Consider the following 115343-nt stretch of genomic DNA (forward strand, 5'->3'; position numbering starts at 1 on the left):
TGGCGCGTGCTCGCGCTTCGATGCCCATGCGGACGCCGATGTAGTAGGGGTCGGCCAACTCTTCCTCGGGGCGAAGGAAATGCACGATGCCGATGCGGGCGCCGGCGTGGTCGCTTGACGCCTGCGGCCGGTGCGGACGAGGCCGATTGCGTGGCGTCAGGTAGTTGAGCGCCTCTGCGGTCTCGATGATCGCCTGCCGCTTCGCCTCGGTGATCGACAGGGTCGCGTCGTAATTGAGGACGCGCGAGACGGTGGCCGAGGAAACTCCGACCGCCTTGGCGATTTCCTTGATCGTGACCATCCGTGCACTCTCACCCAGCTGCCCAAACGCCGCTCAGCCGTTCCAGTCTACGGCCAAACGACCATTCTCGGTAGTAAAGTTTTACTAAATCATCCGAAAGGAGGATGCCGACCGGAAGGCACCATTCACGTTGCCGCCGGGGAATCCGGCGAAGAAGCGGACTTTCTGTTACCCGCATTCGTCAGGCAGTGTAAAGGCTTGCGGCCAGTTCGCTCTCTATCGTCGGCAAAACGATCATTGCCAGGCGATCAGCATGGCGCCGGTGGCAATCAGGGCGACGCCGGCTATGCCCTGCGGTGACAGACGCTCGCCGAGGAAAAAGGCGGCGAAGATGGCAATGAATACCACCGACAACTTGTCGATAGGGGCGACACGCGATGCGTCGCCGAGCTTGAGCGCTCTGAAATAGCAGAGCCAGGACGCGCCGGTGGCAAGGCCCGACAGCGCAAGGAACAGCCACGTGCGGCCCGGAACTGCGGACATTTGGGCAAAGCCGCCGCCGATCGACACCACGAACGCGGCGAGAGCCAGCACGACGGCGGTGCGAATGAATGTCGCGAGATCGGAACTAATCGCTTCGACGCCGACTTTAGCTAGTATCGCGGTCATCGCCGCCGATGCGGCCGACAGAACCGCCCAAGTCTGCCAAAACTGAAAAAGGCTTTTCATGATGGCGAGTTCCTTTTCCGAAATGCCGGACGCTAGCACGAGTGGCGGGGTCGCGGGCGTCTTTCCCACGTGGGTGGAGGGCGCCAATTGCCAAACGTCGGCGAAGGTTCCACATTGCCGGCACAATCGGAGCGCTTTGCCATGCTGACCATCTACGGTGTCTACAAATCGCGCGCGTCGCGCCTCTACTGGCTGTGCGAGGAGCTTGGGCTCGCGTTCCGCAAGGAACCGGTGCTTCAGGCGCGCAAGGTGCCCGATCCGCTCGCCGCCGACGCGCCGGTCAACACCTGGACGCCTTCCTTCCTCGCCATCAATCCGATGGGACAGGTTCCGGCCATCGACGACGATGGACTCGTGCTGACCGAGTCGCTCGCCATCCTCCTTTACCTTGCCAAGAAGCAGAACGGGCCGCTGGCTCCGACCGATATCGCGGAGGAGGGGAAGATGCTGCAGTGGTTGTTCTGGGGCGCAACCGCGCTGGAGCCGATCACTGTCGTCGTCACCCAGGGGGATGAGAGCGGCGAGTGGAAGACCGAGGCGGGCAAGAAAAGGCTCGTCGGTATTGGAGAGGCGCTGAAACGGCCCCTGTCCGCCTTCGAAAAGCATCTCGCCACCAGCGACTATGTCGTGGGCGATCGCTTTACGGTGGTCGACCTGGCGATTGCCGAGATCGTCCGCTATGCGCAGGGGCATCCCGAACTGCTCGAGGGCTATCCCAGGGTGAGGGCGTGGCTGGAGCGTTGTCAGTCGCGAGCCGGCTTCAAGGCGATGTGGGCGAAGCGCAACGCGGAGTGATGGCAAGGTCGATTGACACGGTCGGCCACTGCTGCCACATGCGGCCGACAATCCACCCTGGCCCGGAGCGACCATGACCATCGCCAGCCCGCGACTGCTAGATGGCCTGATCGCCGCTTCGATCGAGGCCGGCCGGATCATTCTCGACATCTACAGCCGACCGATCGACGTCTCCTTCAAGGCCGACGCCTCACCGGTGACCGAGGCCGACAGGCTGGCCGAGGCCGTGCTGCTCGCCGCGCTCGGGCGTCTTGCGCCCGACACGCCGGTGGTGGCCGAGGAAAGCGTGTCGGTCGGCCGGGTGCCGCCCGCCGCCGATTGTTTCTTCCTGGTCGATCCGCTCGATGGCACCAAGGAGTTCATCCATCGCAACGGCGACTTCACGGTCAATGTCGCGCTGGTCGAGCAAGGCGTACCGGTGATGGGCGTCGTTTACGCGCCGGCGGTTGGGCGGCTGTTCGCCGGCGGTCCCGGCGGGGCTTGGGAAATGGCTGTCGAAAAACACGCTCCCGGCGAACGGCGTCCGATCCACGTGCGGGAACTCCCGGACGAGGGGGCGACGCTACTGGTCTCGCGCAGCCATGCCACGCCCGCCACCGATGCCTTTCGCCCCACCGTTGTCGTGGCGGAGCGGCGCGTTGTCGGCTCGTCGCTGAAGTTCTGTCTGATCGCGGCCGGAGAGGCCGACGTCTACCCACGTTTCGGGCCGACCATGGAATGGGACACGGCGGCCGGCGACGCCGTGTTGAGGGCCGCCGGCGGCGTCGTGACGTTGTCGGACGGAACACTGTTTCCCTATGGCAAGCGGGGGCGTCCTGGGCTTGCCGATTTTGCCAATCCGTCGTTCATTGCCGCATCCGATCGACGCCTTGTCGCGTTTCATGGTGGTCAGGTGTGATCCGCATTTAAGGAGATTGTCGTGAGCCAGTCCGAAGCCCGGCGCGAACTTGCCGCCGTTACCGAAGAACTCAAGTCGTGGCTGATGACCGAAGCGCTGCCGATCTGGTGGGCATTCGGCGTCGATCATGTCAACGGCGGTTTCCATGAGGTGCTGGGGCTGCGCTGCGAGATAACGCCTGCGCCGCGCCGGGTTCGCGTCACGGCGCGCCAGATCTTCACCTTTGCCCTGGCTGGCCGTCTCGGCTGGACCGGCCCGTGGGAGCGGACGGTGGAGGAGGGGCTCGACTACTTCCTGGAGAAGTGCGTGCTGCCCAATGGCGCCGTTCGCATGGTGACCAACGCCGACGGCTCGCCCAAGGACGACACCTTCTGCCTCTACGATCAGGCGTTCGCCCTGTTCGCGATGGCCGCCGCCGCATCGGTGGTCAAGGATCGGTCTGCGGTCGAGGCGGCGGCGGTGAAGCTGCGCACTCTCTTGATGACGGACTACAAGAACCCGATCGCCGGCTTCGAGGAGTCCATCCCGCGTTCGCTGCCGCTCAAGGCCAATCCGCACATGCACATGTTCGAGGCTTGCCTTGCCTGGGAGGAGGTTGGGGGCGATGCGACGTGGAGCCAGCTCGCGGACGAGATCGCCGAGCTCTGCCTCTCCAAGTTCCTCGATCCCAAGGAGGGGTGGCTCAAGGAGTTCTTCAACGCCGACTGGTCGGTGGTGGATGGCGTGGACGGGCATATCTGCGAACCCGGCCATCAGTTCGAGTGGGCTTGGCTGCTCACCCGTTGGGGCACGTCGCGCAAGCGCCCCGATGCCGTCGCCGCGGCGCGGCGTCTTTGCGAGCTGGGCGAGGCGCACGGCATCAACGTGCCGCAGCAGGTCGCGATCATGGGCCTGCTCGACGATCTCACCATTCACGACGGCACGGCGCGCATGTGGTCGCAGACCGAGCGGATGAAGGGCAACGTGGCGCTGGCCGCCGTTGCGCCCGACGAGGCGGATCGCGACGATCATCTCGGAAAGGTGGTTATCGCGGCGAGGGCCTTGCAGCGTTATTTCGAGGTCGACACGCCCGGCCTCTGGCGCGACCGCATGAACCCGGACGGTTCCTTCGTGATCGAGCCGGCGCCCGCCTCGACCTTCTATCACATCATCTGCGCTATCGACGAGGTTGGGAAGTACGTCTCATCTCGTTGAAATGATTGGCGTACTCTCGTCGTCTTGATGTTCTGAATCATGGAGCCGTTCCCGCTGCCCGTTCGGTGGCTGGGGCGGCTTCTTCATGTTCAGATTCCGATTCAACGAGTTCGGCGCGGTGAAGAGTCCGGTGGATCGCCCAAGTGTCTGATCTCCGGTGCTTGCACGCGAAACAATTGTGAGTTCAAGTGCCCTCGGAGGATGGCGTAACGAAGAGGTAACCATGGGAGGCAAAGCGGACGGTCGTCTGTACGGACAGCCGATGGAAGAGTCGGGTCTCGACGCGGCCTTCATCGAACGATCGCTGTTCGATGCCCTGATCGACATCGCCGCGGCCGACCCGGATCTCGTGGCCATCGAAGATCAGAACCGGCAACCGGTGACCCGCCGGAACCTTCTCCTTGCCGCCTGTGTGCTTGGCCGCCGTCTTGCTTCCTTCAGCCGAAAGGGCGAGCGGGTAGGGTTGTTGCTGCCCAACGTCAACGGTGCCGCCATCGCCTTCTTTGCGCTTCACGCCTACGGGCGGACGCCGGCGCTTCTCAACTTCACCTCGGGTAGCCATGGTCTTTCCGGTGCCATCAAGGTCGGCGCCATTCGGACGGTGATCACGTCGAGCGCCTTCGTGAAGACAGCCAAGCTCGAGCCGGTGATCGACGATCTCAAGGATGCGGTCCGCATCGTCTATCTCGAGGACGTCAGGGCCGGTCTTTCGCTGCTCGACAAGGCCGTCGGCGCTGGCTATGCGCGCTGGGCGAGGGCGCTTCATCGCCTCTATCGGCGAGCACCGCGCGACATCGCCGCCGTGCTCTTTACCTCGGGGACCGAAGGAGCGCCGAAGGGGGTAGGCCTCACGGCGACCAACTTCCTGTCCAACGTCGCGCAGATCCTGGCGCTCTATCGGTTCTATCCCGAAGACACGATGTTCAACGCCCTGCCGGTGTTCCATTCCTATGGGCTGACCGCCGGCCTGTTCCTGCCTGTCTTCGGTCGCTTCAAGTCCTTCCTCTATCCCTCGCCGCTGCACTACAAGATCATCCCCGGTCTCGTGCGCGACAGCGGCTCGACCGTGTTGCTCTCCACCGACACCTTTGCGGCCGGCTGGGCGCGGTCGGCCGAGGACGGCGACTTCGGCAAGGTGCGGCTCACCATTCTCGGTGCCGAGCGCGTCAAGGAACAGACCAGGGCCTTGTGGATGGATCGCTTCGGCGTGGTGCTCAACGAGGGCTATGGGGCGACCGAGTGCGCGCCGGTCCTGTCGGTCAACTACCCCGGCAGTTTCCGCGATGGCACTGTGGGGCGCTTGCTGCCGGGCATCGAGGCGAGGCTCGATCCGGTGCCCGGCCTTGAGATCGGCGGGCGCCTCCATGTGCGGGCTCCCAACATCATGGCCGGTTACTACCTTGCCGACCGGCCCGGCGAACTCGTGCATAACGATCCGGACGGCTGGTATGACACCGGCGACATCGTCTCGATAGACGATGACGGCTTCGTCACGCTGCTCGGGCGGGCGAAGCGTTTCGCCAAGGTCGGCGGCGAGATGATTTCGTTGGCCGCCGTGGAGGCTTTCGCCGCCGCCCTCTGGCCTCACGCCTCGCACGCCGTCGTTGCCATCTCCGATCCACGCAAAGGCGAGGCTCTTGTGCTGGTCACCGATGCGGGCGACGCCAGCGTCGAAGCGCTCAGCGCCTATGCGCGCGAGCATGGGGTGCCGGAGCTGCAGGTGCCGCGGAAGATCGTCAAAACCTACGCCTTGCCTGTGCTTGGGACCGGCAAGATGGACATCGCCGCCATCGAGCAAATGGCGCGGTCCTGAGGCGATTTCCCCGCTCGATCGTCGAAGTGTCTGAAGGGATTCACCTCCCGGCGCTGTCGGGTTGTGCCAAAGGTGATCGATTCACCGATCGGTAACCCTTCCATGAGACTCTTCATGCGCGCCATAGAGTGTCCGGCACAACCAAGAGTCGTTGTTCGAGTTTGGTTGAAGTTGCTCGGATTTTAGATGAAGAAGGCGTGAATCTTTATGATTAACAAAGCGTTGATCGCCTTTGTTAATCTATTCTCTCAAAAAACACGGGCTTTCCATCCGCGCAGTTGCCTTGGCACTTGCGGTGGCTTGGATAAACCAAGCTAAATCATTGGGATACGTGGATATCCTCTGATCTGGCTGATGATTTGACGTGTCTTGTTTCGGTCAGGAAAAAGGGGCGGAAAATCAGCCCCGAACATCAGAAAATACCTTCTTTTCAAACTCCCCCACGCATGATCGGGCCTCCTTCTGCGAGGAGATATCCGGCGATGCCAAGTTCCGATTTTGGGCGTCGGCTGCAACTTCCGGGAGTCCGGTGCGCCGCCGCTTGAGACAATGAATCAAAACCGGTGGGTTCGATCAAGCCCAAATGGGAGTCATTTCAGGTGGTTGGCCGAGGAGGTTTGCCCAACTTCGAGTCATGTCCGCTTGATGCTGTGAATCCGCTTGCAGGGGCAGACGACTGAAGTCTCCGTTCAGCCGAAAGGATCGAAGTTCCGCTTCGCGCCGAAACGGTTCGCGCTCGTCGTCCGATGGGGCGGATCAGGACGGGCGCCTCGCCTTGCGACATCAACAGAGAATGCGTTTGCCCTTCGCCTGCCTGGCACGCAACAAAAGCATCGCCTGCGGACTTTTCCCCGGACGGCCGTCCGACTATCATGAAGCCTAAATCATGGACGCGTGGCCGACCTTGACGGGCTGGCCGATCTCTTGCCCAAGGATGCCGTCGTTGCCCCTCAGCCCTCAATCTGTGAGCCGTCCGTTTGACGCCGTCGATCCGGTGTGGGCCCGTGTTCGACGAGAGGCCGCCGCCGTGGTCGAGAACGAACCGGCGCTTGGTGGCTTCATGCATCTGACGGTGCTCGATCACGTCCGGCTGGAAGATGCCGTCATCCAGCGCGTCGCCGACCGGCTCGGCAACACCACCGTCCTCTCGGCGATGATTGCTCAGGCCTTCCGCGAGGCGGTGGCTGACGACGGCGGCATCGCCGACGCCTTCCGGTCGGACATCGTTGCCTTCGAGGATCGCGATCCAGCCTGCGACCGATTCATCGAGCCGCTGCTCTACTTCAAGGGCTACCACGCCATAGAAGCGCACCGGCTCGCCCACTGGCTCTGGAACAGGGGACGGCGCGACCTTGCCCTCTATCTGCAGAGCCGTTCGTCCGAGGTGTTTCAGGTCGACATCAATCCTGGCGCCCGGCTCGGGCGCGGCCTGTTCTTCGACCACGCAACCGGCATCGTCATCGGCGAGACGGCTGTGGTGGAGGACGATGTGTCGCTCCTGCAGAACGTCACGCTCGGCGGTACGGGCAAGGAGACCGGCGACCGGCATCCCAAGATCCGTCACGGCGTGATGATCGGCGCTGGTTCGAAGATCCTCGGCAACATCGAGGTTGGCTGTTGTTCGCGGGTCGCTGCCGGTTCGGTCGTGCTGAAGCCGGTGCCGCGCGGCACGACGGTGGCCGGCGTGCCCGCGCGGGTGATCGGCGAGGCCGGATGCAGCGATCCGTCCCACTCCATGGAGCAGCGCCTTCCGGAGGGTGGTGAAGGCTGAGAAGAGCGGGGTGGTGAAACCGGGACGTCCTTCGTGGGTTTCCTTGCCAGCCTGTCCGTGCCAGAACACGCCCACGCTGGCGACTCGTCGCCGTCCGGTTCGCCGCCTCTCGCGAGCCTTCGCCGGCAATCAGATTGGAGAACTAAGTTGACCAAAGACGAAATCGCCCGCATCGAAAAGTTTCTGCGCAAGACGCTGCAGTCGCCGCTGATCAGCGTGCGGGTGCGGCCGCGCAAGACCGACTCGGCCGAGGTCTATGTCGGCGAGGAGTTCATCGGCGTCGTCTACGAGGATGACGAGGACGACGACAAGTCGTTCAACTTCCAGATGGCCATTCTTGCCGAGGATATCGCCGACTGAGGTCGGTGTTTTGAGGCAGGTCCACCCAAAGGGCGCTCTGTGTCAGGCAAGGACACAGGGCGCCCTTTTTCAGATCTTGTCTTTCCGGGGCAAATGGTCGGCGCCAGTTGGGTCGTGTGGTGCCTTAATCGCGGGATTGAGGCGCGCCGCCGACCGCCCTTAGGCGGTGACGCCGAAGGACAGAAGCAGGACGCGAACGCCGCTCCTGATGCCGGCCCAGTCGGCCAGCAGCCCCTTGCGGAAGCGGATCTGAACCGAAAGATCGGCTCCGGCGTGAACTTCGGTAATGCACGAGGCGGGGTAGTCGCTGTCGTCGGGCGCCGTGCAGTGGGTGGTGAACGGGTTTGTCGAGCCTGCCTCGAAGAACACTTCCTCGCCGCTCAGGCCGGACTCCTCGGACATGCGATGGCCGACGAGGCCGGCGGGCGCCGGAATGGTCCCTTCCTCGAAGAAGTGTTGGTAGACGTTGATCAGCCGTCCGACGCTGTCGGTCGGCGTGTCACGCGTGCGGATCGTCAGATAGACGATCGGCGCATTGGCGCCGAGATCGAGGAAGTCCTTGCGAAAGGCGCGCGCATAGCCGGCCATCTCCGGAAAGTGGACGGCAAGATCGACACGGTCGTGCGGCCCGACGTTCCGCTGGTCGGGAAAGCGAAACATGTTGGCTGGGATCATCAGCCGCTGCTGGCCGATGAACAATGCTACCGGCGCCGGATCGGTCGAGCGGCCGTCGGGGCTGTCGAAGCTGTCCGACAGGCCAACCAGCAGGTTCACCAGCATCACGCCGCCGGTCAGCAGGAAGGATGTCAGGATGGCGCGCAGGAACCAGGCCGTTGCGCTGGTGCGTCGACGAGCCGGGCGCCGGACTGGGCGGAGCAGACTTTCGTCCTGATATGCCGCGTAGTGGGTCACGACCGCCTCCCGATTTGAAACAGGTATCCGGGTCGCCGCCAACGGCTACTCCGTCATACCGCCGAACTCCGCCTGTTCCGTTGCCAAACCCGGCCCGCGCCAGCGCGGCCCACGCCTTGCCACGTCGCTGGCAGGTTTGTCCTCATTGTTTCATTTCGGATCAGGGTTAAGGCGGGGTTAACAGCAATGGATGTCGAGATTCTGGTGACCTGTTTTTCGGTTGCTTTGGGCTTTGTTCTGGCCGGGCTGCTGTCGTCGCTCTATCAGTTGGTGACCTCCAAGCCGGCTCGGTTCGAGATGCAGGCGGAGACCATATTGCTCGGCATTGCCCAGACTTTTCTGATCATGTTCGCCGGCCCGGCCATTTTGATGCGTAACGCCATTCGCGGCCGGCGGATCGAGCATAGGAACCTTGGTTGGCTTGTGGCGTCGACTGCGATCGCGGGCGCCTGGAGTCTTTGCTCCGGCGTGATGTTGCTGCCGTTTTTCATCGTGGTCGCTCAGTCGATCGGCTAACCGCCGCGGTTCGACTACGATTACGATAACGCCCTCCGTTGAATGTCCTATCAAGGAAAGACTTCTGAAACGGTTCGCCTCTAGAGTTGCTCTTCATGCTTGTGGACGGGGCGTGAAGACATGTCACGGTTCAGCTGGGAAAGTGCAGAGCGTAAAGGCAGGTTCCGCCGAGAGGTGGGGGCATGAACCTTCTTGCGTTCCTGCGTATCCGTAAGGCCGACATCCTGCGACGGGCGGCGAACCTGCTGCCGATCATCTTCACCGCCGTTCTTCTTGTTTTCGCCGAGAACTCCGCTCTCGAAGCCTATCGCACATTTGAGCGCATCGAGGCTTCGAACGCCAGTGAGGCCATCCAGGCCGGCCGCGATATCGGCGACCAGGCCAAGCTGGTGGAGATGACCCGTCGAAAGCTCGGCAACCGCCTGATCCTCGGGTTTACCACGGAAGACGCCGACGACATTCGCGAAGCGCTCGGCAGGCTGCTCGCCACCATAGAGGGCGCGCGCCCTTCCTTCATCATGCCCGGCGACGCGGCGCTGATCTCCCAGATCGACAGCATCGCCGAGCTGACTTCCGGGCTCGGGATCGCCTTCGCAAGCGTCGGCCCGGACGATTCCGCGATCCTGAATGCGCTGGACGGCGATCTCAGGCGCCTGTCCGAGAAGTTCCGCCTGCTCCAGGAGAACATGACGGAGCAGGGCACGCGCTACATCGCCTTGCAGGACGAGACGCTGGCGGCGAGCTACTCGGCGATGCTGAAGCTCTCCATCGCGCTGGTCGGCGCCATCGTCTCGATGCTGGCGCTCCTTGTGCTCAATCGTCGCGCCACCTGGCAGGCCAACTATCGCGCCGACCACGACGTGACCACGGGTGTGCTCAACCGGCGGGCCTTCGAACGCTGGATCGAGGGCATCCACTTCGATCCGCAGTCCTCCAAGGCTGTCATGGTGTTCGATCTCGACAACTTCAAGGAGGTCAACGACGAGCTCGGCCACATGGCGGGCGACCATGTGCTCAAGGCCTTCGTCCGCAATCTTGTATTGTCCTTCGGCCAGGATGCGCTGGTCGTGCGTTGGGGAGGCGACGAGTTCGTGGTCGTCGTCTCGACAGACGGTTTTGTCGAGGCAGGAGCCGTGACGCTGTTGCGGGCCTCGTTCCAGCGCTTGCAGTCGGTCGTGCGCTTCGGCGATACCGACATCGATATCCGTTGCTCGGGTGGCGCCGCGGTGTGGCCCTCGGACAGCCGGGACTTTCACGAGGTGCTGCAACTCGCAGACCTCGCGCTCTACAAGGCGAAGTCGCGCGGCAAGTCTCGGCTTCAGTTCTACGACACCGACATTCTCAACGAACGCCACAAGGTGCTGGCGCTGCGCGAGCGGCTGCGGGCCGCGCTGCGCGACTGCGAACTCAGCCTCTACTGGCAGCCGCAAGTCGACGTGGAACGCGGCTACGTTCCGTCAGCCGAAGCGCTGATCCGGTGGACGGACAAGGAAACCGGGCGACTGGTGCCCCCGGGCGAGTTCATTCCGGCGGCTGAGGCGTCCGACCTGATCATCGAGATCGACAACTTCGTCATCGAGGAGGCGATCAGCACCGCCGCCAGGTGGGCGACGATCTGGCAGCATCCGCCGATCGCCGCCGTCAACGTCTCTGCCATGCATTTCCAGCGACGCGAGTTCGTCGGGCAGGTTCGGGACATTCTTCGTCGCCACAATGTCAGCCCCGATCGGCTCGAACTCGAAATCACAGAAGGCGTCGTTCTGGGCAACAACATCGAAGTGACGCGAAACCTGAAGGGGCTTGAGGCTCTCGGCGTGCACGTCGCCCTGGACGACTTTGGCACCGGCTACTCCAACATTGCCTATCTCTCGCAGCTGAAGCCGGACCGTTTGAAGATCGACCAGACCTTCATCGCCGCGCTGGCGGGCAACTGCCAGATGGAGTCCCTGGTGTCGGCGATCATCGGCATCGGCAAAGCCATCGATTGTGAGGTGGTGGCCGAGGGCGTCGAGACGGTCGAGCAACTGGATCTCGTGCAGCGGCTCGGTTGTTCCCTGGTGCAGGGCTATCATTTTGCCAGGCCGATGCCCGACGAGGAGTTCAGGGTCTGGCGCGACGCCAACTATCCCGATGCCGTTGCGTCCGTGAAGCATCTTCGCCGGCTTGGCGATCGCCTGGCGAGCGTCGGGGGCACCGATGCCGCCGGATGGCGGCGCGGTCATGACACTCCCTAGCGCAATCCTCCGCTGCGCACTCGGCTCGACCGCGACCGGATACCCGTGACAGGTGGACTGGTTTCGGCGCCCTAGGCGCCACTCTGTACGGCGAGGAGCAGATCGGCATCCCCCCGGGGCGCCAGTCGGTCAGGCCGAAACCGGCCTGAGCTGAATGCAATCAGATCAAGCGGAACGCGTATGAGGAGGGCGCTTGGTGCTGGCTCGCTGCGGCGCTATGTATGCAGGGAACTCAGTTCATTCATTCCCGACCGGAGTACGCCATGGCCGTCTGGCCCACCGAAATCCGCCTCTCCTCCGACAAACGCTCGCTGGCGGTATCATTTGAGGACGGCAAGTCCTTTTCCATTCCAGCCGAACTGCTCAGGGTCAACTCGCCCTCGGCCGAGGTTCAGGGGCATGCCCCGAGCCAGCGCGTCACGGTCGCCGGCAAGAAGGACGTCGCGATTACCGCCGTCGAGCCGGTAGGCTCCTACGCCGTGCGACTGGTGTTCGACGACGGTCACGACAGCGGCCTCTACACCTGGACCATCCTCTACGAGACCGGTCGCGACCAGCAGGCCCTGTTCTCTGCCTATCTCTCCGAACTCGAAGCCAAGGGGCTTACGCGCTGATCTCCGCGCCTCGATATGAAAACGCCGCCGCGGAGGGCTGCGACGGCGTTGAAATCTGGTGCTGTAAGCCCGTTTAGCGGACCACGACGACCTTGGTGCCGACACCGACCCGCTCGTAGAGATCGGCGACGTCGTCATTGGTCATTCGAATGCAGCCCGAGGAGACGGCCTGACCGATGGTCCACGGCTCAGCGGTGCCGTGAATGCGATAGATCGTCGAGCCGATGTACATGGCGCGCGCGCCGAGCGGATTGTCCGGACCGCCGGGCATGAAATAGGGCAATTTGGGCTGGCGCTTGCGCATGGCCGGCGGCGGCGTCCAGCCGGGCCACTCGGCCTTGCGGGTGATGTGGTGCGTCCCCTGCCAGGTGAAGCCGGGACGGCCGACGCCGATGCCGTATTTCATGGCCTTGCCGTCGCCGAACACGTAGTAGAGGCGACGCTCGGTCGTGTTGACGATGATCGTTCCGTTGCCATAGGGGCCGGCGTAGTCGATCAGTTCCTTCTTGATCGGGCTTTCCATCGAACGGGCCGAAGGTTTCCGGGAGATCGTCTGGAAGCCGCCGGTGGCGGGGTCCCAGAAGCGAACGGTTGCCTCTTCGGCACGGGCGACACCCGCATGGAGCGGCGCGGCCACCATCATGGCCGCCGCTAAGAGAAGCATCTTTCTCATCATCGTGAAAGAACCGAATCCGATAGGTTTGAGAGGGGGTAACAGAACTTGGTCTCGACTCGGAATCCCCGAGCGGAACTCGAAACTGACAGAATGACGATGCAGAGAGCGTCGCCGACCTTCAAGCGCTTATACGCGGAATTCCGACCTGGGTTCCGCCTTCCTGTCGCTTTGTTGCCACAATGCAACGGTCGCGCTCAGGTTTTCAAAAGCGTCGCTGCGTCCTAAGGCGGTGATCGTCACACCGTGAGTTGCTGGCCAAGCTCGACCACCCGGTTGGAGGGCAGGCGATAGAAGTCGGTGGCATTGGCTGCGATGCGCGTCAGCGAGATGAACAGGCGGTTCTGCCACATCGGCATCGGCGACTGCGGGCTCGGCTTGAAGGAGCGACGGTTGAGGAAGAACGACGTTGCCATGATGTCGAACTTGATGCCCTGCTTGCGGCACTGGGCGAGGGCGCGCGGCACGTTCGGCGTTTCCATGTAGCCGAAGGTCAGCTCGACCAGGATGAAGTCCTCCGACAGCGGCTCGATTTTCACGCGCTGGTCGTCCGGGTAACGCGGGGTTGTCACCACGTGCACGGTCATGATGATGTTCTTGGCGTGCAGGACGTTGTTGTGCTTGAGATTGTGCAGCAGCGCGCTTGGCGCGATCTCGGGGTCGGAGGTCAGGAACACGGCGGTGCCGCCGACCCGCACCGGATGCGACTTGCCGAGCATCTTGATGAGGTCGTTGAGCGGGATGTTCTCGCGGTGCGACTTCTCGAAGACCAGTTCGCTGCCGCGCACCCATGTCCACATGCAGGCGGCGACGCAGAAGGCGAGGGTCAGCGGCAGATAGCCGCCGTCGAACACCTTGAGAAGGTTGGCCGACAGGAAGATGATCTCCATCGACAGGAACGGTGCGACGACGGCGACGGCCACCCAGATCGGCCACTTCCAGACTTTCCAGACGACGATGAAGGCCAGCAGAGACGACATCACCATCTCGCCGGTCACGGAGATGCCGTAGGCCGAGGCCAGGGCGCTCGACGACTGGAAGAAGACGACCAGTGCGAGGATGCCGGCCAGCAGAAGCCAGTTGATGCGCGGCAGATAGATCTGGCCGGCTTGCGTCTCGGACGTATGGCGGCTTTCGATGCGCGGAATGAGGCCGAGTTGAACCGCCTGTTGGGTCAGCGAGAAGGCGCCGGTGATGACGGCCTGGCTGGCGATGATGGTGGCGATCGTTGCCAGCAGGATGAAGGGGAGGAGTATCGGCTGGGGCACCATCAGGAAGAATGGGTTCTCCAACGCTTCCGGATGGGAGAGCACGAGTGCGCCCTGGCCGAGGTAGTTCAGCGTCAGCGCCGGGAAGACCAGCACCATCCAGGCGAGCTGGATCGGCCGCCGGCCGAAATGTCCCATGTCGGCATAGAGGGCTTCGGCGCCGGTCACGGCCAGAAACACCGAACCGATGACGACGAGAGCGAGAAAGCCGTGGTTGATGACGAACTTGATCGCCGAGGTCGGCAGCAGCGCGTAGAGGATCGCCGGGTCGTCGCTGACGTGCATAAGGCCAAGGACGCCAAGGCAGAGAAACCAGAGCGCCGTGATCGGCCCGAACCAGGCGGCGACTCGACCGGTGCCGAAGCTCTGGATGGTGAACAGTGCGATGAGAATGACGATGGTCAGCGGGACGACGTAGTGCGAGAAGCCCGGCGCCACGACCTTGAGGCCTTCGACGGCCGACAGGACCGAGATGGCCGGCGTGATCACGGCGTCGCCGAAGAACATCGAGGCGCCGAGGATGCCGATGACCAGGGCGAAGCCGCCGCGTTTGCCGAGCGCTCCACGCACCAGTGCCACCAGAGACAAAGTGCCGCCTTCGCCCTTGTTGTCGGCATACATCAAGAAGAGGACGTACTTCAGGGTCACGACCAGCGTCAGCGACCAGATGAGCAGCGACACGACGCCCGTCACCTCGGAGCGCGTCACGCCGTCGGCGGCCGTGTGATGCAGGGCCTCCCGAAAGGCATAGAGAGGGCTCGTGCCGATGTCGCCGTAGACGACGCCGACCGAACCGACGGCGAGGCCGAGCATCGAGCCGCTGGCGTGGGAATGCTCTCCGTGACCGTTTGATTCCGTGGTCTGGGAGGGCGCGTCAGGCGCGGCTGTCTGCTGGTCTTTTGAGTTTGCGTCGTTCATGTAGAACCGTCACAGTGATCGGACGTCGGTGACGTCGGCTCGATCCGGCGGCGTGGAAATAGCGGAATATCGGCGAATCCGCAAGCATGGTTGCCGGGCGGGGCTGCCTGCATTCGGGGCATTTTGCCCGGATTTGCCGAGTGTTTTACCCATTTATCCCACAAATGTCGGGGTGTTGTCCGGCGGTTTGGCGGCCTGGCGCGCGATCCGGCGGCCGAGCCGCGATTGAGGTTCCAATTTGCCGGATGATGCTCTAGAAAGCGCGGAATTGCCACCGATCGTCATTGCCGACGTCGGTACGGCATTCTTCCGGTCGAGTTTTGCCCATGTCGCTTGTCTCCGTACTTCTCGTCGCCATGGGCGGCGCCTTCGGCTCGGTCTGCCGATATCTTGTCGGCGTTGGGGCCGGCCGGCTTCTCGGGCCGGACTTTCCCTTCGGCACGATGATCGTCAACATTGTCGGCTCTTTCTTCATGGGGCTGTTCATCGAGCTTCTTGCCCTGAAGTTCGATGGCTCCGAATCCCTTCGCCTGTTCGTGGCGGTGGGCGTCCTTGGCGGCTTCACCACGCTGTCTTCTTTCTCGCTCGACAGCGTCACGTTGTTCGAGCGTGGTGCGATCGGCGTTGCCGCCCTCTATGTCGGCGGTTCGATCGTGCTGTCGTTGGCCGCGCTGGTTGCCGGTCTCCACTTCGTGAGGACCTTCGCATGACCCAAGGAACGGCCGGCGGGCCGCGCGTCGAAACGATCATCGTGGCAAAGGACGAGGCCGGCATGCGCCTCGACCGTTGGTTCAAGGATCACTTTCCCGGCCTTGGCTTCGGCCACTTGCAGAAGTTGATCCGCTCGGGGCAGGTCCGCGTCGATGGCGGCCGTTGCAAGACCGACCAGCGCCTCGGCGCCGGTCAGAGCGTGCGCATACCGCCGCTGCAATATGGCGACGCGGCGCAGAGCGGGGCATCCTTTTATGATGGCGAGGGTGGGGCGCCGATGGCTCGACCGAAGCAGGTGGCTTCGGCCAACGAGGCCGAGTATCTGCGCTCGTTGCTGCTCTATGAAGACGAACACGTCTTCGTCTTCAACAAGCCGGCCGGGCTCGCGGTGCAGGGCGGCTCGGGCATGACACGTCACATCGACGGCATGCTGGAGGCGCTGCGCGATCGCAAGGGCGTCAAGCCGCGCCTCGTGCACCGGCTCGACCGCGAAACTTCCGGCTGCCTCCTCGTCGCCCGCTCTCGTCTGGCGGCGGCGACGCTGGCCCGTACCTTCCAGACCCGTTCGGCGCGCAAGATCTACTGGGCGCTGGTGTTCGGCCAGCCGAAGCCGGCCCAAGGCAAGATTTCGAGCTATCTGAAACGCGTGGCGGGACCGGACGGCGACATGATGACGATAGCCAAGCACGGCGAGCCCGATGCCCAGCATGCGGTCACCTATTACTCGATTGTCGAGCATTCCGCCGGCCGCCTGTCGTGGCTGACCATGAAGCCGACGACGGGCCGGACGCATCAGTTGCGCGTCCATTGCCAGGCGATGGGGCACCCGATCATCGGCGATCCACGCTATTTCGACATCGAAAACTGGCAGTTGCCGGGCGGCGTGCAGAACAGGCTGCATCTTCTCGCCCGCCGTCTGACGATACCGCATCCGGCGGGAGGGGAACTGATCGACGTTACCGCGCCGCTTCCGCCGCATATGCTGCAGTCCTGGAACCTCCTTGGTTTCGACGTGTCCGACAAGGAGGAAGAGAACCCTTCGTTCCCCGAGGATTGACCTTGAGGACCGGCCATGGGTTACGCGATCGCGACCTGTGGTAGAAGGGGATTGTAACGAATCGCAGGTATGTCGACCGGGGTGGGGTGGCATGTTGCGCCGCTCCAGGAGGAAGAATGACCGCCAAGCTGGACCGGATGCGCATGATTCCGCTGATCGGCGCCATCCTAGCCATCGGCTTCCTGATCACCAACATGGTCAGTTATCTCGTAGCGGTCGACACCGTGAGGCAGTCGATCGTCGAGACCGAGCTGCCGCTGACCGGGTCCAACATCTATTCCGAGATCCAGACCGATCTGGTGAGGCCGATCCTTGTGTCCTCGCTGATGGCCAACGACACGTTCGTGCAGGACTGGCTGCGTTCGGGCGAACTCGATCTGGGAGCGATCACTCGCTACCTCCAGCGCATCCAGCGCCAGTACAACACCTTCACGGCCTTCCTGGTCTCGCGCGACACGCAGGCATACTATCACTTCCAGGCGCCGCCACGGCACCTCAAGCGCAACGACCCTGCCGACATCTGGTTCTTCCGGTCGATCGACGCTGCCGCTCCCTATGAGGTCAACGTCGACATCAACAAGCAGCAGAACGACGCGCTGACCGTGTTCATCAACTACCGGGTCGTCGATCATGACGGCAAGATGATCGCGCTTGCCGGTGTCGGACTGGATTTCCGGACAGTGCGCAACATCGTGGCGCGCTATCGCGATCAGTTCGATCGCAACATCTACTTCATCAATGCGCGCGGCGAGATCGTGGTGGCGACGGACGCGGATACGCCGGTCGGCGCCTCCATTCGGAAGTCCGAAGGGCTCGATGCCATCGCCGATCGCATTCTTCGCGAGGAGAACGGCGAGTACTCGTTCAAGCGCGACGGGCGAACCATCCTGCTGTCGCATCGGCTTATTCCCGATCTTGGCTGGCGGGTAATGGTCGAGCAGGACGAGGCAACGGCGATTCGGCCGTTGTGGCTCGGCTTTCTTTTCAACCTCGCCGTTGGCTTCGTCGTCATCGTCGTATCGCTCGTCCTGGTCTCGTTGGCTTTCCGCATCTACAAGAAGCGGATCGGCGATGTGGCTTTCCGCGACAGTTTGACTGGTCTTGTCAACCGGGCGGGGTTTGAAGCGGAATTCGACGCGCGCGCGTCCTCCCGGCGGGCTTCGCCTGAACCGCTCGGCCTGATCCTGGTCGATCTCGATGCTTTCGGTGTCTTCAACGATCGGTTCGGTCGTGCTTCCGGCGACGCGGCCCTCGGCAAGGTTGGGCGCATCGTGACCGATGTCGCAAGTGGCGTCGGCGTTATTGCCCGTCTCGACGGAGACGTTTTCGCGATCATTCGGGAAGGCGGTGTCGATGTCGCCACGCGACTTGCCGACAGTCTCGTGAAGGTCATCGGCGCGGAGACCTTCGGCGAGGGCATTCATGCCCAGTTGACGGCAAGCATCGGCGTTACGCCGCTTGGGGCCGGTGAGGCCCGCAGTCTTGCGATGGAACGCGTGGAAAGGGCTCTGCGCAAGGCGAAGGCCGCCGGTGGCGATCGAGTCTGCCTCGCCTGATCTTTCGAGGCCAAAGCCGGGTGCGGCACATATCGCCGTGCCTGCTGACAGGCACATGGTGCCGATCCAGCCCTTTGCAATCTCGGGCACACTGAAAGTGTCTGCCAGTCCTCGGGCGGATGCCTGCGCGACGATCTTCTCCCTGTTGCGCCTACCGTCCATTACGCGTTGTTCCCCTGAGTTGAGGGGCGCAAGGACGGTATCGCGCTTACCGTGTGAAATGGCCTTTGATTCGATAGATGGTTGAAACGCCTGTTCCTTTTACAGCTAGAAAATTATCCGGCTGTTTCGGGAGCGTGCCATTGCCTCGCTAGTCTACGCGCTTGTCGGGCAAGTGGTCGGTAAGGTAAAAATCACGGGTAAATATTTCCCTCTGTTATCCTTGGTCTGATTACTGCAGGAATTGACCATGGTTAAGTGAAATCGCGTATAATTTAAGTACGATTTTATCGAGGTATGACGATTCTGCATGGCCGTTAAGGATGTTGTTCTCTTGAACTTCTTCACGCCAGTGTTATCTTCTTCTGAGAGTGTTGCGTCGAACATATTTTGGGAGGATGTGTCATGAACGTCACCGAAGTGTCCTTCGTCGCAGCGGCCGCTGCTGTGGCGAGCGGTAAGGCTTTGCCTGCCATTGGTCAGACTCCTGCTCGCTATGCCGGGCACGCCTTCGAGACCGGGGCCGATGCTCCCGATCGTCCGGGCGTCTTCGTGCTGACGACGGAACTGTCCGGGCGCGCCCATCCGATCTATATCGGGGAGAGCGAGTCCGTGATCGTCGCGGTGTCGGCTGTCCTGGCCGCCAACCCCATTCTGAAGCGGCTTACCGCAGGGGTGTTCTGGAAGGCTTGCCCCTTCGCTCTCGACCGGAGGCATCTCGTCGAGGAGTTGATCGAGGAGTACCAGCCTCATTTCAATGCCGCCGTTGAACCGGACAAGCGCGAGCGCGCGTCCGAGCGGGACGACTGGGTGCTGGACCCCATCGAGTTGATCGCCCGCTTCTGAACTGCCATTGCTGGTAGCGACGACAAGCAAAAGGGCCTCGAACCGTCGGTTCGAGGCCCTTGTATATTGGCTGCCGGATCGAGGATCGTCAGCCTTCGTCGGGCTGACTGGCGAGGCGCATGTCGAGATAGTTCCCGCAGTGCTCGATCAGTTCTTCGATCTTCTGGTCGAAGAAGTGGTTGGCGCCTTCGATGATCTTTTGATCGATGACGATTCCCTTCTGCGCCTTCAGCTTGTCCACCAGCGCCTGCACATCCTTCTGCGGCACCACCTTGTCGATGTCGCCGTGAATGATCAGGCCGGAGGACGGGCACGGGGCGAGGAACGAGAAGTCGTTGAGGTTGGCCGGCGGGGCAATCGAGATGAAGCCCTCGATCTCCGGACGGCGCATCAGAAGCTGCATGCCGATCCATGCGCCGAAATCGAATCCCGCGACCCAGCAAAAGCGCGCTTCCGGATGAATCGACTGCACCCAGTCCAGCGCGGATGCGGCGTCCGACAGTTCGCCCGAGCCGTGATCGAACTGGCCCTGGCTTCGGCCGACGCCACGGAAGTTGAAGCGCAGGACGGCAAAACCGCGCTCCTTGAACATGTAGAACAGCCGATAGGCGATCTGGTTGTTCATGGTGCCGCCGAATTCCGGATGCGGATGCAGAATCATGGCGATCGGTGCGTTTCGCACGGTGGCCGGCTGGTAGCGGCCCTCGATGCGCCCGGCAGGGCCGTTGAAGATCACTTCGGGCATGTTGTCCTCGATCTCGACCCTTGGCCTCAGGCCATTGCCGTCACCGGCGAAGGCCCGTCATATTGACGCGGCAAGGGTCTGGTCCTAGATTTAGAATTACTCAAAACTGATGCGAACAGCGCATCGTTTCGGCTCATGCGCTTGCACTGGACCGCCGGCTAGTCCGGCGTCAAGAAAAATCGCATCCTCAAGGGTCGTAGAGCGCTCGCCCGCCGGTCTGGCGGCCCAAAAGCGGATGGTATAGTGAACGCGCAACGTGGTCGGGCTTCAGTCCGGCAGCTGCGAATGGGGAAGGGTATGGCGGAGGCGCGCCTCTATTTCGATTGGAACGCCGGAGCGCCAATGAGAAAGGCTGCTCGGACGCGTCTCGTCGAGTTGCTCGACCGGCCTGGCAACGGTTCGTCCGTGCATGCCGAGGGCCGGGCTGCCCGCGCCGTGCTGGAAGGTGCGCGCCGGTCGGTGGCGCGGCTCTGTGGGGCAGAGGCAAAAGGCGTCACTTTCTGTTCCGGGGGCACGGAGGGCGCCAACACGGTGTTGACGCCGGACTGGACGCTGTTCGGCAAGCCATATCGGCTGGACCGGCTGCTCGTGTCTGCGGTCGAGCATCCGGCAGTGGCGCGCGGCGGTCGTTTCCCGGCGGAACGCGTCGAAGTCGTCCCGGTCGATGGCGACGGTGTCGTTGATCTCGCGTTTCTGGAACGCCGCCTTGCCGAACTTGCTGCGGTGGGAGAGCGCGCGCTTGTTTCGGTCATGATGGCCAACAACGAGACGGGCGTCGTCGAGCCTGTGGCCGACGTGGCCCGTCTTGCCAGGGTGCATGGAGCATTGGTTCACTCCGATGTCGTGCAGGCGGCCGGCAAAGTGCCGATCGACATGGAAGCGCTCGGGTTGGACGTCGTGACTCTTTCCGCCCACAAGCTCGGAGGCGGGCAGGGTGTGGGCGCGATCGTGCGCGGGCGCAACGGTTTCGCCTTTCCACCGCTCGTCACTGGTGGCGGACAGGAATCCTGGGCGCGGGCCGGTACCGAGAATGTCGCGGCCATCGCCGCCTTCGGCGTGGCGGCCGATGCCGCGCTCGCCGATCTCCCGGCGATGGCGGAAGTCGCCGCCAGACGCGATCGCATCGCGGCAATGATCCGCGATGTCGCACCGGACGCGGTCATGTTCGCAGAGGGGGCGCCCCGGCTGTCGAACACGCTTTGCTTTGCCGTGCCGGGCGTTGCGGCCGAAACCGCGGTGATCGCCTTCGATCTTGCCGGCGTGGCGCTGTCGTCTGGGTCGGCCTGCTCGTCGGGCAAGGTGACGGCGAGCCCTGTTCTGACGGCAATGGGCATCGAGCCGATGCTGGTGAAAAGCGGGCTGCGCGTGTCGATCGGGGCGGAGACTTCCGACGAGGAGATCGACGCCTTCGGTTTGCGGGCGCGCAACGTCTTCGCCGCTATGAAGAAACAACATGGGACCACCGCAGCCTGAGTGACTACCGGCTGCGGAAAAAAGCGACTACATTGAGGACAGATTTCCCACGGTCCTTGAAACCGCGTGGAAGGAGCAAGAGATGGCAGCAGTCAAGGAGACGGTCGATCAGGTTCTGTCGATCGACGTCGACAAGTACAAGTATGGCTTCGTCAGCGATATCGAGTCGGACCTGGCCCCCAAGGGGCTCAACGAGGATATCGTTCGCTTCATTTCGGCCAAGAAGGACGAGCCGGAGTGGCTGACCGAATGGCGGCTTGAGGCGTTTCGTCGCTGGCAGACCATGGAGGAGCCGACCTGGGCGCGTGTAGACTACCCGCCCATCGACTTCCAGGATCTTCACTATTACGCCGCGCCGAAGAAGACGGCGGGCCCGAAGAGCCTCGACGAAGTCGATCCCGCTCTGCTCGAGACCTACAAGAAGCTCGGCATTCCCCTGAAAGAGCAGGAAATCCTGGCCGGCGTCCAGAAGGGCGAGCGGCAGGTGGCCGTTGACGCCGTGTTCGACAGCGTCTCCGTGGTCACCACCTTCAAGGCCGAGCTGGCCAAGCATGGCGTCATCTTCTGTCCGATCTCCGAAGCGGTGAAGACCCATCCGGAACTGGTGAAGAAGTATCTCGGCTCGGTCGTGCCGGTGAGCGACAACTTTTACGCCACGCTGAACTCGGCGGTGTTCTCCGATGGCTCCTTCGTCTATGTGCCGAAAGGCGTGCGCTGCCCGATGGAGCTGTCGACCTACTTCCGCATCAACGAGAAGAAGACCGGCCAGTTCGAACGGACGCTGATCATCGCCGACGAAGGCGCCTACGTGTCCTATCTCGAGGGCTGCACGGCGCCCTCCCGCGACGAGAACCAGCTCCATGCCGCCGTGGTCGAGCTGATCGCCCTCGACGATGCCGAGATCAAGTATTCCACCGTCCAGAACTGGTATCCGGGCGATGCGGAAGGCAAGGGCGGCGTCTTCAACTTCGTGACCAAGCGCGGCGATTGCCGGGGCAAGAACTCGAAGATCTCCTGGACGCAGGTGGAAACCGGCTCGGCCATCACCTGGAAGTATCCGAGCTGCATCCTGCGCGGCGACAACTCGCGCGGCGAGTTCTATTCGATCGCGATCTCAAATGGCCGCCAGCAGGTCGACAGCGGCACCAAGATGGTTCATCTCGGCAAGAACACGTCGTCGAAGATCATCTCCAAGGGCATCTCGGCCGGCCGTTCGAACAACACCTATCGCGGCCTCGTGTCGGTCGGCCGCAAGGCCTCCGGCGCCCGCAACTTCACCAACTGCGACAGTTTGCTCATCGGTAACAAGTGCGGCGCCCATACCGTGCCCTACATCGAGAGCAAGAACGCCTCGGCCATCGTCGAGCACGAAGCCACCACGTCGAAGATTTCGGACGACCAGATGTTTTACTGCCTGCAGCGCGGACTGCCGCAGGAGGAAGCCATCGCCCTGATCGTCAACGGCTTCGTCAAGGACGTGCTGCAACAGCTGCCGATGGAGTTCATGGTGGAGACGCAGAAGCTGATCGGCATCAGCCTCGAGGGTAGCGTCGGCTGATTCAGCCGGGCGCACCGTGACGGCGTCTTTTCTTCTTTAATGACCAATGACAACGGCTTCCGCCACGTGCGTCGAGGCCAAACGGACGACAGGACAGAACCATGCTCGAGATCAAGAACCTTCACGCACGGATCGGCGACCGCGAGATCCTCAAGGGGCTCACCCTTACGGTGAAGCCCGGTGAGGTGCATGCCATCATGGGGCCGAATGGCGCAGGCAAGTCGACCCTCTCCTACATCCTTGCTGGCAAGGACGATTACGAGGTGACCGAGGGCGAGGTGCTGCTGAACGGCGCTTCCATCCTCGATCTCGAGCCCAACGAGCGGTCGGTGGCGGGCTTGTTCCTCGCCTTCCAGTATCCGATCGAGATCCCCGGTGTCGCCACCATGACCTTCCTCAAGGCGGCGCTCAACGCGCACCGCAAGGCGAAGGGCGAGGGCGAACTGACGACGCCCGAGTTCATGAAGCTGGTGAAGGGCGTCGCAGAGAAGCTCAACATTACTTCGGACATGCTGAAGCGTCCGGTCAACGTCGGCTTCTCCGGTGGCGAGAAGAAGCGCGCCGAGATCATGCAGATGGCGTTGCTGCAGCCGTCGATCTGTATCCTCGACGAAACCGACTCCGGTCTCGACATCGACGCGCTGAAGGTGGTGTCGGAAGGCGTCAACGCCTTGCGCTCGCCCGACCGTGCCTTCGTGGTGATCACCCATTATCAGCGCCTTCTCGACCACATCGTGCCGGACATCGTGCACGTGCTTTCGGACGGGCGCATCGTTCGCACCGGCGGGCCGGAGCTGGCGCTCGACCTCGAGAAGAACGGTTACGCGGCCTACGTAGCGAACGCGGCCGCCTGAGGGGGGATGACCATGGTTGCCACCCCTGTTCGTACGCCGGCTGAACTGGCGCTTGCCGCTCGCTATCCGGCCGAGAGGACGTTGTTGCCCGGAACGGCCGACGTCATCGCCATCCGTGATGCCGCCTTCGGCGGCGTCGAGAAGAGCGGCCTGCCGCATCGCCGGGTCGAGGACTGGAAGTACACCGACCTGCGCGCCCGGCTGAAGACTTTCCCGCCCGCTGCCGGTGCCGGCGACGTGGCGCGCGTGCGGATCGCCGCGCCGGCCGTGGAGGGGGACAAGGCGCGCCGCCTCGTGATTGCCAACGGTCGCTATCGGCCCGAGCTGTCCGATCTTGAGGACCTTGAGCCTGGTCTCTCCATCTTTTCGCTCGCCACGGCGCTTGAGGCGGGTGACGTTGCGGCAGTTGCCGCGTTGAAGCTGGACGATGCCATCGCGTCGAACACGGCGGTGGCGCTCAACACGGCTTTCATGACCGACGGCCTCGTCATCGGCGTGGCCAATGGCGTCGAGATCGAGCGGCCGGTGGAGCTCGTCCACATCGCGGAGGGCGCGTCCGCCGCGTCGACGGCGGTGCGTCACCTCGTCACCGTCGGCAAGGGCGCCCGCCTGACGCTGATCGAGACGATCGAGTCGCTCGACAAGGTCGCCCACCATTCCAACGTGATGACGGTCGTCGACGTTGGCGATGGAGCGAAGGTCGACCATATTCGCCTGCAGCTTGAGCCAGACGAGGCGGTCAGCATGACGTCGCTGGTGGCCAAGATCGGCCGGGAGGCGAATTTCGACACCTTCAACGCGGCGTTGGGTGCGGGGCTTGCCCGTGCGCAGATCTTCGCCGAGTTCGCCGGTCGCGATTCCCAGGCCGGCTTCCGTGGCATCACCATGCTCGGCGGGCGGCGTCATGCCGACACGACGTTGTCGCTTGTCCACGGAGCCGAGAACTGCCAGAGCCGGGAGCTCTACAAGGCCGTGATCGACGGTGAGGCGCGTTCGGCCTTCGCCGGTCGTATCGCCGTGCCGGCTCATGCCCAGAAGACCGACGCGCGCATGATGACGGCGTCGCTCCTTCTCTCCGAGGAGGCCGAGGCCGACGCCAAGCCGGAACTGGAAATCTTCGCCGACGACGTTCAGTGTGGCCATGGCGCCACCTGCGGCGCCATCGACGAGGACCTCCTGTTCTATCTCCTGTCGCGCGGCATTCCCAAGGCGGAGGCCGAGAGCATGCTGATCCTCGCCTTCCTCGGCGAGGCGATCGACGAGATCCAGAACCAGGCCGTGCACGACGCCCTCATCCACCGCGTCGAGGGCTGGCTGAAGACCAGGGCGGCGTAAGCCGGCATCGCCGCCCGGCGTGCCGGGTGGCCAAGACAAGAGACGATGAAGATGTCCGTTTCGTCCTATGACGTCGAAGCCGTACGCGGGGATTTCCCGATCCTTGCCGAAAAGGTCTACGGCAAGCCGCTGGTCTATCTCGACAACGGCGCGTCCGCGCAAAAGCCGCTCGCCGTGCTCGACCGCATGCGCCACGCCTACACCCACGAGTATGCCAACGTGCATCGCGGGCTGCATTACCTGTCGAATGCCGCCACCGAAGCCTACGAGGATGCCCGCGAGGCGGTGCGCGCCTTCCTGAACGCACCGTCGACGGAGCAGGTGATCTTCACTCGCTCCTCGACCGAGGCGATCAATCTGGTCGCGGCCAGTTACGGCGGCATGGTGCTGGGCGAGGGCGACGAGGTCATCCTCTCCATCCTGGAACACCATTCCAACATTGTGCCGTGGAACTTCCATCGCGAGAAGAAGGGCGTCGTCATCAAGTGGGCGCCGGTTCGGGACGACGGCAGCTTCGACCTCGAGGCTTTCGAGAAGCTCTTTACGCCGCGCACCAAGATCGTCGCCATCACGCAGATGTCCAACGTCACCGGCACCATCGTGCCGATTCGCGAAGTGACGCGCATCGCCCATGCACACGGCGCGGTGGTGCTGGTCGACGGCAGTCAGGGCGCGGTGCATTTGCCGGTCGACGTTCAGGAGCTCGATGCCGATTTCTACGTTCTGACGGGACATAAGGTTTACGGCCCCACCGGCATCGGCGTGCTCTACGGCAAGAAGCACCTTCTGGAAGACATGCCGCCCTGGCAGGGGGGCGGCGAAATGATCGAGACGGTGACCACCGAGGGGGTCACCTACAACGCGCCGCCGCATCGCTTCGAGGCGGGGACGCCGCCGATCGTCCAGGCGATCGGCCTCGGCGCGGCACTTCGCTACATGGAAAGTCTCGGTCGGGAGGCTATCCTCGCCCACGAGACCGACCTGCGCGACTATGCCATGCTACGGCTTGGCGAAATGAACTCCGTCCGGATCTACGGCACCACCAAGGAAAAAGGCGCCATCGTTGCCTTTTCGATGAACGGAGCGCACGCCCATGACGTCGCCACCGTCATCGATCGTTCCGGTGTCGCCGTTCGTGCCGGCACGCACTGCGCCATGCCGCTGCTTGCCCGCTTCGGCGTGACCTCGACCTGCCGCGCCTCCTTCGCTCTCTACAACACGCGCGCCGAAGTCGACGCGCTGGTCACGGCCCTCAGAAAGGCCGAGGCCCTGTTCGGATGACCGACATGACCGAGATGAGCAACCAGACCGAACCGTCCCCCAATCAGCCCGAAACCGTCGGCGGCTCGGCTCTCTCGCCGGCCGAACTCGAGCGCATCACCGACGACATCATCGCGGCGCTGAAGACCGTCTACGATCCTGAGATTCCGGCCGACATCTACGAGCTCGGCCTCGTCTACCGGATCGATATCGACGACGATCGCCTCGTCACCATCGACATGACTCTGACTGCGCCGGGCTGTCCGGTGGCTGGTGAAATGCCGGGTTGGGTCGAGAACGCCGTCGGCGTCGTGCCTGGCGTTTACGGCGTCAAGGTGAACATGGTGTTCGATCCGCCGTGGACACCCGACCGGATGAGCGAGGAAGCGCAGGTCGCAACCGACTGGTACTAAGCCGGTTTTCCTGTAGATCGCATATGGTTCGCGGCCGCCGGAGACGTTCGGCGGCCGTGGCCGTTCAGGGCCGCTTTGGGGCGGCGCAATGCGGCCATGCGGCATGACGCTTGTCCGAGCTGCGTTTGCTCCCTATTTTCAGCTGGATCGCCTCAGCCTTGAACCGGGGTGGATTGGGAGATTGATGATATGGCTCTCGCCAAGTTTGCCGTGATGACGTTGACCGAGGCCGCTGCCGAGCGCGTGCGCGAGATTGTCGGCAATGCCGATGACGCCGTGGGTGTTCGTCTCGGGATTAAGAATGGCGGCTGCGCCGGCATGTCCTACACGCTCGATCTGGCCCGAGAGGCCCAGCCGGGCGACGAGCGTGTCGAGGCGCACGGCGCCACCGTGTTCGTCGAGGCGAAGGCGGTGCTGTTCCTGCTGGGTACGGAAATGGACTTCGAGCAGACGCCGCTCCGCACCGGATTCGTCTTCCGCAACCCCAATCAGGTGGGGTCATGCGGTTGCGGCGAGAGCGTCAACCTGAAGCCGGCCGAACGAACGGACGCCTGAGAGCCGGGCGCCAAGGACTTGAGGCCTTCTGCCGTCAGTTCCTAAAGGTGATCAGCCCCCCGAGACGATGCCGTGTTTGTCGGTTCGGAGTCGTCGGTGTGCGACGCTCGATATCTTTCTGCCAGCCACTGGTTGAAGACGCGGCGGGACCGCATGATGTCTTCCTGGCTGCTTTCATCGTTCACCGACAACAGGGTGTCCAGGCGTTCTCGAAACGCATCTGCGCCCGAATGCCCGGGAACCGAGGCGCCGCTTTGATTGCTCCCCGGCTCGTTCCACTGGGGGAGCCAGGAAGCCGGGTCCATATCGGTGAAGCGGAAGGCGTAAATTACCTTGTTGCCAGTCGTCGAGCCGGTTTGAGCGGAATCGTTGGCTGTGCCTTGGTCCGCCTCGGCCTCTCTTTTGTAAGTCTCGAAGTCGGCGAGCATGTCGCTCGTGAGGTCGACCAGCTTTATTCGACCGTTCGCCACTGACCAGACATTTTCCGGATCGATCGGCACTGTTGCCATTGCGGTTCTGATCATCTGCTTCCTCATGCGAACCGGTGGAACACAAGGATGGGAGCAAGCAAATCTCATTCCGCATGAATACCGTTCAGATTCAGTGAGTTGGTCTCGCTTCGACTATCGTTCTGGTGTCTCTTTTTGCCGGCGTGGGCAATAAATACCGAGCCGCCGGTGCCCCCAGCAAAAAGAGGAGCAGGCCGGTTGGCCCGCTCCTCTTTACCTTGGGTCCTTCCGCGATCTTACCAGTTGTTCTGGTGAGCGCCGAGTTCCTCGAGAATGCGATCGACGTCCGCCTTCTGGCAGAGCTGCGTTCCGGGACTCATCACCGAGGCCGTGCCGGAGGCAACGCCAAGACGGAAGGCATCTTCGGGAGTGAGGCCGGAGGCGAGGCCGTAGACCATGCCGCCGACGAAGCTGTCGCCAGCGCCGGACGCACTCTTCACCTCGACTTCTGGCGCCTTCAGGAAGAGATGGTTGTCGGCCGTGACCAGCAAGGCTCCGTCGCCGCCCATGGTGATGGCGATCATTTTCACCCTGCCGGATGCAATGAGCTCCTTGGCCGCCGGGACCATGTCGTCAACGGTGGGGAGGGGGCGACCGACCAGCTTGGCGAACTCGCCTTCGGACGGCTTGAACAGGGTGATGCCACCGCGCTCAAGCGCCAGTTCGAGCGGCTTGCCCGATGTGTCGAGCACGAGATTGCCGCCGCGCTCGATCACCAGATCGGCGAGCTGGACGTAGAAGCTCTCCGGCATGCCGCGGGGCAGGGAGCCCGAACCGACGCACCAGTCCCACTCCAGATCCTTGAGCGCGTAGAGGCAGCGTTTCCACTCGATTTCGCTGACTTCCGGGCCTTCCGGGATAAAGCGGTACTCGAGGCCGGTCGACCGCTCGTAGACGAGGTGGGCGACGCGGGTGGATTGGGCGATCGGAATGCGTCGGCGCGGAATATTGCGAGCCGCCAGCAATTCATCGAACATTTGCCCGGTGGTCCCGCCCGACATGTAGAGGGCGATCGAGCTGCCGCCGAGCTCCTGGACCACGCGCGTGACGTTGATGCCACCACCACCGGGATCGTGCTGCTCGTTGGTGATGCGAATCTTGTGGGTGTGACGGACGACCTCGGCCTCAGCCGTGTCATCGATGGATGGATTGAGTGTGAGCGTGACGATCGGTTTCATTGGTCGCTATTTCATCGCCCGTTCGTTGTTTCGTAACGGCCCAGTTCCAGACGCTTCCTGCTTTCCACCGGTTTGCGCGCCATGTTCGGCGTCTTCTTCCGGTCCCGTCGGCATGGTGAGTTTGTCACTACGCCTTTTGGATCGGTTGTCGGTTTAACGCGGTTTCGCTACAAAAGCCATGTCGTAGATCAACTACACTGCGGTGGAGTGTGCGTATCTCTGCGATCACTCTTGTGGCGCAAGAATATATGCAACCAGAAGTTACTGGATACCGGCTGCACGTCAGTCCTGGATCGATCCCCGCCTAATTGTCCTGATGTGACTTTCCAGAAAATGTGCTCCGGAAAGGCGATCAGGTCCAGCCTCAGACTCCCAGCTTTGGCCTGCCGCAGTGCACAGTCTCCCCCCGTGCGCCATGGCCGCCATGAAAAAGCCTTGCTGAAATCGTTCCGTTTCAAGCAAGTCCTTTCATCATAGGTCTTGGCACAGCTAAGCCTTTTGTGCAAGCACCGAGGCACGACGAAAGGCCAATCGACCGTTAGCCTCGGTCGCGTTCAGCAAGCTGAACCGGGCTCGTCTGGTTCTCAGCTGTATCGTTGCCGGCCCGGAACCCGATGAAAACGGGGTTTTCTGCCCGGCCGCTCGCATCCGGATGGGCCTCACTGGCAAACCGAGGTGTGGCGCGTTTTTCGGCGTCGGTGGCTCAAGAAAAAGCAGGACCTCGCCGGAGGGCTGCTTGCCCGGGCCATCGCGGCCCTGATATTTCACCTTAGGTTCGTTCGAGTCACGCGGGATCGCCGGGTATCTTTTTCGTTTCCCGGCGGCGATCACGGGATGCCACTCCACCAGACGACGGGGCGACATGGAACAGCAGCAGGACCCGGTCATCGTTCGCCATCGAGAGCTCGAGCGCATCGCCAACATGGCGCTCAGGGCGGGGCGCATCATGATGGAGTGCGGCGCGTCGGTGTCCGTCGTCCATGGCGGTGTGACCATGATCGCACGGGGATTCGGCGTCGAGGACGTCGGCATGCGCTCTGGCTATGCCTCGCTGGAAATCACGGTACACGCCGGCGGAAACACCATAACGCGCATGATGCAGGTTGGTCGCCTCGGCGTGAATCACCGTCTCGATCAGGCGGTTCGCAAGCTCGCCGTGCGGGTCTCGCACGGTGGCATGAGCGTTGACGAGGTGGAAGGCGAGATCGGTCGCCTGGTCCGGGAGACTCCACGCCATCCGGCCTGGGTGGTGGCGCTGGCCGTCGGCATCGCCTGTGCGTCCTTCGGTCGCCTGCTCGGCATCGACTGGCTGGCCTTTGGAGCCGTGCTTGTCGCGGGCACGGTCGGACAGTATGTCCGCCATCAGTTGCTTCACCACGGCATGAACGTGTTCATCGTGGCCGGCCTCATCGCCTTTCTCGCGGCGACGCTGGGCGGTATCGGGTCGATCCTGCTGAAGAGCGACACGGTCAGCCTCGCCATGATGGCGTCGATCCTGTTGCTGGTGCCCGGCGTTCCCTCCACCAACGCCCAGACCGACATCATGGACGGTTATCCCACCATGGGCAGTGCCCGGGCCGTCTGGGTGCTGATGATCATGGTGTTCGCCTCGGTCGGCGTCTGGTTTGCCGAAACCTTGCTCGGTCTGAGGTCGCTCTGATGTTCGAACTCCTGCCGCACCTTCTCCATCAGGCCGTGTTCGGAGCGCTCGCCGCCGCCGGCTTCGGCGTGCTGTTCAACTTCGGCTTCAGGGCGTTGCCCTGGTGCGCGGCGGCCGGCGCCCTGGCGCTTGCCGTGCGGACGATAGGGCAGGATCTTGCCTGGAGCCTCGAAGGCGCTTCCTTCGCCGCTGCCATCGTTACGAGCTGTTCCGTGTCGGCGCTCAGGAAGCAGCTTGGGCCCGCCTGCAACGCGGTCGCTCTTGCCGGCTGCATCCCGATGGTGCCGGGAGCCTTCTTCGGGCAAGCGCTTCTCGGCTTCCTGTCCGTCACGGCCCCCAACCTCGTGGATGCCGAGGCGACCTTGATCGTCGCTGTACAGTCGCTCCTGCGGGTGATCTTCACGCTCGGGGCGATCGGCGCCGGCCTGCTCATCCCGGCGCACCTCCTCAGGAACCAGGATTTCTAGCGGCGTTGCCAAATCTCCTTCCGGCGCCTTGTCGGGCCAGCGTCCAGAGCGAGCTTCCAAACAGCTTCGGATCGTAGCGTAAGCGCGTCGCGCACTGGACAAACCGGCATTCGAGCCGGTAAAGCCTTTGCCATTCAAGCAAGCCGCTTACCCGCTTCGTCTGCGGGAGTGAGCGAGAAAAGGACCGACCATGATCCACGTGACTTTCCCCGATGGTTCGCAGCGCGAATATGCTCCGGGGACAACTGGCGCCGAGATCGCCGCCCAGATTTCCAAATCGCTGTCGAAAAAAGCCGTCGCCATGACGCTCGATGGCGTGCTCTCCGACCTCAACGACCCCATCGTTACCGATGCCAGGCTCGAGATCGTGACGCGCGACGACCCGCGCGCCCTCGAGCTGATCCGCCATGACGCGGCGCATGTGATGGCCGAGGCGGTGCAGGAGCTTTTTCCGGGCACGCAAGTGACCATCGGTCCGGTGATCGACAACGGCTTCTATTACGATTTCTTCCGCCCGGAAGGGCCGTTCACAACCGACGATCTGCCGAAGATCGAGGCGAAGATGCGGGAGATCATTGCCCGCGACAAGCCGTTCACCAAGCAGGTCTGGAGCCGCGACGAGGCCAAGGACTGGTTCGAGAAGAAGGGCGAGGCCTTCAAGGTCGAGCTGGTCGACGCCATTCCGGCCGACCAGAAGATCAAGATGTACGCGCAGGGCGAGTGGATGGACCTCTGCCGTGGCCCGCACATGACCTCTACCGGCAAGATCGGCAATGCCTTCAAGCTGATGAAGGTGGCCGGAGCCTATTGGCGCGGCGATTCCGATCGTGACATGCTGACCCGAATCTACGCCACGGCCTGGCATACCGAGGAGGACCTCAAGGCCTACCTCACCATGCTGGAAGAAGCCGAGAAGCGCGACCATCGTCGCCTCGGCCGCGAGATGGATCTCTTCCATTTCCAGGAAGAGGGACCGGGCGTCGTTTTCTGGCACCAGAAGGGCTGGGCGCTGTTCCAGGAGTTGACCGCCTACATGCGGCGGCGTCTGAAAGGCGACTATCAGGAAGTCAACGCGCCGCAGGTGCTCGACAAGGTGCTGTGGGAGACCTCCGGCCACTGGGGCTGGTACAAGGAAAACATGTTCGCCGTGCAGTCGGCGGGCGATGAGGCCGAGGACAAGCGGATCTTCGCGCTGAAGCCGATGAACTGCCCTGGCCACATCCAGATTTTCAAGCACGGCCTCAAGAGCTACCGCGACTTGCCGATGCGCCTGGCCGAGTTCGGCGCCGTCCATCGCTACGAGCCGTCGGGCGCGATGCACGGGTTGATGCGGGTGCGCGGCTTCACGCAGGACGATGCGCACATCTTCTGCACCGAAGCGGATATGGCTGCCGAGTGCCTGAAGATCAACGAGCTCATCCTGTCGGTCTACGAGGACTTCGGCTTCAACGAAATCACCGTGAAGCTGTCGACCCGCCCGGAGAAGCGCGTCGGCTCGGACGAGCTTTGGGATCACGCCGAGGAGGTGATGACCCGCGTTCTCAGCGAGATCGCGGAGAAGTCGGGCGGTCGCATCAAGACCGGCATCAATCCGGGCGAGGGCGCCTTCTACGGTCCGAAGTTCGAGTACACCTTGCGTGACGCCATCGGCCGTGAGTGGCAGTGCGGCACCACGCAGGTGGACTTCAACCTGCCGGAGCGGTTTGGCGCGTTTTATGTCGATGCCGATGGCGGCAAGAAGACGCCGGTGATGATCCATCGCGCCATCTGCGGTTCCATGGAGCGCTTCCTCGGCATCCTGATCGAGAACTTCGCCGGTCACTTCCCGCTGTGGTTCGCCCCGGCGCAGGTGATGGTCACCACCATCACCTCGGAAGCCGACGAGTATGCCAAGGAGGTCTACCAGAAGCTTTTGAAGGCCGGCGTGCGCGTCGACATCGACCTCCGCAACGAGAAGATCAACTACAAGGTCCGCGAGCATTCGCTGGCCAAGATCCCGCTGATCTTCGTCTGCGGCCGCAAGGAGGCCGAGGAGAAGTCGGTCAACGTTCGCACGCTCGGCTCGCAGCATCCGAAGTCGATGTCGCTCGACGAGGCGCTGGCCATGGTGAAGGCGGAGATCGTGCCGCCTGACGTCAAGCGGGCGCTGGCCGAGGACTGAGCGGCTTTCCGTTCTTCAAGACGCAAGAGGCCCGGAGCGATCCGGGCCTTTTCAGTTCGAAGACAGCCAAGCCTGGCGCAAGTCACATGGGCTAGGTTTACACAGCGACCCGCTCAAGGAACTCGTCGATCGCCGCTTCGAGGTCGCGGGTCTGGTTCAGCACCAGGGCGGCCGCGGTCTCGACATGGCGGGCGGTTTCGGAGGTCTTGCCGATCGCCTCGACCACATGGCCGACGCTCTCGGACACGGTGACCGTGTTGCCGGAGGCTTCGCTGACGTTGCGGCTGATCTCGTTGGTGGAGGATTCCTGCTGTTCCACCGCCGAGGCGATGCCCAGCGTCGCCCGGTTGACCTCCTCCATGGTGGCGGCGATGGCGCGGATCGATTCCACTGCCTCGGCCGTCGACGCCTGCATCTCGGAAATCTGCGCGGCGATCTGCTCGGTCGCGCGGGAGGTCTGGTCGGACAGTCCCTTCACCTCGGCGGCGACGACGGCGAAGCCCTTGCCGGCCTCGCCGGCGCGTGCCGCCTCGATGGTGGCGTTCAGCGCCAGCAGGTTGGTCTGTTCGGCAATCGACCGGATCAGCGTGACCACCTGTCCGACCCGGCTCGCGGCGTCGGCGAGGCCGGCCACCTGCTCGTTGGTGCGACGCGCGCCCTCGGTGGCGCTGCCGATGATGGTGGTCGTGCGGCCGACGTGGCTGACCACCTCGCTGATCGACGACGCGAGTTCCTCGGCGGCGCCGGCGACGACCGTGACCTTTTCCGAAGCGCCACGCGAGGCGGTTGATGCGCTTTCGGCCTGTGTCCGGCTGCGTCCCGCCTCGTCGAGCAGTCCGTCGGCGGCGCTTTGCATGCTGGCCATGGTCTCGGTGACGGCGCGGGTGAGTTCGCCGGCCACCGAGCGGAAGTCGCGAACCGCCGTTTCGAAGGCTTGCTGGCGGCGATGGCGCTCCTCGGCGTCGAGGCGTTGTTCGTCCTCAAGGCGGGCCTTTTCGGCCTGATTGTCCTGGAAGACGGCAAGTGTCCGGGCCATGGCGCCGATCTCGTCGGCGCGATCGGTGTCCCCAACCGTTGCCGCTTCGCCACGCGACAGAACGTCCATGGTGGCACGAATGCGGCCCAACGGCCCTGTGATCGATCGGCTGATCTGCCAACTGATCAGGCCGCCGGCCAGCAGGGTCAGCGGTCCGACGATATAGATGAGGCGCAACGCAAACCGGGTGCCGTTGGTGAAGGCCTGCGTCGTCGATCCGTTGAGCGCTTCGGCGGCGCCCTTGATGGCGTTGGTCAACGGTTCGGCGAGATCGAAGGACAGTGACGTCTGGTCGGCGACCTTCACCCAGGATGTGTAGAGATCGACATAGGACGAGAAGGCGGCGGAGTAGGCCTCTAGCCGCGCCTTGAGGGCATTCTTTGTGTCCGCGCCGAGCTGTGTCTTGTCGAGTTCCCGATTGAACCGGCCGGCGGCTGCGTCGAACGCGCCCGAGCTCGGTCCATCGTGGCGCAACATGAACTCTGCTCGCGCCTGGTTGAGTTGGGCGAAGGCTTGGACGACGCGGACGGTGTCGGGATTCTGGCCGCTCTTGGTGGCCTTGTTCACATCGGTACGAAGCGCCTGAAAGGCGGCTTCCATCTCGCCCAGGATACCGCTGTCGTTGCCGAAGCCCAACTTGATCTGCCCGCTCTTCACCTCGGCGAACTGCTCGGAGATCTTGTCGAAGAGCGCTCCGAGCTGACCGGCTTCGTCGGTTGCCGCGCCAACGGCTCCGGCCGCTTCGCGGAGGTGCTCTATGGTTTTGCGCGTCTCACCGATCAGGCTGTCGATCTCGTTCGCCCGATCGGGCGTCGCGGCGACCATGAACAGCCGCTCCTTGGCGGCGAGCTTGTTGGCGAGGCTCTGTGTCTGCTCCGACAGAAGCGACAGGTCGGTGGCGGCCGAGGAGGTCTGCTCCAGCGTGCGCATGGAGACAACGGCGTAACCTCCAGTGCCGGAGACCACGATCAGCCCGGCGAGCCAGACGAGCGAGAGCGAAGCAACCTTGAGACGGATGGACAGCCCACCACGAGAGCGACGCGAGCCAGCCGGCTTTGGACGAAACAACATGCCATTTCCCCTGCTTGTTTCGTGCACATTAGACTTTTGGTTGCTTAACGGCCGGCTAATCTCGCAATAGGAAGTTGAGTTGTTGTTTGGCAGGAGTTTATCTTCGGTTAATTGGCCGAGATTGCACATAGTTCCGGCAACTGCGTGCCATTTTAGTTGTCATTTCTCGCAAGGTTCAGTGCTTGTAAAGAAAATCGACTGTCGGCTTGCCGCTGTTTCGAGCAAAAGGTGCGGAAATGGGAGGCACACTTAACGTGCTCACTAGATACAGCTGCAATGTCGCGGTGTCATAGGTGTTCTCGCTTATGCCTTCTGGGCCAGTCAGGCTCACGCATTGGCTGTGATCCGGAGAGAACCTGAGGACGTGGATTAAAAAAAAGCGCGACCTCGGTTATCGGAATCTGTAACGTGGCAGTCCACTTTCCACCGGACTTCTTCTGAATGAACGTCACGCTTCGCCCCGGTTTCGCCCATTCCGCCTGTCCGCACGACTGCCCGTCGACCTGCGCGCTCGATGTCGAGATGATGCCGGACGGCCGCATTGGCCGGCTGCGTGGTTCGCCCGACAACAGCTACACGGCCGGCGTCATCTGCGCCAAGGTCGGCCGCTATGCCGAACGGCTCTACCATCCCGATCGCCTCAAGGCGCCGCTGCTCAACGTGGGCGCCAAGGGTGAAGGCAAGTTTCAGGAAATCTCCTGGGAAGAAGCACTCGACCGCGTCGCCGATGCCTTTCTGACCGCCGAGCGAGAGTTTGGCGCCGAAAGCGTCCTGCCCTACAAGTATGCCGGCACCATGGGTCTCGTGCAGCGCGACAGCCTCGAGCGGCTGCGGCACGTCAAGAAATACTCACGCAGCCACGACACCATTTGCGTGACGCCGGCCTGGACGGGCTGGATCGCTGGCACCGGTCTTCTTGCCGGACCGGATCCGCGCGAGATGGCGCAGTCCGATTGCATCGTCATCTGGGGCACCAACGCCGTGGCGACGCAGGTCAACGTGATGACCCACGCCATCCGTGCCCGCAAGAGCCGAGGCGCCAAGATCGTCGCCGTCGACGTCTACGAAACGGAGACCGTGCGGCAGGCCGATCTCGGCCTCGTGCTGAGGCCCGGATCCGACGCTGCGCTCGCCTGCGCCGTCATGCACATTGCCTTCCGCGACGGGTATGCCGACCGCGCCTACATGGAAAGATACGCCGACGCGCCGGCCGAGCTGGAGGCGCATCTCAAGTCGCGGACGCCGGAGTGGGCGGCGGCGATCACCGGCCTCCCGGTCACCGATATCGAGGCGTTCGGCAAATTGGTCGGCACGACCCCGCGCACCTTCTTCCGCCTCGGCTATGGCTTTACCCGGTCGCGCAACGGCGTCGTCTCCATGCATGCGGCGCAGTCGATCGCCACGGTGCTGGGGCTCTGGCAGCGCGAGGGGGCGGGAGCCTTTCACAACAACGGTGCGATCTTCCGTCTCGACAAGACGATGGTCGAGGGGACCGATGTGGAAGACGAGAGCGTTCGCCACCTCGATCACTCGCGCGTCGGCCCGGTGCTGGTCGGCGAGGCGGGCGCGCTGAAGGGCGGGCCGCCGGTCAAGGCGATGATCATCCAGAACTGCAACCCGATGACGGTGACGCCCGAGCAGGAGAAGGTGCGGCGCGGCTTCCTCCGCGACGACCTGTTCGTCTGCGTCCACGAGCAGTTCATTACCGACACGGCCAAGATGGCCGACATCGTGCTGCCGGCCACCATGTTCCTGGAGCACGACGACATCTACAAGGCCGGCGGGCAGCAGAGCATCCTGTTCGGGCCGAAGCTCGTCGAACCGCCGGAAGGGCCGCGAGAGAACGTCTATGTCGTCAACGAGCTGGCGAGGCGCCTCGGCGCCGAGCATCCAGGCTTCCACATGACGGCGCGCGAGCATGTCGACTGGATGCTTCGCCACTCCGGCCTCGGAACTCTGGCCGACCTAGAGGAGAAGCGCTTTCTCGACATGCAGCCGGACTTCGAGACGGCGCATTATGTGAAAGGCTTCGCCTATCCCGACGGCAAGTTCCGCTTCAAGCCGGATTGGGCCAACGTCAAGTCGTCCAATGTCGGACCCATGGGGCCGTGGCGGGAAATGCCGTCACTGCCCGACTACTGGCCGGTGGTCGAGGAGGCCGACGAGACGCACCCCTTCCGTCTCGTTACCGCGCCGGCGCGCAACTTCCTCAACACTTCGTTCGGCGAGACGGCGACGTCCTCGGTCCGCGAAGGGCGGCCGACGCTGAAGGTGCGGCCGGATGAGGCGGCTCGGCTCGGGATCGCCCAGGGCGACGCGGTTGTAATCGGCAACCATCGTGGCCGGGTCGAGCTTCACGCCGAACTCTTCGAGGGGCTACGGAGCGGTGTTGTTGTGGCCGAGGGCATCTGGGCGAACCGGGCGCACAAAGGCGGGGCAGGGATCAACACGCTGACCGGGGCGGACGAAATCGCTCCCTTTGGCGGTGCTGCCTTTCACGATACCAAGGTCTGGCTGAGGAAGCTGTGACGCGGAAGGGCAAACCCAAGATCCGCATTCGAGGCGTTTCCTTTGCATTGAGGTGATTCCATCCAATCGGAAAATGCTCTATGAAATCGCCGTTCTGGAGCCGCGTGGCGCGGCCCGACGATTCTTTCCGAATGAGGCCATGATGCGGGTTGTTTCCGGTTCTGTTGCCGCCGTTGCGCTTGCCGTCGGTCTGGTGAGCGCGTTGCCGGCAAGCGCCGACACGATTTCCCGCGACACTCTGTCGCGCAAGCTCCTCGATTACTGCGTCAACACCCAGTACCGCGTCGAAGGCATCGACCGAAACTCCATGATCGACAAATGCCGCAAGGCCTCGGTGGCCGCGATGGCTCAGCTCGAGGGCGACAGTTTCGATGCGCCGTCGCGTGCGAAGCTCACGGCCGAGCAGGACAAGGCAATTCGCGCCGCCGTCGCTGCCGCTTTCGCCAAGAAGTAAGTTTCCGCCTGGCAAGACGTGATGTTCTCTCCGTCGGGTTCTTCACCCGGCGGACGAAAACTCACGCCATGATCGCCTTGATGCCGTCGGCGACGAACTGAACGGCGAGCGAGGCGAGCAGGACGCCGAGAAGCCGCGTCAGCACGTTGCGGCCGGTGTCGCCGAGGTAGCGGTCGATGCGGTCGGCGGCGAGGAAGATCGCGAAAGACAGGGCGATGATCGCGGCGATGATCAGCACCAGCGTCGCCATGGTCAGCGCATCGTGCGCGTCCGCCGCCAGCAGAATGGTGGCCGATATGGCGCCTGGGCCGGCGAGGAAGGGGATGGCGATCGGGAAGACGGCGAGGTGACGGATATCCTCGCCGATCGGCTGCGGATGACCGACGGCGACGTCGGCATGGCCGCCTTTGTCATTGGTGCCCGACTTTGGCTTCTCGAACACCATCTCGAAGGCGATCCAGAACAAGAGAAGACCGCCGGCAATGCGGAAGGCCGGCATCGAGATGCCGAGGAAGGTCAGGATGCCGGCGCCAACGAAGGCGAAGGCGATCAGCACCAGAAAGGCGATGACCGAGGCGCGCACGGCCATGGCCTTGCGCATCTCGGGGCGAGCGCCTGCGGTCAGCGCCAAGACGAGCGGCGCAAGGCCCACCGGATCGATGGTGACGAAAAGTGTCGCGAAGGCATTGAGGATATAGTCGATCGGCATGGCCTGTCCGTCGTTTCGGAAGTTGCCCGTTGCTCTGCCAGAAAACCGATAGCGCCGATAGGGGCGGGTAACCTGTTGGCTGTGATTATAAGGAAAAGTCGTGGCCGTTCCCACAAACAAGACCGAACTCGTCGAGGCTATTCGCGGCAACTACCTGAAACTTCGTACCGATCTGGATGGTGTACCCGAGGCGCTCAGTCGCGAGCGGACGCTCGAAGGGCATGCCAGACACACGGTCATGAGCGTGCATGATCTCACTGCCTATCTCGTCGGCTGGGGGGAGCTGGTGCTGAAATGGCATGCCGGCCGAAACGCGGGCCAACAGGTGGATTTCCCTGAGACCGGCTACAAGTGGAACGAGCTCGGTCGACTGGCGCAGAAGTTCTATGCCGACCATGCGGATCTGACCTATCCGGCTCTGCTCGACCGCTTCGCCTCGACCAAGGATCGCATCCTCACCGCCATCGAGAAGACCGGAAACGAAGACCTCTACGGCAAACCTTGGTACGAGACCTACACGCTCGGCCGCATGATCCAGCTCAACACGTCCTCGCCCTTCGACAACGCCCGCAAGCGGTTGCGGCGGTGGAAGAAGGAAAAGGGACTCGCCTGAAGCCGAGGGGGAGCGAAGTGCCGTTTTCCGCTGGACAAACCGGCCGTTCCGTGGTCTTTGCGCCGCCACAGCTTTATCAGGACCAGCCGCCGACTGGCGGCGCCTTACGCGCCGCTCTCCCCGGAGCGTGGTGGCGTTTCGAAACGACGATTCAGCGCGGATGTGAGCCCGGGTGCAATGCCGGTCGATCCTGCCGCCTGGGAGACATTGGGACCATGAACGACGACCGATCCGGCACCCGATCCGAGCCGCGTCCGGCCAACCAGCGCGGCGCCGCCCGCCTTGCCGCCGTGCAGGCGCTTTACCAACTCGAGATCGGCGGCGGCGACCTCATGGAAGTCGTGCATGAGTTCGAGGCCTTCCGTTTGGGTAAGGAACTCGACGGTTTCGAGTATCGGCAGGCGGATGCCGGCTGGTTCCGCGATATCGTCGGCGGTGTCGTCGCCGACCAGCGGACGGTTGATCCCATGGTGCATACCGCGCTGGTCGAGGACTGGCCGCTGAAGCGCGTCGATGCGACGCTTCGCGCTATCCTGCGCTGCGGCACCTACGAGCTCCTGAAGCGTGGCGACGTACCGGGCCGGGTCATCATTTCCGAGTATATCGACGTTGCCCGCGCCTTCTTCGAGGACGACGAACCCCGTCTCGTCAATGGCGTGCTCGACCGTATCGCCCACGAAATCCGTCCGGACGAGTTCCCCAAAGAGGGGGGCTGACATGACGGCGGCGGACGGCCTTGGCGAGTTCGAACTGATCGCTCGGGTCTTTGCGCCGCTTGCGGCCGATGGCGCCCTGGGGCTCACCGACGACGCTGCCTTCTACCGCCCCCGTCCCGGCCTCGACCTCGTGCTGACCAAGGACGAGGTGGTGAGCGGCGTTCATTTCTTTGCCGATGATGCTTGGGACGCGGTGGCGCGCAAGGCATTGCGCGTCAACCTCTCCGATCTCGCGGCAAAAGGCGCGGCGCCGGTCGGCTATCTTCTCGCCCTCGGCCTTCCGAAGGATTTTACGGGAGAGCAAATCGACGCCCTGGGCGCCGGTCTTGCCGCCGATCAGGCGACCTACGGAATCTCTCTTTATGGCGGCGATACGGTGCGCTCTCCGGCCGGCCTGACGCTGTCGGTGACGGCAATCGGCGAGGTCAGGCAAGGGGGAATGGTCAGGCGTGGCGGCGCGCAGGTCGAAGAGATCATTGTGGTGACCGGCACCATCGGCGACGCCGCCCTTGGCCTTTCGTTGCGTCTCGATCCGGCGCTCTCGGACCGGCTAGGGCTCTCTGCCGAGCATCGCGGCCATCTACTCGATCGTTACCTGCTGCCCCAGCCGCGTGGCGCCCTGGCGTCGGCGGTGGCCGACTGCGCGTCCGGCGGAATGGATATTTCCGACGGCCTCGTCGGCGATCTCGGCAAGATGGCCGCCGCCTCCGGCGTCGCCATAGAGATCGACGCCGACCGCGTGCCGCTTTCGACGGCGGCGAAGGCCGCGGTGTCTGCCGACCCGCGTCTTCTCGCGGTTGCCCTGACCGGTGGTGATGACTACGAGTTGGCCCTGTCCATTCCTCGGGACAAGCTCGACACTTTCCTTGCGGCCGCCGCGGCGCAGGGCGTTGGCGCCACCGCGATCGGTCGGGTCAGGTCGGGGGAGGGCGTTGCGGTTCGGGGCGACCATCCGGCGCTCACCGAACTCGGGTCGGGCTCCTACCGGCATTTCTAGCGCAAGGCCGGCAGGTGTGGGAAACCGGCGATTGCCGAACAGGCTCGAGGCATCCGGCGCGAAAGCTGCTAAGTTTCGTGTCTGGGAGACGCGCGGGCAGCTGTTCGGCTTGCGTCGTCTGGGGCGAGTCGCTAGATGTCCGCGCGGACACGTTTGGCTAGTCGCCGACTTTTATTTCGAATCCTTGTTTTTCTTTGCATTTTCGGAGGGGCGATGTTCCGCAAGCTCTACGATTGGACCATGTCGCTGGCTGGCAGTCGCAAGGCCGGCACATGGCTCGCCGCCGTTTCCTTCGCGGAAAGCTCGTTCTTCCCCATTCCACCCGACGTTATGCTGGTGCCTATGGTGCTGGCTCGCCGAGACAAGGCTTTCACCTACGCGCTGATCTGCACCGTTGCCTCCGTGCTCGGCGGCATCCTCGGCTATTCGATCGGCCTTTTCCTGTTCGACAGCCTCGGAGCTTGGTTGATCCGGGTCTACGGATACGGCCAGAGCTTCGACGAGTTCCGGGCTGCCTATGCCCACTACGGCGCCTGGATCATCCTGATCAAGGGAATGACCCCCATTCCGTTCAAGCTGGTGACCATCGCCTCGGGGTTTGCCGCCTATAACTTCCCGCTTTTCGTGCTGCTCTGCGCGATCACGCGCGGCGCCCGCTTCTTTCTGGTCGCCTTCCTGCTGCGCCTTTATGGCGAACCGGTGCGCGATTTCATCGAGCGTCGGCTCGACGCGGTGATGTGGGGGCTGCTGATCATCATCGTCGGCGGATTCGTCGCGGCGCGCTACGTGGTCTGACGACGCCCCGATATCCGTTTTCGGCGGCGGACCGGGCGGAAAGGCCACGGTTTCGTCCCGAATGGGGACAAATCCATAAAATCGTAGGCTTCGGGCTTTCCCGCCCTTGACGCCACCAAACGAGGCTATATCGGTAATCCCGCCCTCGTATCCGGCCGCGGAACGGGATCGACGTCGCGTGTCGACGCGTTCAGCAAGGCGGTGGAAAAGAGGGTCGCTCCCAAGGCGAACGGGCAAGGGAACCGTCAGGCTCCCAAGGGGCGTTCGCCTTCGGTTCGTGGCGCCAAGGCCGGACCCTTAAGTGTCCGGCACTGCGGAGGGATCATGTACGTTCTTTACATCGCGATCATCTGCGGACTGTTGTCCATCGCCTATGGCGTATGGGCGATCAAGTCCGTGATGGCATCGGACGCGGGCAGCGCCCGCATGCAGGAAATTTCTGGGGCTGTCGCTGAGGGTGCTCAGGCCTATCTCAAGCGTCAGTACACCACGATCGGTATCGTCGGCGTGGTGATCCTGGTTGTGATCGCGTGGCTGCTCGGTTTGCCGGTCGCGATTGGCTTCGTCGTCGGCGCCGTCCTGTCGGGCCTCGCCGGCTTCATCGGCATGAACGTTTCGGTTCGCGCCAACGTCCGCACCGCCGCCGCTGCCATGCAGTCGCTGGCCGGTGGCCTCAACATCGCCTTCAAGGCGGGCGCCGTTACCGGCCTGCTGGTGGCCGGCCTCGCGCTTCTTGGCGTCGCGGTCTACTTCTGGGTGCTGACCGGCCCGATGGGCTATGCCGCCAATGACCGTACGGTCATCGACGCCCTCGTCGCCCTCGGCTTCGGCGCTTCGCTGATCTCGATCTTCGCTCGCCTCGGCGGCGGTATCTTCACCAAGGGTGCCGACGTCGGCGCCGACCTCGTCGGCAAGGTCGAGGCCGGTATTCCCGAGGATGATCCGCGCAACCCCGCCACGATCGCCGACAACGTCGGTGACAACGTCGGCGACTGCGCCGGCATGGCGGCCGACCTGTTCGAGACCTATGCGGTGACCGTGGTCGCCACCATGGTGCTCGCCTCGATCTTCTTCGCCACCAATGGCGAGCTGCTGCTCAATGCGATGCTGTATCCGCTGCTGATCTGCGGCGCCTGCATCATCACGTCGATCATTGGCACCTTCTTCGTGAAGCTCGGCGCCAACAACTCGATCATGGGCGCCCTTTACAAGGGGCTCTGGGCTTCGTCGCTGTTGTCGATCGTCGGTCTTGGTGGCGCCACCTCGCTGACCATCGGCTGGGGCGAAATCGCCGTGGTCGACGGTATCGCGCTGACTGGCACCAAGCTGTTCATCTGCGGTATCCTCGGTCTGGTCGTCACCGGCCTGATCGTTTGGATCACCGAGTACTACACCGGTACGGGCAAGCGCCCGGTGGTGTCGATCGCCCAGTCGTCGGTCACCGGCCACGGTACCAACGTCATCCAGGGCCTCGCCGTGTCGCTCGAGTCGACTGCCCTTCCGGCGCTGGTCATCGTTGCCGGCATCATTGCCACCTACCAGCTCGGCGGCCTGTTCGGCACGGCGATCGCGGTGACCACCATGCTCGGCCTTGCCGGCATGATCGTCGCCCTCGACGCCTTCGGCCCGGTCACCGACAATGCCGGTGGCATCGCCGAAATGGCCGGCTTGCCCAAGGACGTCCGCCACACCACCGACGCGCTCGACGCCGTCGGCAACACGACCAAGGCTGTCACCAAGGGCTATGCCATTGGTTCCGCCGGCCTCGGCGCGCTGGTGCTGTTCGCCGCCTACACGAACGACATCAAGCACTTCGCTGAAAGTGGCGTTCCCTACTTCCAGGGTATCGGCAACATCGACCTGTCGCTGTCCAACCCCTACGTGGTGGCCGGTCTGCTGTTCGGCGGTCTGATCCCCTACCTGTTCGGTGGCATCGCCATGACCGCCGTCGGCCGCGCTGCCGGCTCGGTCGTTGAGGAAGTGCGTCGTCAGTTCAAGGAAAAGCCGGGCATCATGGCCGGCACGGAGCGTCCGGACTACGGCCGCGCCGTCGACATGCTGACCAAGGCGGCGATCAAGGAAATGATCATCCCGTCGCTTCTGCCGGTGCTGTCGCCGCTGGTTGTCTACTTCGGCGTGCTTGCCGCCTCCGGCTCGAAGGCCAACGCCTTTGCTGCCCTCGGCGCCTCGCTGCTCGGCGTGATCGTCAACGGCCTGTTCGTCGCCATCTCGATGACCTCGGGTGGTGGCGCCTGGGACAATGCCAAGAAGAGCTTCGAGGACGGTTTCGTCGACAAGGACGGCGTCAAGCACTTCAAGGGTTCCGACGCCCACAAGGCTTCGGTGACCGGCGACACCGTCGGCGACCCTTACAAGGACACCGCCGGTCCGGCCGTCAACCCGGCCATCAAGATCACCAACATCGTGGCCTTGCTGCTGCTGGCGGTTCTTGCCCATAGCTGATAGATCACATCAGTATTGCGACTGAACGAAGCGGCGGTCGGGCAACCGGCCGCCGCTTCTGTTTTCGGGTGGCGCCGTCCGGCGCTGCCGGCCATTGTCCGGAATCATGACCATGACATCCGCCCAAGCCGTTGCTCCGGCTGGTCTCGGCCGCTATCGCGGTTTCGCCTTTGCCTTCTCGGCCTACCTTCTCTGGGGTTTCCTGCCCTTCTACATGAAGGCCGTGGCCCACATCTCGCCCTACGAGGTGGTGGCTCATCGCGTGCTATGGTCGGTACCGATCACGGCGGCGATCGTCTTGGTCCAGGGCGGTTTCGGCAGCTTTCTCAGGGTGTTCCGGCAACCGCGCACGCTCGCCATGGGGTTTCTCACGGCAAGCCTCATCTCGGTGAACTGGGCGATCTATGTCTGGGCGATCGGTTCGGGCAGGGCACTCGAGTCGGCGCTCGGCTACTTCATCAATCCGCTGGTCAACGTTGCCCTCGGTACGATCTTTCTCGGCGAGCGATTGAGCCGCGCGCAGGTATTCGCCGTGGCGCTGGCGGTCTTCGGCGTCGGCCTGATGACCGTGGAGAGCGGCGGATTGCCCTGGGTGTCGCTGGCGCTGGCCCTATCGTTCGGCGTCTACGGCTATCTCAAGAAGACGCTGCCGATCGGGCCGACACATGGCTTCCTTCTGGAGGTCGTGCTGATCTCGCCGCTGGCGCTCGCCTATCTCGGTTGGCTGACGGTCGCGGGGGATGGCCACTTTTTCGGGACCGGGGCGGTGACCACTCTCTCCGACACGCTGTTGCTCGCCGTCTCGGGCCTCGTGACGGCGGTGCCGCTCATCCTGTTCGTCTACGGGGCGCGGCTCCTGCGCTACTCTACCATCGGCCTCATGCAGTATATCGCGCCTTCGATGATCTTCCTGACCGCTGTCTTCGTGTTCCACGAGCCGTTTTCGGTCGGCAAACTCATCGCCTTCATGTTCATCTGGGCGGCGCTGGTGGTCTACACGGCGACGATATTTTCCGGTCGCAAGGCTTGAGAGACAAAAAAGGGCGCAGCCGGTGCCGCGCCCTTGATCGTCGAGACTTCTATGGTCTCAGTTCATGTTGCCGAGCGGGTTGACGCGGCCCACGCCGTTGAAGATCTGGGCGAGGAGATTGAGGTCGGCGCCGCCGGTGCGGGTCTTGCGCTCGATGAAGTCGAACACCTTGCCGTCCTTCAGGCCGTAGTTGGCGATCTGCTTGACCAAGCCCTGTTCGTCGAAATAGATGGCAAGCACCCGCTGGTCGGTAACCGTGCGTCCCATGAGCGGGTTTTCGTCGATGGTCTGGGAAATGTAGTAGAAGGTGTCGCCGGAAAGCGTCGAGGTCGTCGACGGCGAGCCGAGCACCAGAAGCACCTGCTCGCGTGACGAGCCGACCGGCACCTGCGCCAGGGCCTCCTCGGAGAGCACGTAACCGTGCTGGATCGGCGGCGTGCCGCACGCCGACAGCGAAACGGCCGTGAGCAGGGCGATCGCCGCACCCTTCAGACCAAACATCATGCCCGACGGGCGTTCACTCCGGCTGAACTTCACATGAGCCTCCCGGCACTCATAACCACACCGTGGACAATCGCCCCAAAGCGATCGCCGTGCTTTCTTCCGCCTCGGGTGCCGGCGAGCCCTTGGCCCTCGGCTGTCGTTCTGTGCGACGCCATCTGGCATCGGAAGCCGCTGGCGGGGCTTCGAACATCGTCCCGACTTCCACGCTTGGCAACTTGGTTACCTTGCGCTAGGTCACGAGGCAACGTCAATTCGTGCGCCCGGCGCGGTTTCCTGTAGATCACCACGTCGGAACCGGTCTTCGGGGAAGGAAACGGCAAAACTATGGTGTTCGGCCTTTTCGGGCGGAAGAGATCGTCTCGCGTCGCTTCGTTCTACGAGGCTTTGATGCGCGCTTCGCGTCAGCAGGTATTCTACGCCGAACTGGGGGTTGCCGACAGCGTCGAAGGGCGGCTGGAAATGCTGATGCTGCATGTCGGCCTCGCCGTTCATCGCCTGTCTCGGGATGATGCCGGAAGAGAGATGGCGCGCCAGCTCAGCGAACTCTTCATCGACGACATGGAACGGTCGATGCGCGAGATCGGTTATGACGACAGCGGCCTCAAGCGCCGCCTCAAGAAGGTGGTTGGCGCTTTCTATGGCCGTGCCGAAGCGACGGCCGCGGCGCTCGCATCCGAGCGACCGGAAGCGCTGGCCGAGGTGCTCGTGCGAAACGTCTACGGAGGCGCGACGGTCGATCCCGCGTTCGTCGCCTCTCTTGCTGCCCACGTGAGGGGCTTTGCCAAGGGGCTTGCCGACGCGTCGGTGAGCGAACTTGCGACGGGGGACTTGCCTTCCTCGGTTCCATGCCCCATTTCCGCCGACGACCCGGCCCTTTCGGATATCAAGCCATGACTGCAAAAGCCGACATTCCGTTTTCTCGCGTTTTCGCATGGAGCGGCGTTCAGCCGCGCGGTACGCCTGTGGCTTTCGAGGCCAATCCGGCCGAGTGCGAGGCCATTGCCGATGCTCTGGGCATCGTCAAGGTGACCAGCGCTTCGGCAGAGTTCACCATTTCGCCGTTCCGCAAGACCGGTTTCAAGGTCGTGGGCGAGGTAAGGGCTGAGGTGGAGCAGGCCTGCGTCGTCACCCTGGAGCCGGTGCCCGAGAGCATTCGCGAGACCGTCGACCTGCGCTATCTGCCGGAGAACGAGATAGAGCCCGTCAGCGAGGAGATTGAGGTCGATATCGAGGCCGAGGATCCTCCTGAGCCGATTCTAGGCTCGACGGTCGATCTCGGGGTGCTGGCCACCGAGTTCATCGCCGTCGGTCTCGATCCCTATCCGCGCAAACCGGGCGTCGAGTTCACGCCATTCATCGAGGACGACGGCAGCGAAGACGAGGTCGAGTCGCCGTTCGCCGGTCTCGCCGCGCTGAAAGACAAGCCTTCGTCTTGATGGATGTCGCGCGGCCCGGTGGCGGACGACGCGCATTTTGATGTTGTTTCCTGGGGGGGAACGGTTATCTTCCCGCCCGATCAATTTCGGCGGTCGCCGCGTTTCCGAGGACTTATGGCCGAACCCCTTATCATATCCATCGACGTCATGGGCGGCGACTTCGGGCCGTCGGTGACGCTCGCGGGCGCTGATCTCGAACTGACGCGGCGTCCGGATCTCCGTTACGAACTGTTTGGTGACGAGGCTGTCGTCCTGCCGGTTCTCGAGCAGTACCCCAGGGTCAAGGCTGTCTCCCGCTTTCACCACTGCGAAGTCACCGTGGCCATGGACGAGAAGCCGTCCAGCGCCTTGCGCCATGGCCGGTGGAAGTCGTCGATGTGGCGGGCGATCGAGGCGGTGAAGAAGGGCGAGGCGCATTTCGCCGTTTCCGCTGGCAATACCGGCGCGCTGATGGCCATGTCGAAGTTCTGCCTCAGGACGATGGCCAACATCGAACGTCCCGCGCTCGCGGCGCTCTGGCCCAATCTGAAGTCGGAATCGATCGTACTCGATGTCGGAGCCTCCATCGGAGCCGACGCGCAGCAGTTGATCGGCTTTGCCGTGATGGGCGCGGCCATGGCGCGCGCGTTGTTTCACACCGATGTCGCCTCGGTGGGGCTGCTCAATGTCGGCGTCGAGGACGTCAAGGGCAATGAGGAGGTGCGGGCGGCCGGGCAGATCCTCAAAGAGACGGCTCTCTCCAATCTTCAGTACGACGGATTCGTGGAGGGGGACGACATCGGCCGTGGTCGGGTGGACGTCATCGTCACGGAAGGCTTCGCCGGCAACATCGCCCTCAAGACGGCGGAGGGCACGGCCAAGCAGCTGACGAGCTATCTCCGCACGGCGCTCGGCCGCACATGGATGACCCGAATCGGCTACCTGCTGGCACGCGGCGCGTTCCAGGGGCTCCGGGAGAAGATGGACCCGCGCAAGTACAACGGTGGCGTCTTCCTGGGGCTGAACGGCATCGTCATCAAGAGCCATGGCGGCACCGATGCCTTTGGTTTCGCGGCCGCGCTTGACCTTGGCTACGACATGGCCCGCAACGGCCTGATGAGCAAGATCGAGACCGATCTTGCACACTATTACCGGGAGCAGGCGGCGATCAGCCTTGCCGCCAGCGAGAAAGGAAGCTGAGCGTGATCCGCAGCGTCATTCTAGGCACGGGAAGCTACCTGCCCGCCAAGATTCTGACCAACGAAGACCTCACCAAGCTTGTCGACACGACGGACGAGTGGATCGTCCAGCGCACGGGCATTCGCGAGCGCCATGTCGCCGCCGATGGGGAGTTGACGTCCGATCTGGCCGCCGCCGCTGCCAAGAATGCCCTTGCGGCAGCCGGCGTCTCCGTCGATGAGATCGACCTGGTGCTGCTTGCGACCGCAACGCCCGACCGCACCTTTCCGTCGTCGGCCGTCGAGGTTCAGCGCAAGCTGGGCGTCACCCATGGCTTCGCCTTCGATCTGCAAGCCGTGTGCTCCGGTTTCATCTATGCACTTACCGTTGCCGACAGCCTGCTGCGCACCGGTCTTGCCCGCAAGGCGCTGGTGATCGGCGCCGATACCTTCTCGCGCATCCTCGACTGGAACGATCGCACCACCTGCGTTCTGTTCGGCGACGGAGCCGGCGCGGTGGTGCTGGGCACCGAGGAAGGCGAGGGCACGTCGGCCGATCGCGGGCTGCTTGCCGCCAGCCTCAGGGCTGATGGCCGCCATGTCGACAAGCTTTGCACGGATGGCGGACCGTCGATGACCGGCGCTCCAGGTCATGTGCGCATGCACGGCCAGGAAGTGTTCAAATTCGCTGTCGGCGGTGTCGGGGACGTCATCAAGTCGGTGTTCGATGCAACCGGATTCGACGGCAAGAGCATCGACTGGTTCATTCCTCATCAGGCCAACCGGCGCATCATCGAAGGCTCGGCGAAGAAGCTCGGCATTCCCCTGGAAAAGACGATCGTGACGGTGGAGGGGCACGCCAACACCTCGGCGGCGACGATTCCGCTGGCGCTCGATTTCGCGGTGCGCTCGGACAAGGTCAAGCGCGACGATGTGGTGCTGTTCGAAGCGGTCGGCGGCGGTCTTACCTGGGGAGCCGTTATCCTCCGTTGGTAGCATGTTGCGGTTTTTTGTTTGTTTGGAAAGACTTGCGCGAAAAATGCATTGACCGCATCCGTATCTGGCACTACGTTCGTGCGCTGTGTCTTTGGATCTCGACCGTTGGCCAGATCCACGGTCGACTGGAACAACGGGAGCTTGCGATCCATGGGGGGCAAAACTGTAACCCGCGCCGATCTTTGCGAGGCCGTGTACCAGAAGGTTGGCCTTTCGAGGAGCGAGTCGGCCGAACTCGTCGAATCGGTGCTGCGCGAGATCGCTGATTGTCTGGTGACGGGCGAGACCGTGAAGCTTTCTTCCTTCGGTACGTTTTCTGTCCGTTCAAAGACCGAACGCATCGGTCGCAACCCTAAGACGGGTGAGGAAGTTCCGATTCTTCCCCGGCGCGTGCTGGTTTTCAAGCCGAGCAACGTGCTGAAGACGGAAATCAACGGCGGCGATGCCTCGTCCGTTCAGGGCGACGATTGAGCGAGGGCCGGCAGCGAGCCGGCCGCTCCGAAACTTCATTGAAATACAGATAACTAGCCGACGATCTTCGTGTTGATGCGATATCGGGCTTGGCTTATTTCGCCTGTCGCTTCTATATTAGGGCGCTTTGCGAATCCGGTCTTCGAGGACCGAATACGGCATCAGGTCGAGCGGCGGCGTGGAAAAGGCAACTGACGCGTTCAGAACAATCAGCGAGGTTGCGGAGGAGCTCGATCTTCCGCAGCACGTTTTGCGATTCTGGGAAACCAAGTTCAGCCAGATTCGGCCGATGAAGCGAGGCGGTGGGCGTCGCTACTATCGCCCCGATGACGTCGAGCTTCTGCGCGGCATCCAGTATCTCCTCTATGGCGAAGGCTACACGATCAAGGGCGTTCAGCGCATCCTGAAGGAGCAGGGCGCCCGTTTCGTCATGGAGGTCTGGCGCCACCCTGGCGAGCCGATTCCTGCGGTCCAGAACGGCGACGGTTTGGACGAGGCTGATTCCCCGGTGGAAGAGGCAGCTTTCGAAGCTGACGAGGCCGAGCTGGAGCCGGTTGCACCGCAGCGCTCCGCCGCGCGCACAGAGGCTCGGATGGAGCCGCCGCTGGCTCGCGCACCGGAGGTGGAGGAGGAGCCGTTACCGGCCGGAATCCTGCCCGAGAGCACCAACCGGGGCGGCTTCCGTTTCATGGAGCGCTTTCGCACCGCGCCGGAACATGCGGCATCGGCCAGTTCGAGCGGCCTGTCGCGTGAGGATATTCGGCGCCTTCAGTCGACGCTGTTCGAGCTGCTGGAATGCAAGCGTCTGCTGGATCAGACGCGTTGATCTGTTGTCTCGTTGGGGTGAGGTGAAATTAGCACTTGTCCCGCCGGATCGAACCGGCTAAATCCCTCCCGTCCGGCGGATGCCGCTGGGCGATGATTGGACGGGCAGTAGCGCAGCCTGGTTAGCGCACGTGTCTGGGGGACACGGGGTCGGAGGTTCAAATCCTCTCTGCCCGACCATCCATTTCCCCCGATCGCAAGTAGCGATGGCGAGTGACGGCTGCTGAGCGCATTTGATGTGCCTGCTCTTCTCACTGGAGTCGTGCGTCGAGCCGATAGAGAGCGTCCGGCGAGCTCTGGCTTGCCTACGTGCTCCATCTCTTTGTTTTTACGCGACTCCGGGCGCAGAACCGGTTCCCACTTCCGCTGGAGTTGCTCAAGGACATGCGCAATGCCCATGACCGGGCTCGCCTGACGCGACGCTCGGGTTTGTACAGATCTTTCAAACCGGTTCGAACTTCTTTATTTCTCCATCCGAAATAATTTTGTCTCCAGCCGTATCTGCCGTTGTTTCGTGGGAAAAGTAGCGATATGAGCTCTGGTGTTGTCTCCAAACCGGTTCGAAGCGGAGCTGATAGTCGGCTCGACCGGTCCCGATCTGGAGGGGCTTAGGTGAATCTCAGGGAGCTGGCGCAGCATCTCGGATTGTCGAAGACGACGGTCAGCCGGGCTCTCAACGGCTTCTCCGAAGTCAACGAGGAGACGCGGCTCCGTGTTCAGGAGGCCGCCAGGCGCTTCAACTACACACCCAACGTCAGCGCCAAGCGCCTTGCCACGGGGGAGTCCGGGGCGTTCGGCGTGGTTCTGCCGGGGGCGTCGACCGAGATGGCCGATCCTGTGTTCGGAGAGTTCCTGGCCGGATTGGCCGATGGGGCGGGGCGGTGCGGTCGCGATCTTTATGTCAACGCCACCTTCGACGGCGAGGAGGCGGGTTATCGTCGTCTTGCTCGCGCCAAGGCGGTCGACGTGATGATCCTTGCCAACCTGAAGGTCGAGGACCTTCGTATCCGCCTCCTGTCGCACCTCGGCCTTCAAACAGTCACCTGTGGACGCACGGCCGGCTCGCTGGTCTATCCGCATCTCGACATCGACCATGAGGACGGCGTTCGCCGGGCCGTCGATCTGCTCGCCGGTCTCGGCCACAAGGCGATTGCGTTGGTCAGCGGTCCGGCCGATCTCTCGGCATCCGAGCAGCGCATGGTCGGTTGGCACGCCGCTCTCGGTCGACGTGGGCTTGCCGCCGAAGCCGGTCTTTTCGTTGCAGGCCCCGCCACCGAGGACCACGGCTATCGCGCCACGCGCGCGCTGCTGGCCCTGCCGACGGCTCCGACCGCCTTTCTCTGCGCTTCGATGTTCCTCGCCTCCGGTTGTTGCCGGGCGATCGGCGACTGCGGCCTCAAGATCGGCCGTGACGTTTCGGTCATCGCCCATGACGACGGTCTTGCAACCGTGCGGCCCGAGGCCTTCGAACCGGCACTCACGACCACCTTTTCGTCGATCCGCTCCGCCGGGGGGCGTGTCGCGGAGTTGGCCGCCGCTCTGGTCGGCGGCGCCGATCCGGCCACTCTCTCGGAAGTCTGGCCGGTCGACCTGATCTTTCGCGACAGCGCCCAGGCGCCGCCGCGACGATGATTGGCCTCTCGGCTGGAGCCGGGGCGCATGCACACGAGTTGAACGAGACAGGGCGATATCACCGCCTGCTGGAGAAACCCAAGATCTGACGGAGTCTTGACGTGGTTGATCATACAAAGAACGCGTCCGGCGGCGGCAAGCCGCTCGACGCGAAGGACAGTCTTTGCCTTCGAGCTCCGATCGGCGGTTGGCTTTGCTCCATTGCCGACGTTCCGGATCCGGTGTTCAGCGGTCGGATTCTTGGCGATGGCTTTGCCGTCGACCCGACCGATGCGACGCTGCGTGCGCCGTTCTCCGGCATCGTCACCTCGCTCCACCGCGCTCATCACGCCGTGACACTGCGGGCGGAGGACGGCGCCGAGGTGCTGATGCACATCGGCCTCGACACCGTGGCGCTCAAGGGCGATGGCTTCACGCCACATGTTGCCGAGGGTGACCGAGTCAAGGCCGGCGATCCGTTGATCAGCTTCGACATGGATGTCATCTCGCAACTGGTCCGCAGCCTTGTGGTTCCGGTGGTGCTAACCAACGGCGAGCGATTCACTCTGGCCGTTTCCGGCGTCGATCGGGAGATCGCAGCCGGTGACGAGGTTGCCACCATCGTTCCGCAGGGCGAGGCGACACCGTCCAAGGCGAACGCATCGGAAGGCGATGCGGTCATCGTCAAAGTCCGTGTTGCCGATCCGCATGGCATCCATGCCCGGCCCGCCGGCCTGATCGCCGAGGCGGCGAAGTCCGGTGCCGCCGAGGTCATCATCCGTCTCGGAGACCGCAAGGCGAGTGCCGCCAGCCCCGTCGGGTTGATGCTGCTCGGCGCCCAGCACAATGACGAGCTGACCATCGAGGCCAAGGGAGCCGATGGCGCCGAGATCGCAAGCCGTATCGCTACGCTGCTCGGCGGGCCGGAGGTTCCCGAAGTGTCCGCCGCCGCTTCCGCGCCCGAAGCCGTCGCATCGTCTGAACCTGCAATGCCTGAAGTCGCCGAAGCGCCCGAGCTTTGGGGGCCGGGTGTCGCCAAGACCATCGACGGCACGACGGCATCGCCGGGGCTTGCCGCCGGCGTGTCGGTTCGCATCACGTCCGAGGACTTCGAGATTTCGGAGGCCGGCGCCGACGTCGAGCAGGAGATCAAGGAGCTGCGCGCTGCGCTCAAGACGGCCGCGACCGATCTCGGGGCCAAGATCGCCGAGAGCAAGGGGCAGCAGGCCGAGATCCTCACCGCCCACTTGTCCTTCGTCGAAGATCCCGATCTTCGCGACGCCGCCTGGACGATGATCCGCGACGGTAAGAGCGCTGCCTACGCCTGGAAAACGGCCATCGATCGTCAGGTCGCCGCCCTGCGCAAGCTCGGCAATCCCGTTCTCGCCGAGCGGGCCGCCGATCTCGAGGATGTCCGCCGACGCGTTCTGGCTATTCTGCTGGGCGTGTCCGGCTCGGCGACGGTGCTGCCCGACGAGGCGGTCATCTTCGCTGCCGATCTGCTGCCGTCGCAGTTTGCCGATCTCGATCTGAGCAAGGTGGCCGGCATCGTGCTGGCCTATGCCGGCCCGACGGCGCATGTGTCGATCCTCGCGGCGTCGAAGGGCATTCCGGCCGTGGTCGCCGCCGGCGTCGGCGTGCTGTGCGTACCCGACGGACAGCCGGTTGTTCTCGACGCCGATCGGGCTTCCGTGCGGATCAACCCGCCGGAAGGAGATCTTGCTGACATTCGTGCCGCCGTGGTCCGTCGCCGCGAGCGCCTCGCCGCCAATCGCGCCGCGACGCAAGACGATTGCTACATGGCCGATGGCAAGCGGATCGAGGTGGTGGCCAATCTCGGCGGTCCGGCCGATGTGGCCGTGGCGCTCGAGAGCGGCGCTGAAGGCTGTGGCCTGATGCGGTCGGAGTTCCTGTTTCTCAACCGTACCTCGGCTCCAAGCGAGGACGAGCAGTACGCCCAGTACCAGGCCATCGCCGATGGCCTGAAGGGGCGACCGCTGATCATCCGCACCCTTGACGCCGGCGCCGACAAGGACGTGCCCTACGCCAACCTGCCGAAGGAAGAAAATCCCGCCCTCGGCCTGCGTGGCGTTCGCATGAGCCTCTGGCAGCCCGAACTGCTCCGGACGCAGATCCGCGCCATCCTGAGGGTGAAACCCTACGGCCAGACCAAGATCCTGCTGCCGATGATCGCCACGCTCGCCGACCTTAGGGACGTGCGCAAGGTGATCGACGCGGAGATGAAGGCGCTCGGCCGCACCGCGCCGATCGAGGTCGGCATCATGGTCGAGGTTCCCTCGGCGGCGCTAATTTCGAAGACGCTGGCCGCCGAGGCCGACTTCCTGTCGGTGGGCACCAACGATCTCGCCCAGTACACGCTGGCCATCGATCGGGTGAACGCTCGCCTTGCCAAGCAGCTCGATCCCTTCCATCCGGCGGTGCTCAGGCTGATCCAGCTGGCGGCTGAAGGCGCAAGGACGCATGGCCGCTGGGTTGGCGTTTGCGGCTCGCTCGCTTCCTTCCCGCTCGCCGCGCCGGTGCTGATCGGTCTCGGCGTCACCGAGCTGTCGGCGACGGCCGGCTCGATCGCCGAGATCAAGGCGATGGTGCGTACCCTCGACATGACCAAGTGCAAGGCGGTCGCCGAAGCGGCGCTCGCCCTCGAATCCGGCGAGGCGGTGCGCCGAATGCTCGCCCAGTCCTGGCCCGAAGCTTAATCCCAGAGGTTTCCAACCATGTTCAAATCAGCCTTCGGAGTGCTGCAGCAGATCGGCAAGGCGCTGATGTTGCCCGTAGCCGTGCTGCCCGTCGCCGGCCTTCTGCTCGGCATCGGTGCGTCCAACTTCTCCTTCCTGCCCGAGATCGTGTCGCAGGTCATGGCCAAGGGTGGCGACGCCATCTTCGGCAACCTGCCGATCATTTTCGCCGTCGGCGTCGCCCTCGGTCTTGCCAAGAATGATGGCGTCGCCGCCATCGCGGCCGTCGTCGGCTACTTCGTCATGACGGCGACGCTCAGCGCCATGGCGGTGTTTCTCGACGTGCCGGTGCTCGCCGGCAAGACGGTGCCGACCATCGATACCGGCGTGTTCGGCGGCATCATCATCGGCGCCATCGCCGCGTCGCTGTTCAATCGCTACTTCCGCATCCAGCTGCCGTCCTATCTCGGTTTCTTTGCCGGCAAGCGCTTCGTGCCGATCATCACGGGACTGGCGGCCATCGTGGCCGGTGTGGTGTTGTCCTTCGTCTGGCAGCCCGTGCAGGCCGGCATCGACGTGTTTTCGCACTGGGCAGCCGAAAGCGATCCGCGCCTCGCCGCCACCATCTACGGCTTCGTCGAGCGGCTGCTGATCCCCTTCGGTCTGCATCACATCTGGAACGTGCCGTTCTTCTTCGAGATCGGTTCCTTCACCGATGCCGCCGGTAATGTGGTTCACGGCGACATCAACCGCTTTTTCGCGGGCGATCACACGGCCGGCATCCTGTCGGGCGCCTTCCTGTTCAAGATGTGGGGGCTACCGGCAGCGGCCATCGCCATCGCCCACACGGCCAAGCCGGAGAACCGCGTCAAGGTCATGGGCATGATGATCTCCGCTGCCCTGACCTCGTTCCTGACCGGCATCACCGAGCCGATCGAGTTCTCGTTCCTGTTCGTCGCGCCGGCCCTCTACGCCGTGCATGCCGTGCTGGCCGCCACCACCCAGTTCGTGGCCAACACGCTCGACATCCACATGGGCTTCACCTTCTCGCAGGGGGGCATCGACTTCCTGCTGTTCAACGTCTTCGGTTCCAACGCCCATAACTGGTGGATGACGCTGATCCTCGGGCCGATCTACGCGGCCATCTACTACGGGGTGTTCCGTTTCGCCATCCAGAAGTTCAACTTCAAGACGCCGGGTCGCGAGGACGATGCCGTCGCCGCCGTCGAGAGTGCCGAAGAAGCGCTCAGCGGCGACGATCGCTTCGCTACCGCTCGCAAGCTGGTCGCCGCGTTTGGCGGAGCCGAGAACATCACCAACCTCGATGCCTGCATCACCCGCCTGCGCGTCGGCGTTGCCGACATTGCCAAGGTGAACCAGAGCAAGTTCAAGGAGATGGGGGCCGCCGGCGTCATGGTCGTCGGTCAGGGGCTGCAAGTGATCTTCGGCACCCAGTCGGAGAACATGAAGACCGACATGGACGAGTATCTGCGCACTCAGCCCGCCGGTGGCGTGGCTCCGGTCGCCGCTGCCGCGCCGGTCGCGGCCAGGCCCACCGCCGGGGTGCCGTCGGTTGCCGCGCGACTGAAGGCCGACCAGATGGTCGATGCGCTCGGTGGCCACGCCAACATCGTCTCGGTCGAAGCGGTGTCCGGAACCCGCGTTCGCATCGAGGTGGCCGATCCCAAGCGGTTCGACCAGTCGCTGGTCAAGAAGGCTGGCGTCCGGGCCATCGCCACGCTGGGAAATGCCAACTACCAGCTGATTGTCGGCGACGATGCCGGCGAGGTGGCGCAGGCGCTATCGGCCTGATGCATCCGGCTTCATTCGTGGTGAGCCGACCATAGCCCGAGGCATAATGAGCAATGCCGCCTTCCCGAAAGGGAGGGCGGCATTGTTGCTTTCGTGAGCTTCAAAAGCGGCGGGTGCTATAGGCGTTCATACCGATCCGAAACTTTCGATTTAGATGATACGAAAGACAAAACGAACCAAAACGAAGATCATTCGAACTTTGTAGATTGTGGCGGGACAGCCAGGTCGCGCTGTCGGCGAGCCTGCGAGGGAGACGGGCATGGCGGGTAGTTTTGGAGCGGGGCCACTTCCGGACAGCGCCGATGTCGTCGTCATCGGCGGCGGCGTGGTGGGGTGCGCCATCGCCCGTTCGCTGTCGCGTTACGAGCTGTCGGTGCTGCTCATCGAACGGTCGCCCGACGTTGCCACCGGCACTTCCAAGGCCAACAGCGGCATTCTGCATGCCGGCTTCGACGCGGAGCCCGGTACCTGGAAGGCGCGTCTCAACGTACAGGGCGCCCGGCTCTATGCCGAGCTATCCGAGGGGCTCGGCATTCCGCGAAAGGCGACCGGGTCGCTGGTGGTGGCGAAGGATGCCGCCCAGATGGAGACCGTGGCGGACCTCCGCCATCGCGGTATCGACAATGGCGTGCCGGGCCTTGAGATCTGGTCGCGGGAGCAGGTTCTCGCCCATGAGCCGAACATTTCGCCCGATATCTCGGGCGCGCTGTGGGCGCCGACCGGCGCCATCGTCTGCCCGTTTCTCGCCACTGTCGGCTTTGCCGAGAACGCAATTCGCAACGGCGTGCGTATCGTCACCGAGTGCGCCGTGACTGGGCTCGAGGTGGTTGATCGGCAGATCGTGGCGGTGAACACGTCGTGTGGCCGTGTCGCGACGCGCTTCGTGGTCAACGCCGCCGGCCTTCATTCGGGTGAGATCGCCCGTCTTGCCGGAGATGACAGCTTCACCATCAAACCGCGCCGGGGCGAGTATATCCTGTTCGATCGCAGCGTCGGCCAGTTGATCAACACGGTGCTGTTCCCCACGCCGGACAAGGTGTCGAAGGGCATCCTGGTGTCGCCCACCGTGCACGGTAACGTGTTCATCGGCCCCGATGCCACCGAGATCGACGATCCCGAGGACAGGGAAACGACGGCAGGTGGCCTCGCTGGAATCATTGCAGGTGCCCGCCGCATCATGCCGACCTTGCCGCTCGGGACGGCGATCACCGAGTTCGCCGGCTTGCGCGCCGCTGCGGGCAAGGACTTCGTCATCGGTCCGTCGCCGGCTGCGCGTGGTCTCGTTCATGCCGCCGGCATCCAGTCGCCGGGCCTTACGTCGGCTCCGGCCATCGGCGAGGTCATGATCGAGGTGCTGCAGGACGTCGGCCTCAGGCTGAGGTCGAAAGCGAGCTTCGTGCCGGTCAACCCGGCAAAGCCGCGGTTCCACGAGATGGACCGCGCGACGCAGGCGGAGCTGATTGCCGCCGATCCGCTGTTCGGCCGCGTCATCTGCCGCTGCGAGACCATCACCGAGGCCGAAATCGTCGCCGCCATCCTGTCGCCTTGCGGAGCGCGCACCGTCGACGGCGTCAAGCGGCGGGTGCGCGCCGGCGCCGGTCGCTGTCAGGGCGGCTTCTGCGGGCCACGTGTCACGGCGATTCTCGCCCGCGAGCTTGGCATTCCCGTCACCGCCGTTCGCAAGGACTCGGCGGACTCCTGGCTGTTTCTGTCACGTGCCGATCTAGACGCCGGGGAGGGCATCCATGCGTGAGTTATCCTACGATGTGGTGACCATCGGTGGCGGCCCGGCCGGCATGGCGGCGGCGTTGGCCGCGCGCGAGGCCGGCGCGGAGCGCGTGCTGATCATCGAGCGCGACCGCGAACTCGGCGGCATCCTCCAGCAGTGCATCCACAACGGTTTCGGTTTGAGGCGCTTCGAGGAGGAACTGACCGGGCCGGGGTATGCCCATCGCTACATCGACATGGTCAAGGCAACGGACATCGACGTCTGGCTCGACACCACGGTGCTCGCAGCCGAGCCCGGTGGCGTCATCACCTCTGTCAGTCCCCATGCTGGACTGATGGTCGTCAGGGCGAAGTCGGTGGTCTATGCCATGGGCTGCCGCGAGCGGACGCGTGGCGCCATCCGTACACCGGGAAGTCGGCCGGCCGGTGTGTTTACCGCTGGCGCCGCCCAGCGCATGGTCAACATGGAGGGCTACCTGCCGGGCAAGGAAGTGGTGATCGTCGGTTCCGGCGACATCGGCCTGATCATGGCCCGCCGCATGACCTTCGAGGGCGCCAAGGTGAAGGCCGTCTTCGAGATCATGCCCTATTCCAATGGCTTGACGCGCAATATCGTCCAGTGCCTGGAAGACTTCGATATTCCGCTCTATCTCGGCCACTCGGTGACGGCAATCCACGGCAAGGACCGGGTGACCGGCATCACGGTGTCGCAGGTCAACGACAGGCTGGAGGTAATCGACGGCACGGCCTTCGACGTTTCATGCGACTGCGTGCTGCTTTCCGTCGGCCTCATCCCCGAGAATGAGATCGGTCGAGCGGCCGGTGTTGCTCTCGATCCGATCACCAGTGGCGCGCGCGTCGACCAGTTTCGCCAGACCTCGATTCCCGGCTTCTTCGCCGCGGGCAACGTGTTGCACGTCCATGATCTCGTGGACTGGGTGTCCGAGGAGGCGGCGATCGCCGGCCGTTCGGCGGCGCGTCATGCCAGGGGCGAACTCCCCGCGTCCGGTCCAGAGCGGTCCGTTGCGGCGGGGGAGGGGCTGCGCACGGTCGTGCCGCAACGCCTCTCCGCCCTCGAACCCGGCAAGATGAGCGTCCGCTTCTACTTTCGCGCCGCCAAGCCGATGGGCGCGTCGGTGCTTCAGTTCTGGGCCGATGGGGTGCTCGCCTTCGAGCGCAAGCTGAGGGTGGTCAAGCCGAGCGAGATGATCGTCGCGGACATTCCCGTTCGCAAGATCGGTGACGCCGCGACGTTGGAGTTCCGCGTCGTGCCGGCGCCCGAGAAGACCGAAGCGGAAGACGCGATCGAGGAGGAGGCATGATGGAACGCGTGGTTCACGCCATTCAGTGCATCGGCTGCCCGATCGGTTGCGGCGGCGAGGTGGTCGTCGAGAACGGCGCCGTGGCCGAGATGTCCGGCTTCACCTGCAACAAGGGGCTCGCCTATGCCGCCGAGGAAGTGGTGGCGCCCAAGCGCATGGTGACGACGACGGTAAGGGTGTCAGGCGGTGGCCTGGCGCTGTTGCCGGTTGTCTCGGCGGCGCCGGTCCCCAAGGAGCGCATCTTCGACTGTCTGCGCCTCCTGCGTGGCGTCACGGTTGCCGCTCCGGTGGCCGAGGGGGCCGTCATTGTTTCCGATGCGTTGGGCCTGGGCGTCGATTTTCGCGCCGCCCGCGACATTTCGTCCCTTCAGTAGGCGTTTTCCTGGTTGAGGATGCGGATCGGCGTCAACATGAGTATGTAGAGGTCGAACAGCACCGACCAGTTTTCGATGTAGTAGAGATCGTGCTCGACGCGGGCCTGGATCTTGTCGGGCGTATCGACTTCGCCGCGCCAGCCGTTGATCTGCGCCCAACCGGTGACGCCGGGCTTCACCTTGTGGCGGGCGAAGTAGCCGTCGACCACTTCTTCCCAGAGCTTGTGCTGGGTGTGGGCGTTGACGGCGTGGGGGCGGGGGCCGACCAGCGACAGGTCGCCCTTCAGCACGTTGAACAGCTGCGGCAGTTCGTCGATCGAGGTCTTGCGGATGAAGCGCCCGACCGGCGTCACGCGTGGATCGCCGCGCGTCACCACTTTCTCGGCCTTGATGTCCGCCTGATCGGCGTACATCGAACGGAACTTCATCACCGAGATCACCTCGTTGTTGAAGCCATAGCGCGGCTGCCGGAACAGGACGGGCCCCTTGGATGTCGCCTTCACGGCGATGGCCGCGCCGATCATCACTGGTGACAGCGCGACGATGGCAAGACTGGCGATGACCACGTCGAACATCCGCTTGGACACTTGCGACCAGCCGGTGATCGGTCGATCGAACAGATCCAGGAAGGGGACACGGCCGATATAGGAGTAGGAGCGCGGCCGAAGGCGCAGCTTGCTGGAGTGAGCGGACAGGCGAATGTCGACCGGTAGCACCCAGAGCTTTTTCAGAAGCTGCAGGATACGGACTTCGGCGGTGGCGGGCAGGGCGACGATCACGAGGTCGATGGCGGCGAGGCGGGCGAAGTCCACGAGATCGGAGGTGTTGCCGAGCTTGGGAAAGCCTTGCTGACTTTCCGGACTGCGGTCGTCGTTGCGATCGTCGAAGATGCCGAGGATGGCGAGTTCGTTGCCGCCGGTTTCCTCCAGCGCGGTGATGAGGGACTCGGCCATGGCGCCGCCGCCAAGGATGACGGCTCTCTTCTGCAACCGCCCGGCGCGGGTCAGCCGGCGCGTCGCCAGCGTCGTGGCGGCAGAGGCGAGGCCGAGTGCCATCACGCCCGACACGTACCAGGCCAGAAACCACAGCCGAGCGACCTCGGGTACGCCATCGCCAATGATCAGCATCACCGAGACGAAGCCGAAGACGCTCGACCAGGCGACCAGAATCTTGGCGAACCGCTGGGAGTGACGGCGCAAGAGCGACAGGTCGTTGGCGCCAAGGATCTGGGCGACGAGCAGCGTCAGGACAGCGGTGCCGACCGGAATCGTGATCGTCATACCAGTGAGCGATACCGAGAACAGCGGCAGAAGGGCGATGCCGATGACGGCCAGGCAGAGGCCTTCGAAGGCGGCGGCGACGCCACTTACCAGCGAGGGGGCGATGGTGGCGTCACGATAGTTTCGAGCGAGGGCTTCCGCCGTCGACGGAAGGTGGGAAGCGGGCCCCGAGCCCGGCTCTGTGACGTTCATCGCAACTCATCCTCGCATATCATAGCGAACGAAGCCGCCATGATGGGCCAAAAACACTGAGGCGGAGTAAAGGGACGGCGACAGAGCGTCTTTGGCAGTTGCTTCGTCAGAACAGCCGCTGGGCGACACGCAGGACATCGCCGGGCCGGACCAGGGCGCTCGGCGGGAGTGTGCCTGTGTAGAGCTTGCCGTTCAGGCGACGAGACACGGCGATGCCGCCTTCGTTGGCGCGTGAGGTAAAGCCACCGGCAATGGCGATGGCGGTCTCGACGGTCATTGTGTTGACGTAGCTGTACTGCCCGGGATTGCGTACTTCGCCCATGATGAAGAAGGGACGATAGGTGTCGACTTCCACCGTGACGTCGGGATTGTTGAGATAGCCTCTCTTGAGACCACGGGTGAGCGCACCGGCCAGCTCCTGCGTGGTCAGGCCACGGGCCGTGACGTTTCCGACCAGTGGATAGGCGATGTAGCCCGCCTGATCGACGGAGAATGTGCCGGAGAGCGCCGTCTGCTCGAAGACGGTGACGCGCAGCTTGTCGCCGCTGTCGAGGCGGTAGGGGCCGTCGAGTCCGTCGGGAATCGGGGAGGAAGCGCCCACCGCCCGCCGCCGGGGCGCGGTCGTACAGGCGCCGAGGCCGAGCAAAGCCAGACCGAGAAAGGCGCGTCGCCGCATGCGATTGTCCCCATGAAATCAGCGAGAATACGGGAACCGACCCTAGTCTGGCATGGTTAAGGAAAGGAAAACGCAGTTTAACGACTCTTTATCAAGTCTTTCCGAGGGGCGAGAATCTGGGGACCTCGGTAACATTTTTGCGATGTTTAACGGGCTGGTTACCATACCCGCCCATGCTTTTCGCATGGAAAGGCAAGCTCCGCCCTTGAACGTGTTCGGTGCGCCTCCTGCCGGTGAGGCGGGTGGCGGTGCGCGTCAGGCTGTCTTGCAGTCCGCTTGGCGCCGGAAGGCCTTGCTGGTCGTGTTGGCTGCGTCCGTGGCCATTGTGACATACGGTTTTCTCTCCACTTTGCAGTCGGGCGTCGAAGTTCGTGCCCGTCTCGCTGTCGATCGGACGAGCGCGGCGGAAAGTATCGTCGATTCCGAGTTCCTATCGGCTCAGGCAAAGCTCATCACGTCGCGCGACACCCTTCGCCGGGCCGCTACCGAACTCGGTGTGACCGATGTCCGCGCCGTGTTCAAACCGCCGCTCCACGTGAGTCTTCTGGCGGCTGTGGGCATGGGGAGCGCCGGCAAGCTGGTTGCTCCGGAAGAGAAGTTGACCGAGGCTCTCGCGGCCGGCTTCTCGGCTGCGCCGTCTGGCTATGGTCGGCTGATCGACATCCGATTCTCGGCCGACAATCCGGACTTTGCCATTCGTTTCGTCAATCGAGTCGTCGGCGATTATCTCCAGCTACAGGCGACGAGCGGTGGCGTCGGTGCCAGATTGGTTTCCGGTGCGACACGGGTCGAGCAGGCGGCAAACATTTCGCCCTGGGTGGGTGGTGCCTTGGCCGGTCTGCTCGTGCTTGCCTTGGGCGCGGCAGCGGCCGTCATTGGCCGCCAGCGTCGCCGAGAGATCGGCGAACAACCAGAGGAAGCTCCGCTCGTCGTGGATGCCTTTGAGCCCGTTTCTCCAAAGACCGTCGCTCAGGAGACTCGTCCGGCGACAGTGGAGATCGAAAGGCTCGCCGATGCCGCGACCGTTGCTCCCGCCAGCGCCCTCGTCGACCTCGCCGAGCGTCGCCGGGTCGCTGTCGCGAGTTTCGGAGACGGCGGCGAGAATCGTCGCCTTATCGACGAGCTGACGCGAGATGGCGGCTTCAACGGTGCGCGTATCGTCGTTGTTGATGCGAGTCGGCATGCCGACGACCAGCCTGGCCTCGCCGAGCTTCTGGCGGGAGAAGCCGACTTCACCGACGCCATCCAACGCAATGCCAGTTCGCGCGCCCACGAGATCGGTCCCGGTCGCCGTCCGCTGGGGACGCTCGCCGATGACGCCGAGTCTGCCGCGATGCTGCTTGAAACGCTGGAACAGACCTACGATCTCGTGCTGATCGACCTTGGACGGCTGCGGGCCGACCCGGCTTTCGCGCTGTTCGCTCGGCTTGCCGGACAACTCATGCTGACGGGCGATGCCGATTCCGCCGCCGTCGATACGCTTCTGGCCGCGCTCGGCCGCCGGGGCGTCACCAGCATCACGCGCGTGGCGAAGGCGGCCGGCGAGATCGCGGCCTGAGCGTCTCTTTCCGAAGAGTGCAGAAGTCTATGTCTGGCGAACCGGGGGCGGTGCCTTCCAGAAGCCGACAATGGCTGCCGCCGCCACTATGGCAAGCGCACCGACGATACCAAAGGTATCGGGGACCGATGCGAACACCACAAGGTCGAACAGCAAGGCCCATATCATCGCGGTGTACTCGAAGGGCGCCAGCGTCGATGCCGGCGCCCGGGCGATCGCCTCTGTCATGGCGATGTGAGCCAGTCCGCCCAGGATCCCGGAAGCGATCAGGGCCGCCAGGCCGGTGGGCGAGGTTTCCACCCAACCGAGCAGCAGGCTGAGGAGGCCGCCGAGCGCCGACACCACCGCGAAGTAAAAGGCGATTGCCGCCGGTGTCTCAGTTGCCGTCAGCTTCTTTATCTCGATCTTGGCGAAAGCCGTGGTCAGCGCGCAAAGGACGCCGGCTCCGACGCCGAGCAGAGTTTCCAACGCCGACTCGGGCCGGGTGAAAGCCGGCACCAACATCACGATGACACCAAGAAAGCCGGCGACGGTGGCCCACAGGACCAAGGCGCCGGGGCGTTCGCGCAGAAGCACCACCGCCGCCGGAATGGTGATCAGCGGGGCCAGAAAGGAAAGCGCGGTCGCCAGGGAAAGGGGCAGATGAGCGAGCGACAGGAACGAGAGGAACATCGCGGCGGCACCGAGCATGCTGCGCTTGAGATGGCCCATGGGGCGCCGCGTTCTCAGTCCATGCGGCAGGTCGCCACGCCACCAAAGGTAAATCAGGATCGGCCCGAGCGCCACGGCCGAGCGCCAGAACATGATCTGGCCCACAGGGGCTTCGATTGCCGCCAAGCGAACCGAAAGGCTCATCGACGCGAAGAGGAATGTTGCCAGAAGGCGAAGCGTGATGCCTCCCACCACGCTGTCGAAGAAGGCGGGACGGTCGTCGGACGTGGCCGGCGTCATGGAGCGCTCTTCCTCGAGACTCTAGAGAAGGTAGTGAACATGGAGGCGTGCATGATGACGCGACGGCTCGACACGGGCCTCGACGGAGAAGACCTCGCGAAGAAGCTTCTCGGTCAGCACTTCCTCCGGGCGGCCCGCCGTGGCGATCTTGCCGGCCCTCATGACGATCAACCGGTCGCAGAACATGGCGGCGTGATTGAGATCGTGGAGCGCGATGATGCTGGTCACAGGGAGCTTGCTGACGAGACGGAGCAGGCTGATCTGGTGGTGAACATCCAGATGGTTGGTCGGCTCGTCGAGAAAGAGTTCCGTCGGCGTTTGAGCCAGCGCCCGCGCGATGTGGACACGCTGCTTTTCGCCGCCTGAGAGAGTCTGCCAGAGCGCGTCGCGCATGCCGGCTATTCCCGTTTTCTCGAGTGCGGCCTCGACGGCATTCTGGTCGTCGGTCGACCAGCTGGAGAACAATGACCGGTGGGGAAAGCGCCCGAGCTTGACCACGTCGATCACCTTGAGGCTGGCATTGGTCGCCGCGTGCTGTTCGACGAACGCCACCCGCTTGGCGATCGTCCGGCGATCGGCGGTTCCGAGGTCAATGCCATCGATCGTGATCCGGCCGGCGTGCGGCTGTCTCAGGCCGGCGAGGAGGCGGAGCAGCGAGGTCTTTCCGGAGCCGTTGGGGCCGAGAAGGCCCAGCGTCTCCCCAGGACGCACGTCGATCGAGACGTCGTCGACAATGGCCCGCCTGCCGATCTTCCAGGTGATCCTCTCGGCGGAAACGCTCATGACGGACTCCTGAACCGGTAGAGGATGGCCGAGAAGAAGGGAACGCCAACGAGCGCCGTGACGACGCCGACCGGCAAGGTCTGCCCCGGGACCAATAGCCGCGAGGCTATGTCGGCCAGAACCATGAAGACCGCGCCGGCGACCGCCGAGGCGGGCAGAAGCCGCATATGGAGAGGTCCGATGAAAAAGCGAACCGCGTGCGGCACGACGAGGCCGACGAAGCCGATCGACCCGACCATGCTTACGATCGTCGCAGTCATTAGCGCGGTGAGCGCGAAGAGCTGCAGTCTCACCTTGCCGACGTTAAGCCCCAATGCGGCGGCGGCCTCGTCGCCGAAGGCGAAGGCATCGAGATTGCGGGCGGAGATCATGCAGGCAACGAGCCCGAAGCCTGTCACCGAGGCGACCAGCGCCAGTTCCGGCCAACGGACGCCGCCAAAGCTGCCGAGCAGCCAGAACATCACGTCGCGCGCCTGTTGGGCATTGCCCGAGGTGGTCACGATATAGGAGGTTGCGGCGTTGAAGAGCTGCGACGCCGCAACGCCGGCGAGGATGGTCCTGTCGGCGCCGCCGCGCGTACCGTTCGACAGGAGCGCCACGAACAGGAAGGCGCCGAATGCGCCAGCGAAGGCGCCGACGGAAAGCGAAACGGCTCCGGTGCCGATGCCCAGGATGAAGATGGCAACCGCCCCGGTCGAAGCGCCAGCCGAGATGCCGAGCACATAGGGCTCGGCCAGGGGATTGCGAAGAAGCGATTGCATGATCGCTCCCGACAGCGCCAGGCCCGCACCGCAGAAAGCCGCCACCAGAGAGCGGCTCAGACGGTAGTCCCAGATCACCGCCTCGTGGATGGGCTCGAGCTCGATCGCCGTCCATCCGAGTCGATTGGTTATGGCGCCGAATGTCGTCGAAAGGGGGATCGGCAGGTCGCCCACCCCCACGCTGATGCCTATGACCAGCGCGACCACGATAAGCGACGCCAAGACGGCGGTGGCAACCACCGCAACATGCCAGACGGCCGATCTCGCTTCGATCACTTCAGGTAGCCAAGGCTTCTGAGCTGGTCGGCCACCTGCTCCGCGCCATAGATGGTGCGGAGCGTGGGATTCATGGCCTGGCCATCCATCACGACGATTGCCTTGTCGCGGACCGCGCGCATCTGGCTGACGGCAGGGTCGGTCGTCAGAAACTTGATCTTGGCTTCCGGCCTGTCGAGCTCCCAGCGATTGCGGTCCAGACTGGCGATGACGATGACATCGGGATCGGCGGCTATGATGGCTTCCCAGCCAAGGGTGGGCCACTCCGTTTCCGTATCGAGGGCATTGGCGCCGCCAAGCAGGTCGGCGATGAAGCCGGAGGCGCCGTTCTTGCCGCCGAGATAGGCATCAGCTGACGGAGACGGACTTGAGAACCAGAACAGATACTTGAGCTTGCGGTCGCCCGTCGACACCTTGGCCCGCAGTCCGGCCTCGCGCGCCCTGAAGTCGGCGATCAGCGCCTGACCGCGATCGGCTACGTCGAAGATGCGCGAGAGCTCGTCGATCTCCTTGTAGAGCAGTTCCGAGGTCCAGAGGTTGGCACGGCTTCCGTAGACATCCTTGGATCCGGATGCGTCGAGGCAGGTGCTGGGCGACAGATAGGTTGCGATTCCCAGGTTGTCGAAATCTTCGCGCTTGGCCACCTTGCTGTTCGGTCCGACGAGGCTCGGCAAGGCGGCTGCGACAAAGTCCGGCCGTTCGCCGAGAATGGATTCGAAGGTGGGGAACTCGGTGGAGAGAAGCTTTACCTTGGCGTTGGCTTCGGCGAACTCGTCGAGCACCTTGCTCGGCCAGAAGGCGGTGCCCACCATCCGCTCCTCAAGGCCAAGGGCCAGCATGATTTCCGCGCTGTTCTGGCCAAATCCTACCGCGCGCTGTGGCGCCTTCGCATAGGTGGCGGCCTGTCCGCAGTTGTCGATTGTCAGTGGGTAGCTCGTCGGCTCGGCCCACGCCTCGGTCGGCAGGACATTGACGAGGGCCAGAAGCCCGGCGGCAACGACGGTGGACGTGTACGCGGTCATTCCTGCTCCTCGTGCAAACGCATTGTTCCTTGCCCGCGCCTGACAAGAGGGCGAGACCAAAGTGGCTGCTTTGCGGAGTTATCGGTACGCCGACACTGGCGGTCTTTGGCCCCTCGGCGAACTGGCGCTCGTCGACGCCTCGAATATCCTGATGTAAGAAATCCACTTTTCGGCCGTATGCATTAATGCAAATGCGATCCATTTGCAAATACGGATACAGACGGATGCGGCACTTGCACATCGCAATGAAGTCAAAGGGAAATCACAGGGCGCGCGTTATCTTCTCGCGTCGTCGACTTGCAGCTGTCCGGGCACATACGCGAGTTCAGGCAGTCTCCGGTTCGCCCGTGCCGGCGGTCCGGAGGCTGAACCCCTGCGGGAGAGCTAGCGGTTCGAGTGGAGCTTTTGAATTTGACATTTGAGCGGGCGCTCTATGTGAGGCGGGACTCAAATGTCAAATTCGCTCCACTAGACGCGGCGGTCCGCCTTGGTCATCCAGACGATGAGACCGCCGGCCGGCGGAACCCAGAGCAGGCCTGCCACCAGATAGTAGACGAGTTGCCACCAGGCATTCGCGCCGGGGAGCACCGCCACAGCAATGACCATGGCGATCAGAGCGTAGATCGGAACGGTAATCACGAGGATGATGGTGCCGATCAGCTTCCTGAGACTTGAGGACAAGCGCGCCTCCGCCGTTCAGTGGAGCGAAGTCGGCATCCGATTCCGGCCAGTTTCAGGCCTTCGGTCGGATGCCGCTAAAGGAGTCACCAAACCCAACGCTCGACATTGGATCAGGTGTGGGCATTTGTCTCGGGACGATGCCGGTCGGACGCAAGTCTCCCAGGGAGGCAGGCGTCAGTCGATGTGCGACAGGGCCTGATCGAGGTCGGCGATGATGTCGGCGAGATCCTCGATGCCGATCGACAGGCGAACCACGTCCGGTCCGGCGCCTGCCGCCACCTTCTGCGCATCGGTCAGCTGCTTGTGCGTGGTCGAGGCGGGGTGGATCACCAGCGAACGGGTATCGCCGACGTTGGCGAGGTGGGAGAACAGCTCAACGTTCTTCACCAGCGTCACGCCGGCATCGTAGCCCCCCTTGAGGCCGAAGGTGAAAACGGCGCCGGCGCCCTTTGGCGCATATTTCTGCTGCAGGCCGTGATAGCGGTCGCCCGGCAGGCCGGCGTAGGACACCCAGGCCACCTTCGGGTGGTCGGACAGGAACTCGGCCACCGCCTTGGCGTTGTCGGTGTGGCGCTGCATGCGCAACGGAAGCGTCTCGATGCCGGTCAGAATCTGGAAGGCGTTGAACGGCGAGATGCAGGGCCCCAGGTCACGCAGGCCCAGCGCCCGGCAGGCGACGGCGAAGGCGAAGTTGCCGAAGTTCTTATGGAAGACGAGGCCGTTGTACTCGGGCCTCGGCTCGCACAGCATCGGATAGCGGTTTTCGCGCGACCAGTCGAAGTTGCCGGCGTCGACGATGATGCCGCCGAGCGAGTTGCCGTGGCCGGCCAGGAACTTGGTCAGCGAATGAACGACGATGTCGGCGCCATGCTCGATCGGACGGCAGAGATAGGGCGTTGCCAGAGTGTTGTCGACGATGAGCGGCACGCCGGCCCGCTTGGCCACGTGGGCGACGGCGGCGATGTCGGTGACGATGCCGCCGGGATTGGCGATCGATTCGATGAAGATCGCCTTGGTGCGTGGGGTCACCGCCTTCTCGAACGAGGCAGGGTCGGCCGGATCGGCCCAGACGACGTTCCAGCCAAAGTTCTTGAAGGCGTTGGCGAACTGGTTGATCGAACCGCCGTAGAGCTTCCTGGAGGCGATGAATTCGTCGCCGGGCTGAAGCAGCGTGTGGAAGACGAGGAGCTGGGCGGCATGACCGGAGGCGACGGCAAGTGCCGCCACACCGCCTTCGAGGGCGGCGACGCGCTCTTCGAGCACCGCCTGCGTCGGGTTGGTCAGCCGGCCGTAGATATTGCCGAAGGTTTCGAGGCCGAACAGCTTCGCCGCCTGGTCGACATCCTCGAAGACATAGGACGCGGTCTGGTAGATCGGGGTAATGCGGGCGCCGGTCGTCGGGTCCGGAGCGGCGCCGGCATGGATGGCAAGCGTCGAAAATCCGGGGGTCTGTTCGGTCATCTGTTTCTCCCTCGTCGCCTCTGGGATTTTCCCGCCGTGGCCGACGGTTGGGTCGGCACGCAATGCTGCTGACCGGCGGGGCCATCGGTCGGCATTTGGGGCGACACCCTAATCCCTCGCACGGCGGAGAGACAAGGTGGCATCAGCTTCGTCGATGGCTTGTCGAAAACCGTCTGGCCGCGAGCAGCGCCACGCCAAGGAGTGCGCAAAGAAGGGCGCCGATGAGGGATGGATGTGGCCGCCCGATCATCGCAGCGAGAAAGACGAGAGGCGGTATCTCGGTTCTGAGGCGTTTGGCGCCACTCTCCACCGCGGTCGCATCCTCCAGCCAGAAACGCTCCAGGAAAAAGAGCCGGGCCTCTCCGATCGGCTGCCCCCCGATTTCGGCTCCCAGAAGATTGCGCCCGCCATCCAGGCCGTCACCGAAGGCGCAGCGCAGACGGCCGGGGTGGCCGCCGAGGGCGTTGGCCCGCCGGTAGTCGATCTCGATCACATCGAAGATGCCGCTCGAACGCTTCAGCCCGTCGACGACAAGGTCACCCTGCTCCTCCAGGGCGGGCAGGGCGTTCAGACAGGCACTGGCGTCGCGATAGCCGTTTGCCAGCCACCACGCTTCGGTCGCGACGACCGCTCCGATGGCAGCGGCCGCGACGATCTTGAGAAGGTGGAGCGGCCGCACGTCAGCCCTTCAGCTTGCGGGCCACGTCGCGGGCGAAATAGGTCAGAATGCCGTCGGCGCCTGCCCGCTTGAAGGCGAGAAGGCTTTCCATCATCGCCCGCTCGCCGTCCAGCCAGCCATTTCGCGTCGCCGCCATGATCATCGCGTACTCGCCGCTGACTTGGTAGGCGAAGGTCGGCACCTGGAACTCATCCTTGAGGCGGCGAAGGATGTCGAGGTAGGGCATGCCCGGCTTGACCATGATCATGTCGGCGCCCTCGGCGAGGTCGAGCTCGGCCTCCTGGATCGCCTCGTCGGAGTTGCCGGGATCCATCTGGTAGGTGCGCTTGTCCCCACGCAAGGTCTTGCTGGTGCCGATGGCGTCGCGGAACGGGCCATAGAAGGCCGATGCGTACTTGGCCGAGTAGGCCATGATCTGCACGTGCTCGAATCCGGCATCGTCGAGTGCCGAGCGGATGGCGCCGACCCGGCCGTCCATCATGTCCGAGGGGCCGATGATGTCGGCGCCGGCCCTTGCCTGGTTGAGCGCCTGCTCGCAGAGCACGGCCACCGTCTCGTCGTTGAGGATGACGTCGCCCTCGAGGAGGCCGTCGTGGCCATGGCTGGTGTAGGGGTCGAGGGCCACGTCGGTCATCAGGCCGATATCCGGAACGGCGGTCTTGATGGCCCGAAGCGCGCGGCAGATGAGGTTGTCCGGCGACAATGCCTCGCTGCCGTTCTCGTCGCGCTTCACGGGATCGGTATAGGGAAAGAGTGCGATGGCCGGGATGCCGAGCGCGGCCGCCTCGGCGGCATCGCGCACCGCCTCGTCGACCGAAAGGCGTTCGACGCCGGGCATCGAGGCGATCGGAGTCCGGACACCGACGCCATCGATGACGAAGATCGGCCAGATCAGGTCGTCGACAGTGATGCCGTTTTCGCGCACGAGGCGGCGCGACCAGTCGGTCTGGCGCAGGCGGCGCATGCGACGGCCGCTCAGAATGGCGCGCATGTCAGGCGCGGCGGCGCCGTTGGAGAAGGGAGTGTTCGCGGTCATGATGGGAGGTCCTGCCAGCGGAAAGCGGTGCCGCTTTAGCACGGCTCCGCCTCCGGCTCTATACGCGGGTCATGATTTGATCGATACTCCGGCGCAAATTTGAGGCAGGCTTGCAGAGTGAAAGGATCATCGGATGAGTGGCAACGGCGACACGCGGCAGTCCGATGGGCTCGAAACCAGCCTTTGGAGCAAGTTCGACGCTCGCTTGACGCTGGTGGTCTATGTCCGCTTCCTGTCGACGGTGTTCCTGGTCGCCGGTCTTGCGCGCTGGGCGACGATTCTCGGGTTCGGCATTCCGAGCGGCAACTTCCTGACGCTCTCTTCGCCGGTCATCGTGGCGACGCTGTTCTTCGCCGTCGCCGATCTCGTGGCGGCGGTGGGCCTCTGGCTGCTCGCTTCGTGGGGCACCGTGGTCTGGATGATCAGCGCTCTGACCGAGACGGCGCTCTATGGCGCCTATAACCCCCAGTTCGGCCGCAACTACCCGCTGATGATCTTTCACATCGGCACCGTGGTGCTCTACGCGGTGCTCTCGGCCTATTACGAACGGACCCGCGATCGTTTGTGAGAGTCAACAAAGAGTTATTGCGTAAAATTTGGCAATTCGTCTCAACTGCCTTTTCCGAGCAGAGTCGGATTGATGAAAACTAGGTCGAATTTTGTGGAATTGGCCTGAAATCGCTGGGTTGGCTTGCTTTTTGGGGGCGTAAAGTACTGCTTTACCAAAGCGAAGACTCGGGTAGGTTTGGAATCGCGTTAAACTTATATTCAGCTTGCCCCTTAAGCTGATTTTCAAAGCTCTCGGCTACTGTCGTGATCAAGGCGGACAAAGAGCCGCATCCAAAAAGTACGACAGAGAGGCTTTCAACCATGGCCAACGCCAAGCGCGCCTACGACCTTTACGCCAACGAGCCCGAAGAAGAGCAGGGCCTCCAGCCGCTTTATCTCGAGGCGCTCCGCCTCGTAGAGCGTCTGCACCGACGCCTGCTCGATGTCATCAAGGACGAGTTCGACCGTTCGGGTCGCACCGACGTCAATGCCGTCCAGGCGCTCCTCCTGTTCAATATCGGTGATAGCGAACTGACGGCCGGTGAGCTCAGGACCCGCGGCTACTATCTCGGTTCCAATGTGTCCTACAATCTCAAGAAGCTGGTTGAGATGGGGTACATTCATCATCAGCGCTCGCGCATGGACCGTCGTTCGGTTCGCGTCAAGCTGACGGACAAGGGGCAGGCGGTCGCCGATATCGTCGGCAAGCTCTACAACCGCCACATCATCTCGATCGAGACGGTCGGCGGCATCAACCGTGACGACTTCAAGGTGCTCAACAAGTCGCTGCAGCGGCTGGAGCGCTTCTGGACCGACCAGATCCTCTACCGGCTCTAAGGCCGCAACGCGTTCTCCGGAGCGCCATTTCAGCGCGAATCTTCGCCCAAAGCGGCTGCCGTTACCCACGGCGGCCGCTTTCCGTTTGCGATAAAAGTCCGTCACGGATGGCGAATGCTACGAAGTACCAAGTCGACAGGCTGTGTAACGTTGCCTGTTCCTCTGTCAAAACTGACAGTGACGTTTTCCAAAAGAGAGTATTGGTGCCTCAAAAGAGGTAGGGTGAACGCCGATACAGCGCTTTTTCTGTTGCGTTAACCATTTTTTAATAGTTTGCTGTCAGATGTTAAGTGTATCGAGCATGTCGGTTGGAATGCTTCCTCCCCTTTCCTCAGACCGGATGCATCGAACGTCTCAACTCCTCCCGAGACGCGCAACTTGGCCCTGAGCGCCCTCCCTGCGCTCAGGGTCTTTTCTCGTCCGCGCGTTGCCATGCCGTCCGGTCGGATATGTCCACGGGCAGGGCCTATGCTCACAGTCCTCGATTTCGCCATGAATTGCCGCTAAACGGCGAGCCACCTAAGCTGTCTTGCGAGTCCTTCGTAGGCGGTTCACTTGTGCGGGAATCTTCCGGAAAGGCGGCGTTAACCATGGCCATTGTCCATTGGCCGAGGTTTCAGCGCCTTGTTCGGCTTTCCGGCGTCCGAACGGTTCAATCTGGAGTGCGGTCGTGAAGGGATCATTTTTGTCGATGGCGGCAAGCCGCCGCGGGGTGCTCAAGGCTGGCATCGCCGGAATGACGGCGCTGGCGGCTACCGCCTCCAAGGCCCAGACGATGCTGGCCCAGACGGAATGGACCGAGGGTTTCGACGTTTCCGCGCCTACCGACATGACGACGCAGCCGACGCGCCCGTCGATCTCCGGGCAGTCGGGCTTCTACACCGAACAGGCGATTTCCCAGTACTCGTCGATCGCCATGCAGGGCGGGTGGCCCCAGGTTCCGGCAGTCGGCAAGCTCCGGCTAGGCATGGAGAACCCGGTTGTCGGCGTGTTGCGCCAGCGTCTGATGATCACCGGCGATCTCGATCAGAGCGCCGGTATCTCCACTGCTTACGACACTTTCGTCGATGGGGCCGTTCGTCGGTTCCAGGAGCGCCACGGCATCATCGCCAATGGCGTTGTCGATGATGCGACGCTGCGCCAGCTCAACGTTCCGGTCGAAACGCGCATCCAGCAGCTCCAGCTCAATCTCGTCCGTCTTCAGGCATTCCCCAGTCCGCTTGGTGGCAGTGGCGACCGTTTCGTGATGGTCAATGTGCCTGGCGCCGAGATCGAGACCATCGATGGCGATACCGTGCACTCGCGCCATCGTGGCGTGGTCGGCAAGATCGACCGGCAGACGCCGCTGCTCAACACCAAGATCACCGTCATCCGCTTCTTCCCCTACTGGACGGTTCCGAAGAGCATCATCCTCAAGGACCTGATCCCGCAGATGCAGAAGGACCCGTCCTATCTGGACCGGCAGAAGATCCACGTGTTCGATCCGCGCTCGGGAACCGAGGTGTCCTGGCAATCGATCGACTGGAAGACCGACCAGGCGGTCAACTACATGTTCCGCCAGGAGCCGGGCGACCTCAACTCCATGGGGACGGTGAAGATCGATTTCCCGTCGCCGGAAGGCGTCTACATGCACGACACGCCGAGCAAGGGTCTGTTCGGCGGCAACGATCGCTTCCATTCCTCGGGCTGCATCCGCGTTCAGAACGTTCGCGAGTATGTCTACTGGATCCTCAAGAACACGCCGGACTGGCCGAAGGATCGCATCACCGAGGCGCTGACCTCGGGCGAGCGCATCGATGCGCCGGTGGCCGATCCCGTGCCTCTCTACTTCCAGTATATCACCGCGTGGGCGACGCCGAACAACACGGTCGAGTTCCGCGACGACATCTATCAGCGCGACGGTCTCGGCGTTCCGATGTCGCCGGAGGCACAGAGCCAGGCTCAGGCCGGCTGATTTTCCCGACACTTCGTGGTAGTTTGAGCCCGTCCGGATTTTCCGGGCGGGTTTTCTCTTGCGGTGCCGCATGACCGGAAGCGTGGAAGAGCGGGAAGTCTATTTCGAGTTCGTCGCCCTCGGCAACGCCGTGCGCGTCTCTGCCATTTGCTCTGTCACGGGCGTGGAAGTGCAGGTGATCGGTCCGGCCGGGGCTGCTCGTCACGATCTCGAGCGTCTGGCGCTGCGAAAGCTCGTGAAACGCCTTGCCGAGACGAATGCGCAGCCGCTGGCCACCGCTCCGCGTGGGGGAGGTTTCACCGTATAGATGCGGCCCGAACTCGCCCAGTCTCTCGCCTTCCTGGAGCGTCTTGCCGATAACGCGCGGGCCGAGCCAGTCCTGTTCGGGACGGCCGTTCTCGAGTTGCTGGGCATCGGCGGCTTTCAGGCATCCGACCTGGATGTCATCGTCTCCGTCGACGACGCCGAAGCTCTGGCGGCGGCGGCCGGTGTCGAGCCGGACGGGCAGGGTGGCAACGACAGGTTCCGGTCCCGCGTACACCTCCATCTCGACGGCGCACCGCTTGTCATCGACATTATGGCCGAGATGAGCATTGGGTCGTCGGATGGCTGGACGCCCTATGACCTTCGGGAGATCACCGAGATCGCCGTTGACGGAAGGCGGTTCCGAGCAGCCTCTCTCGCCGATCTCCGGCGATTCTACTCGCTTGCCGGGCGAACGAAGGACATCGCAAAGATTGCCGCCCTCGACGCCATCCTGGCCTGAGACGATCGCATATTCGATTTAGGCGGGGCTGCTGGTCGCTCGTTGGGCGGCCCTCCGGTTGATGGCACCCCCCCGCTCGTGATAAGCGACGCCCGTCACGGGCGCGCGTGGCGCCGGGGCATTTCGTCCCGGTCAGTCCGGCCCAAGAAACGTCCCTTGACGGAACGGAAACCCAAATGTCCAACACGACCAGCGCAGAGCTTGCCAACTTTTTCCATCGCTCCCTCGTCGAGGCCGATCCCGCGATCGCCTCCGCCGTGGCGAAGGAGCTCGGTCGTCAGCAGCATGAAATCGAACTGATCGCTTCGGAGAACATTGTCTCCAAGGCGGTTCTCGAGGCGCAGGGTTCCGTTCTGACCAACAAGTATGCCGAGGGTTATCCAGGTAAACGCTATTATGGTGGTTGTCAGTATGTCGACATCGCCGAAAACCTGGCCATCGAGCGCGCCAATGCGCTGTTCGGCAGCAAGTTTGCCAACGTGCAGCCGAACTCCGGCAGCCAGGCCAACCAGGCGGTGTTTCTGGCACTGGCCAAGCCGGGCGATACGGTGCTCGGCCTCGACCTGGCCTCGGGTGGACATCTGACGCACGGCGCCAGGCCCAACATGTCCGGCAAGTGGTTCAACGCGATCACCTACGGTGTCCGCGCTCAGGATCATCGCATCGACATGGACCAGCTTGTTGCGCTGGCCAAGGAACACAAGCCGAAGATCATCATCGCCGGCGGTTCGGCCTATAGTCGCGTCTGGGACTTCGCGGCCTTCCGCGCCATTGCCGACGAGGTGGGCGCCTACCTGATGGTCGACATGGCCCACTTCGCGGGCCTCGTGGCGGCGGGCGAGCATCCTTCGCCGTTCCCGCATGCGCATGTGGTCACCACCACCACCCACAAGACGCTGCGCGGACCGCGCGGCGGCATGGTGCTGACCAATGACGAGGATATTGCCAAGAAGATCAACTCGGCGGTGTTCCCCGGCCTGCAGGGCGGGCCGCTGATGCATGTCATCGCCGGCAAGGCGGTGGCGCTGCTCGAAGCGGCTCAGCCGGCCTACAAGACCTACATCAAGGCGGTGGTCGAGAACGCCCGCGTGCTCTCCGACGAGCTGAAGCGCGGTGGTGTCGACATCGTCTCGGGCGGCACCGACAACCATCTGATGCTGGTCGATCTTCGTCCGAAGGGGCTCACCGGCAAGGTGGTCGAGGCGGCTCTCGGCCGCGCCGACATCACCTGCAACAAGAATGGCGTGCCGTTCGATCCGGAGAAGCCGACGATCACCTCGGGTATCCGTCTTGGCTCGCCGGCGGCGACCTCACGCGGCTTCGGCGCCGGAGAGTTCAAGGAGATCGCCAACCTGATCCTGCAGGTGCTCGACGGTCTCAAGATCAACGGCGAAGACAAGAACGACGGCGTCGAGGCGGCGGTGAAGCTCCGCGTCAAGGCGCTGACCGACGCCTTCCCGATCTACGGCTGATTTCAGTCCACGGAAACAACAAGCCGCCGCGTGGGGATGCTCACGCGGCGGCTTTGTTTTGGAATTTGCTCAGGCCGCGGCCGATCAGGCGACCTCCCGGTCGCTCTTATCGAGCCGATGCAGGAACTCGATGCTGCTGACCGCCTGCTCGACACTGCTTCGATGGCCGGCCACGATTGAGGACAGACCGGCGATCGACCGTTCGAAGTGGCCGCTCTGGGCAAAGATCTCTTCCACGTTGCCCACGATCTGCTTGTAGCGCTCGCCCTCTTCGGAAAACTCCCGCTTGGTGGCTTCGATGATGACGCCGAGCTCCCGAAGCGACTCCTCGATGTTGGCGATGGCTGTCTGTGTGTGACCGAGCGTGGCCTTGGTGTCGTTGGCGAGCTTCTTCACCTCGCCGGCCACCACGCCGAAACCGCGCCCCGCTTCACCTGCGCGTGCCGCCTCGATGGTGGCATTGAGGGCGAGCAGGTTGGTCTGACCGGTGATGTTGTCGATGACTGCCACGACTTGGCGCAGCGCGGAAAGCGCGTCGTTGAGACCGCCAAAGCGTGCGGCGAGCGCCTCAGTGTTGGAGGGCTGACCGCTCTGCTCCGGACGGGAGTCGACCATGGCTGCGCGTATGCCGGACATGATCTCGCCAACGCTGGAGATCTCCGAGAGAGTGCCCTCAATTCTCGAGGACATCTCGAGATAGTCGGAGATCTTTTCGATGACGCCGGTTCTCAGGCGGTTCAGGATTTCGACCCGCTTCAGCCGGTTGCGCGTGAAGTAGTTGACGAAACTCGCGTAATGGATTGCGAAGTTGTCGAGATAATCGTCCGCGAAGTCCGTCTCAACGTTTGAGAAGAAAACGATTGCCGACAGGGTCTGGTTGATGTTGATGCCGAACAGCTCGCCGTAGGTCGAGAATCCTGCCACGGGCGCAGGCCAAATGCCGCCTGTTCGCGACAGCGCCTGTGCATTCGACAGACGGCGCAGGATGCAGTCGTTCATCAGTACGCCAGCCGGCTTCGGTTTGCCGCGCAGATAGCGCTCGATGTCGGCGCGGGTCTGTTCGAGAAAGTCGGTCTGTTCAAGCAACGTCAGTTCGTCACCGGGGCCGATATCGCAGTAGAAGTAGAACACTTCCTTCTCGAGGTCGATCTTGGACACCGAGCGGACGAACAGCTCCTTGCCCAGCTCGATCCCGAACGCCTTGCCCTTGAGAGCCTCTTCGAGCTTCTCCGGCACAACCCTCAACGCAGAAGAGAGAGCCTCGACCAGTGAGACGACCTTGCCGCTCTTGTCGTCGATGACGGCGCTGACCGACCGTCGATCGGTATCTGCGTCGACAACGACGAAACTCGGTCCGGTTTTCCGGAAATTCTGGCTCTTCATGACGCCGTAGCGTTGCCCCGGCGCCATCTTGACGAAGGCGACGACGGCGTGGTCCTTCACGATTTGCCGGCCATCGAACAGAAGCGTCTCGGTAAAGGTCAGGGCATCACCGGCGGAGCCGCCGACGAACAGGCAGGGGAAGCGCCCGGACTCGTAGACTGCTTCCATGAAGTAGCTTTCCGACATGGAAAGCCCATCGACGAAGGTCAGCGCGAAAGTCGTCTTGGCGTCAATGTGCATGGCCGGCTTCACGGCGCTCAGTGCCGACACGATCTTGGCGATCCGTTTGCTGTGCGACATCGAGGATCTGCCATCTCTGAGATCCTGCGAGGAGAGTGGCACCGAAAACACCTCGGCCTTTTCGATCAATGCCGGCGAGAAGACTTGCAGGACGACGTTCTGCCAACTGCCGTCCGTCTCGCAATAAACCTTCTCTCCACCTTTGGCGCAGAGCTCGCCCGCGGTTGTGGTGGCCACAACCTCGGCCGTGTGGGCAAGCGACTTGATCTTGCGGGTCACACTTGCGAAATCGACCTTTGGCGAGACGAAAGCGAGCACCAGGCTGGCCTGGATGCCGTCAAACAGGAAGTCGTCAGGGCTGACGCTGGAGAGAGAGGCGTCCGTTCGCAATATCCTGAGAGGCTCCGTTGCCGAGGCGGATGAGCCCGTCTGCTCTCGCTTCGGCTCGCCATCGGGTGTCGCGACGGCGGCATTTTGTGGCGGTCTGCTTATCCGCTTCGACAGTATCTTGTCGAATAGTTTCATTCTATCCTCCAGAATTCAGCATCCGCCCGTTTCTCTCCTTTCGCATTTCTACGCAGTGACCGTTAATGTTGCATTATGCGGAATGTTCAATATCCATTTTGAATATTTTCTTGGTTTGGTGCGGGCCAAGAAGTGATTTTCCTGGGCCGGAGATATATTGGCAAATCACGCAAGTCGCTTGGCCGATCCTGCGGTTATGCTCCGTAGTTGCGAAACAGTCGTATTTGTTCCTGAAACGATGGGCGACTCTTCCTCGCGGCCGTCGCCGCCATGTCGTTCAGTTCGGCCTTTTGGGTTTGGCGCCATCGGCTCGGGCGTTTACTTGGGGCGCTGCGCCGTGCCAATGCAGACCCAGAGGCGATCCATGTGGGGCGAACGTCGGCGTGGACCATCATGCGGGGGATAGTGCATTACCGAGTTCCACAGGCTGCCTCGCTACAGGTACTTTACGGTGCTGCCCTTTCGCGCTTTTCTTGAACCGGCCTGGGCTTTGGTGCGAGGCTTCAACCTCGGGCGGGCGCTGATCAGTCTCTAGACATCGGTCGCTTTCGCAAGATGATCGACTGAAGTGAGCACGGGAAGACGCAATCGGATGAAGACGCGTGGTCGTCTGGTCAAAGTCTGTCTGATCGTTCTTTCGGTGGTCGCCATCTCCGGGGTGGCTGCCGTCGTGCAGTTCCGCGCCCTTGTTGATGCGACACCGCCTGTCGATCTCTTTGCTCCCACCTCGCAGGTCGTGACTGCGCGAGACGGCGATATTCTGCGCGCCTACACGGTTGGCGACGGGCTCTGGCGCCTGCCTGTCGATCCGGCGCGCGTCGATCCGGGCTATGTGGCGTTGCTTCTTGCCACCGAGGACGGACGTTTCCGGGAGCACAATGGCGTCGATCCGAAAGCCTTGTTCCGTGCCGGTTGGCAGCTGGTGACGCATGGGCGCATCGTCTCGGGCGGATCGACGCTGACCATGCAGGTGGTGCGTCTTTCCGAGCGCCTGCATACCCGCTCGCCGATCGGCAAGTTCGGGCAGATCGTCAAGGCTCTTGCCCTCGAGCGTTTTGCCGGCAAGGACGATATCCTCGCCGCCTATCTCAGCCTCGCGCCGTTCGGTGGCAATCTGGAAGGCGTACGCTCGGCCTCGTTGGCCTGGTTCGGCAAGGAACCGGCTCGCCTTACTCCGGCCGAGGCGGCATTTCTGGTCGCCTTGCCGCAGGCGCCCGAGGCAAGGCGGCCGGACCGCTACCCTGACGCAGCCAAGGCGGCGCGAGACCGTATCCTGAGGCAAGCTGCCGAGCGCGGCATTCTTTCGCGCGCCGATGCCGACGCTGCCGTGGCCGAGCCGGTTCCGACCCGGCGACGCGATTTTCCATTGGTTGCCGCTCATGCCGCCGACCGGGCGGTGGCGGCCGATCCCAAGCGGGGCGAAATCAGGCTGACCATCGACGGCAAGCTGCAGACCTCGCTCGAAGGGCTCGCCGCCGAGCGGGCGAGCGCCATCGGCCCCAACGTCTCGGTGGCTATCATGGTCGCTGAGGAAGCAAGTGGCGACGTGGTGGCTTCCGTCGGGTCGGCCGGCCTGTTCGACCAGAAGCGGTCCGGCTCCATCGACATGACCAGGGCGGTCCGGTCGCCCGGATCGACGCTGAAGCCATTCATCTATGGTCTCGCCTTCGACGCCGGTATCGCCCATCCCGAGACGCTGGTCGAGGACCGCCCCACTGCCTTTGGCGGTTACACGCCCAACAACTTCGACAAGACCTTTCGCGGCACGGTGACTGTGCGGCAAGCGCTGGCCGAAAGTCTCAACGTGCCGGCCATCCAGACGCTGGAACTGGTCGGACCGGCACGGCTGGTCGCTCGCTTCCGCCGGGCCGGCGTCGAGGCAAAGCTGCCGGACATGGCATCCGCCAATCTCGCGGTCGGGCTCGGTGGCGTCGGCCTGACGCTAGACGATTTGACGACGCTCTACATGGCCTTGGCTCGTGGTGGCCGCCCCATCGCGTTGCGCGAGCGGGTCGATGCCGTGGGGCCGGCCGAGCCACCCAAGCCGCTGATGGACGAACGCGCCGCCGCCTATGTCACAGATATCCTGGCAGGGCAGCTTGGTGCGGCCAAGGGCGACGTCCGCGTCGCCATCAAGACGGGAACGTCCTATGGCTATCGCGACGCGTGGGCGATGGGCTACGACGGTCGGTATGTGGTCGGCGTCTGGGTCGGACGGCCGGATGGCGCGCCGTTGCCCGGTCTGATGGGCGTCGATGTGGCCGTGCCGATCCTGGCCGATACCTTCGTTCGGGCGGGCGGGACGACACGCTTGCCGCCGGAACCGCCGGGCCTCCTCAAGGTCTCCAATGCCGAGCTGCCGCCGCCTCTTCAGCGACTGCGCGGCGCGCGGGCGGCTGTTGCTCTGAAGGATGCCGGACCGGAGATCGCCTATCCCCCCACGGGCGCGCGCGTCGATCTCGGCTTCCGCTCCGGCTCGCCTCAGCCGCTTGCCCTCAAGGTCAGGAACGGCAAGGGACCGTTCACTTGGCTCGCCGATGGAGCGCCAGTGGCGCGGGAGCCATGGGCGCGTCAGTTCAGCTACTTCCCGAAGGGCGCCGGCTTCGTGACGCTGTCTGTGATCGACGGCGAGGGCAGGGCGGACCGAGTGACCGTTTTCGTGGAATGAGTACGACGCGCCGGTGAGGGCGCTTGCCTTTTGGTCGTCGGGAGGGCATGCCCGTCTCCGTCGAATTACGGAAGGCGGGAACGGCGATGACCAGGAAGGAACGCGTGGCGCTGGTGTCGCTGGTCGCCAGCCTCAGTCTTACCGCCGCCAAGCTCTCCATAGGCCTGATGATCGGCTCGCTGGCGCTCGTGACCGACGCGCTGCATTCGGGCACCGACGCCATCGCGACGCTTGTCACGTTCCTGGCGGTGCGTTTTGCCGATCGGCCGGCCGACGACGACCACCCCTATGGCCATGGCAAGTTCGAGGATCTCGCCGCGCTGGGGGAGGGGACGCTCCTGCTGGTGCTGGCCGGCGGCGTTGCCGTGGAGGCTTGGAATCGTTTTGCCGGCGCGGCGCCGCCGCCATCTGTCGGCGTCATCGCCTTTGCCGTGTTGGGCGCCGAGATCGTCATCAATCTCTGGCGCGCCTGGGCCTTGAACAAGACGGCGAAGGAAACCGGCAGTCGCGCTCTGGCTGCGGACGCCATGCACTTCCTGTCCGATGTGGCCTCGTCGGTGATCGTCATCGTCGGCTTTGTTGCGACGCTCTATGGCGCCGATTGGGCCGACTCGGTGACCGCGGCGGCCATCGCCGTGTTCATCGGCTGGCTGGGCCTCCGAATGATCCGCCGCACCATCGACGAGCTGACCGACCGGGTGCCGCCGGCCATTGCTCGTACGCTCCGTCGGTTGCTTCTGGATCTGCCCGGCGTGGTTGCCATCGATCAGCTCCGCGTCCGTACGGTCGGTCCCCGGCACTTCGTCGATATCTCCGCGGCTGTTCCCCGAACTTTCAGTTTCGACGAGACGGCTGCGGTCAAGCGGGCGATGGTGGCGGCCATCTTGGATGAGATCGAGGATGCCGAGGCGACGGTCAGTCTGCGGCCGGTCCCGATCGACGACGAGAGCGTCAGGGAGCGCGTGTTCCTCGCTGCGTCGCGCGAGCGCATTCCCGTTCACCACATCACCATTCAGCATCTCGGCGACCGTCTCTCCGTGTCGCTCGATTGCGAGGTGGAGGGTTCCATGCCGCTCGGAGAGGCGCATGAGGTAGCGAGCCGCCTGGAAGCCGCCGTCCGCGCTGAAATCGGCGCCGAGATCGAGGTGGAGACGCATCTCGAACCTCTTTATCCCGACCTCATTCCCGGCGAACGCTTGCCCGAGGATCGCGTTGCCGCCTACGCCGCCACTCTCAGGGCGGCGGCGGACAAGCATGGCGTGTCAGACGTCCACAACGTGCGTGTTCGCGAGATCGGCGAAGGACTTTTCGTTGCCTTTCATTGCCGCTTCCCGGCGACGCTTTCCGCCGCCGAGGTGCATCGCCGCGCCGACGCGGTGGAGCGCATGGCGCGTGCTGCCTTTCCAGAGATCCGCCGCATCGTCAGCCACCCGGAACCCCTGAGGGAGTGACGGGCGCCCGCGACGGCGCGGGCTGTCACGCCACGCCGATGCGCAGCAGGTCGAGGGTGTGCAGGATGCCGGTCGGCTTCCGGTTCTTGACGACGAACAGCACGGAAATCTTGCGGTTCTGCAGAAGGTCGAGCGCTTCGGCGGCGAAAATCTGCGGCGCGACGGTGACCGGATTGCGCGTCATGACGTCCGCGACGGGCGTTTCCAGCTTGCTGGCGCTCAACTGCGGGCCGAGGTCGGAGTGCACGAAGCGACGGAGATCGCCGTCGGTGACGACTCCGACCAACTGGCCAGCATCGTCGACGACGCCGACGACGCCGAACCCGCCCGAGCTGATGGCCAGGATGGCTTCCGTCATCCGACTGTCTGCGTTGATCAGCGGAAGCCGGTCAGTATGCATGATCTCCGACACGCGACGGAGCTGCGAACCGAGCTTGCCGCCTGGGTGGACGATGTGGAAGTCGTTTTCCGAGAAGCCTTTCCGCACCATGACGCCCATGGCGATGGCGTCGCCGATGGCAAGCTGAAGCACCGTCGATGTTGTCGGGGCGAGATTATGCGGACAGGCTTCCCGTACGCGCGGCAGGATCAACGCCACGTCGGCCGCGGCGGCCAGCGTCGATTCAGCACCGGCTGTGAGCGCGATCACCGGTACGTTGAAGCGCTTGGCGAAGGCCAGGACAACCGCGAGCTCGGTGGTCTCGCCCGACCAGGACAGCGCCATGATGACGTCGGTGCCGTCGACCATGCCGAGGTCGCCATGGCCGGCCTCCGTGGGATGGACGTAATAGGCTGGCGTGCCGGTGGAGGAGAAGGTCGCGGCAAGCTTGCGGGCGATATGGCCGCTTTTGCCGATGCCGGTGACGATAAGACGCCCCTTGCCCTCGGCGACGATTCCGATGGCTTTGTCGATGGCCTCGCCGAGTGGGCCGCGAAGCGCGGCTTCCTCAAGGGCAGCGACGCCCGTCCGGGTGATTTCGATGGCGTGCAGCGCTGCTGCGAGAGCGGGCTTCGGAAGGGGACTGTCGGTCATATCGGCTTCGATCCGCGATATTGGGGCCGCTGGCTCGCCCCGACCTTTGTCTTTGCCCGATGCGGTCGCGGAGCAAATGTCGGAGTCATGGGAACCACTTGCGGCTTCTGTTTCTCGCGAAGCTTGGAGGCCTGGCGTCCGATCGAAAGATCGAGCCGTCGGGGTCAAGTTCGCTCCGCGAGCCGCCTTGTTAGTTCATTGCGGACGGATGTAAAGCGGGCCTTGTGGCGTTAGCGGGGCAAAACGCTCGGAGAGGCGGCTTTTGCACGTTGTTTTCGTCAAGAAGCCGCAATCGTGATAGACGGCTCGCGATGTGGAATGGAGGCGGACGATGGCGGACTTGTCGGCTGGACAGAGTGAAGCTGCGGCAAGGCCGATGGCGATGAAGGACGTTTATGCCGAGGGGCGACGGCGGCGGCTGTTCGGTCTCGTGCTGGTGGCGGTCGCCACGCTGTTCTCTCTGACCACCTTTGCGCTGATCTCCAATCTCCTGCCCGTTCCGCCGACCACCGACCTTCTTCGCGGTGCCTTGTTGATCGACGGCCTTCTCCTCCTCGCCATCCTGTTCATGGTCGGCCAGGAGGTATGGAAACTCGGGCGTGCCTGGTTGGAGGGACGGGCGGCCGCCCGGCTTCACCTGCGTGTCGTGGCTCTGTTTGCCTTCATCGCCGCCTTGCCGGCCGTGATGGTGGCGGTGGCCTTCACCGTCTCGCTCAACCAGGGATTCGATCACTGGTTCGAGTCGCGGACGCGACAAGTGGTCGACAACGTGCTGACCGTGGCGAGCGCCTACATGCAGGAGCATGCCCGCGTACTTCGGGCCGATCTGATCAGCATTGCCACTTCGCTCGACGCGGCCAAGTCGCTTTACGATTACGAACCGACCCGGTTCGAGAGCCTCATGCGCTTGCAGGCGTCGCTGCACGGTCTGCAAAGCGCCTATCTGCTGGACAAGAACGGCAACGTCATCGTGCGTACGGAGTTCGATCCGACCGTCAAGACGGTCATGCCGACGCTCACGGCGATAGATGAGGCGCGCAAGGAGACGGCGGTTCTGCTGCAGCCGGGGCAGTCCAACCAGGTCGGGGGGCTCCTGAAGCTCAGGACCTATGACGAGACCTATCTCTACATCGTCCGTCTTCTCGACAAGCAGGTACTCGACAATCTGAAGCTCGCTCGCGACAGCGCCATGGAGTACCGCGAGCTGGAGAACAACCGCTCCGACGTTCAGATGGGCTTCGCGATGATCTTCGGCGGCATGTCGATCGTCTTCCTGCTCGGCGCCATGTGGATCGGCCTGTCGTTCGCCAACTATCTCGTCGCGCCCATACGCCACCTGATCAATGCGGCCGACCGGGTGGCTCACGGCGATCTCACTGCCGCCGTGCCCGTCGGGGCCACGTCGGACGACATTTCCAGCCTGGGCGCTTCCTTCAACAAGATGACGGTGGAGCTTCGGAGCCAGCGGCAGGAGTTGATCTCGGCCTCGGAGGAGGCCGAGAGACGGCGCCGGTTCACCGAGGCGGTGCTGTCGGGCGTGTCGGCGGGTGTCGTCGGCATTTCCAACGATGGCCACGTCACCATCGCCAACGCGTCGGCGCTGTCGCTGCTCGGCGTGGAGCTGTTCGATCTGGTCGGTCGCCTTCTGGTCGACGAGATGCCCGAACTGGCCCATCTCCTGTCGGCCGCCTTGCGCGATGACGACGAAGGGCGCTCCCATCAGGCGACGATCGCGCTGGTCCGCGGCGATCACAAGAGCACGGTGTCGGTCAGGGTAACGCCCGATCGCTCGCTCGACCGCGAGCACGGTTACGTTGTGACCCTCGATGACATTTCCGAGCTGGTGTCGGCGCAGCGAACCTCGGCCTGGGCAGACGTCGCCCGCCGCATTGCCCATGAGATCAAGAACCCGCTGACGCCGATCCAGCTGAGCGCCGAGCGCATCCGGCGGCGGTTCGGCAAGCTGGTGATGGACGACGACCGACGGGTGTTCGACCAGTGCGTCGATACCATCGTTCGGCAGGTCGGCGACATCGGCCGCATGGTCGACGAGTTCTCGCAGTTTGCGCGCATGCCCAAGCCGTCCTTCGAGGAACGCGACCTTGGCGAATGCGTGCGCGAGGCGGTGTTCCTGCTCGGCGTTGGCCATCCGGAGATTACCTTCGAGGCTCATCTGCCGGAAACGCAGCTCAAAGGACGCTTCGATCATCGCTTGATCAGCCAGGCGGTTGCCAATCTGGTCAAGAATGCCGTCGAGGCGATCGAAGGGCTGCCCGAGGATGATCGCAAGGGAGCGCGCGTCGATGTCTATGGCCGCGAGGCCGGCGACTTCAACATCGTGGAAGTGGTCGATACCGGCATCGGCCTGCCGACAAACGAGCGGCACCGGTTGATGGAGCCGTACATGACGACACGCGAGAAGGGGACGGGCCTGGGGCTCGCCATCGTTCGCAAGATCGTCGAGGAGCACGGCGGCAGCATCGATCTTCTGGATGCGCCCTCCGTGGCCGATGGTGGGCACGGAGCCATGGTCAGGATCAGCCTGCCGGTCGATCCGAATAGAACGGGTTGAATGTCGGGGGTAATGACCGATAGGGCTTCAGATCGTGTGACATTTATGTTACTGCCGAGACGGCCGGGGCTTGAGGGCGGCCGCTCGGCGGCGGAACGGATACGCAGGAAACAATGGCGACCGACATTCTGATCGTTGACGATGAGGCCGATATTCGCGACCTCGTGGCAGGCATTCTTGAGGATGAGGGCCACGGAACCCGGACGGCCGGAGATTGCGACAAGGCCCTTCAGGCCATTGCCGAGAGGCGCCCGCAGCTGATCTTTCTGGACATCTGGCTTCAGGGCAGCCGCATGGATGGCTTGCAGTTGCTCGACGAGATCAAGTCCAACAATCCGGACGTGCCGGTGGTGATGATCTCCGGCCATGGCAACGTCGAGACGGCGGTCTCGGCGATCAAGCGCGGCGCCTACGACTACATCGAGAAGCCGTTCAAGGCCGATCGCCTGGTGCTGATCGCCGAACGGGCGCTGGAGTCGTCGCGTCTCAAGCGCGAAATTCGCGAACTTCAGATCCGTTCCGACCGCCAGGAGGGCGTCGTCGGTGGCTCGTCGGTTGTCAACCAGCTCCGCAACACCATCGACCGCGTTGCGCCGACCAACAGCCGCGTGCTGATCTCGGGTCCCTCCGGATCGGGCAAGGAATCGGTGGCGCGCGCCATCCACGAGCGTTCGCATCGGGCCGCTGGTCCGTTCGTGGTGCTCAATCCCGGCGCCTTCTCGCCGGACCGGATGGAGATCGAGCTGTTCGGCAGCGAGTCCGACGACGATGGCAAGCGCAAGGTCGGCGCTCTCGAAGAGGCGCATGGCGGCACGCTCTATCTCGACGAGATCGGCGACATGCCGCGTGACATGCAGAACCGAATGGTGCGCGTTCTCGTCGAACAGGCGTTCGAGCGGGTAGGGGGCACCCAGAAGGTTCATGTCGACGTTCGCTACGTGTCGTCGACGGCGCGTGATCTCGAGCGCGAGATTGCCGAGGGGCACTTCCGCGAGGATCTGTTTCACCGCCTCGCCGTCGTGCCGGTGCGTGTTCCGGGGCTTTCGGAACGGCGCGAGGACATTCCCTTCCTCATCGAACAGATGATGCACCAGATCTCCAGGGCCACTGGCCTGCCGGTCCGGCGCATTGGCGAGGACGCGATGGCCGTGCTGCAGTCGCACGACTGGCCGGGCAACCTGCGTCAGCTCCGCAATAACGTCGAACGGCTGATGATCCTGACGCGCGGCGATCCGGAGGCGACGATCACCGCCGACCTTCTGCCCTCGGAAATCGGCACCATGCTGCCGTCGCTGCCGTCCGGTTCGGGCGGCGAGCACCTGATGGCGCTGCCGCTCAGGGAAGCGCGCGAGATTTTCGAGCGGGAGTATCTCAAGGCCCAGCTCAACCGCTTCGGCGGCAACATCTCGCGGACCGCCGAGTTCGTTGGCATGGAGCGCTCGGCGCTGCACCGCAAACTGAAAAGCCTCGCCATCGCCGGGTGAGGAGAGTTCAGTCCGTCGGTTCGTTCTCGTCCAGCTCGGGTAACGAGTTCTGCTCCCATTCCCTTTTGGGAATGGGACGGCCGAGCTTGAAGGTGAAAGAGGCGACACGAGCGAGATCGACCGTCGCTTCGCAGCTGAACGACAACCGGTACCATTTCCCGCCAGCGTGAACGGCCGCGCCGGGCGCTTCCATGGACTTGGCCTTCAGCAGCGGGTCGGCCATCGCGTAGGGAACGACGCTGTTGGGCACGAACCCGGCTTTCCAGCGCTTCAACTGCTCCATCGCTTCGATGTTGCAGAGCTGGATCAGTCGCTCGTCGCTGGCAAGTGTAGAGATTATTTCCCGAGTTTCCCGATTGCGCGGATCGTCGAGGACTGCGGCCGCATAGTAGTCGGTTGCCGTCACGGTGGCGCTCGGGGAGGGGCGGGCCGGTCGGGCCGGAGAGGTCGAAGGTTTCGCTGCGATCTCTGGGGGAGCGCTGACGGGCGGCGCGACGTCCATCCCGGGGACCATGACCACCTCGACGGCCGCCGGCGGTCGATCGACGGTGAGACGGCGGGGGGCTTCGATGGCAAGGAGTGCGATGAACAGCGCATGGCCGAGAACGGACAACATCGTTGCCGGTTTCGGCTGCGCTATCCTCAAAACGGATCCTCCCCCTTTTCTTTCTCCATCGCTCGACTTGATGGCGGTTTGACGGCCCCGCCGCGCGCACGATGTTGTGATCGGCCGGGCCTGTGGGAAGTTTGCCACCTTTTGCCTATTGCGAGGCTGGCGAGACTCATTTTGGGCGCAACCCGCGACCTGTTCACCGTCCTTTTACCACGTTGGTCCAGATTCCTCCGCAAGGGACCAGGATGTTCCCGCTGCCTGCGTGAGTTTGTTGCGTATGATTACCCGCCAGTACCGTCCGTCTTGGCTGCGTCGCCTGATCCTTCCGGCTGTTACCGCCGTTTTTCTGGGCTATTTTGGCTATCACGCCGTCAATGGCGAGTACGGCATGGTGGGGCGTGCCCGCTTCGAGAGCCGCACCCAGGAACTCAATGCCGAACTGGCGCGTCTCAACGCCGAAAAGGCCGATCTGGAGGCCCATGTCAGGCTTCTGCGCCCCTCCAGCCTCGACCAGGACATGGTGGACGAGCGCGCCCGTGTCCAGCTGTCGGTCGTCAATCCGAATGAAGTGGTCATTATGGATTTCGACGAGTTGGCGCAGGCAAAAAGCGATTGATATTGCTCTATTTTCGTTGAATTAACTTGATTTCAGTTAATTCTTGTGGCCAGCGATGCGGCTTTCGCATGATTGACATGCGTTGCAAACCTTGACTTGCTCCCCGGAAAGGGGTTCCGTCGGCGCCTCTACGAAATAATCCCGATACGGGAGGAGCAATCCATGGCTGTTCGACCGGCGACCGAGAAGCGCACGCGCGCTTCGGCCCCGACATCCGGAACGAAGAAACCGGGCAAGACGTCCAATCCGACCGTCAACTATCAGGTCGCCGAATTCGACAAGGACGACGAGTTCAAGGCCTATCACGACATGCTGCTGATCCGTCGCTTCGAAGAGAAGGCCGGTCAGCTCTACGGCATGGGCCTCATCGGCGGGTTCTGCCACCTTTACATCGGCCAGGAAGCCGTTGTCGTCGGTATCCAGAAGGCGCTTCGCGAAGGCGAAGATCAGGTTACCACCTCCTATCGCGACCATGGCCACATGCTGGCCTGCGGCATGGACCCCAAGGGTGTCATGGCCGAGTTGACCGGCCGCCAGGGCGGATACTCGCGCGGCAAGGGCGGCTCGATGCACATGTTCAGCCGCGAGAAGCAGTTTTTCGGCGGTCACGGCATCGTCGGCGCGCAGGTGCCGATCGGCGCTGGACTGGCCTTCGCCAACAAGTATCGCGGCAACGACAACGTGTCCGTGGTGTATTTCGGTGATGGCGCTGCCAACCAGGGCCAGGTCTACGAGACCTTCAACATGGCGCAGCTCTGGAAGCTTCCGGTGATCTTCGTCATCGAGAACAATAGGTATGCCATGGGCACCTCGGTCAGCCGCTCGTCGGCGCAGACCGATTTCGCCAAGCGCGGCGAGAGCTTCAACATTCCCGGCGAGCAGGTGGACGGCATGGACGTCCGTGCCGTCAATGCGGCGGCCGATCGCGCCGTCGAATGGGCGCGGACGGGCAATGGTCCGTATATCCTGGAAATGCAGACCTATCGCTATCGCGGCCATTCGATGTCCGATCCGGCCAAGTATCGGAGCAAGGACGAAGTGCAGAAGATGCGCGACGAACGCGATCCGATCGAACAGGTTCGCAAGCGCCTCGTCGAGAAGGGCTGGGCCAGCGAAGAGGATCTCAAGGAGATCGACAAGAAGGTGCGCGCCGTGGTGACGGAAGCCGCCGACTTCGCCTCCGCCGATGCCGAGCCGGATCCGTCCGAGCTCTGGACCGACATTCTCCGCTGACAGCGCCGAAAGGTTTTTCATAATGGCAATCGATATCCTGATGCCGGCGCTGTCGCCGACCATGGAAGAGGGCAAGCTCACCAAGTGGCTCAAAAAGGTGGGCGATGACGTGAAGTCCGGCGATGTGCTCGCCGAGATCGAGACCGACAAGGCGACGATGGAAATCGAAGCCGTCGACGAGGGCAAGCTGCTCGAGATCCTCGTTGCCGAGGGCACCGAGGGGGTGAAGGTCAACGCAGTGATCGCCCGCGTCGGCGAAGAGGGCGAGGCCGCTACGGGCAAGCCGGAAGCCGGTGAAGCGCCGCAGCCCGCCGCCGAGGCCGCTCCTGCCGAAAAGACGCAACCGATGGCGCAGGCGTCGAGCACGGTGCCGGCAGCGCCTGCTGTCAAGGCCGAGGCCGATCCCGACATCCCCGCCGGAACCGAGTTCGAGAGCAAGACGGTTCGCGAGGCGCTGCGCGAGGCCATGGCCGAGGAAATGCGCCGCGACGAAGACGTTTTCCTGATGGGCGAGGAAGTCGCCGAGTATCAGGGCGCCTACAAGATTTCCCAGGGTCTTCTGGACGAGTTCGGCGCCAGGCGCGTCATCGACACGCCCATCACCGAGCACGGCTTTGCCGGTATCGGCGTCGGCGCTGCCTTCGCCGGTCTGAAGCCGATCGTCGAGTTCATGACCTTCAACTTCGCCATGCAGGCGATCGACCAGATCATCAACTCGGCGGCCAAGACGCTCTACATGTCCGGTGGCCAGATGGGCTGCCCGATCGTGTTCCGCGGTCCCAATGGCGCCGCCGCCCGCGTCGGCGCCCAGCACAGCCAGGACTACGCCGCCTGGTACGGCATGATCCCCGGCCTCAAGGTGGTGATGCCCTATAGCGCGGCCGACGCCAAGGGCCTCCTCAAGGCGGCGATCCGCGATCCCAACCCGGTGATCTTCCTCGAGAACGAAGTCCTCTATGGCCATCACTTCGAGGTGCCGAAGCTCGACGATTACGTGCTGCCGATCGGCAAGGCGCGCATCCACAAGGCCGGCAAGGACGTCACCATCGTCTCCTTCGGCATGGGCATGTCCTATGCGATCAAGGCGGCGGACGAGCTGGCCGGTCTCGGCATCGACGCCGAGGTGATCGATCTCCGCACCATCCGCCCGATGGACATCGAGACGGTGGTCAACTCGGTCAAGAAGACTGGCCGTTGCGTGACGGTGGAAGAGGGCTGGCCGCAGGGCTCGGTGGGCTCGGAGATCGCCTATCAGATCCAGGCCAACGTCTTCGACTATCTCGACGCACCGGTGGCCCGCATCACCGGCAAGGATGTGCCGATGCCCTACGCGGCCAACCTTGAGAAGCTCGCCCTGCCGAACGTCGGCGAGGTGATCGAGGCCGTGCGCGCCGTCACCTATCGCTGAGGAGAGAAGAAATGCCGATCAAGATCCTGATGCCGGCGCTCTCTCCCACCATGGAGACGGGCAACCTGACCAAGTGGAGCGTCAAGGTGGGCGATGCCGTGAAGTCCGGCATGGTTCTCGCCGAGATCGAAACCGACAAGGCAACCATGGAAGTCGAGGCGGTCGACGAAGGTGTCGTCGCCAAGCTGGTGGTCGCTGAAGGTGCGGCGGACGTACCGGTCAACGCCGTGATCGCCATTCTCGCCGAGGAAGGCGAGGACGTCGAAGCGGCTGCCTCGGCAGCCGAAGGGGCGGCTCCCGCCCCGGCCAAGGCGGAAGCGCCCAAGGTCGAGGACAAGGCGAAGCCTGAGGCGTCGAAAGCGGATACCGCCAAGGCAGAAGCTCCGAAAGCGGAAGCAACCAAGTCGGCCGACGGCGAACGCATCTTCGCCTCGCCACTGGCGCGTCGCGTCGCCAAGGACAAGGGACTCGACCTCAAGTCCATCAAGGGCTCGGGTCCGAAGGGCCGCATCATCCTGCGTGACGTCGAGGGTGCCGAAGCGGCGCCGAAGGCGGCGGCTCCCGCTCCGCAGGCACAGGGCTCGGCGCCTGCTCCGAAGCCGGCTGGCGCCAGCGACGAGATGACGCTGAAGCTGTTCGATCCGGACAGCTACGAGCTGATCCCGCACGACGGCATGCGCAAGACGATTGCGCGCCGCCTCACCGAGTCCAAGCAGACGGTGCCGCACTTCTACGTCACCGTGGATGTGGAGCTCGATGCGCTGCTTGTCCTGCGCAAGGATATCAACGACTCCGCGCCAACCATCGATGGAAAGCCGACCTACAAGGTGTCGGTCAACGACATGGTCATCAAGGCTTATGCCCTGGCGCTGAAGGCCGTGCCGGACGCCCACGTGTCCTGGACCGATGGCGGCATGCTCAAGCATCGCCATGCCGATGTCGGCGTTGCCGTGTCGATCCCCGGCGGCCTGATCACGCCAATCGTCCGCAAGGCCGACGAGAAGAGCCTCTCCGCCATCTCCAACGAGGTGAAGGATCTGGCCAAGCGCGCCAAGGACCGCAAGCTGAAGCCGGAAGAATATCAGGGTGGCACCACCTCGGTGTCCAATCTTGGCATGTTCGGCGTCAAGGACTTCGCGGCCGTCATCAACCCGCCGCACGCCACCATCCTGGCGGTCGGCGCCGGCGAGCAGCGGGCCGTGGTCAAGGGTGGCCAGCTGGCCGTCGCCACCGTGATGAGCGTGACGCTCTCCACCGATCACCGTGCCGTCGATGGTGCGCTCGGCGCCGAGCTTCTCAAGGCGTTCAAGGGCTTCATCGAGAAGCCGATGTCGATGCTGGTGTAATCGCGATCCGAAGATCTCGCGCGCCGGTTGACTACATCCGGCGCGCGGGTGTTGCCACGCCGGTTTCCGCCGGTACTGGCTAAACCAGTGGAAGAGTGGTCGGAAACAACAACCCAAGCAACTCCCTTGCGCTAACTATGGGCGGTCCGATCCGGTTTCTTCCTCCCAATTTTGGGAAAACCGGAATCCGAAAACGGGGGGAGTTCATGATGTGGCGACTTGGAGTGCTGAAGCGTTCAGGCTGGCTGGTGTTCGCGTGTTCGCCGAAGATAGTCACGGCGATTTTGGTGTCAGTCTTCGCTGGTCTGGCGCTGACGTCATGCCAGACATCGAACGACGACCTTCTTCGGAAGCTGGCGGCGGAAACGCCGAATTCCAGGGATTTCTTTTCCGGGAAAACGTTGGTCCACCTTGGCATGCAGGTTGAATACTATAGGCCAGATGGTGCAGCCTTTCTTTGGGTTCCAGGAAATACCGTCGTTGTTCCGGGGAGGTGGAAAGTTGAAGGCTCCGTACCCGGAGAGACCTTCTCTGGCGACATCTGCTTCATGTACGCCAGGACGAACGAGGAGCTCTTGGCGGGTAAAGCGAGTGGCTTTTGGGAATGCCACGAACTCCGGTCTCAAAAGTTGGTCATCACGGGGCGCGTTGCGGGGGATCCGCTCAATCTTTCCAAATCACTGGCTGTGCCTTTCGTCTCGTCGAAATGGCAGACCTCACTTGAAAGCCTGATCAAGAAGTACCAGCAGCAATTGAATAACAAGAGCGGTTAAGTCTTCGAGCCACGACGGCGTCGACCAAAACCGCGTTGGAGCATCTCATGTCCCAGTATGACATCCTGATTATCGGTTCGGGCCCCGGTGGCTATGTCGCCGCCATCCGTGCCGCCCAGCTCGGCCTCAAGGTCGGCGTCGTCGAACGCGCCTATGTCGGCGGCATCTGCCCCAACTGGGGCTGCATTCCGGCCAAGGCGCTGCTGCGATCGGCCGAGATCTTCCACTATATCGAGCATGCTGCCGACTACGGCATCAAGGCCGAGAAGCCGGGCGTCGACGTTGCCGGTATCGTCAAGCGGTCGCGCGGCATCGCCCAGCAGATGAGCCAGGGCGTCGGTTTCCTGCTCAAGAAAAACAAGGTCGACCTGATCTGGGGTGAGGCGACGATCGCCGCGCCCGGCAAGGTCAAGGTGAAGGCCGTCGACGGTGCGCCCAAGGGCTGGTTGCCGGCCGGCGACTACGAGGCCAAGCACATCATCGTTGCGACTGGCGCCCGTCCGCGTGTCCTGCCGGGCCTTGAGCCCGACAAGAAGCTGGTCTGGACCTATTTCGAGTCGATGGTTCCCGAAGAGCTGCCGAAGCGTCTTCTGGTGGTCGGCTCCGGTGCCATCGGCATCGAGTTCGCGAGCTTCTACCGGGCGCTCGGCTCGGAAGTGACCGTCGTCGAGGTGATGAGCCAGGTGATGCCGGTCGAGGATCACGAGATCGCCGAACTCGCCAAGAAGCGTTTCGAGAAGGCCGGCATGAAGATCCTTCTCGAGGCCAAGGTCGCCTCGTTGAAGAAGGGCAGCAACGAGGTGACGGCCACCATCGAGCTCAAGGGCGGCTCCAGGCAGGAGATCACCGCCGATCGCGTCATCTCGGCCGTCGGCGTCGTCGGCAACGTCGAGAACCTCGGCCTTGAGGCGCTGGGCGTGAAGCTCGATCGCGGTACGATTGCCACCGACGGTCTCGGCCGGACCAACGTGCCGGGCATTTATGCCATCGGCGACGTCGCCGGTCCGCCGATGCTGGCCCACAAGGCCGAGCACGAGGGCACGCTGTGCGTCGAGGCGATCGCCGGTCTGCATCCGCATCCGATGGACAAGCTGCAGATTCCGGGCTGCACCTATTGCCACCCGCAGGTGGCCTCCGTAGGCCTGACCGAGAAGAAGGCCAAGGAAGCCGGGTTCGAGCTGAAGGTCGGTCGTTTCCCCTTCATCGGCAACGGCAAGGCGGTGGCGCTGGGCGAGCCTGAGGGTCTCGTCAAGACGATCTTCGATGCCAAGACCGGCCGCTTGCTCGGTGCCCATCTGGTTGGCGCCGAGGTGACGGAGATGATCCAGGGCTTCGTCGTCGCCATGCAGCTCGAGACCACCGAGGAAGAGCTGATGCACACGGTGTTCCCGCACCCGACTGTCAGCGAGACCATGCACGAGAGCGTACTTGCCGCCTACGGCCGCGCCATCCATATTTGAGGCGTGAATCGCAATTACACGCAGAGGCCGGCGGCGATCCCGCCGGTCTTTTCATGTTCAGGAGACATCCGATGCAAGGTCATGCCTTTCTCGTCTGGGGCGCCATAGGCCTTCTTGCCGGCTGGCTCGCCAGCTTCGTTGTGGGCGGTGGCGGCCTTATCCGCTATCTCGTTTCGGGCCTGATTGGTTCGTTTGTCGGTGGGCTTGTCTTGCAGTGGACCGGCATCAGTCTTCCCATTGCAAGTCCTTTCCTGCACGAAGTGGCTGTCGCGACCATCGGGGCGATTATCTTCGTCTTTCTTGCACGTATGGTTGCTTGAGAAATAGTTGTGTGAAAAGGACATATTTCCCCGAAATTCTGCAAACAAAAGAAGCAGATCGCTCAGTATTTCATCGGCCCCTGTTTTTACTTTGTTAACGAGATGAATGCGACTCTTCGCATAGTAAAAATGCGATAGTCCGGGGGGATGGGATGACAGCTTCGGTTGTGTCCATTCGCGATATTTCTTCAAAGTCCGAGTCCGTCCAGGAGATCGCCTTCAACAAGGTTGGTCAAATCCGGGCGATCAATCGTCGGATGCGGATCCTTGCCCTCAACGCGTTGATCGAGGCGGAACGGGCCGGCGAGGCCGGACGCGGTTTTGCGGTGGTCAGCCAGGAAGTGCGCGGAATTTCGGAAGAGGTGGAGAAGCTCTCGACCGCCCTTGAGGCCGAGCTGGCCTCGGAGATCGGCGAGATTTCCTCTCTGGTTCAGGAGATGAGCCAGTCTTCGCAAGGACAGCGGCTTGTCGACCTTGCTCTCAATGCCATCGAGATCGTCGATCGCAACCTTTACGAACGCACCTGCGACGTCCGTTGGTGGGCGACCGACTCCGCCTTCGTCGACGCCATGACCGTGCCCGGGGAGGCTGCCTTCGCCTATGCGGCGCGGCGTCTCGACGTCATTTTGCGCGCCTACACCGTCTATCTCGACATCTGGCTCTGCGATACCCAAGGCAAGGCCGTCGCGACCGGCCGTGGAGATCGTTTTCCCTTGGCCGGCGCCGACGTTTCTTCGCGGCCATGGTTCCGCACCGGCATGGGGCTGAGGACTGGCGATGATTTCCACGCCGAGGATATCGCCCGCGAGCCGCTTCTGGGCGACACGATGGTCGCTACCTTCGTTACGCCGGTAAGGGCAGGCGGCGAAGCCGACGGTCGCCCCATAGGCCTCCTGGCCATCCACTTCGACTGGGAGCCCCAGTCTAGGACCATCGTCGAGGGTGTCCGCCTGACCGACGAAGAGCGGGCAATGAGCCGTGTGCTGATCGTCGACCGCGACAACCGCGTCATTGCGTCCTCCGATGGGGCCGGGCTTCTGACCGAGCGCCTTGCCGCCTTCGGTGGCGCGGAGGCGGGCTGGCAGGTGCGCGATGGACGACTGGTCGCCCAGCACTTGACGCCGGGCTATGAGACCTACCGTGGCCTCGGCTGGCGTGGCGTGATCGAACAACGGCTTCTTGCCGAGAAGCCCTCGGCAACGGTGACGCCGCTCAACCGACGCCGGTAGGCTTTCTGACCGACGGTAGCGTTTCCAATCCGGCCTCCAGGCGGTAAGATCGCTCGGAGAAAGGGCGCGGCGGCATGTCCGCCTCCCTTGGAGGATGACGCCATGCCGGCCGAACTCAACTTCCTCAGCCTTCTCACTGGCTGTTTCGCGACACCGGTGGCGGAGAATCCGACGGTCGCCATGGTCGAGGCGGCCTATCGCGCCATGGGCCTCGACGCCCGCTACATCAATTGCGATGTGGCTCCGGCGGATTTGGGCGACGCGGTGCGCGGTGCTCGCGCCATGGGATGGCGCGGCTTCAATTGCTCGTTGCCGCACAAGGTGGCGGTGATCGACTTCATCGACGAGCTTGCGCCTTCGGCGGAAATCATCGGCGCCGTCAACTGCGTCATCAACAACGAGGGCAGGCTGATCGGCGAGAACACCGATGGAAAGGGTTTCCTCACTTCGCTTGAGACCGTGATCGATCCACGCGGCAGGCGTGTGGTGGTTCTTGGCGCCGGTGGCGCTTCGCGGGCGATTGCGGTGGAGACGGCGCTGGCCGGCGCTGCGTCGATCACCGTCGTCAATCGCGACGAGGCGCGTGGCAAGGCCGTGGTGCAGCTTGTGAGGGCGCACACCCAGGCGACAGCCGACTTGGTGTCGTGGAAGGGCGACTATGTCGTTCCCGAGGACGCCGACATTCTCATCAACGCGACGTCGATCGGCCTTTTCCCGGGTGTCGACGATGTACCTGCTGTCGATTTCAACTCGATCCGGCCGGGTCTGGTGGTCGCCGACGTTATTCCGAACCCGCCGCGCACGGCCTTCCTCAAGATGGCCGAGTCGCGGGGTGCCTTGACGCTCGACGGTCTCGGCATGCTGGTCAACCAGGGCGTCATCGGCATCCGCCTGTGGACGGGGCGCATGCCCGATGCCAAGGTGATGCGGAACGCGCTGGAAACCGTCTTCGGCGCTTGAATTTTCGCTGAACGTCTGCTTGCGGCAGCTTGTGGGGACACTACATTTCCCGCGACGCCTCGCGGACGTTCTTCCGCGCTTCCGGTGACTGGGGGGAAACGGCATTGACTACGACCGACATTGTGAAAACGCCCATGCAGTATCTCGACAAGGCGATGGGCGGTTTGCGCGACCTCGGCCTTTTACCGGCCAGAACCGAGGAGGCGCCGATCGTCGGTCTTCTCGAGAGGATCACCGATCTCGACCCCGACAAGATCGCCGTCATCACCCGTACGCTCAGCCAGATGAGCGTGTTCAACGAGGTGGTGCGCGAGCAGATCTCCGAAATGTCGATCGGCGAGCGCTACGAGAAGATCACGCAAGGATTCAACTCGATCCGTGACGATGCCAAGGCGATGGTCGACCAGATCTCGGACGGCAAGATCGACCTGTTCGAGCGGGCGACCAATGCCTGGATGAAGATATCGCGCGGTGACATCGCCAGCCGGTTCGACAGCATTCGCGACACCTATATCGAGGTGGCTCGCGACACCAAGACCAATATCGAGCGCGAGCAGGTGATCCTCGAAGCTTACCGCGACTTCCGGGGCGCCCTGAAGCAGGCCGAGGTGGCTGCGCTGGAGGTTCTGAAGGCGGGCGAAGCCAAGCTCACCGCTGCCAAGGAGGAGCTCGCCAAGGCATCCGAGGCGGTGGCCGGATTTGCCGGCACGGACGCCTCCGAGCGGGCGCGACTTGAGCTGATCCGCGACGAGAAGCTGCGGGTCATGCAGAACGAGGAAGGTCGCTATCAGATCGCCAAGGATCTCGCCGACAACCTCACCGTCGGCTACAACACCTCCGAAGTGATCATGGCGCGCCTCCTTCAGACGACGTCGGCAAAGGAGCGCGTCTATCAGCAGTCCGTTTCCTTCTTCAGCACCAACGAGTCGGTTCTGACTGCGCTGAAGGCGTCGTTCACCGGCGTGTTCGGGCTGCACGAGTCGACGCAGACGCTCAACTCCATGAAGGAGGGCGTGTCCAAGTCGCTGGAAGTGCTGGCCGATATCGGCGGCAAGGTGCAGGAAGAGGCGCTGAAGGCCGGTTATGGCCCGACGGTGCGCGCCGACGCCGTGAAGAAGCTGGTCGACAGCGTGGTCAACTACCAGGAGCGCTCGACCGAGATCATCGCCGAGATGCGGACGCTGGCCACCAAGAACTCCGAGGAGATCCGGGCGGCCGTCGAGGATGGCAAGCGGCGGATCGCCCGCCTTGCCGAGCAAGGCAACGCGCTGGTGCTGAATGGCTGACGTCGCTCAGGGCGCCGCGGCTGCCCCAAAACTCGACGAGCTGATGCTGGCGATGGACGTGGTCGACACGCTTCGTCACCAGGAAGGGCTCGTCGAGAAGGCGCTCAGCGAGGACCGCCGCGACGCCACGCTGAAGGAAAGGCTCCGGGCGCTTTACGAAGGGCAGGGGCTCAAGGTCTCCGACCGCATCCTCGATGACGGTATCCGGGCCCTGAAAGAGAGCCGTTTTACCTACGATCCGGCGCCGCCGTCCTTTGCCCGGACGATGGCGCTGCTCTGGGTCGGGCGCGCCATGGTGGCCAAGGTGGTTGCCGGGGCGCTCGTCGCTCTCATCATGCTGGGTGGCGTCACCTATTGGCGCGTCGCCTCGACCGAACGAGCAAGCGAGGCGGCGCGGATCGAGATGTCCGTGACGCTGCCGGAAACCGTCGATACGGCCGAAGCCGCGCTGGTGACCGAGGCTCTGACCTCCGACGCCAAGGCCGAGGCCGAGCAGCGGGTCGCCGCCGCGCGCGCGGCCATCGCCGGCGGGGATGCAGGCGCGGCGCGTCAGGCGGTGGCGGCTCTGGCCGATCTCCGGGCGACGCTGGCCCAGACCTACGAGCTCCGGATCGTGTCGCGCCCAGGTGAGCGAACCGGCGTGTTCCGGGTTCCCGACGTCAACACCAGGGCGCGCAACTACTATCTGATCGTCGAGGCGGTGACGCCATCCGGCGATGCCCTCAAGTTGCCGATCGCCAGCGAAGAGGACGGCACGGTCAAGACGGTCGACAAATGGGGCGTTCGCGTTCCCAGGGCGACCTATGACAAGGTGGCGGCCGACAAGAGCGACGATGGCATCGTCGAGGACAACATTCTCGGCGAGAAGCCGCGCGGCAGCCTCGCACCCGTCTACGAGATGGATGTTCTCTCCGGTGCCATCACCAGTTGGTAGGCCCACTCCCGAACCCAAGGAAGCAGCATGATTTCCGCGCAGCAGGCGCTCAACGACATCGAACGGGCGATCCTCGGGGTTCGGCGAGACGAAGATCGTCTCGTCGCCATGCTGGCCGACACCAAGGCCGAGGGCGATCGTCTCCGGACCGAAAAGGCCGATGCTTTCCGCGCTCTGGCCCGACTGAGGCTCGATGCGATCGCCCGTGACGAGGTGGTTGGCGAGCTGGACAGTGTCGAGCGCCGGGCTCGCGTCGTGCTCGACAAGCGCAGCGATCGGCTGGCAGAGCTGAAGGCGAGTCGCGAGGGCGCCCTGCAGAAGCTCGACGCGCTCGAAGACAAGCGCGAGGCGGCGGCCAAGGTGCGCGACGCGGCGATCGATGCCGTCGAGGCGAAGACCGATGCCGTCGAGGCACATCTTGCGACCGAGGACGAGTGGAAGCGCCTGACCGTCGCCATCGAAGCAGCCGAAACCATGGCGACCGCGGCCGAGGAGAAACGCCGTCAGGCGGAGGAAGATCGTACGGTCAAGGGCAAGCCCTACGAGGACGATCGCCTGTTCATCTATCTCTGGCAGCGTGGCTACGGGACGTCCGGCTACCGGGCGGGGCCGCTTGTGCGCTACTTCGATGGCAAGGTGGCGAGGCTTGCCGGCTACGACGCGGCGCGAGTCAACTATTTCATGCTGACCGAGATTCCCTTGCGGCTCGCCGAGCATGCGGAGCGCCTCAAGGCCGATGTCGCAAGTGCCGTCGCGGCCCGCCAGGGTCACGAACGGGCTGCGCTGGAGGCCGATGGCATCGCGCCGCTGGAAGCGGCAGTGGCGGATGCCGACCGGGCGCTGGCCAAGGTGGAAACCGACATTGCCCGCGTCAGGTCCGACGTCGACAGCATCGACAAGGAAACGGCGACGCTGCTCGACGACAACGGCGATCCGGCGGTGCGCGGGGTGATCGACGATCTGGCTGGCACGTTGGCACGCGCCGACATGGTGGATCTGGTCCGGCGTGCCGAAGCGACGCCAACGCCGGAAGACGATCTGATCGTCAAGCGGCTGCGCCAGATCGAACGTGATCTCGTTCGTGTCGATGCGCAGGCGGAGGAGCTTCGGCGCACGTCGATCGATATCGCCAACAAGCGTCAGGAACTGGAGCACTCACGCGACACGTTCCGCCGCAACGGCTACGACCGCCCCAACGGCAGCTTCTCCAACGGCGAGATGATCGGCAATCTGATTGGCGGCATCATTTCCGGCGCCATTACGGCGGCCGTGCTGGAAGGGGCTTTCCGCGATGGCTATCGACGCGGCAGATCCCCCCGTCGCGACGATTTTGGCGGCGGCCATTGGGGTGGAGGCGGATCCTGGGGTGGCGGCTCGGGTGGTGGTGGCTTTGGGACCGGTGGCGGTTCGGGTGGCGGTGGCTTCAGGACCGGCGGCGGTTTCTAACGCCAGCATGACGTCGGCGCAGGCCTGATGTGACGGGAGCGGCATGGCCCGTTCTCCGTAGTTTTGCTAGGAAGTTGATCAGAGAAGACCGACTGAGGGTCGGCCAAAACGGGCAGAAAGCGACGGACGATGGTCACCATTCTCGACACCGTGAAAACAGCGCCCAAGGCGCGCCATCCCGAGAAGGCCAATCGTCCGGACAATCCGATCCAGCGCAAGCCGGAGTGGATCCGCGTCAAGGCGCCCGGTTCGCCGGTCTACAAGGAAACGCAGGGTATCGTGAAGGAGAATGGCCTCTTCACGGTTTGCGAGGAGGCGGGCTGCCCCAACATCGGCGAATGCTGGTCGAAGAAGCACGCCACCATGATGATCATGGGCGATACCTGTACGCGCGCCTGCGCCTTCTGCAACGTCAAGACCGGCCTGCCGGCGCCGCTCGACCCGACCGAGCCGGAGAATGTGGCGCTGGCCGTCGAGAAGCTCGGGCTTCTCCACGTGGTCATCACATCGGTCGACCGCGACGATCTCAAGGACGGCGGCGCCGAGCATTTCGCGCAGGTGATCCGGGCCATTCGCGCCCGGTCGCCGTCGACGACCATCGAGGTGCTGACGCCCGACTTCCTTCGCAAGGAAGGCGCCCTGGAGGTCGTGGTGGCCGCCAAGCCGGACGTTTTCAACCACAACCTCGAAACGGTGCCGTCGAACTATCTCACCGTTCGCCCTGGCGCCCGCTATTTCCACTCCATCCGTCTCCTGCAGCGGGTGAAGGAGCTCGACCCCACCATCTTCACCAAGTCCGGCATCATGGTCGGCCTCGGCGAGGAGCGGAACGAGGTGCTGCAGTTGATGGACGACCTGCGTTCGGCCGACGTCGACTTCCTGACCATCGGCCAGTATCTGCAGCCGACGTCCAAGCACCACCCCATCATCCGCTTCGTGCCGCCGGACGAATTCAAGTCCTATGAAACCATTGCCTACACCAAGGGTTTCCTGATGGTGTCGTCGAGCCCGCTGACGCGCTCGTCGCATCATGCCGGCGAAGATTTCGCCCAGCTTCGCGCCAACCGCGAGAAGAAGCTTGCCGAGGCGCGGGTCTGAGGTCGGCAGGATTGCGTTTCGGCACGAAGTCTGAAAAAGCGTAGGGCGGCCCAACCGGCCGCCTCGTTTCTTGCCGACCAACAGGACCATATCGGACAATGCCGACCTTCGAGACCGTTCGCCACGTCAACCACAGCCCGGAGCGGATGTTCGATCTGGTGGCCGATGTCGAGAAGTACCCCGAGTTCGTGCCTCTCTGCGAGCGCCTGATCGTTCGGCAGCGTCGTGTCGACGAGGCGGAGCACGAGGTGCTGATTGCCGACCTCACGGCTGGCTATGGCCCTGTGCGCGAAACCTTCACCTCGATGGTGACGCTCGATCGTGCCGGGCTTTCCATCAATGTCGAGTATATCGACGGCCCGTTCCGCTTCCTCGACAACCGATGGAGCTTCACGCCGCGCGATGGTGGCGGCGCCGACATCCATTTCTGGATTTCCTACGAGTTTCGCAGCCGGATGCTCGGGGCCCTCATGGGGGCGATGTTCGATCGAGCCTTCCGCAAGTTCTCAGAAGCCTTCGAGCAACGCGCAGACTCCATCTATGGCGTCAACGCCTAGCTGGGCCGGGAGGGTGATGTGAGCCTTGCCGTCAACTTGCCGATCATCCTGTCCGCCGCGTTCATCGCCACCGCCAGCCCCGGACCGGCGACGCTTGGCATCGCCTCGATGTCGGTGGGCGCTGGCCGGCGGCGCGGCGTCGCCATGGCGCTTGGGGTGGTGACAGGCTCGCTCGCCTGGTCGGCCGCTGCCGCGCTCGGCCTTGGTGCGGTCATGCTGGCCAATGCCTGGCTTCTCGAAGCGGTCCGCTACGCTGGTGCCGGCTATCTGTTCTATCTCGCCGTCAAGTCGGCGTGGAGTGCGTTTCATCCGCAGGCGCCGACACTCGGCGCAACGGATGTCGTGACGACGGGAGAGGCCTATCGCAAAGGGCTGCTGCTCCATCTCACCAATCCCAAGGCCATTCTGTTCTTCGGCGCCCTGTATTCGGTTGGTGTACCGTCGGATGCTCCGTCAATCACGCTGCTGGTGGTCATCTTGGCCGTCGGCTTGCAAAGCACGCTTATCTTCCTGACCTACGCCCTGTTGTTCTCGTCAGGAACGGTCGCGCGCGGCTTTGCCCGCATCCGCCGCATGTTCGACGGTTTGCTCGCCGTTGCCTTCGGCTACGCCAGCTTCAAGGTTCTGACGGCGCATCTTCGGTGAAATGGGCGCGCGGTTTCTCGTTCGCCGCCAATTTACCCCTTTCCGACCCTATGAGCGCATCCTACATTGACCTCCATGATCGGTCATGGAGGCCCGGAATGGCAGGCGTCGGCATCATTGGAACCATCGTCATCGGACTGCTGGCCGGCTGGTTGGCGGAACGCTTCACCCGTTCCGATCATGGTCTCCTGACCAACCTCATTCTCGGCGTGGTCGGCGCCGTCGTGTTTGGCTGGGTGGCCGGTCAGTTGGGTTTCTTTCCGCGCGGCTGGATCGCCAACCTGATCGGCGGCACCATCGGCGCCGTCGTCATCATCTCGCTCTATCGCCAGTTCAGGCGGTGAGGCGCGGCTGAGCCGCAGCCTCACCGCTCGCGTCACGCCTTGCCGATGGCGTCGAGCTCCGTGAGCGTAGCGTCGTCGAGCTCAATGTTCGCCGCCGCGAGGTTCTCCGCGAGATGGCCGAGCGATGACGTGCCCGGAATGAGCAGGATGTTGGGCGAGCGCCTGAGCAACCAGGCGAGCGCCAACTGCATGGGCGTTGCGCCGAGCCGTCCTGCCAGAGCGTTCAGCGTGTCCGATTGCAATGGCGAGAAGCCCCCAAGCGGGAAGTAGGGCACATAGGCGATGCCTTCGGCGGCAAGCTCGTCGATCAGGGCGTCATCGTCGCGGTGGACCAGATTGTAGAGATTCTGGACGCAAACGACATCGACGATGCGACGGGCGGCCTTGACCTGCGCCGACGTCACGTGGCTGACGCCTATGTGGCGGATGAGTCCTTGGCTCTGTAACTCTGCGAGCACCTCGATCTGCGGTTCGACGGGGCCTTCGGCCGGGTGATGCGGATCGAACATGAAGCGCATGTTGACGACGTCGAGCGCGTCGAGGCCGAGATTGCGAAGGTTGTCGTGAACGGCCGAACGCAGCTCGTCGGGCGTGTCGGCCTTCAGCCACGAGCCGTCTGCGCCACGTTTGCCCCCTACCTTGGTGACGATGGTAAGATCATCAGGGTAGGGATGCAGCGCCTCGCGGATGATCTCGTTGGTGACATGCGGGCCGTAGAAGTCGCTGGTGTCGATGTGGTCGACGCCGGCAGCGATCGCTGCCCTGAGCACAGCGACGGCTTGAGGCCGGTCCTTGGGCGGACCGAAAACGCCAGGGCCGGCCAGCTGCATGGCGCCATAGCCGAGCCGCTTCACGTGGCGGTCGCCGAGGCGGTAGGTTCCGGATTGATCGATCGAGGACATGGGCTCTCTCCTGCGCTAATGGAACCCAGAGATAAGTCCTGGTTGCTGTTCGGGGAACGGGCTACAATCGGTACAGGCTGTACGGATATCTGAACAATGGGCGTGGACTTCGGCGATATCTCTGCGTTTCTGGCGGTCGTCAAGGCCGGCGGCTTTCGCGACGCGGCCCGAGCGACCGGCGACAGTGCCTCGCGGCTCAGCGAGGCGGTACGCCGTCTCGAAGCGCGGCTCGGCGTGCGGCTTCTCCATCGTACCACACGCAGTGTCGAACTGACGGCCGTCGGCCGGGAGCTTGCCGACCGCCTGAAGCCCGCGATCGCCGAGGTGGATCTCGCGCTCGACGTCGTCAACGGCTATCGCGAACGGATCGCCGGACGGCTCAAGCTCAACGTGCCCGTCAGCGCGGCACGGCTGGTACTGCCGGATATCGTGCCGGCCTTTCTGGCTGCCTATCCCGACATCCATCTCGAAATCGTTGCAGAGGATACCTTTGTCGATCTGGTTGCGTCCGGTTGCGATGCGGGCATTCGTTACGATGAGCGGCTCGAACAGGACATGATCGCCGTGCCGATTGGGCCGCGTCACCAGCGCTACGCGCTCGCCGCTTCCTCCACCTATCTCGACCGGTGCGGACGGCCGACGCATCCGCGCGACCTGCTCGGTCACAACTGCATCCGCGGCCGTTTCGCAAGCGGCGCCATTGCGCCCTGGGAGTTCGAGAAGGATGGCGAGATCTTCAACGTCGATCCCGCCGGGCAGTTGACGGTGGCGGTTGGAGGCGCCGCCGAGCTTATGGTTGCCGCGGCGATCGGCGGCGTTGGCATCGTGGGCCTCTTCGAGGGCTGGATTCGGCCGCACTTTTCAAGCGGAGCGCTGGAGCCGGTCCTGGAGCCATGGTGGCCGAGCTTTTCCGGCCCCTTCCTCTACTATCCTGGCCGTCGTTTGGTACCGGCCCCGCTCCGTGCTTTCATCGACTTCGTGAAAGCACGGAGCGTCCGGTCGGCGTCATCTCAGGCGGTCAATGACCAGTCGGCAATCGCCTCTTCCAGCATGGCGAGCGCCTGAACCACTGCCGCATAGCGCACGCCGGCTCGGTCGAGGCTGCCAAAGCGTCGTTCGGCGTGGACCGTCGGACCGCCGGTACGGGCGCAGGCGAAATGGACGAGGCCGACAGGCTTGTCGGCCGTGCCGCCACCGGGGCCGGCGATGCCGGTGATGGAAACGGCGAAGGCGGCGCGCGAGTGGGCAAGCGCTCCTTCCGCCATGGCGCGGGCCGTCGCCTCTGAAACGGCGCCGTGGGCGATTAGCGTCGCCTCCGGCACGCCGAGCATTTCGATCTTGGCCGCGTTGGAATAGGTGACGAAGCCGCGCTCCACCACGTCCGACGAACCGGCGATTTCGGTGAGCAGGCCGGCAACCAGACCGCCGGTACAGCTCTCGGCGGTGGCGATTGTTGCGCCCTTGGCTCGCGCTTTCTCGAGGAGGTGCTGGGCGCGAGGATGGAGCGGCGAAAGGTCGGTCATGACGATCTCCTTCTCGGCAGTCGGTTACCGTGTGGGCATGAAGGACATATAGGTTGCCATTGGCCTATCCGAAGGCTGGCGCGATCTCGGTGTCATCGATCGAGCGGCAGCCTGATCGTCGCGGTGGCGATGGCGGCGATGCCTTCGCACCGGCCGGCGAAGCCAAGTCCTTCGTTCGTGGTCGCCTTGACGCCGACCCGGTCGATCGTGATGCCGCAGGCTTCGGCAATGGCCGAGCGCATGGCGTCGCGGTGCGGTCCCACCTTGGGAGCCTCGGCGATGATCGTGACGTCGCAATGAGCGAGGAGGCCGCCGCGCTCTGCGAGGCGGCGAACCGCGTCCTTCAGGAACAGAGTGGATGCGGCGCCGCGCCATTGCTCCTCCGACGGCGGAAAATGCTTGCCGATGTCGCCGTCGCCGAGGGCGCCGAGGATGGCGTCGGTCAGCGCGTGCAGCGCTACGTCGGCGTCCGAGTGTCCCTTGAGGCGCTGGTCGTGCGGGATGAACACGCCGCAGAGCGTCACGCCGTCGCCGGGCTCCAGCACGTGGACATCGTAGCCCGTGCCGACGCGGACGTCGGGGCAGGCGAGAAAAGCCTCGGCGGCGAGGCGCTGTTCGGCCATGTCGAAATCCTCCGCAGTGGTCAGCTTGACGTTGTCGGCGCCGCCATCGACGAGCAACACGCGATGGCCGGCAAGTTCGGCAACGGCGGCATCATCGGTCACACCAGTGATGCCGCGCGCGGCGAGCGCCTTGTGGGCGGCTACGATTTCCGCGTAGCGGAACCCCTGGGGCGTTGCGGCTCGCCAAAGCCCCTCGCGCGGTACCGTCTCGCTCACGTAACCCGCCGCATCGGCCCGCTTGACCGTGTCGATCACCGATACGCCACAGAGCACGGCGACCTCGCGCCCGAGCGCTTCGATCACCCGATCGATGGCGTCGCGGCGAATGAAGGGACGCACGGCGTCATGGATCAGCACGAGGTCCGGCGCATCGTGAGCGAGCGCCTGCAGGCCGGCGAGGCAGCTGGCCTGGCGATCCGCGCCGCCGGCGACGGGCGGCGAAAGACGCGGGTCGTCGATTCCTGATACAGAGTTGGCATAGAGCGCTTGATCGTCGGGGTGGATCACCGTCAGTACCCTGTCGATACCAGGGTGCGCCAGAAAGGCCTCGGCGGTTCGAGCCATGACCGGTCGGCCGCGAAGCGGGCGGTACTGTTTGGGTGGGGCGCCGGCACTGGCGGCTCGGCTGCCGCGCCCGGCGGCCACCAGAATCACCGCGACGGTGGGGCGTTTTGCGGGATGGGCGGGAGTGATGGCGCTGGTTGGCATCGCCGTTTGCAAGGCTCCGCTGGCGACCGAATGGCGGTCGCGGCAAAAATGTGCATTCTCGTTACGTTATTGGCCGGATGCCCCGCAAGACGCTTGCGTCATTTCTTCCGAGCGGCTATCAATTGCGTAATTTGTATGCAGTGAGTTTTCGTGCACAAGGTGTAAGCATGGCGGTTTCCAGGCCGGATCGCGAAGTAATGACTGCGCCGGCGTCGGGGCTTTGCGTCGGCGGCGTGACTGTGCCGTCGCCGGTGTTTCTTGCGCCGATGGCTGGCATCACCGACCTACCGTTCCGGCGTATCGCGCGCCGTTATGGCGCCGGCCTCACCGTGTCCGAAATGGTGGCATCGGAAACCCTGCTCGACGGGCACCCGGAAACGACGACGCGCGCCGAGGCCGACGATGAGGGGGTGCACGTCGTGCAGCTTGCCGGCCGTGAGGCGCGCTGGATGGGCGAGGGCGCCCGCGCGGCGGAAGCCGGTGGCGCCGACATCATCGACATCAACATGGGCTGTCCGGCCAAGAAGGTTGTATCGGGCTATTCCGGCTCGGCGCTGATGCGCGATCTCGACCACGCCCTTACCCTCATCGAAGCCGTCGTTGGCGCCGTCAAGGTGCCGGTGACGTTGAAGATGCGGCTCGGCTGGGACGACGCCTGCATCAACGCGCCGGAACTGGCGCGGCGGGCCGAGGCGGCCGGCGTCGCCATGGTCACCGTGCATGCCCGTACCCGCAACCAGTTCTACAAAGGCTCGGCGGACTGGTCGAAGGTGAGCGCGGTGCGCGAGGCCGTGTCCATTCCGCTGGTCGTCAACGGCGATGTCGTCGACGCGGCGTCGGCACGCGAGGCGCTGCGCCAGTCGGGAGCCGACGCGGTGATGGTCGGGCGGGGCGCCTACGGTCGTCCCTGGCTGCCGGGGCGGATTGCCGCCGCGCTGCGTTCGGGGGGCGAAGCCGAGGCGCCGGACCGGGACGAGATCCTGGGTTCGCTCATGGCGCAATACGAGCACATGCTTGCCCATTACGGCGAGGGGCTGGGCCTCAGGATGGCCCGCAAGCACGTTGGCTGGACCTTTGAGGCGGTGCCGCGCGACGACGCGTCGGCACCCGGAATCCGCCGGCGGGCGCTGACGGCGGAAACGCCGGAGGCGGTGATGGAGGCCGTTGGCGAGTGGTTCGCCGAAGGCGCGAGTTTCGAGAGGGTTGCCGCATGACGACGTCTTCATCCGCACCGGGCGCGGAGGTTCCGGCGGAGCGGGATCTCGAAGTGTCGATCCTCAACGCCTTGCCACATCCGGTAATCATGCTCGATCCGGAGGGACGCGTCTGTTCGGCCAACGACGCGGCGCAGAACTTCTTCCAGTCGAGCGCTTCCGTGCTCGGCCGGCATTCGCTGCGACACTTCGTGCCTTTCGGCAGCCCGCTGTTGCAGTTGGTCGAGCAGGTGCGCGAACGCGGGGCTTCGGTCAACGAATATCGCGTCGACGTGGGAACGCCGCGCAATGGCGGCGAGCGCGTCGTCGATATCTACGCCGCCCCGGCATCCGATCGTCCCGGCCATGTGGTGATCATGCTCCAGGAGCGCACCATGGCCGACAAGATGGACAAGCAGCTCACCCATCGCGGCGCAGCGCGGTCCGTCACCGGCCTTGCCGCCATGCTGGCGCATGAGATCAAGAACCCGCTTTCCGGTATTCGCGGCGCGGCGCAGCTTCTGGAGCAGTCGGCCGACGATGGCGACAGGGCGTTGACGCAGCTGATCACCGACGAGGCCGATCGCATCGTCAAGCTGGTCGACCGCATGGAAGTATTCTCCGACGAGCGACCGATCGAGCGTGAGCCGGTCAACATCCACGCCGTGCTGGAGCATGTGAAGCGTCTGGCCCTCAGCGGCTTTGCTCGCGATATCCGGCTCGTGGAGGAATATGATCCGTCTCTGCCGCCGGTCTACGCCAATCGTGACCAGCTGGTGCAGGTGTTCCTCAATCTCGTCAAGAACGCCGCCGAGGCGCTGACCGACACGCCGGACGCGGAAATCGCGTTGACGACGGCCTTCCGGCCGGGCGTGCGTCTCTCGGTGCCGGGTACGCGCGAGCGCGTGAGCCTGCCGCTCGAGTTTTGCGTGCGCGACAACGGCCCGGGTGTGCCTGAAGAGATCCAGACGCACATGTTCGACCCGTTCGTCACCACCAAGACCAACGGCACGGGCCTTGGCCTCGCTCTGGTCGCCAAGATCGTTGGCGACCATGGCGGCGTTATCGAATGCGAAAGCCAGCCGCGCCGCACCACCTTCCGCCTCCTCCTTCCCGCCTACGTCGACAAGATCGCGGACTGAAAGGGTCTTCTCTGATGCCTACCGGCAGCATACTCGTCGCCGACGATGACTCCGCAATTCGCACGGTGCTGAACCAAGCCCTGTCTCGAGCGGGCTATGAAGTGCGCCTCACATCCAACGCAGCGACGTTGTGGCGCTGGGTGAGCCAGGGAGACGGCGACCTCGTCATTACCGACGTGGTGATGCCCGACGAGAACGCCTTCGACCTGCTGCCGCGCATCAAGAAGGCGCGCCCCGACCTGCCTGTGATCGTGATGAGCGCGCAGAACACGTTCATGACGGCGATCCGTGCTTCCGAGAAGGGCGCCTACGAGTATCTGCCCAAGCCGTTCGACCTCAAGGAACTGATCTCCATCGTCGGCCGGGCGCTGGCCGAACCCAAGGGCAAGCAGCGGCTCGACGTTGGCGAGGACGGCTCGGAGAACATGCCGCTGGTCGGCCGTTCACCAGCCATGCAGGAAATCTATCGCGTTCTCGCCCGCCTGATGCAGACCGACCTGACGGTGATGATCACTGGCGAGAGCGGCACCGGCAAGGAGCTGGTGGCGCGGGCGCTGCACGACTACGGCAAGCGCCGCACCGGCCCCTTCGTGCCGATCAACATGGCGGCCATCCCGCGCGACCTCATCGAAAGCGAGCTTTTCGGCCACGAGAAGGGCGCCTTCACCGGCGCGCAGGCCCGCTCTGCCGGTCGGTTCGAGCAGGCCGAGGGCGGTACGTTGTTCCTCGACGAGATCGGCGACATGCCGATGGATGCCCAGACGCGCCTGCTGCGTGTGCTGCAGCAGGGTGAGTACACCACCGTCGGCGGTCGTACGCCGATCAAGACGGACGTGCGCATCGTTGCCGCGACCAACAAGGACCTCAGGCTGCTGATCAACCAGGGCCTCTTCCGCGAAGATCTGTTCTTCCGCCTCAACGTGGTTCCGATCCGCCTGCCGCCGCTTCGCGAGCGTATCGAGGATATTCCCGACCTCGTGCGGCATTTCTTCACGGTCGCCGAGAAAGAGGGGCTGCCGTCCAAGCAGATCGAGTCGGCGGCGGTCGAGCGTCTCAAGCGCTATCGCTGGCCGGGCAACATCCGCGAGCTTGAAAACCTCGTTCGTCGTCTTGCCGCCCTCTATCCGCAGGACACCATCACGGTGAATCTGATCGAGGCGGAGCTGGCGACACCGACGGTGACGCTGGTGGAAGAGGAGACGCAGGCTGACGAGGATCTGTCGGAGTCGGTGGAGCGCTTCCTGGCCAAGTATTTTGCCGAGTTTGGCGACAACCTGCCGCCGCCCGGCCTCTACCACCGTATTCTCAAGGAAGTGGAATATCCGCTGATCGGTGCAGCGCTGGCGGCGACGCGCGGCAACCAGATCAAGGCGGCCGAACTTCTGGGCGTCAATCGCAACACGCTTCGCAAGAAGATCCGCGATCTCGACGTGCAGGTGATCCGCAACTCGCGTTGACCCTCGGTGGAGGATCAATCGGGCTGACGCAGGCGGATGGGGATGTACGTCTCCATCTGTGTGCGAAGCCTTGTGCTTCGATCAGCGCGTACCACCAGACCAGTACCCGTCGTCTTCGTCGAGGAACAGGAAATCGCGCGGGAGAAAGCTGGCGCGGGGCGTCGGGCGGAGCATTGACATATGTGCGTCGAGGCGACCGAGTATGCCGCTTGCGCTGAAGTTGGCGCTGGGATCCGGTCCGGACGAGACGGCGGCAACGAGACTCCCCTGAAGTCCATTAGCATCCCCTTTGGGCTGGAGCGAAATCGAGTTGATGGTCGCCAAGATGCAATCCAGGCGGGTGTTTCGGGCAAATTGGGAAAGGCGCCGACCAGGGTCGACGCCTTTGTTGAATCCACCGCGATTTTCGTCAGATGCGGCGCATTTCCAGAGTTCTCGCGCCAAGTTGACAGTTCTAGTGAATTAGTCCGATAATATAGCGGACTGTTCGCCTGACGATGCTGGTTCTCTGGCAGGGGTCTATAAGCTCCAGTTCGTAGTCATATTGACTCTGGTCTGGAAATGACCTTCTCTTCGGCTTGGGCTGCATGAAAAGCTGGACGTATTGGTCAGGGGTCATGGCATTTCTCCCTTGTTTCGTCATCTAGATACGGCTATCTATGAATCGGTTCAATCCTTCAAGATTGCAACTTGGCATGCAGAAATGAAACACATCCCCTGGGACTCGTATCAGATCTTCCTGGCAGTGGCCCGCAGCGGCAGCCTCAGCGCAGCGGCGGAGCGCATTGGCCTTTCCAGCGCCACCATCGGCCGGCGCATGCTGGAGCTGGAGCGGCAAATGGAGTGCGGACTGTTCCTCCGTAGCCAAGCCGGCTATTCGCTGACCGGCGGGGGGCAGGCGCTGCTCGATCATCTCGTCGGGATGGAGGCGGCGGGACGCGAAGTGGAGATCTGGAACGCCGGCCTGTGCGGCGCCGTGCGCGTACGCATCTGCGCCGGCAGTTGGTGCGCCCGCTTCCTGGCGCGCAATCTCGACGTTCTTGTCCAGCCTGGTGACCGGCATGGCATCGATCTCAGCATCGGCGAGGAAAGGGCATCGCTCGCTCACCGCAGCGCCGACATCGGCATCCGGGCTTTCGAACCGGAAGAAAGCAACCTTGCCGCCGTGCGCCTGCCGGAGGTTGCCTATGCCGTTTACGCCGCGACCGACATGCCGGACGGCGGTGCTGAACGCTGGGTCGCGGTGACGGAGGAGGCCGCGGTCTCCCGCTACTTGCGCTATCCGCACGAGAAGTGGCCAAACAACCTGATTGCCACGGTCAGCCGGGCGGAAGGGCTTCGCCACTCGATCCTGTCCGGGGCCGGGGTCGGCGTGCTGCCGTGCTTTGTCGGCGATGTTGACCCGGAGCTTCGGCGAGTCGGGGGTGAGGTCGCCGAGCTTCGTCACAAGAGTTGGCTGGTCATGAACAACGAGGACCGGCATCGGCCCGAGATTCGTGCGGTGGTCGATCGCATGACCGCTCTGTTCCGTCGTCGTGCCGCTTTGTTCGAGGGGCGCAGTGAGCGCGTCGTGGCCTTGTCAAATGTGCGCGATGTGGCCACATAGGGCTCCAGTTTTCGGAGCAAGGCATGAGTGAGGCATCGCAGCATTTCGACGTGGCCGTCGTTGGGGGAGGGCCGGCGGGGCTTGCCGCTGCCATGGCCGTTGCCGACACCGGCGCATGCGTGGCCCTGATCGCGCCGCGCCCGGGTGTGGATGACTGGCGAACCACGGCCTTGTTGGGGGGCTCGGTCGCGTTTCTCGAGAGGCATGGTGTCTGGGCCGACCTGGAAGGCATTGCCGCTCCGCTCAGGAACATGCGGCTTGTCGACGCCTCCTCTCGCCTGTTCCGCGCTCCTGACGTGACGTTCGAGGCGCGGGAGATCGGTCGCGAGCTGTTCGGCTACAATGTCGCAAATGGTCCGCTGGTCGCAGCACTGTCGGACGCGGTAGCCGCGCGGGCCGACCGCATCGTTCGTTTTGAAGCGCTGTTCCAGACGCTCGATCAACGAGGGGACGTCGCACTCCTGGGGCTTTCCTCGGGCGAGACCGTCGCGGCCTCCTTGGTGATCGCTGCCGATGGCCGCAACTCCGGTGTGCGCAAGGCCGCCGGCATCGACGTGAAGTCCTGGAGCTATCCTCAGGAAGCTTTGGTGCTGGCGCTCTCGCATAGCGAGCCGCACCGTGACACCTCGGTCGAGTTCCACACCGAGGCTGGCCCGTTCACTTTGGTTCCCCATGGGCGGGGTCGTTCATCGCTGGTGTGGATGGATCGCCCCGAGGTGATCGCGCGTGCAAATGGTCTCGACGATGCGGCGCTTGCGTTGGAGATCGAGCGCCGTTCCGGTTCCGCCCTGGGCGTCATGACCGTGGATAGTCCTCGTCAGCGTTGGCCGATTTCAGGCTTTCAGGCGCGACG

At 63.7% G+C, this 115343-nt stretch carries 102 protein-coding genes, 1 tRNA gene and 1 pseudogene (2 of these 104 cut by a window edge); 77 read left to right on the forward strand and 27 right to left on the reverse strand.

The features are described from left to right. Positions 1-301 carry the 5' portion of a LacI family DNA-binding transcriptional regulator gene (locus M4J40_RS19710; RefSeq protein WP_251756126.1) on the reverse strand. It extends 740 nt beyond the left edge of the window, so 301 of the gene's 1041 nt are visible here — the first part of the coding sequence; the start codon lies at positions 299-301; its stop codon lies off the left edge, out of view. 234 nt (positions 302-535) lie between these two features. Next, positions 536-970 carry an EamA family transporter gene (locus M4J40_RS19715; RefSeq protein ID WP_251756127.1) on the reverse strand — a complete coding sequence of 145 codons (435 nt, stop codon included), beginning with the start codon at positions 968-970 and terminating at the stop codon, positions 536-538. Between the two features lie 141 nt (positions 971-1111). Here M4J40_RS19715 and M4J40_RS19720 point away from each other — a divergent pair, with 141 nt between their 5' ends. From M4J40_RS19720 to M4J40_RS19745, 6 genes are all read left to right on the forward strand, one after another. Next, positions 1112-1765 (forward strand): glutathione S-transferase family protein, encoded by a 654-nt coding sequence (locus tag M4J40_RS19720; protein ID WP_251756128.1) that lies wholly within the window; start codon positions 1112-1114, stop codon positions 1763-1765. Positions 1766-1838: 73 nt separating this feature from the next. Next, positions 1839-2663 (forward strand): 3'(2'),5'-bisphosphate nucleotidase CysQ, encoded by an 825-nt coding sequence (cysQ, locus tag M4J40_RS19725; protein WP_251756129.1) that lies wholly within the window; start codon positions 1839-1841, stop codon positions 2661-2663. Between the two features lie 21 nt (positions 2664-2684). Continuing rightward, a complete protein-coding gene (locus M4J40_RS19730) occupies positions 2685-3857 on the forward strand; it encodes an AGE family epimerase/isomerase (RefSeq protein WP_251756130.1) in 1173 nt (390 codons plus the stop codon). Between the two features lie 223 nt (positions 3858-4080). Beyond that, positions 4081-5670 carry an AMP-binding protein gene (locus M4J40_RS19735; protein ID WP_251756131.1) on the forward strand — a complete coding sequence of 530 codons (1590 nt, stop codon included), beginning with the start codon at positions 4081-4083 and terminating at the stop codon, positions 5668-5670. Positions 5671-6604: 934 nt separating this feature from the next. Then, on the forward strand, positions 6605-7441 hold the full coding sequence (gene cysE / locus M4J40_RS19740) for a serine O-acetyltransferase (RefSeq protein WP_251756132.1): 837 nt from the start codon (positions 6605-6607) through the stop codon (positions 7439-7441). Positions 7442-7588: 147 nt separating this feature from the next. Then, positions 7589-7801, forward strand: a complete 213-nt coding sequence (locus M4J40_RS19745; RefSeq protein ID WP_251756133.1) for a DUF3126 family protein — start codon at positions 7589-7591, stop codon at positions 7799-7801. 159 nt (positions 7802-7960) lie between these two features. On the opposite strand, the gene M4J40_RS19750 is transcribed toward M4J40_RS19745, so the two are convergent. Beyond that, entirely contained in the window at positions 7961-8713 is a 753-nt protein-coding gene (locus M4J40_RS19750; RefSeq protein WP_251756134.1) for a hypothetical protein, read from the reverse strand. A gap of 204 nt (positions 8714-8917) precedes the next feature. Here M4J40_RS19750 and M4J40_RS19755 point away from each other — a divergent pair, with 204 nt between their 5' ends. From M4J40_RS19755 to M4J40_RS19765, 3 genes are all read left to right on the forward strand, one after another. After that, positions 8918-9229, forward strand: a complete 312-nt coding sequence (locus tag M4J40_RS19755; protein ID WP_251726719.1) for a DUF6949 family protein — start codon at positions 8918-8920, stop codon at positions 9227-9229. 182 nt (positions 9230-9411) lie between these two features. After that, positions 9412-11463 carry a bifunctional diguanylate cyclase/phosphodiesterase gene (locus tag M4J40_RS19760; RefSeq protein ID WP_251756135.1) on the forward strand — a complete coding sequence of 684 codons (2052 nt, stop codon included), beginning with the start codon at positions 9412-9414 and terminating at the stop codon, positions 11461-11463. 263 nt (positions 11464-11726) lie between these two features. Then, a complete protein-coding gene (locus M4J40_RS19765; RefSeq protein WP_251756136.1) occupies positions 11727-12077 on the forward strand; it encodes a gamma-butyrobetaine hydroxylase-like domain-containing protein in 351 nt (116 codons plus the stop codon). Positions 12078-12150: 73 nt separating this feature from the next. On the opposite strand, the gene M4J40_RS19770 is transcribed toward M4J40_RS19765, so the two are convergent. Further along, positions 12151-12750 (reverse strand): L,D-transpeptidase, encoded by a 600-nt coding sequence (locus tag M4J40_RS19770; protein ID WP_251756611.1) that lies wholly within the window; start codon positions 12748-12750, stop codon positions 12151-12153. A gap of 239 nt (positions 12751-12989) precedes the next feature. Continuing rightward, on the reverse strand, positions 12990-14936 hold the full coding sequence (locus M4J40_RS19775) for a potassium transporter Kup (protein ID WP_251756137.1): 1947 nt from the start codon (positions 14934-14936) through the stop codon (positions 12990-12992). Positions 14937-15262: 326 nt separating this feature from the next. On the opposite strand from M4J40_RS19775, the gene crcB reads away from it, so the two are divergent. From crcB to M4J40_RS19795, 4 genes are all read left to right on the forward strand, one after another. Then, positions 15263-15646 carry a fluoride efflux transporter CrcB gene (crcB, locus tag M4J40_RS19780; protein ID WP_251756138.1) on the forward strand — a complete coding sequence of 128 codons (384 nt, stop codon included), beginning with the start codon at positions 15263-15265 and terminating at the stop codon, positions 15644-15646. Beyond that, a complete protein-coding gene (locus M4J40_RS19785) occupies positions 15643-16704 on the forward strand; it encodes an RluA family pseudouridine synthase (protein ID WP_251756139.1) in 1062 nt (353 codons plus the stop codon). The genes crcB and M4J40_RS19785 overlap by 4 nt, the downstream gene beginning before the upstream one ends. 116 nt (positions 16705-16820) lie before the next feature. Further along, on the forward strand, positions 16821-18260 hold the full coding sequence (locus M4J40_RS19790; protein WP_251756140.1) for a diguanylate cyclase: 1440 nt from the start codon (positions 16821-16823) through the stop codon (positions 18258-18260). A 564-nt stretch (positions 18261-18824) separates the two neighbouring features. Then, positions 18825-19265, forward strand: coding sequence for a hypothetical protein (locus M4J40_RS19795; protein ID WP_251756141.1), 441 nt, complete (start codon positions 18825-18827; stop codon positions 19263-19265). An 88-nt stretch (positions 19266-19353) separates the two neighbouring features. Here the strand turns inward: M4J40_RS19795 and M4J40_RS19800 are convergent, their stop codons facing one another. After that, complete coding sequence (locus tag M4J40_RS19800) at positions 19354-20010, reverse strand: alpha/beta hydrolase (RefSeq protein WP_251756142.1); 657 nt, start codon at positions 20008-20010, stop codon at positions 19354-19356. Positions 20011-20307: 297 nt separating this feature from the next. Here M4J40_RS19800 and M4J40_RS19805 point away from each other — a divergent pair, with 297 nt between their 5' ends. The 7 genes from M4J40_RS19805 to sufA all read left to right on the forward strand — a co-directional run bounded on the left by M4J40_RS19805 (position 20308) and on the right by sufA (position 27458). Then, positions 20308-21483 (forward strand): cysteine desulfurase family protein, encoded by a 1176-nt coding sequence (locus M4J40_RS19805; RefSeq protein WP_257235316.1) that lies wholly within the window; start codon positions 20308-20310, stop codon positions 21481-21483. An 82-nt stretch (positions 21484-21565) separates the two neighbouring features. After that, entirely contained in the window at positions 21566-23041 is a 1476-nt protein-coding gene (gene sufB / locus M4J40_RS19810) for a Fe-S cluster assembly protein SufB (protein ID WP_251756144.1), read from the forward strand. Between the two features lie 101 nt (positions 23042-23142). Continuing rightward, positions 23143-23895 (forward strand): Fe-S cluster assembly ATPase SufC, encoded by a 753-nt coding sequence (gene sufC, locus M4J40_RS19815; protein ID WP_251756145.1) that lies wholly within the window; start codon positions 23143-23145, stop codon positions 23893-23895. Between the two features lie 12 nt (positions 23896-23907). Further along, a complete protein-coding gene (sufD, locus tag M4J40_RS19820) occupies positions 23908-25230 on the forward strand; it encodes a Fe-S cluster assembly protein SufD (protein WP_251756146.1) in 1323 nt (440 codons plus the stop codon). Positions 25231-25275: 45 nt separating this feature from the next. Continuing rightward, the gene (locus M4J40_RS19825) at positions 25276-26511 is read left to right on the forward strand and encodes a cysteine desulfurase (protein ID WP_251756147.1); all 1236 of its coding nucleotides are present in this window, start codon (positions 25276-25278) and stop codon (positions 26509-26511) included. A 14-nt stretch (positions 26512-26525) separates the two neighbouring features. Further along, positions 26526-26903 carry an SUF system Fe-S cluster assembly protein gene (locus M4J40_RS19830; protein WP_251756612.1) on the forward strand — a complete coding sequence of 126 codons (378 nt, stop codon included), beginning with the start codon at positions 26526-26528 and terminating at the stop codon, positions 26901-26903. A gap of 189 nt (positions 26904-27092) precedes the next feature. Then, on the forward strand, positions 27093-27458 hold the full coding sequence (sufA, locus tag M4J40_RS19835; protein WP_251756148.1) for a Fe-S cluster assembly scaffold SufA: 366 nt from the start codon (positions 27093-27095) through the stop codon (positions 27456-27458). A gap of 41 nt (positions 27459-27499) precedes the next feature. Here the strand turns inward: sufA and M4J40_RS19840 are convergent, their stop codons facing one another. Next, positions 27500-27982 carry a hypothetical protein gene (locus tag M4J40_RS19840; RefSeq protein WP_251756149.1) on the reverse strand — a complete coding sequence of 161 codons (483 nt, stop codon included), beginning with the start codon at positions 27980-27982 and terminating at the stop codon, positions 27500-27502. Between the two features lie 221 nt (positions 27983-28203). Beyond that, positions 28204-29145: a 1-phosphofructokinase family hexose kinase gene (locus tag M4J40_RS19845; protein ID WP_251756150.1), complete on the reverse strand. Its 942-nt coding sequence runs from the start codon at positions 29143-29145 to the stop codon at positions 28204-28206. Between the two features lie 862 nt (positions 29146-30007). Here M4J40_RS19845 and M4J40_RS19850 point away from each other — a divergent pair. The 3 genes from M4J40_RS19850 to thrS all read left to right on the forward strand — a co-directional run bounded on the left by M4J40_RS19850 (position 30008) and on the right by thrS (position 33433). Then, positions 30008-30805: a threonine/serine exporter family protein gene (locus M4J40_RS19850; RefSeq protein ID WP_251756151.1), complete on the forward strand. Its 798-nt coding sequence runs from the start codon at positions 30008-30010 to the stop codon at positions 30803-30805. After that, positions 30805-31272 (forward strand): threonine/serine exporter family protein, encoded by a 468-nt coding sequence (locus tag M4J40_RS19855; protein WP_251756152.1) that lies wholly within the window; start codon positions 30805-30807, stop codon positions 31270-31272. The genes M4J40_RS19850 and M4J40_RS19855 overlap by 1 nt, the downstream gene beginning before the upstream one ends. A 190-nt stretch (positions 31273-31462) precedes the next feature. Continuing rightward, positions 31463-33433: a threonine--tRNA ligase gene (gene thrS, locus M4J40_RS19860; protein WP_251756153.1), complete on the forward strand. Its 1971-nt coding sequence runs from the start codon at positions 31463-31465 to the stop codon at positions 33431-33433. Between the two features lie 97 nt (positions 33434-33530). On the opposite strand, the gene M4J40_RS19865 is transcribed toward thrS, so the two are convergent. Beyond that, on the reverse strand, positions 33531-35540 hold the full coding sequence (locus M4J40_RS19865; RefSeq protein WP_251756154.1) for a methyl-accepting chemotaxis protein: 2010 nt from the start codon (positions 35538-35540) through the stop codon (positions 33531-33533). A 441-nt stretch (positions 35541-35981) separates the two neighbouring features. Between M4J40_RS19865 and M4J40_RS19870 the strand changes: the two genes are divergently transcribed. Further along, the gene (locus M4J40_RS19870) at positions 35982-38069 is read left to right on the forward strand and encodes a molybdopterin oxidoreductase family protein (protein ID WP_251756155.1); all 2088 of its coding nucleotides are present in this window, start codon (positions 35982-35984) and stop codon (positions 38067-38069) included. A 139-nt stretch (positions 38070-38208) separates the two neighbouring features. After that, positions 38209-38523 carry a hypothetical protein gene (locus M4J40_RS19875; protein ID WP_251756156.1) on the forward strand — a complete coding sequence of 105 codons (315 nt, stop codon included), beginning with the start codon at positions 38209-38211 and terminating at the stop codon, positions 38521-38523. Positions 38524-38584: 61 nt separating this feature from the next. Here M4J40_RS19875 and M4J40_RS19880 read toward each other — a convergent pair whose 3' ends face one another. After that, entirely contained in the window at positions 38585-39232 is a 648-nt protein-coding gene (locus tag M4J40_RS19880) for a MarC family protein (protein WP_251756157.1), read from the reverse strand. A 100-nt stretch (positions 39233-39332) separates the two neighbouring features. On the opposite strand from M4J40_RS19880, the gene M4J40_RS19885 reads away from it, so the two are divergent. The 6 genes from M4J40_RS19885 (at position 39333) to rarD (ending at position 45846) form a co-directional block, all read left to right on the forward strand. After that, complete coding sequence (locus tag M4J40_RS19885; protein WP_251756158.1) at positions 39333-39845, forward strand: ClbS/DfsB family four-helix bundle protein; 513 nt, start codon at positions 39333-39335, stop codon at positions 39843-39845. Between the two features lie 215 nt (positions 39846-40060). Further along, positions 40061-40561, forward strand: coding sequence for a transcription antitermination factor NusB (gene nusB, locus M4J40_RS19890; RefSeq protein WP_251756159.1), 501 nt, complete (start codon positions 40061-40063; stop codon positions 40559-40561). A gap of 1 nt (position 40562) precedes the next feature. After that, positions 40563-41558 (forward strand): thiamine-phosphate kinase, encoded by a 996-nt coding sequence (gene thiL, locus M4J40_RS19895; RefSeq protein ID WP_251756160.1) that lies wholly within the window; start codon positions 40563-40565, stop codon positions 41556-41558. Positions 41559-41771: 213 nt separating this feature from the next. After that, entirely contained in the window at positions 41772-42353 is a 582-nt protein-coding gene (locus tag M4J40_RS19900; protein WP_251756161.1) for a YqaA family protein, read from the forward strand. Between the two features lie 324 nt (positions 42354-42677). Beyond that, the gene (locus tag M4J40_RS19905; protein ID WP_251756162.1) at positions 42678-44816 is read left to right on the forward strand and encodes a sodium-translocating pyrophosphatase; all 2139 of its coding nucleotides are present in this window, start codon (positions 42678-42680) and stop codon (positions 44814-44816) included. A gap of 112 nt (positions 44817-44928) precedes the next feature. Further along, positions 44929-45846 carry an EamA family transporter RarD gene (rarD, locus tag M4J40_RS19910; RefSeq protein WP_251756163.1) on the forward strand — a complete coding sequence of 306 codons (918 nt, stop codon included), beginning with the start codon at positions 44929-44931 and terminating at the stop codon, positions 45844-45846. 57 nt (positions 45847-45903) lie between these two features. On the opposite strand, the gene M4J40_RS19915 is transcribed toward rarD, so the two are convergent. Continuing rightward, positions 45904-46383 carry an outer membrane protein assembly factor BamE gene (locus M4J40_RS19915; RefSeq protein ID WP_251756164.1) on the reverse strand — a complete coding sequence of 160 codons (480 nt, stop codon included), beginning with the start codon at positions 46381-46383 and terminating at the stop codon, positions 45904-45906. A 354-nt stretch (positions 46384-46737) separates the two neighbouring features. Here M4J40_RS19915 and M4J40_RS19920 point away from each other — a divergent pair, with 354 nt between their 5' ends. From M4J40_RS19920 to M4J40_RS19980, 13 genes are all read left to right on the forward strand, one after another. After that, a complete protein-coding gene (locus M4J40_RS19920; protein WP_251756165.1) occupies positions 46738-47244 on the forward strand; it encodes a ubiquinol-cytochrome C chaperone family protein in 507 nt (168 codons plus the stop codon). Continuing rightward, a complete protein-coding gene (locus M4J40_RS19925) occupies positions 47241-47786 on the forward strand; it encodes a DUF177 domain-containing protein (protein WP_251756166.1) in 546 nt (181 codons plus the stop codon). The genes M4J40_RS19920 and M4J40_RS19925 overlap by 4 nt, the downstream gene beginning before the upstream one ends. A 114-nt stretch (positions 47787-47900) precedes the next feature. Continuing rightward, positions 47901-48965: a phosphate acyltransferase PlsX gene (gene plsX, locus M4J40_RS19930; protein WP_251756167.1), complete on the forward strand. Its 1065-nt coding sequence runs from the start codon at positions 47901-47903 to the stop codon at positions 48963-48965. Between the two features lie 2 nt (positions 48966-48967). Beyond that, a complete protein-coding gene (locus M4J40_RS19935; protein ID WP_251756168.1) occupies positions 48968-49939 on the forward strand; it encodes a beta-ketoacyl-ACP synthase III in 972 nt (323 codons plus the stop codon). Positions 49940-50089: 150 nt separating this feature from the next. Next, positions 50090-50410 carry an integration host factor subunit alpha gene (locus tag M4J40_RS19940; protein ID WP_101287401.1) on the forward strand — a complete coding sequence of 107 codons (321 nt, stop codon included), beginning with the start codon at positions 50090-50092 and terminating at the stop codon, positions 50408-50410. A 178-nt stretch (positions 50411-50588) separates the two neighbouring features. Continuing rightward, the gene (locus tag M4J40_RS19945) at positions 50589-51236 is read left to right on the forward strand and encodes a MerR family transcriptional regulator (RefSeq protein ID WP_251756169.1); all 648 of its coding nucleotides are present in this window, start codon (positions 50589-50591) and stop codon (positions 51234-51236) included. Between the two features lie 101 nt (positions 51237-51337). Further along, positions 51338-51415, forward strand: a tRNA-Pro gene (locus M4J40_RS19950). Positions 51416-51847: 432 nt separating this feature from the next. Further along, positions 51848-52867: a substrate-binding domain-containing protein gene (locus M4J40_RS19955; RefSeq protein ID WP_251756170.1), complete on the forward strand. Its 1020-nt coding sequence runs from the start codon at positions 51848-51850 to the stop codon at positions 52865-52867. A gap of 101 nt (positions 52868-52968) precedes the next feature. Beyond that, positions 52969-55563, forward strand: a complete 2595-nt coding sequence (gene ptsP, locus M4J40_RS19960; protein WP_251756171.1) for a phosphoenolpyruvate--protein phosphotransferase — start codon at positions 52969-52971, stop codon at positions 55561-55563. 18 nt (positions 55564-55581) lie between these two features. Beyond that, positions 55582-57354 (forward strand): PTS glucose transporter subunit IIBC, encoded by a 1773-nt coding sequence (gene ptsG / locus M4J40_RS19965; protein WP_251756172.1) that lies wholly within the window; start codon positions 55582-55584, stop codon positions 57352-57354. A 259-nt stretch (positions 57355-57613) separates the two neighbouring features. Continuing rightward, positions 57614-59107 (forward strand): NAD(P)/FAD-dependent oxidoreductase, encoded by a 1494-nt coding sequence (locus tag M4J40_RS19970; RefSeq protein ID WP_251756173.1) that lies wholly within the window; start codon positions 57614-57616, stop codon positions 59105-59107. Further along, positions 59100-60404, forward strand: coding sequence for an NAD(P)/FAD-dependent oxidoreductase (locus M4J40_RS19975; protein WP_251756174.1), 1305 nt, complete (start codon positions 59100-59102; stop codon positions 60402-60404). Before M4J40_RS19970 ends, M4J40_RS19975 begins: the two co-directional genes overlap by 8 nt. Beyond that, positions 60401-60778, forward strand: a complete 378-nt coding sequence (locus M4J40_RS19980; protein WP_251756175.1) for a DUF1667 domain-containing protein — start codon at positions 60401-60403, stop codon at positions 60776-60778. Before M4J40_RS19975 ends, M4J40_RS19980 begins: the two co-directional genes overlap by 4 nt. Here M4J40_RS19980 and M4J40_RS19985 read toward each other — a convergent pair. Then, the gene (locus tag M4J40_RS19985) at positions 60772-62250 is read right to left on the reverse strand and encodes an undecaprenyl-phosphate glucose phosphotransferase (protein WP_251756176.1); all 1479 of its coding nucleotides are present in this window, start codon (positions 62248-62250) and stop codon (positions 60772-60774) included. The genes M4J40_RS19980 and M4J40_RS19985 overlap by 7 nt on opposite strands. Positions 62251-62356: 106 nt before the next feature. Beyond that, positions 62357-62926 (reverse strand): polysaccharide biosynthesis/export family protein, encoded by a 570-nt coding sequence (locus M4J40_RS19990; protein WP_251756177.1) that lies wholly within the window; start codon positions 62924-62926, stop codon positions 62357-62359. 316 nt (positions 62927-63242) lie between these two features. Between M4J40_RS19990 and M4J40_RS19995 the strand changes: the two genes are divergently transcribed. After that, a complete protein-coding gene (locus tag M4J40_RS19995) occupies positions 63243-64484 on the forward strand; it encodes a hypothetical protein (RefSeq protein WP_251756178.1) in 1242 nt (413 codons plus the stop codon). Between the two features lie 27 nt (positions 64485-64511). Here M4J40_RS19995 and M4J40_RS20000 read toward each other — a convergent pair whose 3' ends face one another. The 8 genes from M4J40_RS20000 to hemB form a co-directional block, all read right to left on the reverse strand. Then, on the reverse strand, positions 64512-65435 hold the full coding sequence (locus M4J40_RS20000) for a DMT family transporter (RefSeq protein ID WP_251756179.1): 924 nt from the start codon (positions 65433-65435) through the stop codon (positions 64512-64514). 21 nt (positions 65436-65456) lie between these two features. After that, the gene (locus M4J40_RS20005) at positions 65457-66218 is read right to left on the reverse strand and encodes an ABC transporter ATP-binding protein (protein WP_251756180.1); all 762 of its coding nucleotides are present in this window, start codon (positions 66216-66218) and stop codon (positions 65457-65459) included. Beyond that, complete coding sequence (locus tag M4J40_RS20010; RefSeq protein WP_251756181.1) at positions 66215-67255, reverse strand: iron ABC transporter permease; 1041 nt, start codon at positions 67253-67255, stop codon at positions 66215-66217. Before M4J40_RS20010 ends, M4J40_RS20005 begins: the two co-directional genes overlap by 4 nt. Next, positions 67252-68277, reverse strand: coding sequence for an ABC transporter substrate-binding protein (locus M4J40_RS20015; RefSeq protein ID WP_251756182.1), 1026 nt, complete (start codon positions 68275-68277; stop codon positions 67252-67254). The genes M4J40_RS20010 and M4J40_RS20015 overlap by 4 nt, the downstream gene beginning before the upstream one ends. Before the next feature lie 468 nt (positions 68278-68745). Continuing rightward, complete coding sequence (locus M4J40_RS20020) at positions 68746-68958, reverse strand: DUF2842 domain-containing protein (protein ID WP_251756183.1); 213 nt, start codon at positions 68956-68958, stop codon at positions 68746-68748. A gap of 174 nt (positions 68959-69132) precedes the next feature. Then, entirely contained in the window at positions 69133-70419 is a 1287-nt protein-coding gene (locus M4J40_RS20025; protein ID WP_251756184.1) for an O-acetylhomoserine aminocarboxypropyltransferase, read from the reverse strand. A gap of 142 nt (positions 70420-70561) precedes the next feature. Further along, positions 70562-71098, reverse strand: a complete 537-nt coding sequence (locus M4J40_RS20030) for a hypothetical protein (protein WP_251756185.1) — start codon at positions 71096-71098, stop codon at positions 70562-70564. Between the two features lies 1 nt (position 71099). After that, complete coding sequence (gene hemB / locus M4J40_RS20035) at positions 71100-72089, reverse strand: porphobilinogen synthase (RefSeq protein WP_251756613.1); 990 nt, start codon at positions 72087-72089, stop codon at positions 71100-71102. Between the two features lie 178 nt (positions 72090-72267). On the opposite strand from hemB, the gene M4J40_RS20040 reads away from it, so the two are divergent. The 6 genes from M4J40_RS20040 (at position 72268) to glyA (ending at position 77712) form a co-directional block, all read left to right on the forward strand. Further along, positions 72268-72702: a DUF6163 family protein gene (locus M4J40_RS20040; RefSeq protein WP_251756186.1), complete on the forward strand. Its 435-nt coding sequence runs from the start codon at positions 72268-72270 to the stop codon at positions 72700-72702. Between the two features lie 302 nt (positions 72703-73004). Then, entirely contained in the window at positions 73005-73520 is a 516-nt protein-coding gene (gene ldtR, locus M4J40_RS20045; protein WP_251756187.1) for a transcriptional regulator LdtR, read from the forward strand. 670 nt (positions 73521-74190) lie between these two features. Then, positions 74191-75474: a murein L,D-transpeptidase gene (locus tag M4J40_RS20050; RefSeq protein WP_251756188.1), complete on the forward strand. Its 1284-nt coding sequence runs from the start codon at positions 74191-74193 to the stop codon at positions 75472-75474. 70 nt (positions 75475-75544) lie between these two features. Next, positions 75545-75781, forward strand: a complete 237-nt coding sequence (locus M4J40_RS20055; protein WP_251756189.1) for a DUF6898 family protein — start codon at positions 75545-75547, stop codon at positions 75779-75781. Further along, positions 75782-76240 carry a hypothetical protein gene (locus M4J40_RS20060; protein WP_251756190.1) on the forward strand — a complete coding sequence of 153 codons (459 nt, stop codon included), beginning with the start codon at positions 75782-75784 and terminating at the stop codon, positions 76238-76240. A gap of 176 nt (positions 76241-76416) precedes the next feature. Then, positions 76417-77712 carry a serine hydroxymethyltransferase gene (glyA, locus tag M4J40_RS20065; protein WP_251756191.1) on the forward strand — a complete coding sequence of 432 codons (1296 nt, stop codon included), beginning with the start codon at positions 76417-76419 and terminating at the stop codon, positions 77710-77712. Positions 77713-77796: 84 nt separating this feature from the next. On the opposite strand, the gene M4J40_RS20070 is transcribed toward glyA, so the two are convergent. Continuing rightward, positions 77797-79860 carry an FIST N-terminal domain-containing protein gene (locus M4J40_RS20070; RefSeq protein WP_251756192.1) on the reverse strand — a complete coding sequence of 688 codons (2064 nt, stop codon included), beginning with the start codon at positions 79858-79860 and terminating at the stop codon, positions 77797-77799. 592 nt (positions 79861-80452) lie between these two features. On the opposite strand from M4J40_RS20070, the gene pbpC reads away from it, so the two are divergent. After that, a complete protein-coding gene (gene pbpC / locus M4J40_RS20075) occupies positions 80453-82528 on the forward strand; it encodes a penicillin-binding protein 1C (protein ID WP_251756193.1) in 2076 nt (691 codons plus the stop codon). An 86-nt stretch (positions 82529-82614) separates the two neighbouring features. Further along, entirely contained in the window at positions 82615-83979 is a 1365-nt protein-coding gene (locus M4J40_RS20080) for a cation-efflux pump (RefSeq protein WP_251756194.1), read from the forward strand. Positions 83980-84004: 25 nt separating this feature from the next. Here M4J40_RS20080 and M4J40_RS20085 read toward each other — a convergent pair whose 3' ends face one another. Then, positions 84005-85012, reverse strand: coding sequence for an SIS domain-containing protein (locus M4J40_RS20085; protein WP_251756195.1), 1008 nt, complete (start codon positions 85010-85012; stop codon positions 84005-84007). A gap of 331 nt (positions 85013-85343) precedes the next feature. Between M4J40_RS20085 and M4J40_RS20090 the strand changes: the two genes are divergently transcribed. Together M4J40_RS20090 and M4J40_RS20095 are read left to right on the forward strand one after the other, a co-directional pair. After that, positions 85344-87584: a PAS domain-containing sensor histidine kinase gene (locus tag M4J40_RS20090; RefSeq protein ID WP_251756196.1), complete on the forward strand. Its 2241-nt coding sequence runs from the start codon at positions 85344-85346 to the stop codon at positions 87582-87584. A gap of 113 nt (positions 87585-87697) precedes the next feature. Continuing rightward, positions 87698-89068: a sigma-54 dependent transcriptional regulator gene (locus M4J40_RS20095; protein WP_251756197.1), complete on the forward strand. Its 1371-nt coding sequence runs from the start codon at positions 87698-87700 to the stop codon at positions 89066-89068. A gap of 7 nt (positions 89069-89075) precedes the next feature. On the opposite strand, the gene M4J40_RS20100 is transcribed toward M4J40_RS20095, so the two are convergent. Continuing rightward, positions 89076-89684, reverse strand: a complete 609-nt coding sequence (locus M4J40_RS20100; RefSeq protein WP_251756198.1) for a DUF930 domain-containing protein — start codon at positions 89682-89684, stop codon at positions 89076-89078. A 274-nt stretch (positions 89685-89958) separates the two neighbouring features. On the opposite strand from M4J40_RS20100, the gene M4J40_RS20105 reads away from it, so the two are divergent. The 16 genes and pseudogenes from M4J40_RS20105 to M4J40_RS20180 all read left to right on the forward strand — a co-directional run bounded on the left by M4J40_RS20105 (position 89959) and on the right by M4J40_RS20180 (position 105336). Continuing rightward, positions 89959-90297, forward strand: a complete 339-nt coding sequence (locus tag M4J40_RS20105) for a septum formation initiator family protein (RefSeq protein WP_251756614.1) — start codon at positions 89959-89961, stop codon at positions 90295-90297. A gap of 162 nt (positions 90298-90459) precedes the next feature. After that, a complete protein-coding gene (gene pdhA / locus M4J40_RS20110) occupies positions 90460-91530 on the forward strand; it encodes a pyruvate dehydrogenase (acetyl-transferring) E1 component subunit alpha (protein WP_257235318.1) in 1071 nt (356 codons plus the stop codon). A 22-nt stretch (positions 91531-91552) separates the two neighbouring features. Continuing rightward, the gene (locus M4J40_RS20115; protein WP_251756199.1) at positions 91553-92938 is read left to right on the forward strand and encodes a pyruvate dehydrogenase complex E1 component subunit beta; all 1386 of its coding nucleotides are present in this window, start codon (positions 91553-91555) and stop codon (positions 92936-92938) included. A gap of 11 nt (positions 92939-92949) precedes the next feature. Then, positions 92950-94284, forward strand: coding sequence for a pyruvate dehydrogenase complex dihydrolipoamide acetyltransferase (locus M4J40_RS20120; RefSeq protein ID WP_251756200.1), 1335 nt, complete (start codon positions 92950-92952; stop codon positions 94282-94284). Positions 94285-94490: 206 nt separating this feature from the next. Beyond that, positions 94491-95057: a hypothetical protein gene (locus tag M4J40_RS20125; RefSeq protein ID WP_251756201.1), complete on the forward strand. Its 567-nt coding sequence runs from the start codon at positions 94491-94493 to the stop codon at positions 95055-95057. Between the two features lie 47 nt (positions 95058-95104). Continuing rightward, entirely contained in the window at positions 95105-96517 is a 1413-nt protein-coding gene (gene lpdA, locus M4J40_RS20130; protein ID WP_251756202.1) for a dihydrolipoyl dehydrogenase, read from the forward strand. Positions 96518-96588: 71 nt separating this feature from the next. Continuing rightward, positions 96589-96837, forward strand: a complete 249-nt coding sequence (locus M4J40_RS20135) for a GlsB/YeaQ/YmgE family stress response membrane protein (protein ID WP_251756203.1) — start codon at positions 96589-96591, stop codon at positions 96835-96837. Between the two features lie 131 nt (positions 96838-96968). After that, positions 96969-98066, forward strand: a pseudogene (locus M4J40_RS20140) (methyl-accepting chemotaxis protein); the annotation flags it as partial. A 102-nt stretch (positions 98067-98168) separates the two neighbouring features. Further along, on the forward strand, positions 98169-99026 hold the full coding sequence (gene aroE, locus M4J40_RS20145; protein WP_251756205.1) for a shikimate dehydrogenase: 858 nt from the start codon (positions 98169-98171) through the stop codon (positions 99024-99026). A 134-nt stretch (positions 99027-99160) separates the two neighbouring features. After that, positions 99161-100312 (forward strand): cell surface protein, encoded by a 1152-nt coding sequence (locus M4J40_RS20150; RefSeq protein ID WP_251756206.1) that lies wholly within the window; start codon positions 99161-99163, stop codon positions 100310-100312. Further along, on the forward strand, positions 100305-101246 hold the full coding sequence (locus M4J40_RS20155; protein WP_251756207.1) for a DUF6384 family protein: 942 nt from the start codon (positions 100305-100307) through the stop codon (positions 101244-101246). Before M4J40_RS20150 ends, M4J40_RS20155 begins: the two co-directional genes overlap by 8 nt. 27 nt (positions 101247-101273) lie before the next feature. Next, complete coding sequence (locus M4J40_RS20160) at positions 101274-102692, forward strand: hypothetical protein (protein ID WP_251756208.1); 1419 nt, start codon at positions 101274-101276, stop codon at positions 102690-102692. 129 nt (positions 102693-102821) lie between these two features. Continuing rightward, positions 102822-103790, forward strand: coding sequence for a lipoyl synthase (lipA, locus tag M4J40_RS20165; RefSeq protein WP_251756209.1), 969 nt, complete (start codon positions 102822-102824; stop codon positions 103788-103790). A gap of 98 nt (positions 103791-103888) precedes the next feature. Continuing rightward, positions 103889-104347 (forward strand): type II toxin-antitoxin system RatA family toxin, encoded by a 459-nt coding sequence (locus M4J40_RS20170; protein WP_251756210.1) that lies wholly within the window; start codon positions 103889-103891, stop codon positions 104345-104347. 18 nt (positions 104348-104365) lie between these two features. Beyond that, the gene (locus M4J40_RS20175; RefSeq protein ID WP_251756211.1) at positions 104366-104992 is read left to right on the forward strand and encodes a LysE family transporter; all 627 of its coding nucleotides are present in this window, start codon (positions 104366-104368) and stop codon (positions 104990-104992) included. Positions 104993-105090: 98 nt separating this feature from the next. Then, entirely contained in the window at positions 105091-105336 is a 246-nt protein-coding gene (locus M4J40_RS20180) for a GlsB/YeaQ/YmgE family stress response membrane protein (RefSeq protein ID WP_251756212.1), read from the forward strand. A gap of 32 nt (positions 105337-105368) precedes the next feature. Here M4J40_RS20180 and M4J40_RS20185 read toward each other — a convergent pair whose 3' ends face one another. Beyond that, the gene (locus tag M4J40_RS20185; RefSeq protein ID WP_251756213.1) at positions 105369-106238 is read right to left on the reverse strand and encodes an aldo/keto reductase family oxidoreductase; all 870 of its coding nucleotides are present in this window, start codon (positions 106236-106238) and stop codon (positions 105369-105371) included. A 96-nt stretch (positions 106239-106334) separates the two neighbouring features. On the opposite strand from M4J40_RS20185, the gene M4J40_RS20190 reads away from it, so the two are divergent. Further along, complete coding sequence (locus M4J40_RS20190; RefSeq protein ID WP_251756214.1) at positions 106335-107303, forward strand: LysR family transcriptional regulator; 969 nt, start codon at positions 106335-106337, stop codon at positions 107301-107303. Here the strand turns inward: M4J40_RS20190 and M4J40_RS20195 are convergent. Beyond that, the gene (locus M4J40_RS20195; protein ID WP_251756215.1) at positions 107249-107761 is read right to left on the reverse strand and encodes a CinA family protein; all 513 of its coding nucleotides are present in this window, start codon (positions 107759-107761) and stop codon (positions 107249-107251) included. The two genes, M4J40_RS20190 and M4J40_RS20195, sit on opposite strands and share 55 nt — an antisense overlap. Before the next feature lie 92 nt (positions 107762-107853). Further along, a complete protein-coding gene (locus M4J40_RS20200; protein ID WP_251756216.1) occupies positions 107854-109092 on the reverse strand; it encodes a bifunctional 2-C-methyl-D-erythritol 4-phosphate cytidylyltransferase/2-C-methyl-D-erythritol 2,4-cyclodiphosphate synthase in 1239 nt (412 codons plus the stop codon). A 197-nt stretch (positions 109093-109289) separates the two neighbouring features. On the opposite strand from M4J40_RS20200, the gene dusB reads away from it, so the two are divergent. From dusB to M4J40_RS20225, 5 genes are all read left to right on the forward strand, one after another. Continuing rightward, complete coding sequence (dusB, locus tag M4J40_RS20205; protein WP_251756217.1) at positions 109290-110306, forward strand: tRNA dihydrouridine synthase DusB; 1017 nt, start codon at positions 109290-109292, stop codon at positions 110304-110306. After that, a complete protein-coding gene (locus tag M4J40_RS20210) occupies positions 110303-111427 on the forward strand; it encodes a nitrogen regulation protein NR(II) (RefSeq protein ID WP_251756218.1) in 1125 nt (374 codons plus the stop codon). Before dusB ends, M4J40_RS20210 begins: the two co-directional genes overlap by 4 nt. Positions 111428-111441: 14 nt before the next feature. Next, a complete protein-coding gene (gene ntrC, locus M4J40_RS20215) occupies positions 111442-112884 on the forward strand; it encodes a nitrogen regulation protein NR(I) (RefSeq protein ID WP_251756219.1) in 1443 nt (480 codons plus the stop codon). Positions 112885-113587: 703 nt separating this feature from the next. Beyond that, positions 113588-114490 (forward strand): LysR family transcriptional regulator, encoded by a 903-nt coding sequence (locus M4J40_RS20220; protein WP_251756220.1) that lies wholly within the window; start codon positions 113588-113590, stop codon positions 114488-114490. A 23-nt stretch (positions 114491-114513) separates the two neighbouring features. Beyond that, positions 114514-115343: the 5' portion of a UbiH/UbiF family hydroxylase gene (locus M4J40_RS20225; RefSeq protein ID WP_251756221.1), read on the forward strand. Its footprint extends 355 nt past the window's final position; 830 of the gene's 1185 nt are visible here — the first part of the coding sequence; it begins with the start codon at positions 114514-114516; its stop codon lies off the right edge, out of view.

Origin of the sequence: Pleomorphomonas sp. JP5 (assembly GCF_023721815.1) — a bacterium.
Lineage (GTDB): Bacteria > Pseudomonadota > Alphaproteobacteria > Rhizobiales > Pleomorphomonadaceae > Pleomorphomonas.

Bases quoted from the DNA above. Each gene is read 5' to 3' on its own strand.
- M4J40_RS19715 (WP_251756127.1), bottom strand. From the start codon at position 970: ATGAAAAGCCTTTTTCAGTTTTGGCAGACTTGGGCGGTTCTGTCGGCC.
- M4J40_RS19720 (WP_251756128.1), top strand. From the start codon at position 1,112: ATGCTGACCATCTACGGTGTCTACAAATCGCGCGCGTCGCGCCTCTAC.
- cysQ (WP_251756129.1), top strand. From the start codon at position 1,839: ATGACCATCGCCAGCCCGCGACTGCTAGATGGCCTGATCGCCGCTTCG.
- M4J40_RS19735 (WP_251756131.1), top strand. From the start codon at position 4,081: ATGGGAGGCAAAGCGGACGGTCGTCTGTACGGACAGCCGATGGAAGAG.
- cysE (WP_251756132.1), top strand. From the start codon at position 6,605: ATGCCGTCGTTGCCCCTCAGCCCTCAATCTGTGAGCCGTCCGTTTGAC.
- M4J40_RS19760 (WP_251756135.1), top strand. From the start codon at position 9,412: ATGAACCTTCTTGCGTTCCTGCGTATCCGTAAGGCCGACATCCTGCGA.
- M4J40_RS19765 (WP_251756136.1), top strand. From the start codon at position 11,727: ATGGCCGTCTGGCCCACCGAAATCCGCCTCTCCTCCGACAAACGCTCG.
- M4J40_RS19770 (WP_251756611.1), bottom strand. From the start codon at position 12,750: ATGAGAAAGATGCTTCTCTTAGCGGCGGCCATGATGGTGGCCGCGCCG.
- M4J40_RS19775 (WP_251756137.1), bottom strand. From the start codon at position 14,936: ATGAACGACGCAAACTCAAAAGACCAGCAGACAGCCGCGCCTGACGCG.
- crcB (WP_251756138.1), top strand. From the start codon at position 15,263: ATGTCGCTTGTCTCCGTACTTCTCGTCGCCATGGGCGGCGCCTTCGGC.
- M4J40_RS19785 (WP_251756139.1), top strand. From the start codon at position 15,643: ATGACCCAAGGAACGGCCGGCGGGCCGCGCGTCGAAACGATCATCGTG.
- M4J40_RS19790 (WP_251756140.1), top strand. From the start codon at position 16,821: ATGACCGCCAAGCTGGACCGGATGCGCATGATTCCGCTGATCGGCGCC.
- M4J40_RS19795 (WP_251756141.1), top strand. From the start codon at position 18,825: ATGAACGTCACCGAAGTGTCCTTCGTCGCAGCGGCCGCTGCTGTGGCG.
- M4J40_RS19800 (WP_251756142.1), bottom strand. From the start codon at position 20,010: ATGCCCGAAGTGATCTTCAACGGCCCTGCCGGGCGCATCGAGGGCCGC.
- M4J40_RS19805 (WP_257235316.1), top strand. From the start codon at position 20,308: ATGGCGGAGGCGCGCCTCTATTTCGATTGGAACGCCGGAGCGCCAATG.
- sufB (WP_251756144.1), top strand. From the start codon at position 21,566: ATGGCAGCAGTCAAGGAGACGGTCGATCAGGTTCTGTCGATCGACGTC.
- sufC (WP_251756145.1), top strand. From the start codon at position 23,143: ATGCTCGAGATCAAGAACCTTCACGCACGGATCGGCGACCGCGAGATC.
- sufD (WP_251756146.1), top strand. From the start codon at position 23,908: ATGGTTGCCACCCCTGTTCGTACGCCGGCTGAACTGGCGCTTGCCGCT.
- M4J40_RS19825 (WP_251756147.1), top strand. From the start codon at position 25,276: ATGAAGATGTCCGTTTCGTCCTATGACGTCGAAGCCGTACGCGGGGAT.
- M4J40_RS19830 (WP_251756612.1), top strand. From the start codon at position 26,526: ATGAGCAACCAGACCGAACCGTCCCCCAATCAGCCCGAAACCGTCGGC.
- sufA (WP_251756148.1), top strand. From the start codon at position 27,093: ATGGCTCTCGCCAAGTTTGCCGTGATGACGTTGACCGAGGCCGCTGCC.
- M4J40_RS19840 (WP_251756149.1), bottom strand. From the start codon at position 27,982: ATGATCAGAACCGCAATGGCAACAGTGCCGATCGATCCGGAAAATGTC.
- M4J40_RS19845 (WP_251756150.1), bottom strand. From the start codon at position 29,145: ATGAAACCGATCGTCACGCTCACACTCAATCCATCCATCGATGACACG.
- M4J40_RS19850 (WP_251756151.1), top strand. From the start codon at position 30,008: ATGGAACAGCAGCAGGACCCGGTCATCGTTCGCCATCGAGAGCTCGAG.
- M4J40_RS19855 (WP_251756152.1), top strand. From the start codon at position 30,805: ATGTTCGAACTCCTGCCGCACCTTCTCCATCAGGCCGTGTTCGGAGCG.
- thrS (WP_251756153.1), top strand. From the start codon at position 31,463: ATGATCCACGTGACTTTCCCCGATGGTTCGCAGCGCGAATATGCTCCG.
- M4J40_RS19865 (WP_251756154.1), bottom strand. From the start codon at position 35,540: ATGTTGTTTCGTCCAAAGCCGGCTGGCTCGCGTCGCTCTCGTGGTGGG.
- M4J40_RS19870 (WP_251756155.1), top strand. From the start codon at position 35,982: ATGAACGTCACGCTTCGCCCCGGTTTCGCCCATTCCGCCTGTCCGCAC.
- M4J40_RS19875 (WP_251756156.1), top strand. From the start codon at position 38,209: ATGATGCGGGTTGTTTCCGGTTCTGTTGCCGCCGTTGCGCTTGCCGTC.
- M4J40_RS19880 (WP_251756157.1), bottom strand. From the start codon at position 39,232: ATGCCGATCGACTATATCCTCAATGCCTTCGCGACACTTTTCGTCACC.
- nusB (WP_251756159.1), top strand. From the start codon at position 40,061: ATGAACGACGACCGATCCGGCACCCGATCCGAGCCGCGTCCGGCCAAC.
- thiL (WP_251756160.1), top strand. From the start codon at position 40,563: ATGACGGCGGCGGACGGCCTTGGCGAGTTCGAACTGATCGCTCGGGTC.
- M4J40_RS19900 (WP_251756161.1), top strand. From the start codon at position 41,772: ATGTTCCGCAAGCTCTACGATTGGACCATGTCGCTGGCTGGCAGTCGC.
- M4J40_RS19905 (WP_251756162.1), top strand. From the start codon at position 42,678: ATGTACGTTCTTTACATCGCGATCATCTGCGGACTGTTGTCCATCGCC.
- rarD (WP_251756163.1), top strand. From the start codon at position 44,929: ATGACATCCGCCCAAGCCGTTGCTCCGGCTGGTCTCGGCCGCTATCGC.
- M4J40_RS19920 (WP_251756165.1), top strand. From the start codon at position 46,738: ATGCGCGCTTCGCGTCAGCAGGTATTCTACGCCGAACTGGGGGTTGCC.
- M4J40_RS19925 (WP_251756166.1), top strand. From the start codon at position 47,241: ATGACTGCAAAAGCCGACATTCCGTTTTCTCGCGTTTTCGCATGGAGC.
- plsX (WP_251756167.1), top strand. From the start codon at position 47,901: ATGGCCGAACCCCTTATCATATCCATCGACGTCATGGGCGGCGACTTC.
- M4J40_RS19940 (WP_101287401.1), top strand. From the start codon at position 50,090: ATGGGGGGCAAAACTGTAACCCGCGCCGATCTTTGCGAGGCCGTGTAC.
- ptsG (WP_251756172.1), top strand. From the start codon at position 55,582: ATGTTCAAATCAGCCTTCGGAGTGCTGCAGCAGATCGGCAAGGCGCTG.
- M4J40_RS19970 (WP_251756173.1), top strand. From the start codon at position 57,614: ATGGCGGGTAGTTTTGGAGCGGGGCCACTTCCGGACAGCGCCGATGTC.
- M4J40_RS19975 (WP_251756174.1), top strand. From the start codon at position 59,100: ATGCGTGAGTTATCCTACGATGTGGTGACCATCGGTGGCGGCCCGGCC.
- M4J40_RS19980 (WP_251756175.1), top strand. From the start codon at position 60,401: ATGATGGAACGCGTGGTTCACGCCATTCAGTGCATCGGCTGCCCGATC.
- M4J40_RS19985 (WP_251756176.1), bottom strand. From the start codon at position 62,250: ATGAACGTCACAGAGCCGGGCTCGGGGCCCGCTTCCCACCTTCCGTCG.
- M4J40_RS19990 (WP_251756177.1), bottom strand. From the start codon at position 62,926: ATGCGGCGACGCGCCTTTCTCGGTCTGGCTTTGCTCGGCCTCGGCGCC.
- M4J40_RS20000 (WP_251756179.1), bottom strand. From the start codon at position 65,435: ATGACGCCGGCCACGTCCGACGACCGTCCCGCCTTCTTCGACAGCGTG.
- M4J40_RS20005 (WP_251756180.1), bottom strand. From the start codon at position 66,218: ATGAGCGTTTCCGCCGAGAGGATCACCTGGAAGATCGGCAGGCGGGCC.
- M4J40_RS20015 (WP_251756182.1), bottom strand. From the start codon at position 68,277: ATGACCGCGTACACGTCCACCGTCGTTGCCGCCGGGCTTCTGGCCCTC.
- M4J40_RS20025 (WP_251756184.1), bottom strand. From the start codon at position 70,419: ATGACCGAACAGACCCCCGGATTTTCGACGCTTGCCATCCATGCCGGC.
- hemB (WP_251756613.1), bottom strand. From the start codon at position 72,089: ATGCGCGCCATTCTGAGCGGCCGTCGCATGCGCCGCCTGCGCCAGACC.
- M4J40_RS20040 (WP_251756186.1), top strand. From the start codon at position 72,268: ATGAGTGGCAACGGCGACACGCGGCAGTCCGATGGGCTCGAAACCAGC.
- ldtR (WP_251756187.1), top strand. From the start codon at position 73,005: ATGGCCAACGCCAAGCGCGCCTACGACCTTTACGCCAACGAGCCCGAA.
- M4J40_RS20055 (WP_251756189.1), top strand. From the start codon at position 75,545: ATGACCGGAAGCGTGGAAGAGCGGGAAGTCTATTTCGAGTTCGTCGCC.
- M4J40_RS20060 (WP_251756190.1), top strand. From the start codon at position 75,782: ATGCGGCCCGAACTCGCCCAGTCTCTCGCCTTCCTGGAGCGTCTTGCC.
- glyA (WP_251756191.1), top strand. From the start codon at position 76,417: ATGTCCAACACGACCAGCGCAGAGCTTGCCAACTTTTTCCATCGCTCC.
- M4J40_RS20070 (WP_251756192.1), bottom strand. From the start codon at position 79,860: ATGAAACTATTCGACAAGATACTGTCGAAGCGGATAAGCAGACCGCCA.
- pbpC (WP_251756193.1), top strand. From the start codon at position 80,453: ATGAAGACGCGTGGTCGTCTGGTCAAAGTCTGTCTGATCGTTCTTTCG.
- M4J40_RS20080 (WP_251756194.1), top strand. From the start codon at position 82,615: ATGACCAGGAAGGAACGCGTGGCGCTGGTGTCGCTGGTCGCCAGCCTC.
- M4J40_RS20085 (WP_251756195.1), bottom strand. From the start codon at position 85,012: ATGACCGACAGTCCCCTTCCGAAGCCCGCTCTCGCAGCAGCGCTGCAC.
- M4J40_RS20090 (WP_251756196.1), top strand. From the start codon at position 85,344: ATGGCGGACTTGTCGGCTGGACAGAGTGAAGCTGCGGCAAGGCCGATG.
- M4J40_RS20095 (WP_251756197.1), top strand. From the start codon at position 87,698: ATGGCGACCGACATTCTGATCGTTGACGATGAGGCCGATATTCGCGAC.
- M4J40_RS20100 (WP_251756198.1), bottom strand. From the start codon at position 89,684: ATGTTGTCCGTTCTCGGCCATGCGCTGTTCATCGCACTCCTTGCCATC.
- M4J40_RS20105 (WP_251756614.1), top strand. From the start codon at position 89,959: ATGATTACCCGCCAGTACCGTCCGTCTTGGCTGCGTCGCCTGATCCTT.
- pdhA (WP_257235318.1), top strand. From the start codon at position 90,460: ATGGCTGTTCGACCGGCGACCGAGAAGCGCACGCGCGCTTCGGCCCCG.
- M4J40_RS20115 (WP_251756199.1), top strand. From the start codon at position 91,553: ATGGCAATCGATATCCTGATGCCGGCGCTGTCGCCGACCATGGAAGAG.
- M4J40_RS20120 (WP_251756200.1), top strand. From the start codon at position 92,950: ATGCCGATCAAGATCCTGATGCCGGCGCTCTCTCCCACCATGGAGACG.
- M4J40_RS20125 (WP_251756201.1), top strand. From the start codon at position 94,491: ATGATGTGGCGACTTGGAGTGCTGAAGCGTTCAGGCTGGCTGGTGTTC.
- lpdA (WP_251756202.1), top strand. From the start codon at position 95,105: ATGTCCCAGTATGACATCCTGATTATCGGTTCGGGCCCCGGTGGCTAT.
- M4J40_RS20135 (WP_251756203.1), top strand. From the start codon at position 96,589: ATGCAAGGTCATGCCTTTCTCGTCTGGGGCGCCATAGGCCTTCTTGCC.
- aroE (WP_251756205.1), top strand. From the start codon at position 98,169: ATGCCGGCCGAACTCAACTTCCTCAGCCTTCTCACTGGCTGTTTCGCG.
- M4J40_RS20150 (WP_251756206.1), top strand. From the start codon at position 99,161: ATGCAGTATCTCGACAAGGCGATGGGCGGTTTGCGCGACCTCGGCCTT.
- M4J40_RS20155 (WP_251756207.1), top strand. From the start codon at position 100,305: ATGGCTGACGTCGCTCAGGGCGCCGCGGCTGCCCCAAAACTCGACGAG.
- M4J40_RS20160 (WP_251756208.1), top strand. From the start codon at position 101,274: ATGATTTCCGCGCAGCAGGCGCTCAACGACATCGAACGGGCGATCCTC.
- lipA (WP_251756209.1), top strand. From the start codon at position 102,822: ATGGTCACCATTCTCGACACCGTGAAAACAGCGCCCAAGGCGCGCCAT.
- M4J40_RS20170 (WP_251756210.1), top strand. From the start codon at position 103,889: ATGCCGACCTTCGAGACCGTTCGCCACGTCAACCACAGCCCGGAGCGG.
- M4J40_RS20180 (WP_251756212.1), top strand. From the start codon at position 105,091: ATGGCAGGCGTCGGCATCATTGGAACCATCGTCATCGGACTGCTGGCC.
- M4J40_RS20185 (WP_251756213.1), bottom strand. From the start codon at position 106,238: ATGTCCTCGATCGATCAATCCGGAACCTACCGCCTCGGCGACCGCCAC.
- M4J40_RS20190 (WP_251756214.1), top strand. From the start codon at position 106,335: ATGGGCGTGGACTTCGGCGATATCTCTGCGTTTCTGGCGGTCGTCAAG.
- M4J40_RS20195 (WP_251756215.1), bottom strand. From the start codon at position 107,761: ATGACCGACCTTTCGCCGCTCCATCCTCGCGCCCAGCACCTCCTCGAG.
- M4J40_RS20200 (WP_251756216.1), bottom strand. From the start codon at position 109,092: ATGCCAACCAGCGCCATCACTCCCGCCCATCCCGCAAAACGCCCCACC.
- dusB (WP_251756217.1), top strand. From the start codon at position 109,290: ATGACTGCGCCGGCGTCGGGGCTTTGCGTCGGCGGCGTGACTGTGCCG.
- M4J40_RS20210 (WP_251756218.1), top strand. From the start codon at position 110,303: ATGACGACGTCTTCATCCGCACCGGGCGCGGAGGTTCCGGCGGAGCGG.
- ntrC (WP_251756219.1), top strand. From the start codon at position 111,442: ATGCCTACCGGCAGCATACTCGTCGCCGACGATGACTCCGCAATTCGC.
- M4J40_RS20220 (WP_251756220.1), top strand. From the start codon at position 113,588: ATGAAACACATCCCCTGGGACTCGTATCAGATCTTCCTGGCAGTGGCC.